The organism is Bergeyella anatis (genome assembly GCF_036016955.1).
GTDB lineage: Bacteria > Bacteroidota > Bacteroidia > Flavobacteriales > Weeksellaceae > JAYWXI01.
On sequence record NZ_JAYWXI010000007.1, the window covers coordinates 1 to 115,343 of the forward strand.

The 115,343-nt window shown below is 43.9% G+C and carries 105 protein-coding genes and 1 pseudogene (1 of these 106 running past the window's edge); 44 read left to right on the forward strand and 62 right to left on the reverse strand.

What is annotated here, in order from left to right:
* Positions 1-249 precede the first annotated feature (249 nt).
* From VQ048_RS06280 to VQ048_RS06290, 3 genes are all read left to right on the forward strand, one after another.
* A complete protein-coding gene (locus VQ048_RS06280; protein WP_327610836.1) occupies positions 250-960 on the forward strand; it encodes a type I restriction-modification enzyme R subunit C-terminal domain-containing protein in 711 nt (236 codons plus the stop codon).
* Between the two features lie 81 nt (positions 961-1,041).
* Entirely contained in the window at positions 1,042-1,530 is a 489-nt protein-coding gene (locus tag VQ048_RS06285) for a GNAT family N-acetyltransferase (protein WP_327610837.1), read from the forward strand.
* A complete protein-coding gene (locus VQ048_RS06290) occupies positions 1,518-2,936 on the forward strand; it encodes a chloride channel protein (protein ID WP_327610838.1) in 1,419 nt (472 codons plus the stop codon). The genes VQ048_RS06285 and VQ048_RS06290 overlap by 13 nt, the downstream gene beginning before the upstream one ends.
* 68 nt (positions 2,937-3,004) lie before the next feature.
* On the opposite strand, the gene VQ048_RS06295 is transcribed toward VQ048_RS06290, so the two are convergent.
* The 7 genes from VQ048_RS06295 to VQ048_RS06325 are packed head-to-tail and all read right to left on the reverse strand — an operon-like array spanning position 3,005 to position 9,343.
* The gene (locus VQ048_RS06295) at positions 3,005-3,772 is read right to left on the reverse strand and encodes an ABC transporter permease (protein WP_327610839.1); all 768 of its coding nucleotides are present in this window, start codon (positions 3,770-3,772) and stop codon (positions 3,005-3,007) included.
* Complete coding sequence (locus tag VQ048_RS06300; protein WP_327610840.1) at positions 3,765-4,478, reverse strand: ABC transporter ATP-binding protein; 714 nt, start codon at positions 4,476-4,478, stop codon at positions 3,765-3,767. Before VQ048_RS06300 ends, VQ048_RS06295 begins: the two co-directional genes overlap by 8 nt.
* Positions 4,479-4,493: 15 nt before the next feature.
* Positions 4,494-5,735: a nitrous oxide reductase family maturation protein NosD gene (gene nosD, locus VQ048_RS06305; RefSeq protein ID WP_327610841.1), complete on the reverse strand. Its 1,242-nt coding sequence runs from the start codon at positions 5,733-5,735 to the stop codon at positions 4,494-4,496.
* A 39-nt stretch (positions 5,736-5,774) separates the two neighbouring features.
* Positions 5,775-6,188, reverse strand: coding sequence for a nitrous oxide reductase accessory protein NosL (locus tag VQ048_RS06310; RefSeq protein ID WP_327610842.1), 414 nt, complete (start codon positions 6,186-6,188; stop codon positions 5,775-5,777).
* 12 nt (positions 6,189-6,200) lie between these two features.
* A complete protein-coding gene (locus VQ048_RS06315) occupies positions 6,201-6,776 on the reverse strand; it encodes a hypothetical protein (RefSeq protein WP_327610843.1) in 576 nt (191 codons plus the stop codon).
* A 58-nt stretch (positions 6,777-6,834) separates the two neighbouring features.
* Positions 6,835-8,841, reverse strand: coding sequence for a Sec-dependent nitrous-oxide reductase (gene nosZ / locus VQ048_RS06320; RefSeq protein WP_327610844.1), 2,007 nt, complete (start codon positions 8,839-8,841; stop codon positions 6,835-6,837).
* Between the two features lie 7 nt (positions 8,842-8,848).
* Entirely contained in the window at positions 8,849-9,343 is a 495-nt protein-coding gene (locus VQ048_RS06325; RefSeq protein ID WP_327610845.1) for a c-type cytochrome, read from the reverse strand.
* A 133-nt stretch (positions 9,344-9,476) separates the two neighbouring features.
* Between VQ048_RS06325 and VQ048_RS06330 the strand changes: the two genes are divergently transcribed.
* Entirely contained in the window at positions 9,477-9,869 is a 393-nt protein-coding gene (locus tag VQ048_RS06330) for a c-type cytochrome (protein ID WP_327610846.1), read from the forward strand.
* Between the two features lie 6 nt (positions 9,870-9,875).
* The gene (locus VQ048_RS06335) at positions 9,876-10,238 is read left to right on the forward strand and encodes a hypothetical protein (RefSeq protein WP_327610847.1); all 363 of its coding nucleotides are present in this window, start codon (positions 9,876-9,878) and stop codon (positions 10,236-10,238) included.
* On the opposite strand, the gene VQ048_RS06340 is transcribed toward VQ048_RS06335, so the two are convergent.
* The 6 genes from VQ048_RS06340 to VQ048_RS06365 all read right to left on the reverse strand — a co-directional run bounded on the left by VQ048_RS06340 (position 10,223) and on the right by VQ048_RS06365 (position 14,626).
* Positions 10,223-11,464 (reverse strand): DUF2339 domain-containing protein, encoded by a 1,242-nt coding sequence (locus tag VQ048_RS06340; RefSeq protein ID WP_327610848.1) that lies wholly within the window; start codon positions 11,462-11,464, stop codon positions 10,223-10,225. The two genes, VQ048_RS06335 and VQ048_RS06340, sit on opposite strands and share 16 nt — an antisense overlap.
* 21 nt (positions 11,465-11,485) lie before the next feature.
* A complete protein-coding gene (locus VQ048_RS06345) occupies positions 11,486-12,073 on the reverse strand; it encodes a Crp/Fnr family transcriptional regulator (RefSeq protein ID WP_327610849.1) in 588 nt (195 codons plus the stop codon).
* Positions 12,074-12,209: 136 nt separating this feature from the next.
* Complete coding sequence (gene ric, locus VQ048_RS06350) at positions 12,210-12,929, reverse strand: iron-sulfur cluster repair di-iron protein (protein WP_327610850.1); 720 nt, start codon at positions 12,927-12,929, stop codon at positions 12,210-12,212.
* Positions 12,930-12,959: 30 nt separating this feature from the next.
* On the reverse strand, positions 12,960-13,352 hold the full coding sequence (locus VQ048_RS06355) for a group III truncated hemoglobin (protein WP_327610851.1): 393 nt from the start codon (positions 13,350-13,352) through the stop codon (positions 12,960-12,962).
* 36 nt (positions 13,353-13,388) lie between these two features.
* A complete protein-coding gene (locus tag VQ048_RS06360; protein ID WP_327610852.1) occupies positions 13,389-13,826 on the reverse strand; it encodes an RrF2 family transcriptional regulator in 438 nt (145 codons plus the stop codon).
* Positions 13,827-13,996: 170 nt separating this feature from the next.
* On the reverse strand, positions 13,997-14,626 hold the full coding sequence (locus tag VQ048_RS06365) for a porin family protein (protein WP_327610853.1): 630 nt from the start codon (positions 14,624-14,626) through the stop codon (positions 13,997-13,999).
* A gap of 205 nt (positions 14,627-14,831) precedes the next feature.
* On the opposite strand from VQ048_RS06365, the gene VQ048_RS06370 reads away from it, so the two are divergent.
* From VQ048_RS06370 to lipB, 16 genes are all read left to right on the forward strand, one after another.
* Positions 14,832-16,061: a glycosyltransferase family 4 protein gene (locus VQ048_RS06370; protein ID WP_327610854.1), complete on the forward strand. Its 1,230-nt coding sequence runs from the start codon at positions 14,832-14,834 to the stop codon at positions 16,059-16,061.
* A 97-nt stretch (positions 16,062-16,158) separates the two neighbouring features.
* The gene (locus VQ048_RS06375) at positions 16,159-16,551 is read left to right on the forward strand and encodes a hypothetical protein (RefSeq protein WP_327610855.1); all 393 of its coding nucleotides are present in this window, start codon (positions 16,159-16,161) and stop codon (positions 16,549-16,551) included.
* A 152-nt stretch (positions 16,552-16,703) separates the two neighbouring features.
* A complete protein-coding gene (locus VQ048_RS06380) occupies positions 16,704-17,186 on the forward strand; it encodes a hypothetical protein (RefSeq protein ID WP_327610856.1) in 483 nt (160 codons plus the stop codon).
* A gap of 18 nt (positions 17,187-17,204) precedes the next feature.
* Positions 17,205-18,308: a VIT1/CCC1 transporter family protein gene (locus VQ048_RS06385; protein WP_327610857.1), complete on the forward strand. Its 1,104-nt coding sequence runs from the start codon at positions 17,205-17,207 to the stop codon at positions 18,306-18,308.
* Positions 18,309-18,350: 42 nt separating this feature from the next.
* Positions 18,351-21,491 (forward strand): efflux RND transporter permease subunit, encoded by a 3,141-nt coding sequence (locus VQ048_RS06390; protein WP_327610858.1) that lies wholly within the window; start codon positions 18,351-18,353, stop codon positions 21,489-21,491.
* 38 nt (positions 21,492-21,529) lie between these two features.
* Entirely contained in the window at positions 21,530-22,741 is a 1,212-nt protein-coding gene (locus VQ048_RS06395) for a TolC family protein (RefSeq protein ID WP_327610859.1), read from the forward strand.
* Positions 22,742-22,756: 15 nt separating this feature from the next.
* A complete protein-coding gene (locus VQ048_RS06400; RefSeq protein WP_327610860.1) occupies positions 22,757-23,890 on the forward strand; it encodes an efflux RND transporter periplasmic adaptor subunit in 1,134 nt (377 codons plus the stop codon).
* A gap of 252 nt (positions 23,891-24,142) precedes the next feature.
* Entirely contained in the window at positions 24,143-25,561 is a 1,419-nt protein-coding gene (locus VQ048_RS06405) for an anthranilate synthase component I family protein (RefSeq protein ID WP_327610861.1), read from the forward strand.
* 19 nt (positions 25,562-25,580) lie between these two features.
* Positions 25,581-26,147, forward strand: a complete 567-nt coding sequence (locus VQ048_RS06410) for an anthranilate synthase component II (protein ID WP_327610862.1) — start codon at positions 25,581-25,583, stop codon at positions 26,145-26,147.
* 17 nt (positions 26,148-26,164) lie between these two features.
* Positions 26,165-27,151 carry an anthranilate phosphoribosyltransferase gene (trpD, locus tag VQ048_RS06415; protein ID WP_327610863.1) on the forward strand — a complete coding sequence of 329 codons (987 nt, stop codon included), beginning with the start codon at positions 26,165-26,167 and terminating at the stop codon, positions 27,149-27,151.
* Positions 27,151-27,729 (forward strand): DNA-3-methyladenine glycosylase I, encoded by a 579-nt coding sequence (locus tag VQ048_RS06420; protein ID WP_327610864.1) that lies wholly within the window; start codon positions 27,151-27,153, stop codon positions 27,727-27,729. The genes trpD and VQ048_RS06420 overlap by 1 nt, the downstream gene beginning before the upstream one ends.
* Positions 27,730-28,506 carry an indole-3-glycerol phosphate synthase TrpC gene (gene trpC / locus VQ048_RS06425; protein ID WP_327610865.1) on the forward strand — a complete coding sequence of 259 codons (777 nt, stop codon included), beginning with the start codon at positions 27,730-27,732 and terminating at the stop codon, positions 28,504-28,506.
* A 3-nt stretch (positions 28,507-28,509) separates the two neighbouring features.
* A complete protein-coding gene (locus VQ048_RS06430) occupies positions 28,510-29,148 on the forward strand; it encodes a phosphoribosylanthranilate isomerase (RefSeq protein ID WP_327610866.1) in 639 nt (212 codons plus the stop codon).
* Between the two features lie 12 nt (positions 29,149-29,160).
* Entirely contained in the window at positions 29,161-30,339 is a 1,179-nt protein-coding gene (gene trpB, locus VQ048_RS06435; RefSeq protein ID WP_327610867.1) for a tryptophan synthase subunit beta, read from the forward strand.
* Positions 30,340-30,348: 9 nt separating this feature from the next.
* The gene (gene trpA / locus VQ048_RS06440) at positions 30,349-31,089 is read left to right on the forward strand and encodes a tryptophan synthase subunit alpha (RefSeq protein WP_327610868.1); all 741 of its coding nucleotides are present in this window, start codon (positions 30,349-30,351) and stop codon (positions 31,087-31,089) included.
* A 151-nt stretch (positions 31,090-31,240) separates the two neighbouring features.
* A complete protein-coding gene (gene lipB / locus VQ048_RS06445; protein WP_327610869.1) occupies positions 31,241-31,960 on the forward strand; it encodes a lipoyl(octanoyl) transferase LipB in 720 nt (239 codons plus the stop codon).
* 77 nt (positions 31,961-32,037) lie between these two features.
* Here lipB and VQ048_RS06450 read toward each other — a convergent pair whose 3' ends face one another.
* Positions 32,038-32,328: a putative quinol monooxygenase gene (locus VQ048_RS06450; protein WP_327610870.1), complete on the reverse strand. Its 291-nt coding sequence runs from the start codon at positions 32,326-32,328 to the stop codon at positions 32,038-32,040.
* A gap of 110 nt (positions 32,329-32,438) precedes the next feature.
* Here VQ048_RS06450 and VQ048_RS06455 point away from each other — a divergent pair, with 110 nt between their 5' ends.
* Entirely contained in the window at positions 32,439-33,767 is a 1,329-nt protein-coding gene (locus VQ048_RS06455) for a dihydrolipoamide acetyltransferase family protein (protein ID WP_327610871.1), read from the forward strand.
* A gap of 113 nt (positions 33,768-33,880) precedes the next feature.
* Here VQ048_RS06455 and VQ048_RS06460 read toward each other — a convergent pair whose 3' ends face one another.
* The 3 genes from VQ048_RS06460 to ychF form a co-directional block, all read right to left on the reverse strand.
* Positions 33,881-36,022, reverse strand: coding sequence for a S46 family peptidase (locus VQ048_RS06460; protein WP_327610872.1), 2,142 nt, complete (start codon positions 36,020-36,022; stop codon positions 33,881-33,883).
* A gap of 126 nt (positions 36,023-36,148) precedes the next feature.
* The gene (gene ligA, locus VQ048_RS06465; protein ID WP_327610955.1) at positions 36,149-38,152 is read right to left on the reverse strand and encodes an NAD-dependent DNA ligase LigA; all 2,004 of its coding nucleotides are present in this window, start codon (positions 38,150-38,152) and stop codon (positions 36,149-36,151) included.
* 187 nt (positions 38,153-38,339) lie between these two features.
* Positions 38,340-39,431 carry a redox-regulated ATPase YchF gene (gene ychF / locus VQ048_RS06470; RefSeq protein ID WP_327610873.1) on the reverse strand — a complete coding sequence of 364 codons (1,092 nt, stop codon included), beginning with the start codon at positions 39,429-39,431 and terminating at the stop codon, positions 38,340-38,342.
* 283 nt (positions 39,432-39,714) lie between these two features.
* Here ychF and purE point away from each other — a divergent pair, with 283 nt between their 5' ends.
* Positions 39,715-40,215 (forward strand): 5-(carboxyamino)imidazole ribonucleotide mutase, encoded by a 501-nt coding sequence (gene purE, locus VQ048_RS06475; protein WP_327610874.1) that lies wholly within the window; start codon positions 39,715-39,717, stop codon positions 40,213-40,215.
* Between the two features lie 64 nt (positions 40,216-40,279).
* Here the strand turns inward: purE and VQ048_RS06480 are convergent, their stop codons facing one another.
* The 15 genes from VQ048_RS06480 to VQ048_RS06550 all read right to left on the reverse strand — a co-directional run bounded on the left by VQ048_RS06480 (position 40,280) and on the right by VQ048_RS06550 (position 60,314).
* Positions 40,280-40,918, reverse strand: a complete 639-nt coding sequence (locus tag VQ048_RS06480; RefSeq protein WP_327610875.1) for an alpha/beta hydrolase — start codon at positions 40,916-40,918, stop codon at positions 40,280-40,282.
* Between the two features lie 111 nt (positions 40,919-41,029).
* A complete protein-coding gene (locus VQ048_RS06485; protein WP_327610876.1) occupies positions 41,030-44,185 on the reverse strand; it encodes an efflux RND transporter permease subunit in 3,156 nt (1,051 codons plus the stop codon).
* A gap of 22 nt (positions 44,186-44,207) precedes the next feature.
* The gene (locus VQ048_RS06490) at positions 44,208-45,263 is read right to left on the reverse strand and encodes an efflux RND transporter periplasmic adaptor subunit (protein WP_327610877.1); all 1,056 of its coding nucleotides are present in this window, start codon (positions 45,261-45,263) and stop codon (positions 44,208-44,210) included.
* A 1-nt stretch (position 45,264) separates the two neighbouring features.
* Positions 45,265-46,602: a TolC family protein gene (locus tag VQ048_RS06495; RefSeq protein ID WP_327610878.1), complete on the reverse strand. Its 1,338-nt coding sequence runs from the start codon at positions 46,600-46,602 to the stop codon at positions 45,265-45,267.
* A gap of 10 nt (positions 46,603-46,612) precedes the next feature.
* Positions 46,613-47,206 carry a TetR/AcrR family transcriptional regulator gene (locus VQ048_RS06500; protein WP_327610879.1) on the reverse strand — a complete coding sequence of 198 codons (594 nt, stop codon included), beginning with the start codon at positions 47,204-47,206 and terminating at the stop codon, positions 46,613-46,615.
* Positions 47,207-47,341: 135 nt separating this feature from the next.
* Positions 47,342-48,433, reverse strand: coding sequence for a PepSY-associated TM helix domain-containing protein (locus VQ048_RS06505; protein ID WP_327610880.1), 1,092 nt, complete (start codon positions 48,431-48,433; stop codon positions 47,342-47,344).
* Positions 48,434-48,446: 13 nt separating this feature from the next.
* Complete coding sequence (locus VQ048_RS06510) at positions 48,447-50,579, reverse strand: TonB-dependent siderophore receptor (protein WP_327610881.1); 2,133 nt, start codon at positions 50,577-50,579, stop codon at positions 48,447-48,449.
* Positions 50,580-50,666: 87 nt separating this feature from the next.
* The gene (locus VQ048_RS06515) at positions 50,667-51,041 is read right to left on the reverse strand and encodes a hypothetical protein (RefSeq protein ID WP_327610882.1); all 375 of its coding nucleotides are present in this window, start codon (positions 51,039-51,041) and stop codon (positions 50,667-50,669) included.
* 301 nt (positions 51,042-51,342) lie between these two features.
* Complete coding sequence (locus tag VQ048_RS06520) at positions 51,343-52,194, reverse strand: nucleotidyl transferase AbiEii/AbiGii toxin family protein (protein WP_327610883.1); 852 nt, start codon at positions 52,192-52,194, stop codon at positions 51,343-51,345.
* Entirely contained in the window at positions 52,191-52,820 is a 630-nt protein-coding gene (locus VQ048_RS06525; RefSeq protein WP_327610884.1) for a type IV toxin-antitoxin system AbiEi family antitoxin domain-containing protein, read from the reverse strand. The genes VQ048_RS06520 and VQ048_RS06525 overlap by 4 nt, the downstream gene beginning before the upstream one ends.
* A 222-nt stretch (positions 52,821-53,042) precedes the next feature.
* The gene (dnaK, locus tag VQ048_RS06530; protein WP_327610885.1) at positions 53,043-54,953 is read right to left on the reverse strand and encodes a molecular chaperone DnaK; all 1,911 of its coding nucleotides are present in this window, start codon (positions 54,951-54,953) and stop codon (positions 53,043-53,045) included.
* A gap of 153 nt (positions 54,954-55,106) precedes the next feature.
* Complete coding sequence (locus tag VQ048_RS06535) at positions 55,107-55,484, reverse strand: c-type cytochrome (protein WP_327610886.1); 378 nt, start codon at positions 55,482-55,484, stop codon at positions 55,107-55,109.
* 80 nt (positions 55,485-55,564) lie between these two features.
* Positions 55,565-56,584: a UDP-glucose 4-epimerase GalE gene (gene galE, locus VQ048_RS06540; protein ID WP_327610887.1), complete on the reverse strand. Its 1,020-nt coding sequence runs from the start codon at positions 56,582-56,584 to the stop codon at positions 55,565-55,567.
* A gap of 7 nt (positions 56,585-56,591) precedes the next feature.
* The gene (locus VQ048_RS06545) at positions 56,592-57,719 is read right to left on the reverse strand and encodes a DegT/DnrJ/EryC1/StrS family aminotransferase (protein WP_327610888.1); all 1,128 of its coding nucleotides are present in this window, start codon (positions 57,717-57,719) and stop codon (positions 56,592-56,594) included.
* Between the two features lie 51 nt (positions 57,720-57,770).
* Positions 57,771-60,314, reverse strand: coding sequence for a phosphoenolpyruvate carboxylase (locus VQ048_RS06550; protein WP_327610889.1), 2,544 nt, complete (start codon positions 60,312-60,314; stop codon positions 57,771-57,773).
* Positions 60,315-60,561: 247 nt separating this feature from the next.
* Between VQ048_RS06550 and VQ048_RS06555 the strand changes: the two genes are divergently transcribed.
* Complete coding sequence (locus VQ048_RS06555) at positions 60,562-60,951, forward strand: hypothetical protein (RefSeq protein WP_327610890.1); 390 nt, start codon at positions 60,562-60,564, stop codon at positions 60,949-60,951.
* A 100-nt stretch (positions 60,952-61,051) separates the two neighbouring features.
* On the opposite strand, the gene VQ048_RS06560 is transcribed toward VQ048_RS06555, so the two are convergent.
* From VQ048_RS06560 to nadE, 3 genes are read right to left on the reverse strand one after another with little or no spacing between them, the layout of a single operon-like run.
* Positions 61,052-61,339 carry a barstar family protein gene (locus VQ048_RS06560; RefSeq protein ID WP_327610891.1) on the reverse strand — a complete coding sequence of 96 codons (288 nt, stop codon included), beginning with the start codon at positions 61,337-61,339 and terminating at the stop codon, positions 61,052-61,054.
* A 19-nt stretch (positions 61,340-61,358) separates the two neighbouring features.
* Complete coding sequence (locus VQ048_RS06565; RefSeq protein ID WP_327610892.1) at positions 61,359-61,859, reverse strand: ribonuclease domain-containing protein; 501 nt, start codon at positions 61,857-61,859, stop codon at positions 61,359-61,361.
* A gap of 22 nt (positions 61,860-61,881) precedes the next feature.
* A complete protein-coding gene (nadE, locus tag VQ048_RS06570; protein WP_327610893.1) occupies positions 61,882-62,673 on the reverse strand; it encodes an NAD(+) synthase in 792 nt (263 codons plus the stop codon).
* A gap of 83 nt (positions 62,674-62,756) precedes the next feature.
* On the opposite strand from nadE, the gene gldB reads away from it, so the two are divergent.
* Both gldB and gldC read left to right on the forward strand, forming a co-directional pair.
* Positions 62,757-63,725, forward strand: a complete 969-nt coding sequence (gene gldB, locus VQ048_RS06575) for a gliding motility lipoprotein GldB (protein ID WP_327610894.1) — start codon at positions 62,757-62,759, stop codon at positions 63,723-63,725.
* A 23-nt stretch (positions 63,726-63,748) separates the two neighbouring features.
* Positions 63,749-64,072, forward strand: coding sequence for a gliding motility protein GldC (gldC, locus tag VQ048_RS06580; protein WP_327610895.1), 324 nt, complete (start codon positions 63,749-63,751; stop codon positions 64,070-64,072).
* A gap of 83 nt (positions 64,073-64,155) precedes the next feature.
* On the opposite strand, the gene VQ048_RS06585 is transcribed toward gldC, so the two are convergent.
* Both VQ048_RS06585 and VQ048_RS06590 read right to left on the reverse strand, forming a co-directional pair.
* Positions 64,156-65,154, reverse strand: a complete 999-nt coding sequence (locus VQ048_RS06585) for a purple acid phosphatase family protein (protein ID WP_327610896.1) — start codon at positions 65,152-65,154, stop codon at positions 64,156-64,158.
* Positions 65,155-65,231: 77 nt separating this feature from the next.
* Positions 65,232-66,023: a hypothetical protein gene (locus VQ048_RS06590; protein WP_327610897.1), complete on the reverse strand. Its 792-nt coding sequence runs from the start codon at positions 66,021-66,023 to the stop codon at positions 65,232-65,234.
* Positions 66,024-66,224: 201 nt separating this feature from the next.
* Between VQ048_RS06590 and VQ048_RS06595 the strand changes: the two genes are divergently transcribed.
* The 4 genes from VQ048_RS06595 to gldG all read left to right on the forward strand — a co-directional run bounded on the left by VQ048_RS06595 (position 66,225) and on the right by gldG (position 70,138).
* The gene (locus VQ048_RS06595) at positions 66,225-67,052 is read left to right on the forward strand and encodes an SAM hydrolase/SAM-dependent halogenase family protein (protein WP_327610898.1); all 828 of its coding nucleotides are present in this window, start codon (positions 66,225-66,227) and stop codon (positions 67,050-67,052) included.
* A 62-nt stretch (positions 67,053-67,114) separates the two neighbouring features.
* Entirely contained in the window at positions 67,115-67,660 is a 546-nt protein-coding gene (locus VQ048_RS06600) for a CopD family protein (protein WP_327610956.1), read from the forward strand.
* Between the two features lie 51 nt (positions 67,661-67,711).
* Positions 67,712-68,440 (forward strand): ABC transporter permease subunit, encoded by a 729-nt coding sequence (locus tag VQ048_RS06605; RefSeq protein WP_327610899.1) that lies wholly within the window; start codon positions 67,712-67,714, stop codon positions 68,438-68,440.
* Between the two features lie 27 nt (positions 68,441-68,467).
* Complete coding sequence (gene gldG / locus VQ048_RS06610) at positions 68,468-70,138, forward strand: gliding motility-associated ABC transporter substrate-binding protein GldG (protein WP_327610900.1); 1,671 nt, start codon at positions 68,468-68,470, stop codon at positions 70,136-70,138.
* A gap of 88 nt (positions 70,139-70,226) precedes the next feature.
* Here gldG and VQ048_RS06615 read toward each other — a convergent pair whose 3' ends face one another.
* Positions 70,227-70,655, reverse strand: a complete 429-nt coding sequence (locus VQ048_RS06615) for a DUF4268 domain-containing protein (protein WP_327610901.1) — start codon at positions 70,653-70,655, stop codon at positions 70,227-70,229.
* A gap of 44 nt (positions 70,656-70,699) precedes the next feature.
* Between VQ048_RS06615 and VQ048_RS06620 the strand changes: the two genes are divergently transcribed.
* Positions 70,700-71,107, forward strand: a complete 408-nt coding sequence (locus VQ048_RS06620; RefSeq protein ID WP_327610902.1) for an RrF2 family transcriptional regulator — start codon at positions 70,700-70,702, stop codon at positions 71,105-71,107.
* Between the two features lie 96 nt (positions 71,108-71,203).
* Here VQ048_RS06620 and lpdA read toward each other — a convergent pair whose 3' ends face one another.
* The 4 genes from lpdA to VQ048_RS06640 form a co-directional block, all read right to left on the reverse strand.
* Positions 71,204-72,607 carry a dihydrolipoyl dehydrogenase gene (gene lpdA / locus VQ048_RS06625; protein WP_327610903.1) on the reverse strand — a complete coding sequence of 468 codons (1,404 nt, stop codon included), beginning with the start codon at positions 72,605-72,607 and terminating at the stop codon, positions 71,204-71,206.
* A gap of 106 nt (positions 72,608-72,713) precedes the next feature.
* A complete protein-coding gene (locus VQ048_RS06630; RefSeq protein ID WP_327610904.1) occupies positions 72,714-73,403 on the reverse strand; it encodes an LrgB family protein in 690 nt (229 codons plus the stop codon).
* 2 nt (positions 73,404-73,405) lie between these two features.
* Complete coding sequence (locus VQ048_RS06635) at positions 73,406-73,750, reverse strand: CidA/LrgA family protein (protein WP_327610905.1); 345 nt, start codon at positions 73,748-73,750, stop codon at positions 73,406-73,408.
* A 135-nt stretch (positions 73,751-73,885) separates the two neighbouring features.
* Positions 73,886-74,563, reverse strand: a complete 678-nt coding sequence (locus VQ048_RS06640) for a YceI family protein (RefSeq protein ID WP_327610906.1) — start codon at positions 74,561-74,563, stop codon at positions 73,886-73,888.
* A gap of 312 nt (positions 74,564-74,875) precedes the next feature.
* Here VQ048_RS06640 and acs point away from each other — a divergent pair.
* From acs to nhaA, 3 genes and pseudogenes are all read left to right on the forward strand, one after another.
* A pseudogene (gene acs / locus VQ048_RS06645) lies at positions 74,876-76,789 on the forward strand (acetate--CoA ligase); the annotation flags it as partial.
* A gap of 334 nt (positions 76,790-77,123) precedes the next feature.
* Complete coding sequence (locus VQ048_RS06650; protein ID WP_327610907.1) at positions 77,124-79,325, forward strand: RelA/SpoT family protein; 2,202 nt, start codon at positions 77,124-77,126, stop codon at positions 79,323-79,325.
* Positions 79,326-79,344: 19 nt separating this feature from the next.
* Positions 79,345-80,496 (forward strand): Na+/H+ antiporter NhaA, encoded by a 1,152-nt coding sequence (nhaA, locus tag VQ048_RS06655; protein ID WP_327610908.1) that lies wholly within the window; start codon positions 79,345-79,347, stop codon positions 80,494-80,496.
* 22 nt (positions 80,497-80,518) lie between these two features.
* Here nhaA and VQ048_RS06660 read toward each other — a convergent pair whose 3' ends face one another.
* The gene (locus VQ048_RS06660; protein ID WP_327610909.1) at positions 80,519-81,508 is read right to left on the reverse strand and encodes a YihY/virulence factor BrkB family protein; all 990 of its coding nucleotides are present in this window, start codon (positions 81,506-81,508) and stop codon (positions 80,519-80,521) included.
* Positions 81,509-81,538: 30 nt separating this feature from the next.
* On the opposite strand from VQ048_RS06660, the gene VQ048_RS06665 reads away from it, so the two are divergent.
* Positions 81,539-82,012: a 23S rRNA (pseudouridine(1915)-N(3))-methyltransferase RlmH gene (locus VQ048_RS06665; protein WP_327610910.1), complete on the forward strand. Its 474-nt coding sequence runs from the start codon at positions 81,539-81,541 to the stop codon at positions 82,010-82,012.
* Positions 82,013-82,025: 13 nt separating this feature from the next.
* Here VQ048_RS06665 and VQ048_RS06670 read toward each other — a convergent pair whose 3' ends face one another.
* The 4 genes from VQ048_RS06670 to VQ048_RS06685 all read right to left on the reverse strand — a co-directional run bounded on the left by VQ048_RS06670 (position 82,026) and on the right by VQ048_RS06685 (position 83,715).
* A complete protein-coding gene (locus VQ048_RS06670) occupies positions 82,026-82,586 on the reverse strand; it encodes a phosphatase PAP2 family protein (protein WP_327610911.1) in 561 nt (186 codons plus the stop codon).
* Between the two features lie 5 nt (positions 82,587-82,591).
* The gene (locus VQ048_RS06675; RefSeq protein WP_327610912.1) at positions 82,592-82,942 is read right to left on the reverse strand and encodes a Sec-independent protein translocase subunit TatA/TatB; all 351 of its coding nucleotides are present in this window, start codon (positions 82,940-82,942) and stop codon (positions 82,592-82,594) included.
* A 69-nt stretch (positions 82,943-83,011) separates the two neighbouring features.
* Positions 83,012-83,434: a DUF2752 domain-containing protein gene (locus VQ048_RS06680; protein ID WP_327610913.1), complete on the reverse strand. Its 423-nt coding sequence runs from the start codon at positions 83,432-83,434 to the stop codon at positions 83,012-83,014.
* A gap of 83 nt (positions 83,435-83,517) precedes the next feature.
* Positions 83,518-83,715, reverse strand: a complete 198-nt coding sequence (locus VQ048_RS06685; protein ID WP_327610914.1) for a CD225/dispanin family protein — start codon at positions 83,713-83,715, stop codon at positions 83,518-83,520.
* A 195-nt stretch (positions 83,716-83,910) separates the two neighbouring features.
* On the opposite strand from VQ048_RS06685, the gene VQ048_RS06690 reads away from it, so the two are divergent.
* Positions 83,911-84,795, forward strand: a complete 885-nt coding sequence (locus VQ048_RS06690; protein ID WP_327610915.1) for a CE1 family esterase — start codon at positions 83,911-83,913, stop codon at positions 84,793-84,795.
* Between the two features lie 231 nt (positions 84,796-85,026).
* Here VQ048_RS06690 and VQ048_RS06695 read toward each other — a convergent pair whose 3' ends face one another.
* The 3 genes from VQ048_RS06695 to proS all read right to left on the reverse strand — a co-directional run bounded on the left by VQ048_RS06695 (position 85,027) and on the right by proS (position 89,456).
* Positions 85,027-86,286 (reverse strand): hypothetical protein, encoded by a 1,260-nt coding sequence (locus VQ048_RS06695; RefSeq protein WP_327610916.1) that lies wholly within the window; start codon positions 86,284-86,286, stop codon positions 85,027-85,029.
* Between the two features lie 328 nt (positions 86,287-86,614).
* Positions 86,615-87,877, reverse strand: coding sequence for a DUF937 domain-containing protein (locus tag VQ048_RS06700; protein WP_327610917.1), 1,263 nt, complete (start codon positions 87,875-87,877; stop codon positions 86,615-86,617).
* Between the two features lie 103 nt (positions 87,878-87,980).
* Entirely contained in the window at positions 87,981-89,456 is a 1,476-nt protein-coding gene (gene proS, locus VQ048_RS06705; RefSeq protein WP_327610918.1) for a proline--tRNA ligase, read from the reverse strand.
* A 160-nt stretch (positions 89,457-89,616) separates the two neighbouring features.
* On the opposite strand from proS, the gene VQ048_RS06710 reads away from it, so the two are divergent.
* Together VQ048_RS06710 and VQ048_RS06715 are read left to right on the forward strand one after the other, a co-directional pair.
* Positions 89,617-90,651: a prolyl-tRNA synthetase gene (locus VQ048_RS06710; RefSeq protein ID WP_327610919.1), complete on the forward strand. Its 1,035-nt coding sequence runs from the start codon at positions 89,617-89,619 to the stop codon at positions 90,649-90,651.
* Positions 90,652-90,722: 71 nt separating this feature from the next.
* A complete protein-coding gene (locus tag VQ048_RS06715) occupies positions 90,723-92,132 on the forward strand; it encodes an OmpP1/FadL family transporter (RefSeq protein ID WP_327610920.1) in 1,410 nt (469 codons plus the stop codon).
* A gap of 210 nt (positions 92,133-92,342) precedes the next feature.
* Here VQ048_RS06715 and VQ048_RS06720 read toward each other — a convergent pair whose 3' ends face one another.
* The 3 genes from VQ048_RS06720 to holA form a co-directional block, all read right to left on the reverse strand.
* A complete protein-coding gene (locus VQ048_RS06720) occupies positions 92,343-92,906 on the reverse strand; it encodes a hypothetical protein (RefSeq protein WP_327610921.1) in 564 nt (187 codons plus the stop codon).
* A 133-nt stretch (positions 92,907-93,039) separates the two neighbouring features.
* Positions 93,040-94,716: a formate--tetrahydrofolate ligase gene (locus VQ048_RS06725; RefSeq protein WP_327610922.1), complete on the reverse strand. Its 1,677-nt coding sequence runs from the start codon at positions 94,714-94,716 to the stop codon at positions 93,040-93,042.
* A gap of 350 nt (positions 94,717-95,066) precedes the next feature.
* The gene (holA, locus tag VQ048_RS06730) at positions 95,067-96,104 is read right to left on the reverse strand and encodes a DNA polymerase III subunit delta (RefSeq protein ID WP_327610923.1); all 1,038 of its coding nucleotides are present in this window, start codon (positions 96,102-96,104) and stop codon (positions 95,067-95,069) included.
* A gap of 1 nt (position 96,105) precedes the next feature.
* Between holA and VQ048_RS06735 the strand changes: the two genes are divergently transcribed.
* The 4 genes from VQ048_RS06735 (at position 96,106) to uvrA (ending at position 101,391) form a co-directional block, all read left to right on the forward strand.
* Complete coding sequence (locus VQ048_RS06735) at positions 96,106-96,540, forward strand: type I restriction enzyme HsdR N-terminal domain-containing protein (RefSeq protein ID WP_327610924.1); 435 nt, start codon at positions 96,106-96,108, stop codon at positions 96,538-96,540.
* 66 nt (positions 96,541-96,606) lie between these two features.
* Positions 96,607-97,902 carry a Na+/H+ antiporter NhaC family protein gene (locus VQ048_RS06740; protein ID WP_327610925.1) on the forward strand — a complete coding sequence of 432 codons (1,296 nt, stop codon included), beginning with the start codon at positions 96,607-96,609 and terminating at the stop codon, positions 97,900-97,902.
* A complete protein-coding gene (locus VQ048_RS06745) occupies positions 97,895-98,506 on the forward strand; it encodes an HAD family hydrolase (protein WP_327610926.1) in 612 nt (203 codons plus the stop codon). Before VQ048_RS06740 ends, VQ048_RS06745 begins: the two co-directional genes overlap by 8 nt.
* A gap of 86 nt (positions 98,507-98,592) precedes the next feature.
* Positions 98,593-101,391 carry an excinuclease ABC subunit UvrA gene (gene uvrA, locus VQ048_RS06750; RefSeq protein WP_327610927.1) on the forward strand — a complete coding sequence of 933 codons (2,799 nt, stop codon included), beginning with the start codon at positions 98,593-98,595 and terminating at the stop codon, positions 101,389-101,391.
* A 113-nt stretch (positions 101,392-101,504) separates the two neighbouring features.
* Here the strand turns inward: uvrA and VQ048_RS06755 are convergent, their stop codons facing one another.
* Positions 101,505-102,056 carry a phage tail-like protein gene (locus VQ048_RS06755; RefSeq protein ID WP_327610928.1) on the reverse strand — a complete coding sequence of 184 codons (552 nt, stop codon included), beginning with the start codon at positions 102,054-102,056 and terminating at the stop codon, positions 101,505-101,507.
* Between the two features lie 21 nt (positions 102,057-102,077).
* Complete coding sequence (locus VQ048_RS06760; RefSeq protein ID WP_327610929.1) at positions 102,078-105,014, reverse strand: phage tail-like protein; 2,937 nt, start codon at positions 105,012-105,014, stop codon at positions 102,078-102,080.
* A 142-nt stretch (positions 105,015-105,156) separates the two neighbouring features.
* Between VQ048_RS06760 and polA the strand changes: the two genes are divergently transcribed.
* Positions 105,157-107,988 carry a DNA polymerase I gene (polA, locus tag VQ048_RS06765; RefSeq protein ID WP_327610930.1) on the forward strand — a complete coding sequence of 944 codons (2,832 nt, stop codon included), beginning with the start codon at positions 105,157-105,159 and terminating at the stop codon, positions 107,986-107,988.
* 62 nt (positions 107,989-108,050) lie between these two features.
* Here polA and VQ048_RS06770 read toward each other — a convergent pair whose 3' ends face one another.
* From VQ048_RS06770 to VQ048_RS06790, 5 genes are all read right to left on the reverse strand, one after another.
* Positions 108,051-110,258, reverse strand: a complete 2,208-nt coding sequence (locus VQ048_RS06770; protein WP_327610931.1) for a sodium-translocating pyrophosphatase — start codon at positions 110,256-110,258, stop codon at positions 108,051-108,053.
* Positions 110,259-110,419: 161 nt separating this feature from the next.
* Positions 110,420-111,031 (reverse strand): inorganic pyrophosphatase, encoded by a 612-nt coding sequence (locus VQ048_RS06775; protein WP_327610932.1) that lies wholly within the window; start codon positions 111,029-111,031, stop codon positions 110,420-110,422.
* Between the two features lie 18 nt (positions 111,032-111,049).
* Entirely contained in the window at positions 111,050-111,562 is a 513-nt protein-coding gene (locus VQ048_RS06780; protein ID WP_327610933.1) for a DUF7935 family protein, read from the reverse strand.
* 43 nt (positions 111,563-111,605) lie between these two features.
* Positions 111,606-112,559: a hypothetical protein gene (locus VQ048_RS06785; RefSeq protein WP_327610934.1), complete on the reverse strand. Its 954-nt coding sequence runs from the start codon at positions 112,557-112,559 to the stop codon at positions 111,606-111,608.
* A gap of 21 nt (positions 112,560-112,580) precedes the next feature.
* Entirely contained in the window at positions 112,581-113,246 is a 666-nt protein-coding gene (locus VQ048_RS06790; protein WP_327610935.1) for an ABC transporter ATP-binding protein, read from the reverse strand.
* Between the two features lie 119 nt (positions 113,247-113,365).
* On the opposite strand from VQ048_RS06790, the gene VQ048_RS06795 reads away from it, so the two are divergent.
* Positions 113,366-113,887, forward strand: a complete 522-nt coding sequence (locus VQ048_RS06795; RefSeq protein ID WP_327610936.1) for a hypothetical protein — start codon at positions 113,366-113,368, stop codon at positions 113,885-113,887.
* A 3-nt stretch (positions 113,888-113,890) separates the two neighbouring features.
* On the opposite strand, the gene VQ048_RS06800 is transcribed toward VQ048_RS06795, so the two are convergent.
* Entirely contained in the window at positions 113,891-114,847 is a 957-nt protein-coding gene (locus VQ048_RS06800; protein WP_327610937.1) for a L,D-transpeptidase, read from the reverse strand.
* Between the two features lie 390 nt (positions 114,848-115,237).
* A protein-coding gene (locus tag VQ048_RS06805; RefSeq protein ID WP_327610938.1) for a DUF3810 domain-containing protein crosses the window boundary here: on the reverse strand, positions 115,238-115,343 show its final stretch. 968 nt of this gene lie beyond the right edge of the window; only the last 106 of its 1,074 coding nucleotides appear in the window; the start codon falls outside the window, past its right edge; it ends in the stop codon at positions 115,238-115,240.

Sequence of the window (115,343 nt, forward strand, 5' to 3'; positions counted from 1 at the left end):
AGAAAACTACAATAACAAGCGATATCACGAATCTTTGAAAAACCTTCCTCCAGCAGATGTGTACTTCGGAAGATCTGAGCAAATTTTGGAAAAAAGAAGACAAATAAAATCGGATTCAATCCGAAAAAGAAGACAGTTGTATTTTCAACAGAAATTATTAAGTTTATAACCTGAAATACTCCTTAAACATTTATTATAAAATGTCCAATTTAGTTTGAAGACGTACACCTTCGGCAAGTAGCCTCCCTTTTGTACCAAAAGCTGAATATCCCTTCCATAAAACAAAAAGAGCCTTTAATTAAGCAGCTTCAATCCGATAATTTTTGGGATTCTCTTTCTTTGGATCAAATAGAAAACCTACGCACAGAACTGAGGGATCTCAACAAATTTTTAAAAGACGAAAATAAACAAACGCCCATATATACCAGCATCGAAGACGTCCTCAATCCCGAAGAGATAAAAAATTTTGACGTTATTGATTCTTACACATCCCTGCAAAGCTATAAAGACCGCGTGGAACACTTCATCCGAAAAAACCGAAACCACTTGGTCATCGACAAACTCTACCGTAACATCCCGATTACGCCCTCCGATCTTCACTCGCTGGAAACCTTCTTTGAGCATCAACAATTCCACCTGAAAGACATTGAAAAAGAGTACGAAACCCAATCTTTGGGGGTATTTATTCGTAAGGTATTGGGAATGGACATCGAAGCGGCCAATACTCATTTTTCTAAGTTTATCCAAGAAGAAAACCTTACCGCCGACCAAATGGTATTCATTGAAAAAATCATTCATTATCTAAACAAAAACGGGATATTAGACCGCTCCATGCTAACCTCGCCTCCATTCAATGAACAATACGACAACGGTATCTTCGACGTATTTGAAGACGAGGGCCGAATGATGAAAGTCATCCAGCTCGTGGATGAAGTCTCAAAAAATGCAGGCGTAGCCTAACTCCTCCCTCTCCAAATCCCATCCGAAAGACTTGATTTCCTTTCGGATATTTTTTTTATTTTTGATAAAATATCTCTGTTTATGAATTTTAAGATTCGAAAAGCCGAAGCTTCCGATACCGAAACCATCCATCATCTCATCCGCCAGTTGGCCATCTACGAAAAAATGGAAGAAGAAATGGTGGCCACCGTCGAAGAACTACGCCGCAAACTTTTTGAAGACCGTTACGCCGAAGTTCTCATTGCCGAAGAACAAAACCGCCCGGTAGGCTTTGCCCTTTATTTCTACAATTTTTCCACGTTTTTAGGCAAACCCGGATTGTACTTGGAAGACCTCTTCGTTGAACCCGAATACCGCGGAAAAGGCTACGGAAAAGCCTTACTGGCAGCATTGGCCCGAATTGCAAAGAGCAAAGACTGCGGCCGTATGGAATGGAGTGTGCTTAATTGGAACGCCCCTTCCATCGCCTTTTACAAATCCCTCGGTGCATTCCCAATGGACGAATGGACGGTCTACCGTCTTAACCAAACCGAAATCGAAAACCTCGCCCAATACGAATGCAAAAAATAGTCGCTTACCTAAAATACAGATTAAAACACGCCTTCGACAACATCCATAACGAGCAGCTGAAGCACAATCTTCTCCAAGCCGTTCCGTTTTGGATCGCCTCTTTCCTTACGGGAATCGCCGCCGTCCTATACGCCAAACTTTTCGAATGGGGGGAAGAACTGCTGCATCTTATCCTTAACTACAACCGCCTAAGCATCTTTCTTCTTGCTCCCACAGGCTTTGTCCTATCTTGGTGGCTCGTCAAAAACTATTCGCCTTATGCCAAAGGCAGCGGCATCCCGCAGGTAATGGCGGCCGTAGACCTGGCCACTCCCAAAGAACGCTACAAAATAAAATACCTTTTAAGTTTCAAAATCCTTGTCATCAAAGTGCTTTCCAGCATCGTAATGGTTATCGGAGGAGGAGCCATCGGACGGGAAGGCCCCACCATACAAATTGCCGGTTCAATCTTTCGGTTCGTGAATCAAATCCTCCCCAAATGGTGGCCGAAAATCTCCGTTAAAAACATGATTCTCACCGGAGCAGCCGCCGGACTTTCCGCCGCATTTAACACTCCAATGGGTGGAATTGTCTTTGCCGTGGAAGAGTTAGCCAAAATTCATTTTAATTATTTCAAAACAGCCCTTTTTACTGCTGTTATCGTTGCAGGACTCACCGCCCAATGGCTCGCCGGCTCTTACCTCTATCTCGGGTACCCGAAAACCGCCGGCGTTACCCTGAAAATCATCTTTCCAGTCATCCTAATTGCCATTATCTGCGGGCTGATCAGCAGTTACCTTTCCACCGTCATGTTGCGCATCAACCGATGGAAAAAAAGACTAAAAACCAACCGCCAACAAATTGCTTTCCTCATCGCCAGCGCTTTGATTATCGCTTCTTTGGCTTACTTTTTCAGTGGAGAGATTTTAGGCTCAGGTAAAACCATTATCGACCGTGTACTCTTTACGGCCGATAAATCCGAAGCATGGTACGTTCCGCTTTTCAGAGTCATCGGCCCGGCCCTTTCATTCACCTCGGGAGGTGCCGGTGGAATATTCGCTCCCGCGCTTAGTGCCGGAGCCAGTTTCGGCGCATTCCTATCAGGACTGCTCGAACTGCAAAGCAACGAAACCAATGTCGTTATCCTGGCCGGAATGGTCGCCTTTTTAACGGGAATTACCCGAGCCCCATTTACCTCCGCCATACTGGTTTTGGAAATGACCGACCGCCATTCCCTCATCTTTTACCTGATGATGGCCGGAATGATTTCCTCCCTCGTCGCTATGGTCGTTAGCCGACAATCCCTGTATAGCAACCTCAAAATGATTTACCTCGGAGAGTTGCAACAAAAAACCAAACGCCGAAAAATCAAAATGAAAGATCTCGGTAAAACCTCTACGGAAACCGTAGAACAAAACGCAAAATAAAAGACCTCACAACCGTGAGGTCTTAAACTATGTATCGAGAATAAAAGATTTGCTCCAAAGCTAAAAAATCACAAATCTTTCCTTCTAAATTTAAGCAAACTGCCCAAAAACGGAAGCCCCGCCCAAAGTAAAAGAATTAACCCCGAAATAAAAATCCCACTGCCCGTACCAAAAATCGACTTAAAAATCGCTCCGGAATACCCCAGCATTCCCGATAAATCCAACTGCAACTGGGCAAAAACCCGCGTAAGCCCTATCGGGCTGAGTGAAGACAAAACCACCATAATGCGTTCAATAGGATAATCCGAAAACTGAAACATCAAGATAAGGAGAAGCCCGTCATAAAAAATATTAAAAAACACCCAAACAAAAATTGCTATCCCAATCCCTTTAGCCTTATCGTTCGTGGACACCGCCGCATACATCGCCAATGCCACAAAATCCAAGCAAAGCAGAGCCCCTCCAAGTAACACGCAAAGCCCATAATCAATAGAAGAATAAATAAAAATGGGAATGCCACACCCCGCTAAAAAAACCAAAACCTGCGAAAGTGACAATCCCAAGAAAATCCCCGTCCATATCACATCCCTCTTAATAGGCTGAGTAGAAAGAAGTTCGATAAACTGCGAACTATTATAAACATAAATCACAGAAAACACCAAGCTAAACAAAGGCACTACAAACAATACAATATTGAGCAAATTGAGATTAGCCTTCGCCGGATGGCCCTCCATGCCCAAAGCCGCCCACGACAAAACAAATAAAATAACGGCATAAAAACCGGTAATTTTGCTTTTCAGAATATCTTTCAGAATAAATTTTGCTATCTTATACATCTTGCAATGGTCTTAAAATCATAGTAATCGCCTTGGAAAGACTGCGCTCTCCGGTATCTTGTTTTAATTGATCGACGTCTTTGTGAAACAACACCTTCCCCTCAGAAAGAAACACCACCTCGTCCACAATCGTTTCCAACTCACTGAGCAAATGCGACGTAATGATGATTAATTTTCCCTTCCCTCTCTCTTTTAGAATTTTATTTTTCAGAATTTCGGAAGCTATCGGATCCAACCCCGCCGTAGGCTCATCCAAAATAATCACCGAAGGATTGAACATAAAAGCAATCACCGCACTGACCTTCTGAATAGTCCCCCCGGATAGGTTGCCCATCGCTTTAGAGCCCAGTTTGTCAATACCATAGGCTTCCATTAAATCCGTATCCAAATCGCCATCATACCTGCGGTTATCCAAAATCATGTCCAACGTTTCCTTAATCGTCATGTTTTCGGGATACTTCCCCATTTGAGGCATATACCCCACCGCCGCACGGTAACTCTCCTCTCTGGAAACATCCTTACCCAGCACCCTAATCTGCCCCGTTTCAATGGTGTTAAGCCCCAAAATACTTTTGATCAAAGTGGTTTTTCCACAACCATTCGGCCCAATGAATGCCACCGAACGCCCCTCCCGACAGCGAATATTGACGTTATCCAGAGCCTTGAACTTGCCAAAAGTCTTGGTCAGTTTTTCGATTTCTATCATTCTTTTTCTGTATTTCTAAAGGTTATTACGCCTCATCGAAGGCGTTTCGTCCACAAAACTCTCGGGAGTCAAACTCGGCATTAATTTCTCGGAACGATTCATCAGCTCCACGAAAAACGTCCCGAAAAGAATCATAACCATAGGGGTTTGCTCCGCCATCACCGAATAAAGACTCAGCGGATAAAACGGAATATCCCCCATTTTATCCTTATCGAGGTCATACCCCTCGTACTTGTCCCAATAGTTGCCGCGGAAAGTATTGAGAAAAACACTCCCGCTGGTACTCACATCGTAAACATTAGCCAAAAAATCATTATTATACAGCTTGTTTTCGATACAATTTGCATTGATTTTAAGCCCCCAGCCATTCCCTTCGAACACATTACGGTAAAAATCAATCTTGGAGGAACCATCCATAAAAACCCCCACCGAATTATCCCGAAACGTATTATGCCTCACCCGACTAAAAGTTAAATCCTTAAGTAAAAGACCACAAATATTCTCGCCCTTATTATCTAAAAATTTGTTGTAATTCATCTCTACATTCCGACTATACATCACGGCAACCCCGGCCTCGTTGTGCTTAAACACATTAGCCGTATACACATTATTATGGGAAAACATAAAGTGAAGACCGTAACGTTTGTTATCCAAAGAAAGATTCCTGAAAACAAAGCTATTATTCGCCTTTTCCAAATAAATGCCGTCTTTATGACCGGAAATAAAGTTTCTTTTAATCCAAATTTCCGAACTCGACCAAACATGAATACCGTCGCCAATCGACTCCTGAGATCCGCCACGAGAAGTGGTGATTTTATTATTTTCAATCAGACAACGAAATCCCCTCTGCACTGTAATACCAAAGTAATTATCCTCAAAAATATTATTCCGAATAACCGAAAAACGACTATCGTACAAGCGCACCGCACCGATATTTCTCACTTCATCCGCGCCCGAACGGATAATTTTAAACCCCTGAAGAACAATCCCATCCGCCCGAAAAGAAACCACCTCATGCTTCATTTCGCCGTCCAACACGGGATAGCCAATACCTATTAACGTAATGGGCTTATCCAGATTCAAATTGCCTTCTTTGTAATGCCCCGCATAAACCATCAGCGTATCGCCCCGAGCCGCCTGACGCAAAGCCGCCTGTATCGTGGCAAACGCCTTCCCCTTGCCCACATGATGAATGCCAGCAAAAGCAAAAAATACCGAAAACAGCCCCGTTAAAATAAGCAACCGTCTAAAAAACATCCCCTTGAGCTTTAAGAGTTTCAAAAGCAAAACAACCTATTATTTCACCAGGGAAGCCTGAAGTTTATGCGCCTGTTTCAAAGCCTCATCTTTGCTCTTGAAAGCCGCCACATTACCGTTCATCGGACTTTTTACCTGACCTCCCGTGATTTTAAACGCCTTCTCCAATGGAAACAAGTCCAACGTTGCAAAATCGGAAACATAAAAACGCGCCTGGCCTATTCCCGACGAATTTTCCTTAGCATAAGCCTCCATACAAGCCAAATCATCGAATTTATAAACCCTTCCTTTTTCCGTGATAAGTTCCGTGGCATAACGCGCATCCTGAATCACCATCTTGCAGTGCGAACACTGATCTTTTCCCAAAACAAAAGGTTCCACCTCTTTACTCGTGCAAGAAAAAGAAGTAAGCGTTACCAACGCCATCCATAAAGTAAAAACATAATATTTCATAAGTATCTATTTTTAACGTTTTCTGAATTCAAAAAAGGACAAAACCAAAGCAATCAAAGCCACCGATACCATAAGCCACCCTCCCGTATAAGGATAAGAATAAGCCCCAAAATTAAGAAGCTGCTTATACCCCAAAAGCGGCGGCTGGTAAGTCATTCCCGGTACCACAATGGCCGCATCGGGCTTAAGATTATGCCCGTAATCGTACTCCCAAAGGTAAAAATCCACCATGAAAGCCACGCCGAACAAAAGAAACAAAGCCGTAAAAACATAAAGCGCAAAAGGACGGCGCAACCAAGCCGTAAAAAGAGCAAATGCCGCAAAAAAACCAAGAATATAAGGCATAACCCTAAACTCCCAAAAATCATCCTGATGAATTTCTTTCATTCCGATATAATGGTTTAGCCCATTAATGATCTTGTAATCGCCCGAAATTTTATCTGCATGGAGGTACATCTCCAACCCTTCCGGATACTGCGGAGCCTCCAAATAAATCACCCACAGCGGAACAAAAAGACTTCCCACTAAAGCCAAAGCACAAAGGGCAAGCAATCCCACAGAAGACTTCGATAATTTTTTATTTTCCATTGTAATCTGTCTTTCTTTTTAAGAAAAGAAAGGGCGGTTATTAGCCGCCCCTATCATTTTATTTTGTTTGTGCGGTTTTCACCGGACTTTGGGCATTATCGGCCTTATTATTCAGACTGAAAATAAGAGGCGTTGAACTTCCCGCAGGAGAGACTCGAACATACCCTTGCATTTCCTGATGCAGAGCCGAACAGAAATCCGTACAATACATCGGGAACATTCCGGCTTTTTTCGGAACCCATTTAAGCGTGCACGTTTCTCCCGGCATGATCAAAAGTTCGGCATTTTCAGCCCCTTTAATCGCAAACCCGTGGGGCACATCCCAGTCTTGCTCCAAATTGGTTACATGGAAGTAAACTTCATCCCCAACCTTAATGCCCTCTATATTATCCGGAGCAAAGTGCGAACGGATGGAAGTCATGTACACATGAACCTTATTGCCCTCTCTCACCACTTTGGATTCGGCTTCGCCCTTGGTCACGTAAGGGTGTTTATTTTTAGCAATATCGTAAAACTTCACCTGCTTATCCGCTATCAGCGCCGCCGGAAGTGCCTGAGCATAATGCGGTTCTCCGAATGTAGGAAAATCCAAAAGAAGTTTCATTTTATCTCCGCTGATATCGTACAGTTGAGCCGACTGAGCCAACTCCGGTCCTGTGGGAAGGAATCGGTCTTTCGTAATTTTATTATACGCCACCAGATACTTCCCGAAAGGTTTTTTGGAATCGCCCCCCGGAATCATAAGGTGCCCCACCGAATAAAACGTCGGCTGACGATCTAACACTTTAAGCGTCTTGATATCCCACTTCACGACCTCCGAAGAAACGAAGAAAGAGGTGTAAGCATTTCCTTTGTCGTCAAATTCCGTATGAAGCGGGCCCAAACCGGGCTTTTGAACTTCTCCGTGAAGCGTCGACTCGTATTTAAGAATCGGAACCCCATCGTATTCTCCGGCAAATTCCTTATTCTTAATGGCGTTAAGCATTTTGGTAAAACTGTGCACCGGAATCAGTGCCGCCAATTTCCCCGAACCGACGATATATTCTCCGGTAGGATCCACATCGCAACCGTGAGGCGATTTCGGCGTCGGCATAAAATAACACAAATCTTTCAACTCCTTGGTGGATAATACCGTAACCTCCTGCTCCATGGTAGAAGTCCCCGTATGGGTTTCTTCGTTCCATTTGTTATGCGCATACGAAGTCTTTACTTTTCTTCCTTTTCCGGCTTTCACGTATTCCTCTGCTTTCTTCCAGTCCAAAGCCATGATAAAATCCTTATCGAACTGCGACGCATTAACCTCTAACAAGCTATTGGCCTGCTCCGAGTTGTAACAAGAGAAAAAGAACCATCCGTGCGATTTGCCTTTCCCTGCATGAGAAAGGTCAAAGTTAACGCCGGGGGCTTCAATTTGGAAAGCCAAATTCATCTCGCCCGTGTTTGGATCCACCTTAACGAAAGAAATCACGCCTTTAAAGTTCTCCTTGAAGCTATTAATAGGCACATCGCCGTTAACGTCGTCCGTAGGCACCGAGAATCGCGTTCCCGCCACAACATATTCCGTATTTTCGGTAATAAAGGGGGAAGAGTGGTTCCCCGCCGAATTCGGAAGTTCTAAAATTTCCACCGTTTTAAAGGAAGTAAGATCTACCCTTGCGATACGGGGCGTGTTATTGGCATTAGCAAAAATCCAACGACCATCCACCTCTCCGTTGGTTTGTGAAAGCTCCAAATGGTGTTGATCGTCCCAAGGCACAAAACCATGAGAAGTTTCCAACATCGGTTTGGTTTCTTCGCTGTAGCCATAGCCGTTCTCGGGGTTCACCGAAAAAATGGGAACCACCTTCAAAAGCCGACCACTGGGCAACCCGTAAACCCCCATCTGTCCATTAAATCCCCCACTCACGAAATTGTAAAATTCATCGTGTTTCCCTGGGGCCACATACACCTTCTCGGCCGCATCACCGGCCACTACATTCTCTGCGCCTTTGGGCTTGCAACTTTCCAAAGCATAAAGCCCACCCAGAACTAAAGCCGAATAGCCTAATAGTTTTTTTAGTTTCATGATGATATTATTTAGCTCCGTCAATTTGTCTCATATATTCCAAAATACCGCGCGCGTCCTGATCGCTCAAACTTTGGTTAGGCATTCTTACCATGCAAAGTTCCAGTTGCTTCTGAAGTTCCGGATCTTTGTCAATCATCGGATCCGGATTAGTGATGAAATTCATAATCCAAGGAGCCGTACGACGCTCGGTTACCCCTTTCCAGCCCGGGCCAACCAATTTCTCATCCGTAGGTTTGTGGCACGAGATGCATTTAACTTCCGCTATTTTCTGCCCTTCGGAAGCCATAGCAGCATCAAATTTGCTCACATCCACATTTTCGGTGGTAAATTTGCCCATTCCCACCTGAGGATCATAGCCGCCATCCGATGAAGAACCTGCATCGGTTTGAGCTGTTTCTGTCGCGGGAGCCGTCCCGCTCTCTTGTGGTTTGTTGTCTCCGCCACATGACAAAGCAGAAAGCACCACTCCGCTCATTAAAAATAATTTCAGTTTTTTCATTTTCGAAATAGGTATTAATGTTTCTCCAACAAATGTACCCCGAACACTCCCCCCGTCTTTATGACTCCCGTCATAAGCCTTTCATTTTTATTTACGGATTTTTGTTACACCTTATTTTAAACCTACTACTATCATGAAAAAAACATTTATCTACGGCTTGGGATGGATTGTCCTTGCCACGGCATGCAACAAAAAAGAAACACCCCAAGTAGAGCCCTCCAGCAACATCATGTTGGAAGAACCCGCTCCCGAAACAAACGCCCCCTCTGATTCCAAAGACGAAGGACTGGCCTTGATTGAAGGAGCCGACTGCCTAAGCTGCCATAAAATTGACGCCAAACTCGTAGGTCCGTCCTACCAAGAAATTGCCGCCAAGTACACCGAAGCCGATACCGAGATGCTTGCCAAAAAAATCATCGAAGGAGGAAAAGGAAACTGGGGCGAAATCCCAATGACCCCACACGCCGGAATGAGCGAAGAAAATGCGAAAAAAATGGTGAAATACATTTTGAGTTTAAAACCGTAACCTCTTATGAAAAAAGCTTCATTCCTCACTCTAATTCTCGGTTTAGGATTAGCCGTCTCATGTGGCGAAAAACAAAACCAACAGCCTACTGGTGATTATGCTCAGGAAGAAAGCCTGAGCCAACCCCAAAGAAGTTATAAAGACAGCGACGGCACAACCCTTACCCTCATCTATTTTGCAAAAGGCAATGAAGTTGCCGTAAAACTCGAAAAACAAGGGGTAAAACAAGAACTCAAAGCCGCAGGAATCAACCACGACGGAAACCCCATTTTCGTCGGAGAAACCTTCTCTTGGGAAATCCTACAGGACGGACGATCGGGTAAACTTACCACCAAAGATCAGAAAACCACCATTTATAAAGAGGAATAAATTTCCTCTTTATTTTTTTTGCTTCTCAAACCGAAAAACAAAAATAAAACCGCCATAACCAACACCACCGAAATCCACCACAATAGCACCGGAGACCACCGCCAATAAAAACCAAACAAAGAAAGCACCCCAATCTGAGCCAATCCCAACTCATTGAGCAAAACAAAAACGAGATACAAAGTCATCCCAAGTCTGAACATACGGGTTTGGCGAAAGTCGTACCCGACGACAATAGCAAAAAGAAGGAAACTGCTGATACAGACCAAAAGAACCAAATGCAAATAGGCAATAACAATCGTCCTGAACCCAAAAACCCATTGACTAACCTCCGGTATAATTGAAAATTGTTGTAAAATCACTTTAAGGAAATAAGCTCCCGCAACCACAACGAAGATTATTTTTTCCAAAGGTTTTCTTTGGCTCAGAAAACGGGCAAGAGGACTTTTAACCAATCCCACCAGTCCCCATACCGACAAAAGCTGAAGAATATTCCCTAAGGCGGCAACTCCCAAAAGCCATCCGGAACGATCCAACCAAGTGACCGATAAAGCATATCCTCCCAAAACCGAAAAAAACATTCCCCAAAACACCAACCGATGCTTTTGCAAATCCTTTTCTTGAAAAGAAAGGAAATCCGATAAAATCCCAAGGCAAGAAAAAAGGAAAAAGCCGTTGTATTGGAAATGAAGGTAAAATAAAGTCGACGCCATATAAAACGAAGGATTAATCAGCCCCGAAGCCTTCAGATACACCAAAGAAAAAACCCCTGCGGAAGAAAAAGCAGCCAAAGACAACCCTCCCAAAAACCATAGTTTTGAAGGATGAGGCGCCAATTTTCCATAATCCCTAAGCCACAGTCCCAACATTCCCCATCCGAGAATCAAAGCCAAAGCCGACCAAAAAATGGATCCCCAATAATACCCACTCCACAAAAACGAAAAAAGCATCCCGTACGAAGCCACGATATTCAGCCCGATAATCCCTTGGTATGCTTTAATTTTTCCCGAGGGCAGTTGCGTCCTTACCGATCTAAAAATCAAGAGGTAAACCACCGAACTTATCCAGCCGTAAAACGCAAAATGCGAATGCGCCTCCTGCAAGTGCTTTTGATCCAAAAAAGGAATCGACCAAACGATTTTATAACGCATTAAAGCGCCCATAAAAGCCACTAAAAAAAAATTAAAAAGACTGATTTTTATCCAAAATTTATCCCAATGCTTTCCCATATGAACCCATTTATCTGAAGATTAATAGTAAATTTTTCCTTCCACGATTTTCACCAATCCTTTTCGTTCCATTTTTTTGACGGTTCTGATGACCGTTTCCACCGTGAGCCCCAACATCTGCCCCATTTCGTTTCTGGTCAGTTGGATTAAAACCTTTTCTTTCCTTCCTTTTTTATAGTTTTTCAAAAGCCCAAGGATTTTTTCTTCGGGGTTTTGAAACATAATGTTTTTCAAAATATCGCTTTTACTCAAGGCCTTAGCCGCAATGGTTTTCATGAACTCCAAATTCCACTGGGGATGAGCCGAAAGAAAATCCAAAAAACATTGCCGTTCGATTTTTATCACCAACGCTTCGTCGGAACTCACCTTTACCGTCCCCGGAAAAGGCTTTCCCAACAGTACCGCCGGCTCTCCGAAAAAAGCCTGCTCCCGAACCTTATGCTGAAGAAACTCCTTGCCTTCTTCGGTGAAATGATATACGCACACCTCCCCTTTCTCCAAATAATAAAAATAACGGGAAATCACGTCTTCTTCCACCACGAGCTCTCCTTTGGTGTATCGTTTCCTAACGGCATTGGTTTTTTGGATAAAATAATCGTCAACATCCATGTTTTCTATTGTTTGTATTGATTTTTCTTTTTAGAAGAATAAAGGTGCTTAACCCTTGAGGTTTCACGAAAAAGGGAAGCCGAAAGTCCACTTCTGCTTCCCTCTGCCGTGATTAAAACCCTTTTGCGTACATAGATTAAGCGGATAATTCTCTTTCCATCTTAATGGCACTCGGAAAAAGAATATTGTTTTCGATATGGATATGGCGGTGCAGATCGCTCTCGAAGTCGGCCAACATCGCATACGTTACTTTGTAAGTATTGCAGGCGTCGGCAGGCGGAGTATAATCGGAAGTTATCGCTGCTATTTTTCGGAAACGCTCACCTTCCGCATCGTGTTCGTGTTTCATCATGCTCACGGGATTTTCGACCGTACCGAAAGGAGGAGGATTAAAGGCCTGCCCCGAAATTTTGGCATTGACCATGGTTCGGATGAACGGAAAAAGAATAAGTTCTTCTTTTTTAAGATGAGCCGACAAATCCTGAGCCGACTCGTCGAAAAGCGCCTTAACTTCGAACAATTCCGGATGTCTATCGCCGTGAACCCGACAAAGTTTCTCTAAAAAAGCTTGTAGAACAGGAATTTTTTCCTCCACGTAGCGATGGTGGGTTTTCTCCACGTAATCGACCAACAGGTCCAAAGGAAAAGCCTTAAAATCCATTTCCGAACGTTCTACCGAAGGAATTTGTTCCAAATCGTCGTATACCTTTTGAGGGTTTATTTTTTTGCTTTCGCAGGCTTCTTCGATGGTTCGTCCGCCTTTGCAGCAGAAGTCGATTTTGTATTTTTTGAACACCGCTGCCGTTCTGAAATCGTCCGCTACGATTTCCCCGATAAGTTTGTTTTGTAAGTCCATAAGATTGTCTTTAGTATTAGTATAAATCGCTTAATTAAAACCGGTTTGGGCTTCCCTTAAATAATGAATTTTAGACTCGAACAACTGAGCCATACGCCGCCCTTGCCATTTTGCCTTATCGGCTCTTTCGCCCTCGAATAAATCGTCCAACGTTTTTTCGAAAAGACCAATCCAACGTTGAAAATGCGTCGAATCAATCGGCATTCGAGCATGAGGCGGAAACGGCGCACCGTGATACGTATGCTCATCCAACACTACCGTTTGCCAAAAGCGGTACATCTTTTCGAGATGCTCCTCCCAACGATCCTGAATCAGTTCCTCGAAAATCGGGGCAAGCAGATCGTCCTTTCTTACGTTACCGTAGAAAGTATCCACCAAACGTTCGATCTCCACCCTTGAGGTAATGTCTCTTTTAAAATTCATTTCGGATAATTTTGTCGTTTTTATGTTTAAATTTTTTTACTTCCCCGATAAGGTTGATTTTTTATTTTCCACATCGGTAGCCATTTCAAAAAGTGTGGTATTCTCCAACATTTTGCAAAGCTCGTTACGAACATTTATGTACTTAAAATGGAGCGGACACGGATTGTTTTCATCACATGAAGAAAACCCCATACCGCACGAGGAAAACAACGAATGACCGTCCACCGCAATCACAATGTCTTTAATTTTAATATTTTTCGCTGCAGCCTCGTCAATTTCAAAGCCTCCGTAAGGGCCTTTTACCGAATGGACAATCTGATGTTTTGTCAAAGCACTAAGAATTTTTGCCGTAAAAGCTTCCGGACTGCCTACCTTTTCGGCCACGTCCGCCACCTTTACCTTTCGGCCATGCATCGACTCTACCGCGATATAGGCACAGGCTCTTATTCCGTATTCACACGCCTTGGAAAACATAATTTCGGTTTGTATTTCGATGACAAAGATACAGCTTTATTTTAATTTAAGACAAATTTATCGGAAATAATTTTCATTACCGTTTCGCCTCTATCCAAAAAACAAAAGGAGCCGAACCAAAATCCGACTCCTTTCTGTATAAAAGTGTTAATAAAATGATAGTCTTTTTATTAGAATTTGTAGCTTATACCAACTTGGAAGTTGTTATTTCTGTTCTTGCTGTCGCTATTGGTAAGAGAGGTTTGACCATCTTTGTTCAAATCGGTAAATCCAGCCACATAGCGAGCGTTGATTCCGAAGTTATTGGTCACGTTGAATCCTGCACCCAAACCTAAACCAAAATTAAAGGTATTCATTTTGTCTTTAATATCATTATTGAAGGAAGTAGAAATTCCCGCAATAGTAGTTTCTCCCTTAGATTTCGCATTAACCAAGAATCCGAATTCCGGACCAGCCTCCATGTAGAACTGAGGAACCACATGGTATTGGAACATCACAGGAACAGTCACGTAATCCAAATTAATTGTTCTTGTTGAGGAAGACAATGTCGTACCTGCAACAGTTGTTGATGAAGTAGCCTTCGCCCCCAAATTGTTATAGATAAGTTCCGGCTGGATGCTGAAGTTTTCTGCAATCGGTGCATTCATAAACACCCCGGCATAATACCCTGCTTTAGATTTTGCATCACTGAAACCTTCTTTGGAAATGGAAGAAACGTTAAGACCTCCTTTAACACCAAACTGTTGTGCAAATGCCAATGAACCCATCGCTAAAGCTGCACCTAAAAATAATTTTTTCATAATTTCTAAATTTTAATTTTTTACTTCTACACTCTTCTTTACAATCCCCGTGCCATTTTCGTCTGTAAAAAACAAAAAATAGCATTTTCAGGAAGCAAAACTTAGCACTGAAATGGCTTAAAAGCGGATCAACACGATTATTTCGTTGCAAAACGACCTGATTTTTTTTACCTTGCCCCCGTTTAGCTGTAGTTATTCTTTTCTGATGAACGATTCTCTTTTTCCGCCTTCCGAGCAAAAACATTTGGTCATTATCGGCTTGGTCATTCCCGAGCCTCACTCCACTGCGGCAGGCAAACGCATGATGCAGCTTATGGAACTCTTTAGGGAAAACCATTACCGCATCACTTTTCTTACGGCAGCCCACAACGAAGCCTTTGCGGAAAACATCGCCGTCGAAAAAATACGATTAAACGATTCCCGGTTCGACGAAACCATCCGCTCCCTGAAGCCCGATGCCGTGCTCTTTGACCGTTTTCTAACCGAAGAACAATTCGGCTGGCGGGTTCGGGAAAATGTGCCCCATGCCATGACCCTCTTGGACACCGAAGACCTTCATTTTCTGAGAGAAGCAAGAAGGCAGGCTTATTTGGACGGGAAACCGTTGGAAAAGCAAGATCTCATTAACACTGTATTCAAGAGAGAAATGGCCTCCATCCTTCGGTGCGACCTTTCTCTGATTATCTCGGATTTTGAAATGAAATTGCTTTCAGAACACTTTGGTATAGATAAAAGCATTCTGCTCTATCTTCCGCTATTGGCCGATCCCGAAAAAAAAATGCCGGATTTTGCTAAACGCAATCATTTCGTATTCATAGGAAACTTTCTGCACCAGCCTAACTGGCATACCGTCCTGAAACTAAAAAAAATATGGCCCAATCTGCGAAAAAAATGCCCCGACGCCCAACTTCACGTCTATGGGGCCTATACCACCGATAAAGCTCTTGCCCTCCATAACGAAAAAGAAGGATTTTGGATTAAAGGGCGATGCGAAAACCTCGCCGAAACCCTGCTCCATGCTAAAGTCATGCTCGCTCCTATACCATTCGGCGCCGGTCTTAAAGGCAAACTGCTCGACAGCATGCAGTACGGCCTTCCTAACGTAACTTCTAGCATCGGAGCTGAAGGCCTCCTTGCCTCTTGTGGTTGGAACGGTTTTGTGGAAGACGAGGAAGAAAACTTCATCGCCAAAGCAGCCTTGCTTTACCAAGACGAACCCCTCTGGAAGGACGCCCAAAGTAAAGGGATAACAATCCTTAATGAAAAATTTTCCAAAGAAAAATGGGCTTCTTCATTCGCCAACAGCCTTCAAGTTTTGCATCGCTCACTTGCAGAACACCGCCAAAAAAATTTCTTAAGCCAAATCCTGCAACACCACACCTTAAATGCCACAAAATATTTAAGCAAATGGATCGAAGAAAAAGAAAAACGTTAAACGCTTAAATCTCTTATATTTAAAATCATTCTAAATTTAGACTTTCCATTTTTTCAATATATTTTATAACTAACTTTGCTTCAAAGAAAACCATCTGATGCGAAAGTTTATGACCTACTTTTTTATTGTAGCTTACCTTTTCTCCTTTCCGGAGGCAAGGCAGGTCATCAAACTGCCCAATCTGGTGGAGCATTACATTTCTCATAAGTTGCGAAACCCTAACATGTCGGTATTTTCTTTCATCAAAATCCACTATGTGGACGAGCAACTGATGGACAGCGACTACGATCAGGACATGAAACTTCCCTTCAAAACCAATGATTACGGCAGCCATATCTTCTCGCTCACTATCCCTCCAAGAACGCTGGAAATAGCTTCGGAGAGAAAGAAAATCGTAATCAAATCCCCAAGGGTATTTCATTATTCCAACGGTTATAGCAACGATTTCCTTTATTCCTTTTTCCGTCCCCCGGAATCCCTTGAAGGATAGCCGGAGTTTTAGTCTTTAGCTGCCATTCCTATTCGGTAGAGGTCTGCTTCTAATAAAACGGATACAGGTTAGCGCTTGTATTCGCTTCGCAAAACACTACCATATTGTTCTTACAAGAATAATCGCTTACTTTAAATTAAGATCAAAACGCAATGAACATCGCTTATTGGCATTTGGTTGTCAACCATTTGCCTCTCGTGTTTCCTTTGGCAGGGGCTGTTCTACTGATGATTGGTTTGATTTTCCGTTCGGAGGTTTCCAAAAGAAACGCTTATTTCCTGTTGATTCTCGGAGCCACAACCACCATGCTTGCCATGGCCACCGGGGAAGGAGCAGAAGAAAACCTAAGCGGTTTACCTCAGATCGCTAAGACTGTTATCCAGCACCATGAAGAAATTGCTGGTCATTTTGCGACCCTCTCGTATTTACTCGGAGTTACGGCATTGTGCGCCTTAGTTTTGAGTTTTAAAACCACGGAGCTTAACCGAATCATGCCCTTTTTTATCCTTCCCTTAGTGGTAATAACCCTTTATTACGCGCAATCGGCAGGAGAAACCGGAAGTAAAATAAGACACACGGAAATCCAAACACCCCCAACATCCCTTTCAGGCAAATCAACAGAGGCAAAGCCCTAAAACTAAAGTTTAAAAAAAATGAAAAAAAATAATTTAAAAAACATACAAACCGAGGTAGACACAGCTTACCTATACCGGTTACTGGCTCAAAACGAGGAAGACGAAAACGTTCGAGAAATTTTTGAGCAAATGAAAGAAATTGAAACCGCCCACGCTCTTGCTTTTCTGAAAAAAGCAGGACTGAGCGAAACCGATATGCCCCGCCCTTCCACCAGAGCCAAAATGACCAAATGGATCGGAAAAATCTTCGGTTACGATTACGTATTGGGGATACTTTTGGATACCGAAAAATCGCTTTCCTACTCCATCGGGCAACTGCGAAAAACCAAAGGAGGCTCCTCCATTTCCGACACGGCGCACGTAAGGATTCTAAAAAACATTTTGGAAAACAACGACAAAATCCCCACCCATCAACTCTCCAGATTTGAAAAAAGGCATAAAAATGTAGGTGGTAACGCTCTCCGAGCAGCCGTCCTCGGAGGCAATGACGGACTGATTTCCAATTTTTCACTCATCATGGGAGTAGCAGGAGCCAGCAGCGGCCAGCAAGAAGTGCTTTTGGCCGGTATTGCCGGACTTTTAGCCGGTGCACTTTCCATGGCCTTAGGCGAATGGATTTCCGTAAAATCTTCACAAGAACTCTACGAAAACCAAATGAATCTGGAGATGGAGGAATTGGAAACCAACCCCGAAGGCGAAGAACAAGAACTCGCCCTAATTTACCGTACCAAAGGAATCCCTAAAGACCAAGCAGCAGCCATTGCCAAAGAACTAATGAAAGATAAAGTTCAAGCGCATAAGGTTTTAGTCAAAGAAGAACTTGGAATTGAAGCGGAAGAACTGAAAGGTTCGGCTTTTGAGGCGGCTCTCACGTCTTTTATCCTTTTTGCCATCGGAGCTATTATTCCGCTCACTCCGTTTTTCTTTACCGGCGGAAATCAGGCGATACTGTGCAGTGCAGGGTTCAGCGCTTTGGGGCTTTTCCTTATCGGAGCCGTCATTACGCTTTTCACTGGAAAATCCGTTTGGTTTTCCGGAACGCGAATGGTTCTCTTTGGACTCACCGCCGCAGCCATCACTTTTGGCATCGGAAAATTAATCGGGGTTTCCGTTATTGGCTAACCTTACCTAAATTGAAGTTTCAAATTAAACGCTATATTCAAGATGTTAAACAAAATCATAGAATTCTCCATAAAAAACAAACTCATTATCATGCTGATGACCTTGGGTTGGATTATTTATGGAGTCATCGAACTACGAAAGTTGCCCATTGATGCAGTCCCCGACATCACCGACAATCAGGTTCAAATCATTACCGTATCGCCCAGCTTGGGCGCCCCCGATGTGGAGCGTTTCATCACCTTCCCACTCGAACAAACGATGAACAACATCCAGGACATCAAACAAATGCGGAGCTTTTCAAGATTCGGGCTTTCCGTAGTAACCATCGTATTTAAGGAAAATGTGGATGTGCATTTAGCCCGGCAACAAGTGGCCGAACGCCTGCAAAGCGTCGATATTCCTGCCAGCCTTGGGACGCCTCAAATGGCTCCTATCTCTACCGGCCTTGGAGAAATATACCAGTACGTCGTCCGTCCCAAAACCGGCTACGAACACCGCTACGATGCGATGCAGCTGCGTACCATTCAGGACTGGATTGTTCGGCGGCAACTATTGGGAACCGAAGGAGTGGCCGATGTAGCCAGTTTCGGAGGAAACCTCAAACAGTACGAAGTCGCCATAAATCCGGCTCAGCTCAAAGCTTTGGGGCTCACGATGCAGGAAGTCTTCACCGCTTTGGAAAACAACAACCAAAATACAGGAGGCGCCTACATCGAAAAAGGCCCTACCGTCCTCTACATCCGGACCGAAGGCCTCATGGGAAAAATTCAAGACATTGAAAACACCGTGATCCGGAACCTTCCCGACGGCACCCCCGTGCTAATCAAAAACATCGGAAAAGTACGCTACGGAAGCGCCATACGCTATGGAGCCATGACCTATAACGGAAAAGGCGAAGTGGCCGGTGCCGTGGTAATGATGATGAAAGGAGCCAACTCCAACCAAGTGATTGAAAATGTCAAAACCCGTATCGAAGAAATTAAAAAAACTTTACCCGAAGGCGTAGTCATCGAGCCCTTCCTCGACCGTACCAAAATGGTAAACAATGCCATCAACACGGTTAAACGAAACCTCACCGAAGGAGCTCTTATTGTCATCTTTGTTTTGGTTTTGTTCTTGGGCAATTTTCGAGCGGGCTTTATTGTGGCCTCGGTCATTCCTCTGTCCATGCTTTTCGCCTTCATCCTGATGAACCTTTTCGGTGTCTCGGGAAATCTGATGAGCCTTGGAGCCTTGGACTTTGGCCTCATCGTGGACGGCGCCGTGATTATCGTGGAAGCCATCCTCCACCGTTTCCATCATCTTTCCTTGCAGAGTAAAGACCGTCTGAGTGCTGCCGAAATGGACAATACCGTACAAAGTTCGGCCAGTAAAATGATGAATTCGGCTGTATTTGGGCAAATCATCATCCTTATGGTGTACCTTCCGATTCTGACTTTGGAAGGCGTCGAAGGCAAAATGTTCAAACCGATGGCTCAAACCGTTATTTTTGCCCTAATCGGTGCTTTCATCTTGTCGTTAACCTATGTTCCGATGATGAGTTCGATGTTTCTTTCCAAAAAAATCCGTCATACCAAAACTCTTTCGGATCGGATGATGGAAAAAATGGAAACGCTTTACGAAAAGTACCTGAAGAAAGTGCTGAAATACCAAAACCCTCTGTTCTTAGGAGTGATTGCCTTGTTTTTCTTCTCGACTTTCATTCTTACCCGATTGGGTGGAGAGTTCATCCCTACCCTTCCCGAAGGCGATTTTGCCGTCGATACCCGGGTGCTTCCCGGAAGTAATCTGAAAACCTCTACCGAGGCCGTTTTGGCTTCACAAAGAGTGTTGATGAAAAAATTCCCCGAAATCGAAAAAATTGTAGGAAAAACCGGAAGCAGCGAAATCCCTACCGACCCAATGCCCATAGACGCAAGCGACATGATGATTATTCTAAAACCGCGCAGCGAATGGACCTCGGCAAAATCCTACGACGAACTGGCCGAAAAAATGACCGCTGAACTCAAGAAAAACATCATCGGGGTCACCTACTCGTTCCAATACCCTGTAAACATGCGTTTCAACGAACTAATGACGGGCGCCAGACAAGACGTGGTATGCAAAATTTTCGGAGAAAATTTGGACAGTCTGAAAGTTTACGCCAATAAACTCGGCGAGATCTCCAAGACCATCGAAGGAGCCGAAAATATTTACGTGGAACCCATCTCGGGAATGCCCCAAATTGTCATCGAGTACAACCGTGCCGCCATGGCGCAATTCGGACTCAATGTCAAGGACGTGAACAATATCGTCAATACGGCTTTCGCGGGGCAAACCGCAGGATCGGTGTTTGAAGAAGAAAAAAAATTCGATTTGGTCGTCCGCCTCGATGGAGAACTTCGGAAAAATGTCGATGACGTCAAAAATCTGCTCATCTCCACCCCTTCCGGAGCCGACATTCCACTAAGCAATGTCGCCAAAGTAGAGGTAAAAGAAAGCGTGAATCAAATCCAACGCGAAGGCGCCCATCGCCGAATCATCGTCGGCTTCAATGTCAAAAACAGAGACATCCAATCCACCGTTGAGGAATTGCAGCAAAAAGTCAACGATAAACTAAATCTCCCTACCGGCTACACCATACGCTACGGCGGAACCTTCGAAAATCTACAAGAAGCCCAATCCCGACTCGGTATAGCTGTTCCTATCAGTTTAGCCCTGATTTTGCTTTTGCTGTACTTTACTTTCCGTTCCGTAAAATACGGACTGATTATCTTTACCACTATTCCCCTGTCAGCTATCGGAGGTATCCTATCACTTTGGTTAAGAGATATGAATTTCAGTATCTCCGCGGGCATCGGCTTCATCGCCTTGTTCGGAGTAGCTGTACTTAACGGAATCGTTCTCATCGCCGAATTCAACCGGCAAAAAGAATTTCATTCGAGCCTGAACGATATCGTAAGAGAAGGAGGAAAAACCAGACTCCGTCCCGTACTGATGACCGCTCTGGTCGCTTCCTTGGGCTTCCTCCCTATGGCGCTGAGCGACGGCGAAGGAGCCGAAGTTCAACGGCCTTTGGCCACCGTGGTCATCGGGGGACTTCTTTTAGCGACCTTCCTCACGCTCTTTATTTTGCCTACCGTCTATATTTGGTTTGAAAAGCATTTCCCCCAAAGGGCATCCAAACCAGATTTAGAAGATTAAACCTAAAAATTTGTTTTTAAATTAAATTATAAAAAGAAATGAATTCATTACTTAAATTATTGTTCCTGTTGCTTGGCGGAATGAGCCTAGCCCAAACGCCCATTACGCTAGAAGAGGCCCACCAAAAAGCATTGGACAATAACATGAACCTGAAAACCGGTCAACTCCGCATTGATTTTCAGGAAAAAATAAAACAAACCGCCACCGGCATCGATCCGTTAACCATCACCGGAGAAGTCGGCCAACTCAACTCCATCTACGTGGATCATGCATTTTCCGTCAACCAAAGCCTCCGCTTGCCCAAATTCTACCAAAAGCAAAAAGAAATGCTAATGGAAGAATGGAAAAATGCCGTCCTGAACCTCAATCTGCAAAAATGGCAACTGAAGAAAGAAATTGCGCTCGTCTACAATCAGCTCAATTATCTTGACGAAAAAGAAAAACTCCTGAAAAAAGCCGACAGCCTCTACTCTGCCTACTACCAAAAAGCCGTATTGAGGCTCAAGGCCGGCGAAAGCAACATCCTGGAGAAAACGACCGCCGAAAACTACCGTAGTCAGGCGGAAATCCAGATCAACAACCTTCAGCAAGACCGCGAAATCGCCATTCGTCAATTTAATTTTCTGATCAATGACACCAACGTCTATACGAACATGAAAAGCGACTTTTACGCTCCCCTGGCAATCGAAGCCCCGATTCCTTCGGAACAATCCGTATTCATGCAATCGTTGGAACAACAACGCCACACTGAAAAGGCAAAATTAGAAGCCGAAAAAACAAAACTTCTACCCACCTTGAGTTTCGGCCTCTCCAGCGGTACGCAATACGGTATCGGGGCAGACGATCGTTTTTACAACCACAGCCGACGGTTTCAGAGCGGTATGGTGGGGATAGGCCTTCCGGTTTTCAATCGTGCTCAAAAAGCAGCCATCGAAGGACAGAAAATCAACCAAATGATTGCCGAAAACAATTATCAACTGGGATGGTTAAATCTAAAAAACCAATACGCCAAAGCGTACGGAAATTACCTTAAACTAAAAAACGAAACCGAATACTACCAAAAGCAAGGCGAAGCCAATGCCAAAACCATTATGTTTACGGCCAATCTTCTTCTCAAAGAAGGGGAAACCAACTATTTGGAATATTCAATTTTGGTCAATCAGGCATTAGACCTGATGAACCGTCATATTGATGCCCAAAAAGCATTAAACGACAGCCTTATCGAACTCCAAAGCTTATCCGAAAACTAAACAAACAAAAAAATTATGAATAAAACAATCCTTATATTAGTATCCGGTTTTCTGCTATGGTCATGCACCAAAGAGCAGGAACCCGCCAACGAGACTTTCGCCGTTGCAGAAAACGGTACGCAAATCACCCTTACCGAAGTTCAAAAAAAGAATGCAGGCATCCAAACCACCAGCATCAATAATCAGAACATCGCCAACAAAATCGTACTAAACGGCCAAATCGACGTTCCTCCACAAAACATGGCGCAAGTGTCTTCCAGCACGGGCGGCATCGTAAAAAATGTCCGCTTCATGCCCGGCCAATATGTAAGCAAAGGCCATACCTTAGCCATCATCGAAAACCCCGATCTGGCCGCCTTGCAGCAAGACTATCTTCAGGCTAAAGCCAACTTGGGTTATGCCCAAAAAGATTACGAACGGCAAAAATACCTGAACAAATACCAAGCAAGTGCCGACAAAGTGGTTCAACGGGCTCACAGCGAAGCCCAAAATCAGGAAGCCGCCGTTAGAGGACTCGCTTCCAGACTTTCGTCTTACGGTATTAATGCCAGCCAAATCAATACGGGAAATATTCAAAAAAGCACCGCTCTGATTGCACCGATTTCCGGCTACATTTCAAAAGTAAACATCGCTCAGGGGCAATTTGTTTCCTCGGCGGAAATCCTTTACGAAATCATGAACAGTAACCAAATCCATGTGGCTTTAAAAGTTTTCGAAAAAGATTTGAGTCTGCTCTCCATCGGTCAAAAAGTATACGCCTATACCAACCAAAACCCGGAGAAAAAATACCCCGCCACTGTGGCCATCATCGGAAAAGACTTCACTATGGACCGTAGCGTATTGGTGCACTGCGAACTGTTGGAAAAAGATCCGTCTCTAATCCCCGGAACCTTCATGAATGCAGAAATCGAAGTCAATGCCCAAGAAGATTTCGTCATCCCCGAAAGTGCCGTCGTCACCTGGGAAAACAAACAATACATCTTCGAGGAAATCCGACCCAATACCTATAAAATGTTTCCCGTTACCATCGGAAACACCGAAAACGGCTACACCGAACTACTCAATTTCGACCTTAAAAACGTCCGAAAAAAATTCGTAACCAAAGGCGCCTACGCTCTTTTGATGGCGCTGAAAAACGTCGAAGAATAAAACGTTGAACCGCACGAAAATTCATTTTCGTGCGGTTTTTGTTTATTTCTATTTTTTTATTTGAAAAACATGTTTAAATTTGCCTTGATGAAACAAGTCATGAACATAAACTGGTGGTGGACTTCAAAATCTTTGTTAAGGTCTTGAGGCTCTTTTCCTGTTTATATCTTTCATAAACCGAAAACGAAAAAGGACTTTAACCCAGGTTAGAGTCCTTTTTTCATTTAAAATTCTTTAATAAAAAACCCTACGATGTTCACCAGTTCAATCGCCCTAAAAACCACCGTAAAAACGTTACCGGCAGACCTCTATACCCCTATCGGAATTTATCTCCGCCTCCGAGACCGTTTCCCCGACACCATCCTCTTGGAAAGTGCAGGGCATCACGGCCAACAAAACAATTTTTCCTACATCGCCCTTCAGCCCATTGCAGGGATTGAGGTAAAAAACAATAAAGAAGCCGAAATAAAATTCCCCTTGGAAAATCCAAAAAAAATAAGCCTCGAAAACCAAAAATTAACCCATACGCTGCAAGCATTTTCCGCCTGTTTCTGCCCTTTAGCTCCCGATAATCCCATCGCTAAATCCGCTCAGGGGCTTTTCGGGTACATCAGCTACGATGCAATCCCTCTGTTTGAAAACCTCCGTTTCAAGGAGCCTTCCGAAGAAAACCAAATCCCACTTCTACGCTACCGCCTTTATCAATACGTGATTGCGATCAACCACTTTAACGACGAGATGTTTCTCATCGAAAATAAAATCCCCGGACTGCCCTCAATCCTTAACGAAATTGAAAGCATCCTCCTCCAAAAAAACGTTTCCGTCTTTCCGTTTGAACCTTTAGGTCATGAAACGTCCAACCTGACGGACAATGCCTTTGAAAATTTGGTGGAAACCGCAAAAAAACATTGCTTCAGAGGCGATGTTTTCCAATTGGTTCTGAGCCGGAGATTCGAACAAAAATTTAAAGGAGACGAATTCAACGTTTACCGTGCTCTAAGAACCATCAACCCCTCACCTTATCTTTTCTTCTTCGACTACGGCGAATACAAGCTAATCGGATCGAGCCCAGAAAGCCAGCTCGTCCTCCGTGACCGCAAAGCCTTCATCCATCCCATTGCAGGCACCTTCGTCCGTACCGGCCACGCCGAAAAAGACCTTCAAGCCGCCGAAGCCCTAAAAAACGATCCAAAAGAAAACGCCGAACACACTATGCTGGTCGATTTGGCCAGAAACGATTTGAGCATTCATGGGCAAAACACTTCCGTGGAAAAACTAAAGGAAATCCAATTCTTTTCCCACGTCATCCATATGGTCAGCGAAGTAAGCACCGAGGTTTCCGCCAAGCAAAATCCTTACGAAATGATTGCCTCCACCTTCCCGCAAGGCACCTTGAGCGGCGCACCAAAATACCGCGCCATGCAGCTCATCGACCAATACGAAAAAAGTTCCAGAAGTTTTTACGGCGGAACCATCGGTTTTGTCGGCTTCGACGGAAGCTGCAACTTGGCCATCATGATCCGTACGTTTCTAAGTAAAAACCAAACCTTATACTATCAAGCCGGAGCCGGCATCGTAGCCAAGTCTTCAGCCACAAACGAAAGGCAGGAAGTCCAAAACAAACTCAATGCACTAAAAGCCGCCATAAAAAAAGCCGCTTCCATCGTTTAACCCTCAAAACAAACTCAAAATGAACATCTTAGTTTTTGATAATTACGACAGCTTTACCTACAACCTCGTCCAACTGATCGAACGGATTGTCGATCATCGCATCGATGTTCGACGAAACAACGAAATCGAACTGGAAGAAATCGAACGGTACGATAAAATTGTGCTCTCCCCAGGCCCCGGCATTCCCCAAGAAGCGGGACTCCTGCTGGACGTTATCCGAACCTACGCCCCAAGCAAATCCATCCTCGGCGTATGCCTTGGGCAACAAGCCATTGCCGAAGCCTTCGGAGGACAGCTCATCAATCTTTCCGAAATCTACCACGGCGTAGCCACCGAAGCCAAACAAATCCATCCACACCACCTTTTCGACGGACTTCCCGAGGTGCTCGAAGTAGGACGTTACCATTCTTGGGCTGTAGACCCCAACCATTTCCCCCAAGAATTGGAGGTAACCTCCGTAGACGACAAAGGAATCATCATGAGTCTGAAACACAAAACCTTTGACGTTCACGGTGTCCAATACCATCCCGAAAGCATCCTCACCCCAAAAGGCTACCAAATCCTCGAAAATTTTATCAAAAAATAAAACCGTCTTCGTTCAAAATGAAACAGATTCTCCACTATTTGTTCAACCATCACACGCTAACCAAAAGCGAAGCCAAAAGCATCCTCACCGAAATCGCCCAAAACAAATTCAACGACAGTGAGATTACGGCCTTCATTACGATTTTCATGATGCGGAGCATCACCCTAAACGAATTGGAAGGATTCCGTGAGGCGCTTCTCCAAATGGCTCTTCCCGTCGATTTGGGAACGGACGACTTGGTGGATATTGTAGGCACAGGCGGCGATGGCAAAAACACCTTTAACATTTCTACGCTCGCAGCGTTTATTGTCGCCGGCGCAGGACAAAAAGTAGCAAAACAAGGCAATTACGCCGCTTCCTCCGTCAGTGGTTCTTCCAATGTATTAGAGCACTGTGGCTATCGTTTCAAAACAAGCGAAAAAGAACTGCGAGACGATTTGGAAAAAGGAAATATTTGCTTCCTTCACGCCCCGCTCTTTCATCCCGCATTAAAAAAAGTCGCTCCTTTGAGGAAAAATTTAGGTCTGAAAACCTTTTTCAATCTGTTGGGCCCGCTGGTGAATCCCGCGCGCCCCAAACACACCCTCATCGGAGTAGCCAATTTAGAAATCGCTAGACTTTACCAGTACCTCCTTCAAAAACAAGACAACCACACGATGCTTGTCCACGCTTTGGACGGTTATGATGAAATCAGCCTTACGCAAGACACCAAAATTTTTGATAAAAACGGAGAGTACATCTATTCCGCCGAAGAATTAGGATTTAAAAATATTTCAGAAGACCATATTTACGGCGGCGAAACCAAAGAAGAAGCCGCAGCCATTTTCCTTAACATATTAGACGGCAAAGGCACTCTAGAGCAAAACGCCGTCGTTTTAGCCAATGCCGCAATGGCACTTTATAATACTAAAAAATATGGGGATTATCAAAACTGTTTTGAATTAGCGAAGAAAAGTCTATTGGAGGGAAAAGCTAAAGATTGCCTAAATAAAATAACCGCTTAATGGAACTAAAAAACAAAGAACGATGCGGCTGGGTAACCAATGATGAAATTTACATCAATTACCACGATACAGAATGGGGCGAGCCTGTTTTTGAAGATAAAAAACTCTTTGAAATACTTTTATTGGAAGGGTTTCAGGCGGGATTGAGTTGGATAACCATTTTGAAAAAAAGAGAAAATTTTAGGCAAGCCTTTGATGATTTCAACTATACCAAAATCGCCACTTACAACCAAACTAAACTCGAAGAATTACTCTGCAATACAGGGATTATCCGCAACAGATTAAAGATAGAATCTTCGGTTAAAAACGCTAAGGCTTTTATAAAAGTTAGAGAAGAGTTTGGCACTTTTTCCCAGTATATATGGCGTTTTGTGGAACATCAGCCAATTAGAAATGAGTTTAAAAACCTATCGGAAGTACCCGCCTCTACTTCGCTATCGGATAAAATATCCAAAGACTTAAAAAAGCGAGGGTTTAAATTCGTAGGGACTACCATTATTTATGCCTTTATGCAAGCCATCGGTATGGTAAACGACCATGTGCAAACTTGTTACAAACACCCTAAAAACCTAAATTAAATGACCATTTTAGACAAAATAGTAGATTGTAAACTGGACGAAATTCAGCAAGCCAAAAAGCAGACGCCGTTAGAAAAGCTCAAGGATACTCCATTTTTTTACCAGCCTACGCGGGGTTTTATTGAGAGTTTAAAATCCAATCCGTATGGAATTATAGCCGAGTTTAAAAGGAAATCACCCTCTAAAAACAACATCAACATAGAGGCTAAAATCCAAGCGATTTTACCGCTATATAAGGCATACGGAGCGGCTTGTGTGTCTGTATTGACGGATACACCTTTCTTCGGAGGAAGTTTAACCGATTTGGAGGAAGCCAATGCTTACGATATCCCTTTGCTAAGGAAAGACTTTATTGTCGATGATTATCAAATTTATCAAGCCAAAGCCTACGGTGCAGACTGTATTTTACTTATAGCCAATATTTTGGCTAAATCCCAGATTGAAGACCTTACAGATACGGCACATCATTTAGGATTAGAGGTGTTATTGGAATTTTATAGTGGTGAAGATTTTGATAAATATTATTCCAAATTAAAAATGGTAGGCATTAACAACCGAAACCTCAATACTTTTGAAGTGGATTACGAACACGCCATTAGAATGCGAAACCAATTGCCTGAAGGCACTTTAAGCGTTGCCGAAAGTGCCATTTATAGTCCTGAAATTTATAAAAAACTTAAAAGCAGTGGTTTTGATGCTTTTTTAATGGGCGAATATTTTATGAAGCAAGACCATGTTGGAGCGGCTTTACAATCTTTTATTGAAGAAATAAAATAAAAAATGAAACCTGCACCTAAAATAAAAGTTTGTGGACTTACCGATTTGAATCAAATTCGGGAAATTATAGAGTTAAAAATTGATTATCTCGGCTTTATATTTTACGAAAAATCACCAAGATATGTATTGAATCATTTAACACTAAAGGAAATCGCTTCGCTAAATCACAAGCAAAAAGTGGGTGTTTTTGTAAATGAAACCACCGAGAAAATAGTACAAACCGTTATGGAAGCTCAACTTAATTTAGTTCAACTGCACGGCAATGAAACCTCTGATTTTATTCGTGATTTAAAGAGTAAACTCCCACAAGAAACGCAAATTATAAAAGCGATACGGGTGGGAGAAACCGTGCCTGATATTTCGGATTTTTCAGAACTATCTGAAATAGACTTTTTACTTTTTGACACGGATAGCAAAGCCTTTGGTGGAACAGGCAAAAGCTTTGATTGGCAATTACTTAACGAATTAAACCTCACTAAACCTTATTTTCTAAGCGGTGGTATTTCTAACGAGAATAGTAGCAAAATCTCAACCATTAAACAAAAACCAATCGCTTTAGACCTCAATAGTAAATTTGAAGTTTCCGCAGGCAATAAAGATGTGGCACTTATTAAAAATTTTAAATTAAGTTTGTATCAATAGAAATAGATTAAAATGAATTATCAGAATCCAGATAAAGAAGGGTATTACGGTGAATTTGGCGGTGCTTTTATCGCCGAAATGCTCTACCCTAATGTTAAAGAGTTACAAGACAAGTATTTGGAAATCATTTATTCGGAAGATTTTCAAAAGGAGTTTAAAGAGTTATTAAAAAACTATGTAGGAAGGGAAACACCGTTGTATTTTGCCCCCAATTTGAGCCGACAATACGGCACTAAAATCTACCTTAAAAGAGAAGATTTAAACCATACTGGGGCTCATAAAATCAATAATGCTTTGGGGCAAGCGCTTTTAGCAAAAAAGTTGGGCAAACAGCGTATCATAGCCGAAACAGGTGCTGGACAGCACGGCGTTGCTACTGCTACGGCGTGTGCTTTGCTCGGTTTAGAGTGTATTGTCTATATGGGCGAAATAGATATTGCCCGACAAGCTCCTAATGTGGCCAGAATGAAAATGTTGGGGGCAAAAGTCGTTCCTGCGACTTCGGGTTCTAAAACTCTAAAAGACGCTGTAAACGAGGCTCTGAGAGATTGGATAAACAATCCTACAACTACCCACTATATCATAGGCAGTGTGGTTGGTCCTCACCCTTTCCCTGATTTGGTGGCAAGGTTTCAGTCTGTTATTTCAGAGGAAATTAAAGTCCAGTTACAAGAACAGGAAGGCAGAGATTATCCCGACCACCTCATTGCGTGTGTGGGCGGTGGTAGTAATGCTGCAGGGACTTTTTATCATTTCGTGAATAATGAAAAAGTCAATATCATTGCGGCAGAAGCTGGCGGTTTGGGCGTTCATTCTGGAGAAACTGCTGCAACAACGGCTTTGGGGAGCATTGGCGTTTTGCACGGCAGTCAGAGTTTGGTTATTCAGACCAAAGACGGACAAGTGATTGAGCCCTACTCTATTTCTGCGGGGTTGGACTATCCGGGGATTGGACCGATGCACGCCAATCTTTACCAACAAAAACGAGCCGAATTTTTAAGCATCAACGATGATGAAGCTTTAAAAGCGGCATTCAATCTCACTAAAACGGAAGGTATTATTCCTGCGTTGGAAAGTGCCCACGCTTTAGCCGTTTTGGATAAAAAGAAGTTTGGAAAAAAAGACATCGTTGTCATCTGCCTAAGCGGTAGAGGCGACAAGGATATGGAAACTTATTTAAACCATTTGTAATCTAAGATTATGACTAAGAAAAAACTAAATATATACTTTACGGCAGGTATTCCTCAGTTGGAAGATACTGCGGAAATCATTAAAATAATTCAAGAAGCCGGGGCTGATATGATGGAGATTGGCATGTCTTATAGCGACCCTGTTGCCGATGGCGAAGTGATACAACAAGCTCACATTAAAGCCTTAGAAAACGGAATGTCAATAGAGAAACTCTTTGAGCAATTGGCAAAAATTAAGGGCGAAATTTGCATTCCAATCATTTTGATGGGCTACATCAATCCTGTGCTTTCTTACGGTTTTGAAAAATTTTGCCAGAGATGTCAAGAAACGGGCATTAGTGGACTGATTATCCCCGATCTCCCTCCTATTGAATTTGAAAAAAAATACCAATCCATTCTCAAAAAGTTTAATCTGAATTTTACTTTTTTGGTCACGCCAGAAACGTCTGACGAGCGAATTTTGTATTTGGATAGCTTAAGTTCTGGATTTTTGTATGCCGTGAGTTCTTCGTCCACAACGGGCAACCAGTCCAAAACATTGAAAAACGAAGATTATCTTAACCGATTAGCCTCATTACCGCTGAAAAATCCACTAATGATAGGCTTTGGGATTAAAAATAAAACCGACTTTACCACAGTTACCGAACAAGCCGATGGCGGGATTATAGGGACTGCATTTGTGAAAATTCTTTTAGAAGAATCGGATTGGAAAGAAAAAGCTTTCGATTTTATTCATAGCATAACAAAGTAAATTCGTACTTTTGAGCCCACAAAAAAACGCCGTATTGAAGCCGAAAAAGTTGGAAAAAGATTTTTTCAAATTTAATTACTGCGTGCGATTAATAAGCAAATAACAACCGGCCTTGCAACTATGGGAAGGCCTGAGAAGAATAGAAAAACCCATGAATCAAAATAAAACCATACTACTGCAAGACCTCGGGCTGGCAGACTACCTTCCGACTTTTGAAACCCAGGAGCAATTGATGCAGGGCATCATTGAACTCAAACTTAAAAATCGGGACCGAACCGACGGGCTTTACGAGCCTACTCCCAACCACTTTCTCTTTGTGGAGCATCCTCACGTCTATACTCTCGGTAAATCGGGAAACGAAGAAAACATGCTGGCCAATAGTGAAAAACTAAAGGAAATCAACGCTACTTTCGTAAAAACCAACCGAGGAGGCGATATCACCTATCATGGTTTTGGGCAAATCGTGGGCTATCCCATTTTGGATTTGGACAACTTTAAATCCGACATTCATCTCTACATGCGAAATTTGGAGGAAGTCATCATCCGCGTCATTGCCGAGTACGGACTCAAAGGCGAAAGAAGTCAGGGCGAGACCGGTGTGTGGTTGGACGTGGGGAAACCCTATGCCCGAAAAATCTGTGCCATGGGCGTAAAAACATCCAAATGGGTTACCATGCACGGCTTTGCTTTGAATGTGAATACGGACCTCAAATACTTCGATTATATCATTCCGTGCGGAATCAAAGACAAATCCGTAGCTTCTCTGAAAAGTGAACTGGAAAGAGTATTCACCCCCGAAGAAATTCAAGAAGTGAAAAGCAAAATAAAAAAACACTTTTCTGAAGTCTTCGAGGCCACTTTCACCGAATGATGAAAAATAAAAAAAATAAAACCGCTTTAAGCCCTAAAAAAATGAGCCTAAAGCGGTTTTGTCATTTTCATTGAGCGTCAGAACATCTTAAATCCCCGATAAACTTCCGTCCGCTGCTCCAAAAGAGGGGCTATGGCGCCTCGAAATACCTGCATATGCTCCGATACGCTGTGTTTGTGATGGCTCTCCGCATCCAACCAACGTTCAACAATAAAAAAGACGCCCTTCTGCTCCCGATCTTCAACCAAATCGTACTGCAGACAGCCTTCCTCCTGACGCGTATCGAGAACCAATTTCTTTAAAATCTCAATTCCGTCGAATAATTCGCTTTCCTTTAAGCGCAATAGGGCTACAATGTATAAATTCATATTTAAAATTTGCGCCAAAGATAGAAAGAGAAGCCCTTTTTCCGAATTGGAAAATCCCTAATTTTTGTACAAAAAAATTTATATATTTGTAAAAATCTAAAAAATAGAAAATGGCAGAATATCAGTTATTGCTTCCTTCAATGGGCGAAGGGGTTATGGAAGCCACCATTATCAGTTGGTTATTCAACGAAGGGGATTCCGTAAACGAAGATGATTCCGTAGTGGAAATTGCAACCGATAAAGTCGATTCCGATGTTCCCACTCCCGTAGCGGGAAAAATCGTTAAAATATTGAAACAAAAAGACGAAGTCGCAAAAGTAGGCGAAGCCATCGCCATCCTTGAAATCGCAGGAGAGGCTTCCTCCACAACTCCGGAGGAAAAAGCATCGGCAGCAGAGACCAATACTGCACCTGCCCCTGACCACGACGTTCTAAAAGAATTGGAGCAACCTTTGGCGGCTTCTGCCACACCTACTGCTTTTTCGGGCGACCTCTACCTCTCTCCTTTGGTAAAATCCATTGCCCAACAAGAGAACATAAGTGAAGACGAACTAAAATCCATAAAAGGAAGCGGCTTGGAAGGACGCATCACCAAAGAGGATATTTTGGCCTATGTCGCCAACCGAAAAACCTCGGCTACTCCATCGGCAAAGACCACCGACGCTTCTTCTGTGGCAGCCTCCCAGCCGTCGGCATCGGGGCCTGCGCCCGTTCCCGTCCAAATCTCCGGGGAAGACGAAATCATCCCGATGGACCGCGTACGCAAACTCATTGCCGATGCAATGGTGAACTCCAAGAGAATTTCGCCCCACGTGACGTCTTTTATCGAAACCGACGTAACCAACGTGGTAAAATGGAGAACCAAAAACAAAGCCATCTTCGAAAAACGCGAAGGCGAAAAACTCACTTTCATGCCGATTTTCGTAAGAGCCGTAGTGAAAGCCATACAAGACTATCCGCTCATCAATGTATCGGTGGATGGCGATAAAATCATCAAAAAGAAAAACATCAACATCGGTATGGCAACCGCTCTACCCGACGGAAACCTGATTGTTCCGGTCATCAAGAATGCCGACCAACTTTCTCTTTCCGGATTAGCCAAAGCCATTAACGATTTAGCCTACAGAGCAAGAAACAAAAAACTAAAACCCGAAGACACTCAGGGAGCAACTTATACCATCTCCAACATCGGAAGTTTTGGCAACCTGATGGGAACCCCCATCATTCCTCAGCCACAAGTTGCCATACTGGCCGTAGGTGCCATTGTGAAAAAACCGGCTGTGGTAGAAACGCCCGAAGGCGACATGATCGGAATCCGACAGCTCATGTTCATGTCCCATTCTTACGACCACCGCGTGGTGGACGGGTCTTTGGGTGGACTTTTCCTTAAAAGGGTTCATGACTACCTTCAAGACTGGGATCCGAATACGGAAATTTAAAAAGCAAAAAACAGATTCTTTTGAATCTGTTTTTTGTTTTACACGGCATCTTTATTTTAACGGAAAAAATAAAAAAATCGGCGCACTAAAGTGCGCCGATTGCCTTTTAAGCCTTATTTTACGATTTTCATTTCCTCCAAAAGCCATTTGGCATTGGCATACTTGTCAATAATGAAAAGAATATACTTGGTATCCACCATGATGTTCCTACTGAATCTCGGATCGAAATTAATGTCACTCATAGTGCCTTCCCACTGACGGTCAAAATTAAGACCAATCAGATTGCCTTCCGCATCCAAAGCAGGGCTTCCCGAGTTACCTCCCGTCGTATGATTGGTCGCCGTGAAATTAACAGGCACATCCCCCGTTTCGTTTTTATAAATACCGAAATCCTTGGCATTATACAGATCGATAAGTTTTTTAGGCACATCGAACTCGTAATCCCCCGGAATATATTTCTCCATAACCCCGGCCAAATGCGTTTGATAACCGTAGTAAAGAGCGTCTTTAGGGTTAGAGCCTGCCACCTTACCGTAAGTTACCCTTAGCGTGGAGTTGGCATCCGGAAAGAACTTCCTTTCCTTATCGGTCTCCATCTGCTGGGCCATATACGTTTTTTGCCAAACGTTAATTTCGTTCTGCAAATCGGTGTATTTTCCTTGCGTCGTCTCTTCGTACTTCTTTCGAAGCATCAACATGGTGCCGATAAGCGGATCTTGGTTCAGACGCTTTTTCAACTCGGTCGGATTTTCAAAAACCTTGTCGATATTCTCGTGTGCCGTAACCCCATTAATGCTTGCTCTTCCCGTAACCACGGAGTTTTTGGACCAGGCTTCAAACGTCTCCAAATTAACCGCTTCATCCTTGAACTCCTGAAAACCTACCGGCAAAAACGAAGAAGGCGTCCGATGAGCATACAAAGCCATAACCTTCGCCGTCACTTTGGCATCCAATGCACCGTCATAATTTTTGTAAATGGAAGAGAGCTTTTTCTTCAGACTTTCCAAATTTTGAGGCGTCAACGTTCCGGTTTCCAGAGCCACAAGATACCCCAAGTACTCGTTAGCCAAGGTAAGGGTTTCCGCATTGCGAACCACTTCGTTATAATAGGCTCGGTTTAAGGCATACGGCGCTTGTGTTTCATAGAGCTTTTCCAACTGCTGAAGCGTGGTTTTTATGGCCGGATTTTTTGAAATCAATTGGGCTTCGTATGCCTGCTTTTTGCCTACGGCATCCGATTTTTTTAAGCCTTCCACTTCGCCTTTCCATTTTTTCCAATAGTTGGCCACCTTCGCGTATTTGGAAGCGTATTTAATCCTTGTGGCATCATCGGTACGCATTTTCTCATCCAAAACCTTCAGCGCTACCTCCCTTACTTCAATCATGGCGGGATCAATTTCCGTCATGATTTTATTTACGGCAATGGATGGCAAATACTCCGTCGTAGTTCCCGGAAATCCGAAGACAAAAGTAAAATCCCCCTCTTTCTTATCCCTTATGGAAATAGGAAGAAAATGCTTCGGCTGATAAGGCACATTGTCTTTGCTGTATTCGGCAGGCTTGTTATTTTTATCGGCATAAACTCGGAAAAGAGCAAAATCGCCCGTATGTCTTGGGAAAACCCAGTTGTCCGTATCCGAACCAAATTTCCCAATACCGTTAGGCGGAGTTCCTACCAAACGAACGTCCTTGTATTGCTCAATAACATAGGCATAGTATTTATTTCCGTAGTACATGGATTTTACGTCAACCCTCTGATAAGGTTCTAGCTTAAACGATTGGCGAACTTTCTCGATATTAGCCTTCACAACTTGCTGAGCCTGCTGAGGCGAAAGGTTTTTAGTCCCCGCCAAAACTTTAGAGGTAACGTCCTGAATATCGATGACAAAATCGGCCGTAACTCCCGGGTTAGGAAGTTCTTCACCGGTATTGGAAGCCCAAAAGCCGTTGGTCAAATAATCTTTTTCCAAAGTAGAATGCGACTGAATCTGACCGTAACCGCAATGATGATTGGTTAACAAAAGTCCCTTCGGAGAAATCATCTCCCCCGTGCACCCGCCGTTAAACTGTAAAACCGCATCCTTTATACTGGGTTTTTCCGGATTGAAAATAGCTTTGGCCGATAGTTTCATCCCCATCGCCTTCATTTCCTTTTCATTGATTTCGGTAGGAATCCACATACCGCCGTACTGCTGGGCAAAAGCCATAACGGCAGGGAAAATAACCGCCGAAAGTAAAACGCTCCTTTTTATCATTGAATTCAATTTTAAAAATTTAATCCGATAAAAATAAGGATTTTTACTCGAAAAAGGAAAATCTAAAAGCAAACCACCGCTCATCGGCTAAAAATAAACTGTGGCTTCAGTCCAATCCCCAAAAAATTAATTGCCCAAAAGATCAAGAAACTGTTGTTCGTCCAAAATCACAACGGTTCCGAGAGTCTGTGCTTTTTTCAGTTTGCTGCCGGCTTTCTCACCCACTACCAAGTAATTAAGGTTTTTGGAAACCGCCGAAATATTTTTACCGCCGTGTTTTTCCACCATTTCTTCGGCCTCGTCCCGAGTGAACAAAGAAAGTTTTCCCGTAAACAGAAAAGTCTTCCCCTCCAAAATATTACTCAATACCGCTTGTGCAGTGTCTTTTTTCTCAAGTGTAACGCCGTAAGCCCTTAGCCGTTCGATAAGCCGTTTGTTTTCGTCCTGCGCAAAAAACTGAATAATACTCTCGGCTATTTTCCCGCCGATGTCTTCCACTTGGGTCAATTCTTCCATACTGGCGGCCATCAGCGCTTCAATGGTCGGAAACGTCTTGACCAGTTTCTTAGCCACCGTTTCCCCAACATGTTTGATGCCGATGCCAAAAAGAACCTTCTCAAAAGGAACGGTTTTGGATTTCTCGATACCGTCGATGATGTTTTGAGCCGATTTCTCCGCCATTCGCTCCAACGGAAGAAGCGACGAAGTCGTAAGCGTATAAAAATCCGCCGGCATTTCAACCAATTTTTCCCGATAAAGCTGTTCAATGGTTTCCTGCCCCAAATTTTCGATATTAAGCGCCTTGCGCGATACATAATGAATCATCCGGCCGACAACCTGAGGAGGACAATGCCATTCGTTCGGGCAATAATGAATGGCCTGATCCTCGTTTTTAACCAAAGGCGTACCGCATTCGGGACAATGAGTAACATAACTGAGTTTACGGCTGTCGGCAGCCCTCTTTTCTTGATGAACCCCCACAATTTTAGGAATGATTTCACCGCCTTTTTCAACATAAACAAAATCCCTCTCGTGAAGATCCAACTTGTGGATGATGTCCTCATTATGCAAAGAAGCCCTCTTTACCGTCGTACCAGCAAGCAAAACCGGCCTGAGGTTAGCCACCGGTGTAATGGCTCCCGTACGCCCTACCTGATAAGAGACCGAAAGCAATTCGGTTTCTACTTTTTCAGCCTTAAATTTGTACGCCATGGCCCAACGAGGCGATTTGGCCGTATACCCCAACTGCCTTTGCTGCTGAAGATCGTTCACCTTTAAAACAATACCGTCGATTTCAAAAGGCAAAGTATGACGCTCTTTTTCCCAATAAAGGATAAACGCCTTCACCTCGTCCAAAGTTTTGCAAAGCTTACTCTGCATGGAGGTCTTAAAGCCCCACTCACGAGCTTTTTCCAAAAGCCCCCAATGGGTACCGGTAGGAAAATCTTCCGCCACAAACTGATAAAGCACCGCCGAAAGCCCTCTTTTTTTAACCTCCGAAGCATCCTGCATCTTCAAACTTCCCGAAGCCGTATTGCGAGGATTCATAAAAGGATCCAAGCCTTCCTCCATCCGCTGCGCATTAATCCGTTCAAATTTTTTCTTGGTCAGAAAAATCTCCCCCCGCATATAAAAACGTTCGGGAAAATCCCCCTTTAGTGCCAAAGGCACATCGGCAATCGTTCGAATATTGGCCGTGATTTCGTCGCCCTGAAACCCATCGCCACGCGTAACCGCCTGGGTAAGATGTCCGTTTTCGTACAAAATCGAAATCGAAGCCCCGTCATACTTTAATTCCGCAACAAATTCCACGGGCTCATTCAGGGTTTTGAGAATCCTTTTCTCCCAATCTTCAAGATCTTCCGCATCGTAAGAATTGTCCAAAGAGTACATCCGAAAACGATGTTCAACCGTAGGAAAATATTTGGTTACGCCTCCACCCACTCGTAAAGTCGGCGAATTAGGATCGAAAAATTCAGGATGAGCCGCCTCAAGCGACTGCAAGGTTTTCAATTTTTCGTCAAACTCAAAATCCGATATCGTGGGTTCATCCAATAAATAATAATTGTAATTATGTTCGTGAAGCTCCTTCCTTAGCGCTTCCATATAACGTTGAATATCCTGAGGCATAGCGATTGTTCTGAGTAGTCGTCCTGCAAAAATAACCATTAAAACCGAACATCCAACGGAATAAACCAATTATTTAAAAACCTAATCGAGCCCTTTAAAACCACCCACTTCGCACTTCTAAAGCAAAATAGGCCGCTCCAAAAATGAAGCAGCCTATTTTATTCCCGCAATATATCTTCGATAAAAATTACACGTTAAATCTAAAGTGCATTACATCCCCGTCCTGAACCACGTACTCTTTTCCTTCCACACCCATTTTTCCGGCTTCTTTCACCTTTGCCTCCGACCCATACGTAACGAAGTCCTCATAACGAATAACCTCCGCACGAATAAACCCTTTTTCAAAATCGGTATGAATGACACCGGCCGCCTGAGGCGCCGTCCAACCCTTTTCAATCGTCCAAGCTCTCACCTCCTTCACCCCAGCGGTAAAGTAAGTCTGAAGCCTCAAAAGCTCGTAAGCCTTCCGAATCAAACGATTAACCCCCGGCTCTTCCAACCCCAGTTCCTCCAAAAACATTTGGCGCTCTTCATAGGTCTCCAATTCGTTAATATCCGCCTCAATCTGCGCCGCCAAAACCACTACTTCAGCCCCTTCCCTTGCCGCCATTTCTTCAATTTTGGCAATCCACTCGTTTCCGTTACGAATGGAGTTTTCATCCACATTACAAACGTATAAAATCGGTTTCTTGGTCAACAAGTGAATCTCATCCACAATAGGACGGGTAAGATCATCCGTTTCAAATTCCCTCGCATTGCGGCCATCCTCGATAAACTTTTGCAAAGCCAATAAGGTCTCGTAAGTAAGAACATCTTCCTTCTTCCCGGATTTTATGAATTTCTTGGCTTTATCCACCGCTTTACCCAACGTTTCCAAATCCTTCAGCTGCAACTCAATGTCAATAATTTCTTTATCCCTCAAAGGATCCACCGAACCTTCCACGTGAACAATGTTTCCGTTTTCAAAACAACGCAACACATGGATAATTGCCTCGCATTCACGAATATTGGCCAAAAACTGATTGCCCAAACCTTCGCCCTTAGAAGCCCCCTTCACCAAACCCGCAATATCCACAATCTCCACCACCGCAGGAACCACCCGTTCGGGTTTTACCAATTCCTCCAGCTTATTCAAGCGGGGATCCGGCACAGAGACCGTCCCTAAATTAGGTTCAATCGTACAAAAAGGATAATTGGCACTCTGCGCCTTGGCATTGCTCAAACAATTAAAAAGAGTCGACTTCCCTACATTCGGCAGTCCTACAATTCCACATTTCATAACGTGTAAATAAAATTTTTTATATCAATATCATCCCCGGCAGGGCCAATGCCTGCCCTCCGATGCTTCCAATGCCCGCCGCACAATTCCCTCACTTTTCGAAAAGCATCTAAATCGCGCAAAGATACACTTTTTGAAACAAAAGCCCAGCGAAAATCCATACCCGAAAAAGTGGAACTTCCGTTTTAAACAAAATTTCAATAAAAAGAATTAGATTTGCCAAGATCTAAACCTTAAACGCAGTAAAAATCTAATTTCAAAACCTCAATTCAAAAATTTAAACATGGTAGGAATCATTATGGGAAGCCAAAGCGACCTCCCAATCATGCAACAAGCCGCCGAATTTTTAAAAACCATAGGCATCGATTACGAACTGACCGTAGTCTCAGCCCACCGAACGCCCGAACGAATGTTCGAGTACGCCAAAACCGCCAAAAAAAGAGGCCTGAAAGTCCTCATTGCAGGCGCAGGAGGCGCCGCCCACCTGCCCGGAATGGTTGCCAGCTGCACAACCCTGCCCGTCATAGGCGTGCCCATACACTCGTCCAACTCGATTGACGGTTGGGATTCCGTACTTTCCATCCTGCAAATGCCCTCCGGCATTCCTGTCGCCACCGTTGCACTGAACGGCGCAACCAACGCAGGAATTTTGGCCGCAAAAATACTCGGCAGCACCGACGAAACCCTCAGCGAAAAACTGCAACAATACCAAAATTCCCTAAAAGACAAAGTTTTAAATACGGTAGAAACCTTAAAAACTCAATACCCCAATCATTTCGATTAACCCCAACAAAAAAATCCCGTCCTTCCAAAAAGACGGGATTTTTTATTCCGCAAAAAAAGAAAAACTACTTGGAGAAAAAGTTCATCAAATCCATATAATTTTTCTGATTCACCCCATGACCACTCATGTATTCGCGAAACGTAAAATAACAACTCAAATCATAAAGCAGTTCGGCCCCCTTTCTCGCCCACTCCAAAGGAATGACCGCATCGTCCGTGCCATGAGAAACAAAAAAACGCAACGTCTCCAGTTTCTTTTTATCCCGAACAATATTCTCCAACAATTTTTCCTCCGGATAACAGCTAAGGCAAGCCACCTTGGAAAACAGCGTCGGATTCTTCAGCGCCAAAGCATAACTTAAAATGCCCCCCTGGCTAAACCCGCACAAATGACTCTTTCCCTCGGTAATCCCATAGCGTTCCCGAACGTCCAAAACAGAAGAAAGCACCGCATTAAAAGCCTCTTTCGCCTGAGGCACATCAATGAATTTTTCAGGATCCGTAAAGTCAATATCGTACCAAGCATAACCGCCAAACGAAGACGCCCGAGGCGCTCTAAAACTCACCACCAGCCAGTCTTCAGGCAATGTCGGAACAAAAGAAAACAAATCCTCCTCGTTACTCCCGTAACCGTGAAGCATAAACAACACCGAGGTAGAAGACGCTACCCTCTCCGGCTCCCGAACCAAATATTGTAATTCCATAACGCAAAGATAAACCAAATTTGTTCAGTAACCGTCCCATCCCCAAAAACAAACGGGCATCCTCCGTAAAAAGAGAATGCCCGCTGCAAAATCACGATTGAAATTTAACATTTAAAACTCCAATTCATCCTCGGGATGGAGGTGTTCGTAGTCCGCCACCATTTCGGCACCGTAATCCACTTTTTCTTTATGGAAAAAACGTTCCTCAATTCTTACCACGATGAAATAAACCACCGGCACAATAACCAACGTAAGAAAAAGCGAAGACAACAATCCCCCAATAATCACAATTGCCAAGCCATTATTCATCTCCGCAGCCGCTCCGCTGGCCATCGCAATCGGCAACATCCCGAAAACCATCGCAATCGTCGTCATGAGAATCGGACGAAGACGGGCATGATTCGCCTGAATCAACGCATTGGTAATGGTTTCCCCTTTTTCCAAACGGTGATTGGCAAAATCCACCAGCAAAATCGCATTCTTCGCCACCAAACCAATCAGCATGATGATCCCCAAAATGGTAAAAATATTCAAACTCTGGTTCGTAAGCGCAAGCGCCCAAAGCGCCCCAATAAACGATAAAGGAATGGAAAACAAGACAATAAAAGGTTTGACAAAGTCGTCGTACAAAACCACCATAATCATATAAACCAACATGATCGCCGCAAGCAAGGCCACACCAAGCGTTCCAAACCCTTCGTTTTGATTTTCCTTGTTTCCGCCCCATACCCATTGCACGCCGGCAGGTTTTTTAACGTCTGCCATTTTATCCTCCCATTCCTGAGCAATAACTCCCGTCGTTTTACCCACCACCTGAGCATTAATCGTTACCGAAGGCGAACGGTCATACCGCTCTAACAACGCCGGTCCCGAAGCATAATGAATATCGGCAAATTGAGATAATTGCACCTTCTGTCCCTGAGCATTAATAAATTCAATGCGGCGAACGTCATCTATACTGGTTCGGTAGGCTTCGTCCAAAATGATGTTAATATCGTATTCGCTGCTTCCCGTACGGAATTTACTATCCGTATTTCCACTAAATGCTGTTCTGAGCGTCTGCCCAACCGTAGCCACATTAAGCCCCAACATCGCCATTTTGTCCCGATCCACCGACACGGCAATCTCAGGATTCCCATCCTCCACACTCAGCTTAATTTCCGTCGCTCCGTCAATCGTACGCAATTGGCTTTCAGCCGCCTTGGCATAAGCCATCGCCGCATCCAAAGTCGGTGCCGTAACCGTCATCTGCAAAGGAGCCTGCTCCGCCCCCATGAATCCCACAGGCACCGTCGTTACTTTAGCTCCCACCAAAATCTTTTCCAGCTCCCGCTTCAGCTTCGCAGCATAAACCTTCGTGCTTTCTTTCCGCTCTTTTTTATCAATGAGCTCAATATTGATTTCGGATTTGTAATTGGTCGCCTGTACCGCTCCCATTCCGCTACTGGACTGCCCCACCGTAGTAATCATCCTAACGATTTGAGGCTTGTTTGCCAAATAATTCTCCGCACGCTGCGTCATAAAATTAGTCTGTTCGATGGAAGCATCCTTCGGCATCTCAATCTGAAGCAAAAACTCCCCCTTATCCGTCCCCGGAAAGAAATCTCCACCAACAAACCCCAGCATAGGCAGCGCCAACGCACTGGCAAACAAAACCGTAACAACCCCAAAGGTTTTAATCTTGTTTCGCAAACTCCATTTCAGAATGTTCTCCATCTTATGGGTAAACCACGTCAACCCTTCCTCAAATTTGTGCACCAGCTTTCCGAAAAGAGACGTCTCGCTCATCAATTCCAGCTTCCCGTATCTCGAATACAACCAAGGCACCACCGAAAACGAAACCAAAAGCGAAAGCATCGTAGCAATAACCACCGTCACACAAAACTGACGAATAATGTCCGAAACCAAGCCCGAACTAATCGCAATAGGAAGAAACACCACCACAATAACCAATGTAATCGCCGTAACGGTAAATCCAATTTCCTTAGATCCGTCGTATGCCGCACGAACCTTATTTTTGCCCATTTCCATATGACGGTGAATGTTCTCGATGACCACAATGGCATCATCCACCAAAATCCCCACAACCAAAGACAGCCCCAGCAAACTCATCAAGTTAAGACTATACCCCAGCATGTAAATCCCCATAAACGTCGCAATAAGCGAAGTTGGAATCGCCACCATCACAATCAAAGCGTTACGGAAACTATGTAGGAAAAACAACATTACAAAAGCCACCAGACCCACCGCAATCAATAAGTCCTTAATCACCGAATTGGCCGCCTCCAAAGTAAAAACCGAAGTATCCTTCGCTATCTGAATTTTGAGATTTTCCTTTTGGTATTGCTTCTCGATAAGTTTAATGCGCTCCTGAACCAAACGGCTCACTTCCACTGCATTGGCATCGGTTTGCTTCTGCACCTCCAACAATATCGTATTTTGCCGATCCACTCGCGCAATTTTTTCCACTTCTTTCTGCGTATCCTGAACTTCCGCAATATCCGAAAGGCAAATATTAAGCCCATTCTGAGACAAAATCGTAAGATTGCGCATCTGCTCCACGTCCTTAAGTTTCCCCGAAAGACGAATCAATGTGCTGTTATTTCTGGTCTTAAGACTCCCGGTTGGAAAGTCCAAATTGGCAGCCGCTATAATCTGCTGAACCTGAGGAATCGTAAGCCCATACCCCTGCATCTTATTCTGATCGAGGTTAATGCGGATTTCACGCTCCTGACCTCCCACAATATTAACCTTCGCCACCCCAGGAACCCTGGAAAACTCCGGCTGAACCCGTTGGTCAATCAAATCGTAAAGCTCGTTCTCGGTCAAATTCCCCGTAACTCCCATCCGAACCACCGGAAGATCCGAAAGCGAAAACTGCGAAAGCGAAGGCTCCTCTATATCGTCCGGAAGATCCCCCCGTATGGCATTAATCTTACGCTGCGCATCATTTAAAGCAAAATCCACGTCGATGTCATTGTTGAACTGAATCACCACCACCGAAAGATTCTCGTAAGATTTGGATTGTATTTTCTTGATGCCTTCCAAAACGGAAACCGCATCCTCAATTTTTCGGGATACCGAATTTTCCACCTCCGAAGGAGACGCCCCCGGATACACCGTGGAAACCGTAACCACCTTCGTCTCAAATTTCGGAATCAACTCGTAGCTGAGCTGCGAGTAACTGAATAACCCGCCGATAATCATCAAGGCCAAAACCACGATGACCAAACTGGGTCTTTTAATCGATACTTCTGCTAATTTCATTATCTGTCTACTTTACCGATGTTTATTTTAAAACGTTTACCTTGGCCTTATCCGTCAGGTTAATCTGCCCGCTGACCACCACTTGGTCGCCTTCCTTAAGCCCCGAAACCACTTCCACCTTGTCACCGTAATTGGTTCCGCTTTGGATTTTGGTCAAATAAGCCACGTTATTACGAACCACAAACACCTGATTATCACTCACACTCCCTACAAAAGCTTCACGAGGAATCATCATTCGGCTGTAATTTTCAGCCTTGTCAAAAAAGGCCGTACCGTACATCCCGGCTTTCAATTTGTTAAAACCATTATTCACCGTGATTTCCACCGGAAACTTCAACGCTCCGGAAGCTGCCGGCGCAATAAAAGTAATGCGCCCTTCAAGCATCCCGTCAATCACGTCGGGCTTCACCTTCACCACCGTTCCCAATGAAAGATCGCTAACCAAAGACTGATCGACATCCACCCGAAGCTTGACAGAAGAAATATCCACCAACTCCACGATAGGCGTTCCTGGCGCAAGTACCGCACCAACCTCAACCATCTTGCGGTTCACAATACCGCTTATCTTAGCCACCACATTGGTATCCCCCGAGGTCAGCTGAGCCGATTGCAATTGGGCTTTCGCCGTCTTTACCTGCAGCCTCGCCTGATCCAACTGCAAAGCCGTAACCCCTCCGCTTTTATAAGCCATCTCGTAACGATTAAGCGCCATCACCGCATTGTCATAATTGGCCTTCGCCGAAGAAACATTCACATTAACTTTATCCCCCGAAAGACGACCAATACTCTGTCCTGCACGAACATAGCTGCCCTCCTTGACGTAAAGCGCAATGAGCTGCCCGCCCATCTCGGCCGCAATCTGCGATTGTTTATTGGGTAAAAACGTACCGTTTACCGAAAAAGCCCCGTCGGCACTCTCCAAAACGACTTTTGCCGTACGAACCGCTATATCCGCATTGGTCTGGGCAACAAGTGCAACTTCCGATTCGTTTTTCGCTTTATTCTTCTTCAAGATGAAATAGATGGCCGCCCCAATACCCAAAAGGGCCAATACCGTAATAAATATATTCTTTTTCATATTAGTTGTTTTCGTTTAATGTTTTGAGTTTTCCTTGTGATTTCAAAAGTTCGATTTCAGCCAATTTGTAATTGAGTTTGGCCGTTGTTAAATTGTTTTTGGATTCCGTCAAATCCCGCTCCGCATCCAAAATATCGTTAAGCGTCGCCAAACCATACTGGTAATTACTCCGCGTATTGGCCAAAACCTCTTCTGCCAATTTCACGTTACGCTCCTGCATCCCGATGGTCACACGGTTATTCTCCAGCTGCGTAGTGGCATTTTTATAAGCCATATCCAAAGCCAGCTCCGTATCCCTCAAATCCGCCTGCGCCTTACTGATTTCGATCTTGTTATTCTCAATTTTGGACCGCGTGGAAAATCCGTTAAAAATAGGCACGCTAATGCTTAAACCAATGGAAGCCATATCCGACCAAAAGACCCCGTTATCCGTCCCATTGGTAAATGGAAAGCGTTTCCCCTGACCAAGCCAGCCGTAATTGGCCGCCAATGCCACCGTAGGGTAATACTCCGCCTCGGAAGCCTTCTTCTGCCATTCTAAAAGTTCCAACTGTTTGTGAAGCACTTTCAATTCCGTACGTTCCCCCGGCGAAGCCGTCTCCTCCAACAATACCATCGGATCAAAACTCTCTCTCGGCAGCTCGATCTCCTGCTCCATAGGCATTCCTATAATAAACTTAAGCGCATTCTCCGAAAGCAAAACCGCATTACGGTACTGCTGTACGCCAGACTCCACGTTATTTTTGGCCACCACCGTACGGTCGTAATCAATTTTCTTGGCCAAGCCCGCTTCGTAAAGCCCGCCGATGATTTTAATAGTCTGGTCGGTAATGGTTAAATTACTCTGTGCATTAGCCAACATCTGCTCGGCTTGGTAAACCTGATAGTAAGCATTAGCCACTTTTTCGATAATCTGCTCCTGCGTGAGTTGCTCGTTTATCAAATAAAACTCTTTGGTCGAACGAGCCGCTTTTAACCCCGTAAATACCGCCTGACTGAAAAGCATCTGAGTCAACTGAACCTGATTCATCGAAGTCCATTTTTGACCAAAAGCCACCTTAACCTTTTGCCCCGGAAGCCCGAACATCTCGCCCGGCAAAACCGTTTGCTGCAAAAGAGGATTATAAGCCGTACTGCTATTAAAAGTAAGTTTCGGATAAGCATTAGCCTTGACCTCCGCAATCTGCGCATCGCCCTTCTGAATGTTCAGCCGAGCCTTCTCCGCATCCGCCTTATGCTCCAAAGCATAAGAAATGGCCTCCGATAGAGTGAGCACTCTCGACTCCTGACCATAAACCAGCGACCCGAGAAACAACACCCCAAACACTATTTTTTTCATTATCTAAATTTTATTTTTTTATTTGTTGGTATTCTTCACGCCCTTTCTCCGTCATTATGGCCTGAAGATAAAAATCAATCACCCGATCCCGAAAAGCATCGCGAGAAATAAGATCCGAATCCACAATCGGAGAATTATCGTAAGCCTGCATCATCAAAAGCATCAAATGCACATACGACTCCGCACTGAAATCCTCCCGGTAAAGCCCCTGCAAACGCCCTCTTTCGACATTGCGCACAAAAATCTCCGAAATCTTTTCCGAAAACAACTTCATGTGTTTATTGAAAATATGCGGGTAATATTTCAGCAGCTGACGAACCATAATCGTATCGTTGCTTTTCACCATTTCGTCCATCTGTTCGTCCCGACAAAGAAGACGCTCAATCGCATTATCCGAATCCACGTTCAGGCGTTTCAGATTCTCCGCAATACCGTCCAGCTTGCAAGCCAAAACGTCTTCGATCAACGCCTCTTTATTCTTATATTTGGCATAAAGCGTTTTCTTCGACATCCCAAACTTCTTCGCCACATCGTCCATCGTAACGGTTTTCGCACCGTTCTCCAAAAACAAACGGGTCACCTCCTGCAAAAATTCTGCTTCCATCTTTAATTTTATTTTCGCTGCAAAGATACAAAAGGAAACTGAAAAACCAGAATAGTTTCCTGGTTTTTTACAACTACCTTCAAAAAACAACCGTAAAACCTCCGATTCACCCCCCAAAAAAAACGGAAGCCGAAGCTACCGTTTATACGCTCTTTTCTTTTTCCAAAGGTAAAACCCCGTAAGAGAAAGAAAAGCCGGACTCAACCCCGCAAAAACATAAAGCCCTTTGATCCACAAGGACTCATAATCGCCCCGATGAAGCTGTTTCATCATCCAGTAAAAACGTTCCGAAAAAGGTTTTTGTTCTATCCGAATAATTTTCAATCGCCGCCCCGTGGCCCCGTCATAATAAACCTCACTCCCCTTCCCCCAATACAAAGGATTTACCGTATCCGAAAATTGACCGCTAACCACCAAAGCCTTACCCGGCTCGGACGGAATTCTAACCGCAATAGGAGAAAACCCCGGAATCGCAAGCGCATCTTGAACCACCCCGTCGATATTAGCCCCCACAAGCATCCCCTGGGAAACCCTCGGAGGCAAAGCCCATTCCTGCGGTAAAAACAACCCCTTATTCATCCAAAATCCCGTAAAGAAAAGGATAAAATTAAAAGCCAAAGTCCACACCCCCACCAACCGGTGCAAAGACGAATAAAACGCCTGCGGAGATTTTCTGTTGATTTTCTCTTTAAAGCACAATACCGAAAAAAATTTCTTCCGATAAATAATCACCCCCGTCACCAAATTCAGAAAAAACGCCAAAGCAACCACCGCCGTAATCAAACGCCCCGGTTTATCCATCAAAAGCGAGTAATGAGCCGAATACAGCCAACGAAAAAAAGGAGCCCCCCAAGAGTTAAAATTCCCCTCCCGTAAAACCTCCCCCGTATGGGAATCCAACACACAACAATACAAGTAACTCTCCGCAACCTCCCGTTGATAAGTAAATACCGTAAACTCATACGCCTCGCAAGCGTCTTTAAGCGAGGTTCCAAGCATAAACTGCCGAGCCTGAGGGTAAGCCCGAAAAACCTTCCTATACATCTCGTCAAGCGAGGGAGTGTGGGTTTTCGTCATTCCGCAATACGTTCGAGAGCTCCCCATCTTCTCAATTTCTTTTTTAAAAACCAGCAAAGCCCCGGACAAACCGAAAAAGAGATATAAAATCCCGAAAAAAAGGCCGAAATAACGATGCCACCGAAACGAAACCCTCGTTATTTTTTTCATGTCCATCGTCGTACTATAACTTAATTTTAAAAGATAAAACCACCTGACGCAGCCCTCCGGGCGAAACCATCCCCCTGCCCCCATACCAATAATGCCGATTCAAAAGGTTTTCCGCCGAAAGCGATACCACAAACCTCGGCCGATCCAAAGCAATAGCCGCATTAAACAAAGCATAAGCTTCCGTATAAAACATCCCCTGCGCGGTATTAAGAATCAAATCTTTCCCATAATGACTGCCTCCAACCCCCAAAGACACCCCCTTCAGCCCTTCCAAAGCCGGCGCATAACGCACATACCACGTCGCCGAAAATTTAGGCCCCGAATCCACCGGCCTCAACCCCTGTGTGAGCGCATCCGAAACAACAAAGCGGCTCTCATTATACGCTATCCCAGCATGCACAAACCACCCCTTAAAAGGATTGGATTGAAAATCCGCTTCAATCCCTCGGCTATAACGACGCCCGTCCTGAATGAAAAGCTCCGCATCGGTCGGACTTTGACGAACCATAGAACTCACCTCAATAGCATAATAACTGACCGAAGCATCCAAAAGTCCTTTCTTCAGAGCCGCCTTCACACCGGTTTCCCATTGATTACCATACATCGGACGAAAATTCGTCATCTGCCCATTAACCGAACGGGGAGCCTCCGCCTGAAACCCATTCATATAATTGGCAAAAAAAGCCAAACGCTGCGGAATAACCTGATAATTAACCCCCAACTTAGGAGAAAATGCCGTCTGAGTAAAAGCACCACTCCTCAACCCCGCCAACGCATCCTCTACGCCTTTATTATCAATATAATTGAGCCGAGCACTCAGCATCAAATTAAAATGCTCCGAAAGATTAACAACCTGCGAGGCATAAACCGAATAATGATTTTGAAGCGCCCTGTATTTTTCCGAATAAGGCTTTAGTGCCAATTGGGACGAAAGGTACTCGTTATGAAACAAAGCATTTTCGGAGGCATCCCCCTTCAGCGGAACTTTAGTAAAATTCATGGATTTACTGCTGATTGCATAAAGGTATTGGTAAAATTCGACTCCGGCTAGCAATCGGCTACGCAGCTTTCCCATCCAAAAATCCCCGATAAAATCCTGCTGAACCTGATGACCATAAATCCCCTCCGGATACATCCGATAAACCCTTCGGGTTACGTTACGATTGTCGTCCTCCAACCTCAGGCGGATGTAATCGCCAAACGTCCGATTACGAACCGAAACCAAATTGGTTTCCGACCTCCAATTCTGCGAAAGCCGATAAATCGCTTTCCCGTAAAGATTGACCGATTTATTAGTCATCGTCAAACTATTGTCCGTGAAAGACCTGCGGTAATCCCAATCCAGTTCGCCCGAACGACTCGCCACCCCCAGTCCCACCTGAAACAAAGGAGAATTAGTCGACGTGCGGTTTAAGATTTCCGATTCAAACCGAACCGTTAGACGTTCGTTTATCCGATAAAGAACACTCGGAGCCAAAAAAAAGTTTCCGCTCCATCCCTGATCCTGAAACGTTTCCTTATAATGATAAGCCCCCGTAACCCGAGTCAAAAAAGCCCCCTGCTTATCCAACGACCGATTAAAATCCACCGTAACCCGCTGCAAATCATAACTCCCCGCACTAAACCCAATATGCGAAAAAGATTTAAGCTGAGGTCGAACCGTAATCCGATTAATCGCTCCACCAAAAGTAATCATCGTAGAGCCGCCGCCGCCAAAAATAACAGCACTAGGCCCCTTAACCACCTCTAATTGAGCAATATTAACCGGATCGGCATCCGAGGCCACATACCCGTTGACCCCATTACGAAAGCTGGAACGCGTACGAAATCCCCGAACCGAATAATAAGGCGAAAATCCCGCCCAACTCGGCGCAACACCCGTCGCATTTAAAAGCATCCCCGATTGGGTATAAAAATTTCTGTTTTCGATTAACTGAGGAGCAACCGAAGTAATAACTTGAGGATTTTCCAAATTTTTAAGCGGAAGCTTAGCAACCAAGGCACTGGACACCTCTTTCGCATTACTTAGCCCCTCAATAACCACTTCATCAATAATCGAATGCCCGCAGGCAACACTGTCTTTATCTTGTCCGAACAGACCGAGCGGAGCCGTCCATAAGACCGCACCGATAATCGTTTTTTTCATCCGTAAAAAAATAGGGTTTTCAATAAAAAAGTTTTGCACTCGTTTCGCAATGAAAAAACCTTTCAAAGGCTCTACATCACTTGAAAATCAACCTAAAATCGGTGGACGAAAAATTGTTGCATAATAATCCGGTAAAATAAAAAAAGAAAAGCCGAATCCCGATTCATACTCCAGTCTTGGCTCCAAAAAAACCTCTAAAAAAAAGGGCACCCCTCCCCCAAAAAACAAATCCAATCCCAAATACCGGTATTTGAAAACTTCGGCTTCATTGGACTCTCCCTGCGTTTTGGCCAAATCCTTCTTCAACTGACAAGTTCCATGACATGCATTTGATTTCAAAGCTCTCTGTTCGCAGAGGTTTTTCACAATATAATCATAGTTCAAGACATAGTTGAAAACCGGCAGGGAAAATCGCCCCACCACCGTCATCACCATAATGCCTAAAAATAGATTCCGTATCACCAAACAAAGGTAAAGTTTCCATCAGCCTCACTTTTATGCTTTCAATCATAAAAAAATACAAGAACCTCCTATTTATAAAAAAAATAAATCCTGAATTACCTTTCATCGCCACAAACGCCAAACCCTCGCCTTCCCCAAAAAGAAAAAACCACTGCGATTAGATTCACAGTGGTTGATGACTACGGAAATTCTTCCGTTATTATTTCACTTCTTCAAAAATAATAATATCTGAAAATCAATATTTTATACATTTACGATACAAATATAGTACGGAATAATGACTTTTCTCAAATAAAATCAATCACTTCACTTTCAAAAGCATTGACAAATCTTTAAAATAATCCTTCGACCAAATATCTAAAACTTTGGTATTTGGAATAAATCTGCTGACATCATTTTTTGCTATTTCAAAATTAACGGTTTCTATACGATGATGGAGTAAATTCCTAAATTCTTGCTCCATCATCGTGTCTTTTCCCCAATCGCCACTATCAATGGCTCTTATTTTAAAATGCTCCAAATTCAATTGAACGCCCTTTCGGATGTACCATTCCATATCGTACCAATCTCTGCCTTTCACATTGTGACCCCATTTTCTGAAAAGTAAAGCGTGCATTTTACCGGCAAACAAATCTTCTATTTTGAAGACTTTCACATAAAATGAATACGGCTGAAGCAAAAGTTTTTCTTCGGTTTCAAAGCCAAGAGGCGGTTTTGTATCAATTTCAATCTTAATTTTGATTCCCACATTTTGCCGCAAACCCCATTGAGGAATTGCTGTATCTAAAATCAATTCACTCCAAATTGTTTCAGATTTCAAAAATGCCGATTCTATATCCGATTTTTTGGATTTCTTTTTTGTTTTTACGCTTACTTGCATTCCTTGAGCGAGAAATTCTTCTTCAATAGCTTTCAAATAATCATCTAAATTAAAATCTCCATCTTCTTGAAGCAAAGAAAAATCCAAATCTTCGGAAAAACGATTGAGTCCGTAAAAAATCCTCAAAGCCGTTCCACCATAAAAAGCACTTTTGGAGAAAAATCCGCCTCTCGACAATCCCGCCAAAGCCAACTGTTGCATGATTTCCCGTAAGGCTTGTTTGTAATCTTCTGCTGTTTTAGGCTGATAATTTTCAATCCAGTCTTTTATCATAATGTTTCAATGGCTTTTATTAAGTTTTTGATTGATGCTTTTTTGGGAGCAACATCTGCCCAATTTTTCATCAATTCTGTATCTAAAAGTTTAAGTTGTTCTTCGTCAATTCTTAAATTTTCAGTCATAAATACTTTGGCAGATTCAACACTTCTTAAAAGAATGCCCGAGGTTGTAACCACTTTATCCATTAAAGCTTTTTCTGCCGTTGCGATGAGTGCAAACTGGTTTTCCCTGAGTTCTTCCCGCTTGATGCCCAAAGGATAACAGGCTACGGGGATTTTTTTATATTCAAATCTACCCAATTGATTATCAAAAATTTTAGAACTTTTAAAATTTATTGAAACTACTGAAAAAACTCTTTCGGGAATGAACCCTCTAAATGATAACGCTGATTCTAACGAAACATAACTTGGTGCATAAATGACATTAGCAATGCTAAATAGTTCGGGAATATTCGGGGAATCCCAAGCATACAATCCCTTTTTAAGAGAGATTAGCTGACCGCTTTTTACCAACTCATTAATTTTGTCATTTGGTCTTTTGTAATCTTTCAAAAGGCTGACTAATAGCTGATGTGTAAGCGGTTGAGCAATAAATTTTTGTATGGATGATTCTATTTTCACATTACAAATGTAATAAATAAAATAGATAATCGGAAATTTTCCGATTATCTACCTAAATAATGACGTAAAAAACGAAGAAGTCATATCAATTCATTCCCATATAAAAGTATATTTTCTGTTATTAAAACGCAGCATAACGATAGTATAAACTTGACAAAAAAACCGCCGTGAAAATTATATTTCACGGCGGCTTGTTACTAATTATTAGCAATCAACTAACCATTATTTCACTTCTTCAAAATCGGCATCTTGTACATCATCCGCTCCATTGTTTGCAGACTGGCCTGCCCCCGCATCAGCACCTTGCTGAGCCTGAGCCTGAGCATTGTACAACTCTTCTGAAGCCGCCATCCAAGCCGCATCCAATGCCTCGGATTTGGTTTTGATCGCTTCGATATCTTTCGCTTCAAAAGCGGTTTTCAATTCTGCTGCCGCCGCTTCGATAGCCGACTTCTTATCCGCTGAAATCTTATCGCCAAACTCCTTCAATTGTTTTTCCGTTTGGAAGATTTGCCCGTCGGCTTTGTTAAGAAGATCAGCCTCTTCTTTTCGCTTCGCGTCCGCTGCCGAATTTTCCTGAGCTTCTTTCTTCATTCTTTCGATTTCCTCGTCGGACAAGCCCGAAGAAGCCTGAATCTTAATAGACTGCTCTTTTCCGGTACCTTTATCCTTTGCCGATACACTCAAAATACCGTTCGCATCAATATCGAACGTTACCTCAATCTGAGGAACCCCTCTAGGTGCAGGTGGAATATCCGTAAGGTCGAAACGTCCAATCTCTTTGTTATCGTTAAACATCGGTCTTTCCCCCTGTCCTACGCGGATGCTTACCGCCGGCTGGTTGTCCGATGCCGTAGAAAACACTTCGGATTTCTTCGTCGGAATTGTAGTGTTGGCTTCAATCAACTTCGTGAAAACCGATCCCATGGTTTCGATACCCAAAGAAAGCGGAGTAACGTCCAACAACAACACGTCTTTCACATCTCCCGTAAGAACACCCCCTTGAATGGCCGCTCCAATAGCCACCACTTCGTCCGGATTAACCCCTTTCGACGGAGCCTTACCAAAGAATTTTTCTACCGCTTCCTGAATAGCCGGAATCCTTGTGGAACCTCCTACCAAAATGATTTCATCAATATCGGAAACGCTCATACCTGCGTTTTTAAGCGCCGATTTACAAGGCTCAATCGTTCTTTGGATCAAATCGCTGGCCAACTGCTCAAATTTCGCTCTGGTAAGAGTTTTAACCAAGTGCTTAGGCCCTGAAGCCGTCGCCGTGATATAAGGCAAATTAATCTCCGTCTGTGTTGAAGAAGACAATTCCACTTTAGCTTTTTCAGCCGCTTCTTTCAATCTTTGAAGAGCAATAGCATCCGTTTTAAGATCCACGCCCTCTTCCGCTTGGAATTCGGCCGCCATCCAGTCGATGATCACGTTATCGAAGTCGTCCCCTCCAAGGTGAGTATCCCCATCGGTAGCCTTCACCTCAAAAGAAGCATTTCCATCCACCTCGTACATTTCCAAAACCGACACGTCGTGCGTTCCTCCACCGCAGTCGAAAACCACCACATTCATGTCTTTTTTGCCTACTTTATCCAAACCGTAAGCCAAAGCTGCCGCCGTAGGTTCGTTGATAATACGCTCTACTTTAAGCCCCGCAATCTCACCTGCTTCCTTCGTCGCCTGTCTTTGCGCATCGTTAAAGTAAGCCGGTACCGTAATCACCGCACGAGAGACCTCTTGCCCCAAATAATCCTCTGCCGTTTTCTTCATTTTCTGAAGAATCATCGCCGAAATTTCCTGAGGAGTGTATTCTCTTTCGTCGATTTTTACTTTCACGGTATCGTTCGGTCCTGAAACCACCGTGTACGGAACTCTAGTAATCTCCGAACTGTCGTCCTTGAAGTGAGTTCCGATAAAACGCTTGATGGAATAAACGGTGTTCTTAGGATTAGTTACCGCCTGTCTCTTAGCCGGATCTCCTACTTTACGCTCGCCGTCTTCCGTAAACGCTACAATGGAAGGTGTGGTTCTCTTCCCTTCCGCATTTGGGATCACAACAGGGTCTTTACCCTCCATTACCGCAACACAAGAGTTGGTCGTCCCAAGGTCAATTCCAATAATCTTACTCATACTATTTATTTTATTTTTTTATTAAACAATTTTGTTTTACGCTTTCCATACTCTCTAAAAATATACCAAGCCTTTTTTTATGACAAATTGACACAAAAAAAATGCTCCTTTCTTCTTCGGAGCATTTTTACTATTTCTTTTTTAATCGTTCGCTTATTTGAGCGTCAGGATATATTCCACCATTTTTTTAGCATTTTCCTTACTTAGTCCCGCATGAGGTGCCATCGGAACCGCTCCCCAAACGCCGGAGCTTCCATTGATGATATTATCGGCCAATTGGTCCACATCATCCTGCGTGTATTTCGCCGCAATCTCCCGATACGACGGCCCCACCAATTTCCCTTCTTCCTTATGGCAAGCCAAACAATCTGCCCCGTTAATCAACGTTCGCCCCTCATGCTCCTGAGGAGAAGCCGTCGCTTCCACAGGCTCTTCAAGTACGGTCATTTTTTCTTTCTCGGGCGAAGATTCGGTTTTGGAACACGCTAAAAGCATCCCGCCAAACAAAAAAGCTAAAGCAATCTTTCTCATAATCAATCTGTTTTTATTATCCCTTTAAAAAATCCTTTTTTAACTTCCAAATAACCTTTACCGTGGCAAAAACTATTGGTTTACGCTTTTCTTTGATCCAAGTATTGCTGCCATTGCCAAGTCGTCCTAAGAGCTTCCTCCAAAGACGTATCCGAACGCCAGCCTAATTCCCTTTCTGCTTTATCGGCATTGGCGTAAGCCACCGTAATATCACCGGCACGACGTTCGCAAATCCGGTAAGGCACTTCCACATCGTTAGCCCGCTCAAAAGCATGAACCACTTCCAAGACCGAAGCCCCCTTTCCCGTTCCCAAATTATAAACATCCACCAAGGCCTGATCCGGCTCGTTCAACAGCTTCCGAAGCGCAGCAACATGAGCCTTAGCCAAATCCACAACGTAAATGTAATCCCGAATAGCCGTTCCGTCAGGCGTAGGATAATCGTCTCCCCAAACAGAAAGACACTCCCTGATGCCCGCCGCCGTCTGCATCACATAAGGCACCAAATTATTAGGAACCCCAATAGGCAACTCGCCCAAAAGTCCGCTGGGATGAGCCCCTATCGGATTAAAATACCTTAAAAGCGATACTTTCTTTTGGTACGCCAAAGCAAAATCCCTTAAAATTTCTTCCCCCATCTGCTTGGTCTTCCCATAAGAAGACTCCGGTAACTTCAACGGAGTATCCTCGTCAATAGGCATCCGATCCGCCTGACCGTAAACCGTACAAGACGAACTGAAAATAAAATTAGAAACGCCTTTAGCCTTAAACTCTTGCAAAAGATTAATCAACGAAAACAAATTATTCTCGTAATAATCCACTGGTTTTTCCTGGCTTTCGCCCACCGCTTTATACGCCGCAAAATTAATGCACCCCTCAATCGAATGAGCTTCCAACACTTGGGATAACAACTCCCTGCGCTTAAGATCGAAAGGATAAAAAACCGGTTTTTTTCCCGTTATTGCCTCGATATTATGCAAAATGAATTTCTCCGAATTGGACAAGTCGTCCACAATAACCACCTCAAAGCCCTCATTAAGCAATTCCACCACCGTATGCGAGCCGATATACCCTAATCCTCCCGTTACCAGTATAGCCATCCTGATCTTAATTTTTAAGGAATTCCAAAACGGAATCCGTGATGTATTTTAATTGTTCCTCGTCCAATTCCGTATGCATCGGAAGCGAAATCACCTGATCCAAAAGACGATCGGTATTAACAAAATCCGAAGCCTCACTGGGTTGAAAATAGGCCTTTTGGTTTCTTAAAGCCACAGGATAGTAAATCATAGCCGGAATATCCTTTTCCGCCAAAAACGCCTGCAACGCATTGCGTTTCCCGTTGAGAATACGCAAAGTATACTGATGAAAAACGTGGGTACTGTAATCCGCACGCACAGGAATCAAAATAGACGGATGCCCCGAAAAGGCCTCATCGTAATAATCTGCCGCCCGTCGCCGAGCCTCATTATAAGCATCCAAATGAGGTAGTTTTTTTCTCAAAATAGCCGCCTGAAGACTATCCAAACGGGAATTAACCCCCACTTCGTCATGGTAATAACGCTTGTACATCCCATGATTGACAATCCCGCGCAACTTGTGCGCCAAATCATCATCATTAGTGAAAATCGCGCCTCCGTCGCCGTAGCAACCTAAATTCTTAGAAGGAAAAAAGGACGTCGTGCCCATTGTTCCCATTGTCCCCGATTTTTTCACCCGTCCGTCGGAAAAAGTATATTCGGCGCCAATCGCCTGAGCATTATCCTCAATAACATGAAGACCATGCGCTTGAGCAATCTTCAAAATCTCCTCCATATTGGCACATTGCCCAAACAGATGAACCGGGATAATCGCTTTGGTCTTATCCGTAATTGCCGCTTTCAACTTCTCCGTATCGAGGGTAAACGTATCGTAATCCACATCCACCAAAACCGCTTTCAGCTTCAAAAGATGAATCACCTCCACCGTAGCCGCAAACGTAAAATCCACAGTAATGACCTCATCCCCCTCCTTCAAACCCAACGCCATTAAAGCAATCTGCAAAGCGTCCGTGCCGTTGGCACAAGGAATCACATGTTTCACCTCCAAATAGTCCTCCAGCTCTTTTTGGAAAGACTTCACCTCAGGACCGTTGATAAAAGCCGCCGAATCCATCACGTTAAGGAGTGCATTATCCACCTCCGATTTTATTTTGTAATACTGACTTTGCAAGTCAACCATTTGTATTTTTTTCATAAAACTGCTTTATCCCTCAAAGTTAGGGCTATTTGTAGATTTAAAAAAATTTTAAGCCGAATTTCTGCTGGCATTGATGTTACCGAAAAGCGATCGCATCACAAGTTTTTCGTAAACCTCGGTGTGCTCCCCGCCCTGCTGAATCTTCATCAGAGCATACTGCTGAATACTAAGCAGCGGCAAAACAATCCTTTCCCTAAGTTTTACGGATTGGCGGGACAAAGGCTCTTCCTGCTGAAGCACATCAAACCCCGTAAGCTCTAACATGAGCGCTTTGGAAGCCTCATACTCCTCAAAAAGAATCGTCCAAAAATCCCCGAATTTAGAATTCTGCTTCATATAAGACGTAAGCGGAAAGTAAGACTTATTCATGCTCATCATGGAATTAAGCACAAGCGTTTTAAAAAATTCCGATCCCTTGTACAAAGCTCTAACCTCCTCAAAACGTCCACCCTCCTTCAGCGCCTTCAATGCCGTCCCAAAACCAAAAAAGCCCGGAACATTTTGTTTAAGCTGAGCCCAAGACCCCACGAATGGAATCGCCCTCAAATCCTCAAACTTCAGATCGTCCCCGGCACCCCGTTTACTCGGACGACTGCCGATATTGGTCTTTCCATAATAAGGCAGCGTACTCATTTCCTGCAAATAAGGCACAAACATAGGATGCGCTTTCAAGTCGCTATACTTCTTAAAGCTGAGTTCGGCCAATTCCTCCAACAAAGCCCTCTCCGAACAGCTAAGCTGCTTTTTAGAAGTCTTGAACACGTCGTTTTCGATTCCCGCAGTCAGCAGCTGCTCAAAATTATACTGCGCCTGATCCTTATTCCCAAACACGGAAGTAATCGTCTGCCCCTGTATAGTCAATTCAATTTTGTGATTGGCAATGGTCGCCCCCTGCGAAGCATAAAAATCATGCGTCTTCCCGCCTCCCCTGGCCGGTGGCCCGCCTCTACCGTCAAAAAAGACCACTTTATAGCCGCATTCTTCCGATAGTTGGGTAAGCCTCTCCTTGGTTTCGTAAATCTCCCAGTTAGCCTTCAAATACCCCCCGTCCTTTGTTCCGTCGGAAAACCCAAGCATAATGGTCTGCCGATTACCTCGTCGTCTCAAATGCGCCTGATATTGAGGCATCCCGTAAAGCGATTTCATCACCTCCGGCCCATTCGCCAACCCTTCCATGGTTTCAAAAAGAGGCACAATATCCATGTTAATCTCCTCCTCCTTATAACCGCACAAACGGAAAAGACCATACACATTAAGCACATCTTTAACATGATCCGAATTAGAAATAATATAACGGTGAAGTCCCCGCTCGCCATTCTCCCGCTGAATAGCCCTGACATTAACAATGCTTCGGAGGGTTTCTTTCGTCAGTCCCTCAAAATCTTCCGGATCAAGACAAAGATCCGTAGTCAAAAGCCAAGCCATCTTTTCTTCCACGGTATATTCGGAAGCCGGACGACCACTCTTCAAGGTTAAAATTTCATCCACAATCGCCTGATGGACGCGGCTATCCTGCCTAATATCCAACGTGGCAAAATGCGTCCCAAAAATCCGCACCCGATCCTTATAATCCTGAAGCAAATCCAAGAAAAGCCCCCCGTGACGAGTCACCAAAAGCTCCTGAGCCTGATCCAACTTCGCCAATATTTCCTCCGAAGACATGGATGGCGCCCCATTAAAAATGCTGCCGTACAGCCCTTCGCTGAGTGATTCCAAAACCTCAGAAACCCCTCGAAAACTCAAACGACGACGCAAGGTTTTAAGATGTTCGTAATAGCATTTCAAAATCGTCAAACGAAGCTCCTGAGCCACCTTCAAAGTAATTTCCGCCGTCACGTAAGGATTCCCATCCCGATCCCCTCCCGGCCAAAATCCCAACTGAACCACATCCGGATTAGGCACAAAATGGTTGGCTGCAAACGTTAACTTCAGCTTTTTATACAATTCGCCAATCGTATCGTAATAAACATAACGCAAATAATAAATAATACTTCGAGCTTCATCCAAAGGCGTAGGCCTTTCCCTATTAAGAAAAGGCGTCTTACCAAGCTGCTGCAACAACTCGTCGATCTCTCCGATGGAATCCCGGCGAATCGCCCCGCGAAGATCATGCAAAATACGCTGCACCGCATTAGGATAAAACTGAGTAGGATGCGCCGTAAAAACCACCCGAACCGCAAAATCTTCCAATTTTTCCCGAACCGCTTCCAGCTTTTGCTCCCCCGCGCTCCTCTCGTACAATTGGCGGACAGTTCCCGCATCGCTTGACGAATGAAGTTCGGAAAAAGCCGCATCCTCAATACTATCAAATAGAACCACCTGACGTTCAATATACTGGACTATCTTAAACAGAAGTTCCAATTTCTGAGGCTCCGAAACCAACTCGGTATGTTTACTGAAAAAGTCATCCACGATTTCCACCGGATTTTTTCCTTTCTCGTACCCCGCCTTGCTCTTCTCGTAAAGAAATGGCAAAAGCATACCGATATTGGCCATTTTGTCGTAAGGAAGGCTCATGAAAAGCGCATTGTAGACCTGATATTTATTCTCTACAAGCTGCCGAAATTGTTCTTGAATTCGATCGTTTAACATCCAACAAATGTAGTGATTTTACTTCTTAGGGAGTATCGAAAAAAAAAGAAATCACAACGCCTCTGCCTCAGTAAAACAAAAAGCAACCTCCAAAAACAAATTGGAATAAAAATTAAAAATCCAAAAAATTAATATTAATTATTTATTAATTTATTGTTAATTTAATTTTAATTTATTTACTTTGTATTCAGATTTAAGATTTGATAGTCAATCAACAATCCTTATTAACAACCTCAAAAATCCACACATGATGAAAAAAAATTTTCTAAAAACAGCAGGGGTTTTGGGAGTATTACTCTTCGCAGGCATGATCTCCAACGTTAACGCCCAAGATAGCAATCTCATCCAAGAAGTTAACCTAAGTTCCAAAGACGGCTTTCAACAGCTAAGAAACCTTATCGGATTGCAATTCGATTACACCAACCCCAACCTTAGCGAAGGCCAAGCCCAAAGCATCGTAAAATTTGAAATCGCCGAAAACGGAAAAATGAAAAACATAGACGCACAAGGCGATTGCGAGTATGTCAATCAGGAACTGGAGTCCGTCATGAAAAAATTGGTCTACAAATTTCCTTCTGAAATGACCACCGATAAGGTTTACATAATGCCCGTAAACCTGTCTATCGCATCCAGATAGCAAAGCGCAAAATAATAACTTTAAGAAAAAAGCTTCGGATATACACCGAAGCTTTTTCTTGTTACAATCTAAAGTAATCTTAAAATTCCCCTAAGCAGTCTCAGTCCTCGTCCTCGTATTGTTCCAAATAATACGAAAAGCTAAACCCTTCCACCTCCTCATCCGCTTCTTCCAAAACCGAAAGCAAGTCCTCAAAATCCTCCAATTGATCAACCGTCATGTTAACCAATTCCAAATGCAAAGGAAGCGAAACCTCCCCGGACAAACTGTCATAAAGCGCATCCAAATTGCCCCCGAAATGATCCGAAAGAGTAAGCTTCGCTTTTAATTGCTCATAAAAATCCTCAAAATCCCCAATCGTGGAAAAATCAATATAAACCGTATTCATCTGTATCCAATAGTTTAGTTTATTGTTTCGTAAAAGTTTTGTAATGATCGTGCGTCAGCCATACCTCCCCAGATTCCGTAAACACAATCCGATCCGAACCACGGCGGCCACAACGGTAATTAACATCCGCTTCGTAGTAAGTTACCCCCTCAGGGAATTTTCGCTCACGATTGGAAAAACGATCCCCACCAATCGCCCGACCAGGAAGCACCTCGCACAAATTCCCCTCCGAAGCCACCCATCCCCGCTTACGAGCCTGCGCTTTAGTAAGATAATAATCCGGCAAATGCCCGTTGGATTTCACGTACGAAACCACCCGACTTTCAGCCGTCAATTCATCTATCCGCTCCCGCGAAGTCAAAACTGCATCCTGCTGCTCCCCTCGAACCTGCACCGACTCCAACGAGCTACCTTCCTGCTTTTTCGCTATCGTATAGTTATTGAACACATGCATGCCCAAAAACATAGACAACGCTCCAACCAAGAAAAATATAACATAATTCCTTTTTGTTCCGTTCATCTGTCTTCGTTTTTCTTTTTTATCACCCTCTCCACTCCTCCGGGATGTCGCAAACCGGAATCGGATTCATCTTATGCTGAGCCGCCTTATTCATTCGAGAAAAAATCCGAAATACTTCAAGCGATCTCCCCTCGTAATCCGCCTCCGTTTTTGTTCCCCATTCCTTCTGAATAGCCTCCAACTCCGGATAAGTCGCTCCAATCTGCTGTTCGTCCGTACGATCCACATCCCATAAGCCGTCCGTAGGAATCGCATTTTTAATCGACTCCGGCAAGTCCAAAGCCCTCGCCAAAGCATAAACCTCCGTCTTGTAAAGATCCGCAATCGGAGATACATCCACTCCGCCATCACCGTATTTCGTGTAAAAGCCAATCCCAAAATCCTCCACTTTATTCCCCGTTCCACAAACCAACAAACCGTTAATCTGACCATAATAATAAAGCGTTAACATCCTCAGACGACTCCTCGTATTAGCAAAAGCTAGTTTTTCCGAAGGGTACTGCCCGTCCTGCACATCAAACGTACGGTAAAGAGCCTCAAAAGCTTCATTAAGATCCACCGTCATCCCTCTGACATTCGGGTATTTATCCGTCAAAAAACGAATATGCTCCTGCGCACGGCTCACCTGATCCTCCGGTTGCCGTATCGGCATTTCCAAAGCTAACACCTCCAGTCCCGTCATGGCGCACAGCGTCGATACCACTCCACTGTCAACACCCCCCGAAACGCCAATCACATACCCTTTAACTCCCGCTTTTCGAGCATAATCCCGAAGCCAAGCCACAATATGTTCAATAATTTTTTCTGTTTTCATACGCTAATCTCAACCTTACTTCTCTTCCAAAGATTCGGCTTAAATTTATTACTTTTGTACGCTTTAAATTCGATGTAAAAGTAATGAAGTTTTTTAGATTTTGGCCTTTTTGGGCTTTTTTAATGTTGGGAAGCCTCTCTTCCTGCCAAAAAGAAACTCCCAACCCGTGGGAACACCCCGTACAAGTAACGGAAAAAACCAACATTACCGACCTCTCCAAATCATTCTACGATCCCACCTACCCCTTGGATACGTTCAAGGCAAAGTACCCGTGGTTTCAGGGAAGCGTCTCGGATGAAGATTTTGTCCAAAGAAGAAAAGACCCCGAAGAAATAAAAATCTACCAAACCGCCGTAAAAAAAATCGACCAAGGTAAACTCGAAAACGATTTAAACCAGCTTTTCTCCAGAGTAAAGCATTATTTCCCCCAATTCGCCCCACCGAAAGTTTACCTCTTCTCCTCCGCCCTGCAAATGGCAAAGGACCCGGTTTTTTTCATCCCCAGCGAAAACCTTTTATTCATCGACATAACAGGCTTTCTGGGCGAAAATGCTCCCGAATACCAAGGCATGGAAAATTATTTTAAAAAATCCATGAACCCAAACAACCTTCTGCCCAAAGTTGCCGCAACCATAGCCGAAAATTTCGTAAAGTACGACAACACCAAATTCATCGACCAATTGGTTTCCAATGGAAAAATCATGATTTTGCAAGATGCCTTTCTTCCCGAAACGCAAGACCACCTGAAAATAGGCTATTCCCTCCCGCAATACGAATGGGCCAAAGCCAACGAAAGCAACATTTGGAATTACTTTGTAGAAAACAACTTGCTCTTCAGCGACGACCAAAGACTCGCCGAACGTTTTATCGCACCGGGACCCTTTTCCAAATTCTACACGGAAATCGACAACGAATCGTCCCCCCAAATCGGCATCTTTACCGGATGGCAAATTGCACGAACCTACTACAAAAAACATCCCGAAACCCCATTGCAAGAGTTTCTAAAAATGGATAACCAAACTTTGTTTAACCAAGCGGTGTATAAACCATAGCACCCAATATCTAAAACCGACTTATGAGAAAAACCCAAATTACCATCGACGTAGAACTGGACGAAAATCACGTCCCCGAAACCATCACTTGGAACGCCCAAGACGGCGGCATCGAAAAACAACCCACCAAAGCCACCATGATTTCCGTATGGGACGACAAAACCATGGAAGCCCTACGCATCGACCTTTGGACCAAAGACATGCCCTTGGACCAAATGAAAATCTTTATCCATCAAATTTTAATCTCCTTGAGCCACACCTACCAAAGAGCCTCCGGTGAAGAAGATGTCGCCGAATGGATGGAACAAATGGCCGAAGAATTTGCCCAAAAATCCGCCATCAAATAATCGAAAAAAACTCAAAATAAAAAACCGAGGCGGTGGCTTTGCAAAGCCACCGCCTCAATACTTGAAAAACCAGATTTTAAAACTTATTTCTTGAAATCCTTCTTCTCCTGATCGTACGTATAAAGCACCTTCCCTTCCGCATTCACAACCGAAACCCTTAATCGGTTCCCCGTTACCGATGCCGTCATAAAGCCTCCGTCGGAAACCGCAAATTTAGTCCCTTCCCGTTCTCCCGAAGGCCGAATGGCACTTCCCGCCCCCGACAAATACTGAACCGTACGGCTTCCTTTCGGCTGAATAATCTGCAAATCGTGCTCGTGACCACAAAAGTACGCGTCCACTTTGTGTTTTTGAAAAATCGGTTCGAGTAAGGCTCTTATTTCTTCCGTTTCCTTGGCTTCCTTCCTCACCCCTCCACTGTAAAGCGGATGATGCCCAATTACAAAAATCCACCGAACCGATGAAGACGCATTTGCAAGCTGAGCGTTAAGCCATTCAAGCTGAGCCTGCGGATCCTGCTTTCTGACGTTATCCCCAATATTCCCCTTGTAATTTTGGTATTTGGAAATAAAAGGATTGGTATCTATCACCAAAAATAAAACCTCCCCTTGGCCGCCCTTAAGCTTATAAGTCCGGGAAAAATAAGTGGATGGCATTACCCAACGACGGCTAATTTTGGAATATTCAATCTGCGCCTCGTAGTTGCCATAATAATCATGATTTCCCAAAGCCACCAGCCAAGGTTTATTCAAATCATATTGGGAATATATTGACTCAAAAGAAGCATTCCACTGCGGATCTTGAACACTGGCCACCCCGTCAGGATAAAAATTATCCCCAACAGACACCACCATATCTCCCCCTAAAGTTTTCGAAGCAATCGCCATCTGCCGAGCCACCGGTTTTTGGTAAAACTCGCCATTGCGCCCCCAATCCCCCAATACAAGAAAATGAAAAGCCTCTTTCAATTTTGTTTTCGCCAATTCTTCATTCACAGGCGGCTCGTAATACCCCTGAGCCGAAAGCGAAAGCGAAAGCAACCCTAACCAAACAAACACAAAACGTCCTAAAATCCGATTCATTTTTTCTTTTTTTCGCAATTTAAGGCTTTACCGAACGAAAAAAAAGATTCCGTTTTAAAAAATAATTAATTCCGACTTTATTTTATTTTCAAAAACTCTCTCAGAGCAATGGTCAAATAGCTTGCAATGCTTTCTTCTTTAAAGTCCGAAGCATAATTTTTAGTCAAATCAAACCGTTGATCCGCATAAACCAAAATTTGATCCAACTGGTAGTCGTCAATCCCATACTTATAATATTCTTCCAAGTTCAAAGAAGCCTTCACCCTGCGGTAAAATGCCTGCCTTTGAGTAAAATCAGGTTCTTTTTTCGGATTCAATTTCTTTTTTAACGCTCCGACAGCCGTCCCAATCAGACCACCATCCCCACCGACAGAAAGCAAATTAATTTGCCCCGCTTTATAATTCGGCCCAAGATTTAGTGTTGAAGGCATAGCCGGCAACAGAGCAACCGCCTTAGGTGCCGCCGAAGCCCTCCACGAATAGACTTCTTTATTAAGTGCAATCTCCCTATTCGGACGGTTCAGAGCCTCGGCATCTTTTTTCAAATCGCCTGAAGGACGAAAACCAATGGAAACCTCCTCGATAGCCTTCGGAACAGACTGCATATTCACCAAAACCGAACGCTCTTTCCCCACCCGCAATTCGACCCTCTCATACCCTTGTTTCATCAAGCGGATTTCATCCCCTTGGGAAGCCTGCAAAACGAACGCCCCCTGCAAATTGCTGTACACTTTTTGAGACGTATTTATATTGACCACCAAGACCGAAGGAAGCCCAACCCCATCCGTACGAACCTCCCCCGAAAAATCCTGCGCCCCCAACCAACACCACCCCAAAGCGAAAATTAAAAAATAAAATTTTATTCTCATACGTTATTCCTTTCGTTCCGCACAAAAATAAACCCCGAAACCAAAAGACTAAACCACTGATTTTAAAAAAAAATACACTTTTAACCAAGATTAACATCTTTTGAAAAATCTTAAGAAAAAAACATCTTTTTTTAGTTAAAATTACTTCCTGGATTCTTAAATTGCCTTTCGACCAAAACCATAATTTCCTATTTTTGCATCATGCCTGTCATTACGCTTACTTCCGATTTTGGAATCGTCGATTACCGCGTCGCAGCCATCAAAGGCTGCATCGTCTCCCAAAAACCAGACGCCTGCATTATCGACATCACCCACGACATCGAAGCCCATAATTTGCTTCAAACTGCTTATATAGTAAGAAACGCCTATCACTACTTCCCGAAAGACAGCATTCATATCATCTGCGTGGACAGCTTTTACCGAAAGGAAATCCGACCTATTCTTTATAAAGTGGACGGGCATTATTTCATTGCCTCAGACAACGGTATTCTAAGCCTGATATTCAAGGACATCAACCCCGAATCCGTCTACGAAATCACTCTAAACAACCGCTTTGATGACGAAGTAAATTCCACCGTAAGGGACATCTTCGTCCCTACCGCCGTTTACCTCCTCAGCGGTGGCTCACCCGAAGTGATCGGACGCCCCATAAAAGACCCTCAACAAAAATCCTACTCCAATGCCGTCTATAACGAAAGTGAAAAAATAATTATCGGCGAAGCCATATACATCGATCATTTCGGCAATGTGGTTTCCAATATCAGCCGGAGCCTCTTCCTCAAAACAGAGGTTAAACACACCGCCTTTAAAATAAGATTTCGAAATTACGCCTTCAGCACCGTCCATAACAATCACACCGATCTGGTTAAAGATTGGAGCCGCGAAAGCGAATACCACGGCAAATCCGCCGCCGTATTCAATGAAGCCGAATTACTGGAAATCTGCATCTATAAAGGAAATAAAAACAACGGAGCCAAATCGCTATTGGGCATCAACATAGGAGAGAAAATCTACGTGGAATTTTCCTAAGGCCTCACTTCGTTTTGCCGTTGTTTTAGAGTATCTTTGCAACCATTTAATTATTTATTATGCTGGCATACCCTATTCTGAAAGCGGTTCATATCATTTTCATGGTAAGTTATTTTGCGGGAATTTTTTATCTCGTCCGCCTTTTTGTGTACTACAAGGATACGGATGATTTTTCCGAACCCAAACGTTCCGTCCTTCGCGAACAATACGTTTTCATGGCCAGAAGATTGTGGAACATCATCACCGTCCCCGCCTTTGTTCTAATGTTACTAAGCGGAATCTCAATGATTTTCATCAATAACGGACTGATGCAATCGCCTTGGTTCCACCTTAAATTAACCTTGCTTTTGGGGCTTTTCCTCTATCACTACTGGTGCTGGAAAAAAACCAACGAACTGAAAAAACTCGATGGCCAATCCATTTCCACGGCCAACATTGCCCTAAGACAAGCCAATGAGATAGCGACATTCCTTTTATTTTTGATTGTTTTTACGGTAATTTTAAAATCGTTGGTTCTCACTTACTGGTGGCAATTAATTGCCGGTTTTGTCGTTTTAGTCCTGACCATCCTGATGATAGTAAAATGGGTGAACAAAAATAAAAAATAAAGAAAGGTAAATTTTTCGCCACTCAAACTTAAAATTAAGCCCCTTTTCAAAATGATTGCATTACTAAAAAAAGAACTATGGAGCTACTTCGGAAATTGGAGCGCATGGCTTATCATTGCCGCTTTCAGTACCGTATCGGCTTTGTTTCTGTTCTTCTTTGAAAACGAAACCAATATTTTCGAGGTAGGACAAGCCTCGCTTCACGGTTTTTTCACCCTCTGCCCCTGGCTTCTCATGTTGGTTATTCCGGCCATTTCCATGAAAAGCTTTGCGGAAGAAGCCCAGCAAGGCACGCTCCAATGGCTCTTTGCCCAACCGCTATCGACAAAAGATTTGGTTCTCGGAAAATTTTTTGCCGTGAGTCTGATTGGCATCTTGTGTCTTCTTCCTTCGCTGGTGTATCTGTACACGCTTCTCACCCTGGGAGTTCCGGCCGGAAACCTTGATGTAGGAGCCACATTGGGAAGCTATCTCGGGCTCATTTTGTTAATTGCCGCATTCTCAGCCATCGGCCTATGGACCTCTTGCCTGACCTCCAATCAAATCATGGCCTACCTTTCAGGGGTTTTTGTTTGTTTCATCGCCTTTTTCGGAGTGCAGCAACTCGCCAATTACAAACTCCTCGGCGCTGCCGATTATTATTTGGCTAACTTAGGCTTTTACCACCATTACATCGCCTTTACCCGAGGCCTCGTCGATACGGCGGACATCTTTTATTTTATGTTCGTGATGGTCCTCTGTTTGGTTTTATCCGGCTATGCCCTCCAACGCAAACGTTAACCCTTCCGCTTTTTATTTTTATAGAAAATGAAAAAAACTCGTCTTTTCTACCCTTTTCTCCTCGGTATTCTTTTGATCGGAAGCCTCGGCTGGTTTTCCCTAAGGTTCGATTGGACCTCGGAAAAACGCTATACCCTATCCGAAGCTTCCGTAAAGGTTTTGAAAACCATACAAAAACCCCTTTTGGTTGAAGTTTATTTGGAGGGCGATTTTCCTGCCGATTTCAAACAACTTCAACGCGAAACCGAATTCATGCTGGGAGAATTCCGAAAAATCAATCCCAAAATAGATTACAAACTCATCGACCCCATCAAGAATAAAATCGCCCAAGATACCCTGATGGCCATGGGAATGGAACCTTCGATACTCCCCGATTTGAAAGACGGAAAAATACAGCAAATTGTGGTTTTTCCTTACGCCGTGATAAAATACGACGGCTATGGCACTTCCGTCCCGCTGATTCTTCAACAATCCGGAATGTCCCGTACCGAACAAATGACTCGCTCCATCGAGAATTTGGAATACGCCCTGATTTCCAACCTCAGAGCCATTACAATAGAAGAACGGAAAAATATAGGCATACTCGTGAATCACGACGAACTAAAACCCACCGAATTTCAGGTTTTCATGCAAATGGCTTTGGAAAACTACAACGTAGGCCCCGTGATTCCGAACCAAAAAGGCGAATTGACCATGGACGACGTTCCCAATCTCAAACGTTTTGATGCTTTGGTCATCGCCAAGCCCCGCAAGCCCTTTACCGACGGAGAAAAAGTGATTCTAGACCAATACATCATGAACGGAGGGAAAACCCTTTGGATGCTGGATGCCGTGAACGCCGAAATGGACACGCTTTTTCACGCCAAAAAGATCATGGCCTATCCCGTTGATTTGAATTTGACGGACTTCCTTTTCAACTACGGGGTCCGTCTGAATCCCGGACTGGTAAAAGATTTCAAAAAATCCGCTCTGATCAGGCTTGCCACCGGAGAAGTGGCCGGAAACCCTCAATACAGCAGTTTTATTTGGCCTTATTTCCCTTTGGGAATCGCTGAAAAACAACACGCCATCACCCGAAACATTAATCCTGTAAAATTAGAATTCCCAACCTCTATCGACACCCTGAAACGGCCGGGAATCCAAACCAAAGTGCTCTACGAAAGTAGCGACCGAACAGCCGTAAAAACCGTACCAAATTACATTTCGCTTTCCGAGATTGTGCGTTTGGACTCATTGGGTGAGGCAGAACGCCCCACTCCACCTAAAATTTTTGCCGTCGCTCTGGAAGGTAAATTTCCGTCCGCTTACGCCCAACGGAGTGAAAAAACAACAGTCCCCAATTTTCGAGCCCAAAGCCCCGAAAATAAAATGATCGTAATCGCCGACGGCGACGTGGCCCGTAACCAAGTCCTGAAAGGAGCCCCGCTTCCCCTTGGAGAAGATTTGCTGACCAATCAAAAATACGGCAACGAACAATTTTTAAGAAACGCTCTCGATTATCTATTGGACGACCAAAACCTAATTTCGCTTCGAAATCGAAACATCGAAGCCCGACTTCTGGATCGCCAACGCATCGGAGAAGAACGCCGCTATTGGCAGTTTTTCAACCTGTTGCTCCCCTTAGGAATTCTCGCCGTATTAGGCACCTTTTTCTACGGTCTAAGAAAAAGAAAATTCGCTCCTCCGAGAAAAAAATAAATTCACTTGCAGCGAAAATCTTACGCCGGGACAAAATCCCGGCGCTTCTTATTTTCAATCCCAAAATAAAAAGGGTAAAAAAAGGAAATCAAACGTCTTTTATAAAATCTTCATACTCCAAATAAAACCGCTCAAAACCATCCATCTTTTCAACGAAAAACGAAAAAACCTCCTGCCACGTCGCCTTATTAAACACCGAAACCCCTTGTTTTTCCACCCAAATGCGGCTGATAACCTTGCCATTTTCCAAAACATAAGATTCTTCACGGAAAAACGCTCCGATATAGTCTTCCAAAATCGCTTCCAAAGACCAGATTTTTTCATGGTAAATCTCGCGGAGCAACGCATCCTTCATTTCAATATCCAGAGAAACCTCCGCCTTTTTGTTATCAATAAAAAACTTGAACGAAAAATCCTTAATCTTGGTATCGTACAACATCCATTTCCTCGGAAAAGATTTTCCGAATGCCGTCCAAAATTCCTTCTTCAACGCCTGTGCCTGCTGCTTAGAAAACATGTCTTATTTTTTTTTGTTTCGCAAAAGTAACCTAAATTTGCCATATGCTTTCGAAAAAATCCCAGTACGCATTCAAAGCCTTAGGTTATTTGACGGAAAACCGCCACAAAGGCCCCGTACTTATTTCCGAAATTTCCGAAGCCAAAAAAATTCCCATCAAATTTCTGGAAAGTATTCTTTTAGAGCTGAAAAAAGCCGATATACTGGACAGTAAAAAAGGAAAAGGTGGCGGCTATTTCCTAAAACAAGAGCCGGACAAAGTTTCTCTGGCCAAAATCATCCGTTTGGTGAACGGCCCCATTGCCATGCTTCCGTGCGTAAGCCTGAATTTCTACCAAAAATGCGATCATTGCAACGAAAACCATTGCGGCCTCCACGACGTTCTCATTGAAGTAAGAGACGCCTCCCTGAAAATTCTAGAAAACAAAACCCTAAGCAACCTCACCGATTAACCTCCCCCAACCTCGCTTAGAAAAGTAAAACTAAAGAACAATAAAAAGCCTGTTTCAATGGAAACAGGCTTCTTTTTATAAAATAAGGAGGCTCCCTTACATATGAATCGCAATCTTGCCCGTCGCATCCAAAGCCGCTTCCTTAATGGCTTCCGCAAACGTCGGGTGAGCATGGGACATTCTAGCAATATCCTCCGCACTGGCACGGAATTCCATCGCGGTAACCGCCGCCGCAATCATATCCGCCGCACGAGCCCCAATCATATGAACCCCCAACACCTCATCCGTCTGTTCATCGGCAATAATTTTGATAAACCCATCAATATCGCCCGAAGCCCGGCTTCTTCCCAATGCTCTCATCGGAAAACTTCCCACTTTAATGGCTCTACCGGCCTCTTTAAGCTGTTCCTCCGTTTGCCCCACACCAGCCACTTCCGGCCAAGTATAAACCACTCCCGGAATAAGGTTGTAATTGATATGAGGTTTCTGTCCAGCCAATTGCTCTGCCACCAAAACCCCCTCTTCCGAAGCTTTATGCGCCAACATCGCCCCCTGAATCACATCACCAATGGCATAGATATTAGAAACATTAGTCTGTAAATGTTCATTCACCTTCACACGTCCCCGCTCATCCAGTTCAACTCCGGCATTTTCAAGACCCAAACCTTTCGTATAAGGCCGTCTTCCAACAGAAACCAAAACATAATCCCCTTCAAAAACCACTTCCTCTCCCTTCTTATTTTTCGCCGTTACCTTAACGGTATCCCCATCGCGCTCCACCGCCGAAACCGCAGTAGAAAGCTCAAACTTCATCTTCTGCTTTTTAAGAACTTTCTGAAGCTCCTTAGACAAAGCCCCATCCATCCCCGGAATAATCTTATCCATATATTCCACCACCGTTACCTCAGACCCAAGACGCAAGTACACCGAACCGAGTTCCAAACCGATAACCCCGCCTCCTATCACGATCAGCCTCTTAGGAATTTCCTTTAAGTTCAAAGCTTCGGTAGAGGTAATAATTCGTTCCTTGTCAATGGTAATGAAAGGCAAAGAAGAAGGCTTCGATCCCGTCGCTATAATCGCATATTGGGTTTCCAAAACCTCGGCCGAACCGTCTTTCTTAGTCACTTTGATTTTTGTGGCGCTCTCAAAACTTCCCACCCCTTCGTAAACCGTAATCTTATTCTTGTCCATCAAAAACTGAATCCCTTTGGTGGTTTGGTCTACCACTTCGTTTTTGCGCTCGATCATGCGGGTAAGGTCCGCCTTGGGCTCATTCACCAAAATACCATGACCAGCAAAACTGTGAACCGCATTATGATAATGCTCCGAACTGTCCAACAAGGCTTTGGATGGAATACACCCCACATTAAGACAAGTCCCTCCCATCGTAGGGTACTTCTCAATAATCGCCGTCTTAAAACCTAATTGCGCAGCACGAATCGCCGCAACGTATCCACCAGGACCAGAACCGATAACGGTAACATCAAATTGACTCATTTTTATTTTTTTGCAGTGTTAATTCTCTACTCTTAGTATTGTTTTTTTACTCTGGCGAATTTACAAAAAATTATTACCCAAGCCAACTCCAGTGCTTCGGGAAAATTCAACAGAGAAAAGGAACCATAACCGGCGCTAAAACCGCTGTGAATATCCCACTAAAAATCAATCCCACGCCCGCAAAAGCCGCATGTTTCTCCCCCATACTTCTGGCCACCACAATACCCAAACCATGCGAAGCCGCTCCCAAAGCCATCCCTTGCCCCATAGGACTGTCAATCCGAAAAAGTCGAAAAACCCACCCGCCAATAACACTGCCCACAATCCCCGTAAAAATAACCGCCGCAACAGTAAGCGCTACCACGCCATCCAAACTCTCGGATACCTCAATTGCAATAGGAGTCGTAGCCGATTTAGGCGCCAAAGAACGAATCAAAACCGCTTCCGACCCCAAGCTCTTAGCTGTCATACAAACACTGAAAATCCCAACCACACTTCCAAAAAAATGAGCTAAAACAATAGGCAAAAGTTGCTTGCGAACCCTCTCCAACTGAAGATACAAAGGAACCCCCAATGCCACCACCGAAGGTTTTAACCAAAAATCAATGTACCGACCAACCTCTCCGTATGTTTCATAAGGAATATCAAAAACCAAAAGATACCCAATAAGTAGCCCCATGGTAACAAGCACCGGACTCAAAAGCACCGAACAAAAACGCGCATGAAGCCGTCCGCTCGCCCAGTAAAAAAGCAAAGTCACCGCAAAAAGAACCAAAGGATTCGACACAAAAGCCATACTTATTTGATTTTTTTTCTAAGGCTTTGATAAACCTTCCCCGTTACTCCAATCACCAAAGCCGTACTTAAAACAATGGAAAATACAAAAGGGAAAAAATTAGCCCTAATTACCCCGAAATACAAAACCAAACCAACCCCCGTCGGAACAAAAAACAGCCCCAAATTGGAAATCAGCAAATCCGAAATCCCCTTAACCCATTGCAGCTTAACCCACCCCTTATGCAAAGAAAACGTCAAAAGAAGCATTCCGATAATACTCGAAGGAAAACGAATCTGCGTAAGATAAACCACCAATTCGCCCAAAGCTAAAAAACCAAAAATAACAAGCAAATAAGGTATAAACATAATTTATTTTTAGGTAAACAAATTTAAACAAAAGCCGCCATATCCTCCTTTTGACAAAAGAAAATCCCGACAGGAGTTTTTTCTATCGGGATTTATAAGAATCCAAAACCAACTTGCGATTTCGGGTTTCGGGTTTTACTTCTTAGCCACCAACGAAACAGTGAATTTCACCTCATCGTTGATTACTTTATCCGCCGCAAGGTCTTTAACCACGCTACCGGAGCTGTAATTCACATTCCAAAGCGTACGGTCTATCACAATCGCATCGGAAGCCAAAGTAACCGCCTCGTCGGTCTGAGTTAACGTCACAGGAAATTTCACAGGGTTACTTTTTCCCTTTATGGTCAACTGGCCTTCCAGGATGGTTTTTTCGTTTTCTTCGGTTACTCCGCTAATATCAAGAGTCGCCGTAGGGTATTTAGACACATTAAAGAAATGATCTTGTCTTTCCGCGTCCTCGCCTTCTCCTTTCAAATGCCCCTCTAGCATTGCTCTTTTTTCGGGATCCGTAATATCGGTCACGGCAATGCTGTTCATATCGATAACGACTTTACCGCCAACAATTTTACCTTCATTTAACACAAGGGTTCCTTCTTTAACATTTACCGTTCCGTCGTGCTTGTCTCCAGAAAGTTTTCCGGCCTCCCACTGAATTTTGGAATCTGCCGCCTGAACCGCATAAGACGTTCCTTCAACCGGAGCCGCTTGCGTTGTTTCCACTTGCGAAGAGGACGTTTCGGATGGGGTTTCTTCCTTACAAGAAGTTACTGCAAGAGCGACAACGGCAAAAAGAGCCAACATTTTTTTGTTCATTGGTTTGTTATTTTAAAAGTTATAGAACAAAGGTATCAATTTTTATTTATTCCATATATAAATTATAAAATTTTAACCTTAATTTTAAGAACAAAAACCTCATCGAACCGAAATCTTCTACCGTTCATCTCCGCCAACCAACCCCACGCGCACTGCCTGCCTCAAAATTTTATTTTTTCAGAAAAGAAAAAAATTATACATTTATTGAAATTAAAACAATGCAGCTTAAATCTAAAAGAATCCGAACAAAAAAAGAAGCATTCACCAAAAAGAATTTAACGTAAAACAAAAACCTATAAAAACAAAAAACCTACGATTATGAAAAATCTGTATATAGACGATTTGCCCGACTATTTCAAACAGTACAAAAAATCCATTAAAAACCCCAAGAAATTTTGGGATCGGATTGCCGATGAAGGCTTTGTGTGGTACCAGCGATGGACCAAAGTGGTGGATTTCGATATGGAAGAAGCCAAAATCAAATGGTTCAAAAATGCCAAATTAAACATAACCAAAAACTGTCTGGACCGTCATTTGGCCGAAAGAGGCGATAAAACGGCTATCATTTGGGAACCTAACGATCCTCGAGAAGAAGCCCAGTACATCTCTTACAAAGCGCTGCACGAAAGAGTCTGCAAAATGGCCAACGTCCTCAAAGAACTGGGCGTGGAAAAAGGCGACCGGGTTTGCATCTACCTGCCTATGATTCCCGAGCTGGCCGTTACCATGCTGGCTTGTGCCCGAATGGGAGCCATCCACTCGGTTATTTTTGCCGGCTTTTCGGATTCGGCCGTTGCTTCGCGCGTTAACGATTGCAAGGCCAAGGTTGTGGTATGTTCGGACGGAAGCTACCGCGGAAACAAAGTATTAGACCTTAAAAGCATCATCGACAAAGCCTTGGAAAAATGCCCCTCGGTCGAAAAAACGCTTGTAGTCAAAAGAACCGGCAACGAAGTGGAGATGAAAGAAGGGCGTGACGTATGGCTGGACTCTCTTTACGAAAAAGCCTCTCCCGATTTCGTTTCCAAAATCATGGATGCCGAAGATCCCTTATTCATCCTCTATACTTCCGGCTCTACGGGAAAACCCAAAGGCATGCTTCACACCACCGCAGGGTATATGGTTTACACGGCCTATACCTTCAAAAACGTTTTCAATTATAAAGAAAATGACATCTACTGGTGCACGGCCGACATCGGTTGGATTACGGGGCATTCCTACATCATCTACGGGCCTTTGGCCAACGGAGCCACCACCGTGATTTTCGAAGGAGTCCCCACCTATCCGCAGCCCGATCGTTTTTGGGAAGTGGTCGAAAAACATAAAGTAACTCAATTTTATACGGCTCCCACTGCCATCCGCTCTTTGGCCAAAGAATCATCAGAATGGGTGGAGAAACACGACCTTTCCAGCCTAAGGGTCATCGGGTCGGTTGGCGAACCCATCAACGATGAAGCCTGGCATTGGTACAACGACCATGTGGGAAAGAAAAAATGCCCGATTGTAGATACCTGGTGGCAAACGGAAACCGGAGGCATACTGATTTCGCCTATCCCTTTCGTAACTCCCACCAAGCCCACCTATGCCACCCTTCCGCTTCCAGGGATCCAGCCTGTATTGATGGACGAAAAACGCAACGAAATTACGGGAAATCAAGTCAATGGAAACCTCTGCATCCGCTTTCCCTGGCCGGGCATCGCCCGTACGATTTGGGGCGATCACCAACGTTATAAAGACACCTATTTTTCGGCTTTTCCAGGAAAATACTTCACGGGAGACGGCGCCCTCAGAGATGAAACGGGCTATTACCGAATCACCGGACGGGTGGATGACGTCATCATCGTTTCGGGACACAATTTAGGAACCGCTCCTATCGAAGACAGTATCAACCAGCACCCTGCCGTAGCCGAATCCGCCATCGTAGGTTACCCTCACGACATCAAAGGCAGTGCCCTGTACGGCTTTGTAATGCTGAAAGAAAGCGGCGAAATTAGAGACCGGGATAATCTGCGAAAGGAAATCAACATGATGATTTCGGATTCGATAGGCCCTATTGCCAAACTGGATAAAATACAATTTGTCGATGCTCTACCCAAAACCCGTTCAGGCAAAATCATGAGACGAATCCTCCGCAAAATTGCCGAGGGCGATTTTAATAATTTCGGTGACACTTCCACCCTGCTCAACCCCGAAATCATCGAAGACATCAAAAACGGAAAACTCTAAATCACAATGGTCGCTTTTAAGTTCTAAGCGTTTATAATCGCCCAAAAATCCCTTGCCACCTTACGCAAGGGATTTTGATTTAGCTCGAATTAAGGCATTGTTAAAGTAAAAAACTGATTTTTATCAATTTCAGACTAAAAAAAGCGTTCTGCATTCCATTTCTTTAAAATTTAGCCTAAATTTGTCGCCATAAAATCGATTGATTTGATTTTAGGTTAAAGTTTAAGTTTTTTTTCATATTTTTCATGAACGCCGCGGAGAAAGTTCTTCGCGGCGTTTTTGCTTGGCTTATTTCGTTTTTTTTCCTACATTCGTGGGTTTAAAGGTTTGAGAGATGTACGATTTAGAAAAAGAAAACAAAGAAATCCTTGCACGGTACAAAGATTTAATCACCAACACTTACCGCACGCTTAACGAAGAACAAAACAAACTCATTCGCAAGGCGTTCGACATCGCATTGGACGCCCATAAAGACCAACGCCGAAAAACCGGAGAACCCTACATCTACCACCCCATAGAGGTGGCCAAAATCGTAGCCAACGAAATCGGTTTGGGAACCACTTCCATTGCCTGTGCTCTGCTTCACGACGTGATTGAAGATTCGGAGTACACCTATGACGATCTCGACAAAATTTTCGGCAAAAAAATTGCGGATATCGTCAACGGATTGACCAAGATATCGATCATGAACCACCAAAACATCTCGATACAATCCGAAAATTACCGAAAACTTCTCCTTACCCTCTCCGAAGATTTCAGGGTCATTCTCATTAAAATTGCCGACCGCCTGCACAACATGCGCACCTTGGAAAGCATGGCGCCAGACAAACAGAAAAAAATCGCTTCGGAAACCGTCTATATCTATGCGCCTCTCGCCCACCGTTTAGGGCTCTATAACATTAAATCCGAACTGGAAGATCTCTCCCTCAAATACAATAATCCGGAAGTCTATCAGGAAATTCAAGCCAAATTGAAACTCGCAAGAGAGCACCGCGAAAAATACGTGGAAGAATTCAAAAAAGAAGTCTCCGAAAGGCTAAAAGAAGAAGACCTGAATTTCACCATTAAAGGGAGAGCCAAAGCCATTTCTTCGATCTACAGAAAAATGCTAAAACAGGGCGTTCCCTTCGAGGAAGTGTTTGACAACTATGCCATTCGGATTATTTATAAATCCGACGCCAAGAACGAAAAATTTCTCGCTTGGAAAATCTACTCTATCGTAACGGACCTTTACCACAGCAACCCTCTGCGAATGAGAGACTGGATCTCCCAACCGCGCTCCACCGGCTACGAAAGTCTTCACCTGACCGTTTTGGGCCCCGATAAAAAATGGATTGAAGTCCAAATCCGTTCCGAACGTATGGACGACATTGCCGAAAAAGGAGTCGCCGCCCATTACAAATACAAAGAAGGATTCCGCCACAGCTCCGACGATCACAATTTTGAACGTTGGGTGAGCGAAATAAGGGAAGTCCTCGAACAGCAACAAAGTCTTTCCACTCCCGAGTTGCTGGATAACATCAAGCTCAATCTCTATTCTAAAGAAGTCTTCGTTTTTACTCCCAAAGGCGAAATTAAAACCCTGCCCGTAGGAGCCACGGCCCTGGATTTCGCTTTTTCCGTTCACTCCGACTTAGGCACCAAATGTTTGGGTGCAAAAATCAACGGAAAACTTGTCCCCATTTCCTACAAGCTGAAAAATGGCGACCAAGTGGACATTCTCTCCTCCCAAAATCAAAAACCAAAAGCCGACTGGCTGGACATCGTAGTCACCTCAAAAGCCAAGTCGAAAATCAAAAATTACCTCAATTCCCAAAAAAACGACATCGTCCAAGAAGGAAAAGAAATTCTTCAGCGCAAATTACGCCACGTCAAAATTAATTTTAATGACGACGTGGTCAATAAAATGCAAAAGTTTTTCAACTTCAAAACTTCACAAGAATTGTTCATCGCCTTCCAAGACGGCACACTCGACACGGGAGACCTCAGACGCTACATCGAAAGCAAAAGCGTCTTCAACAACCTCCTCAACCGTTTCCGAAAATCACCAAACAAAAATCCAGGGCATGACGACGCTTCCGAAACCCATTTGGACATGATCGTTTTCGGAAAGGACGAAGAAAAACTCAACTACGGCTATGCCAAATGCTGCACGGTCATCCCCGGAGATAAAATTTTCGGTTTCATTACCATCTCCGAAGGCATCAAGGTGCATAACGACAATTGCCCCAACGCCATCAACCTAAGAGCCCAATACGACTATCGGGTCATGCCGGCAAAATGGATCAATTCGGAAAGCTTCAAAAACCGCGTCAAAATTGAAGTGGAAGGCCTCGACCGCCTGGGCATGATTAACGACATCGCACAAGTCATCAGTAGCGGCATGAGCATCGACATGAAAGGCATGACCATCTCCAGCAACGAAGGACTCTTTACCGGAACCATTAATCTGGAAGTCAAAAATAAAACCCAATTGGAAGAAACCCTGAAACAAATCAAAAAAATTGAAGGCGTAACCAAAGTAAAACGATTATAAAACCTAAAAATATTACCGAATGCGATTAACCAAGTACTTTCGAGACTTTTTTCACTCCAGCCAGTCTTCGGGAATCCTCCTGATTATCTGCGTTTTCATCTCGCTAATGATAGCCAACTCCTCTTTGGGAGGCCGCTACCAGGAATTACTGGAGCACCCCATCGGCCCTTATTCGCTCAGTGTATGGATTAATGACGGGCTTATGGCTGTATTCTTTTTGCTGGTGGGATTGGAAATCAAACGCGAAATTATTGAAGGCGAACTATCCAACTTTAAAAATGCCTCCTTACCCATTTTCGCTGCCATCGGCGGAATGCTGGTTCCCGCAGCCATCTATGCCGCTTTCAATGCCGGCACGGACTATGCCAACGGTTGGGGAATCCCCATGGCCACCGACATCGCCTTCTCCCTAGCGGTCATCAGTATGCTAGGAAAAAGAGTTCCGGCAGCCATCAAAATATTCCTTGCCGCATTAGCCATTGTGGACGATTTGGGAGCCATTGTCGTCATCGCCATCTTCTACACCGATGAACTCCATTGGAATTACCTTTTAATGAGTGGCGGCATTATCTTACTCCTCGCCGCGCTTAACTTTTTCAAGGTCAAAAAGCATGTCTTTTACCTCGCCCCAGGAGTTGCTCTTTGGTACCTCATGCATCACTCCGGTATCCATGCCACTATCGCAGGTGTACTTTTGGCCTTTACCATCCCCACCAACGCTTCCGATACCGAAATCTCACCATTGGAGAAACTCGAGCACAAACTCCATACGCCCGTTAACTTTTTCATCATGCCGATTTTTGCACTGGCCAACACCAATATCGCTCTTAAATCGGGAATGGTGGACGGCTTATTCACCAATTTCGGCTTTGGTATCATCGGAGGATTGGTCTTAGGAAAAGTCATCGGCATCTGCCTCTTCTCTTTTATTGCCGTAAAAACCAAAATCAGCGGACTGCCCCAACACAGCCGCTGGAGCCACATGATCGGTACCGGATTTTTAGCGGGAATAGGCTTTACCATGTCCATCTTTATCGCCCTACTTTCCTTCAAAGGGCATCCTGAAATCCAAGAAGAAGCCAAATTTGCCATTCTAATCGCCTCCATTTTGTCAGCCATCATCGGATTCAACCTTCTAAAATTAGCCGGAAAGAAAAAAAACGCCGTTTAAAACAAGTGTTTAAACCGTTCACTCATTCTTCGAGGGGAGCGCCATCGGTTCGCTCACCCTCTTTTTTTTCGGCCTCGGAAGCCTCTAAAAGTTGCTTTTGCCTTTCGGAATAAAGTTTCTCCATCCGAACCCGGCGAATCGCCAAATTCAATTCACTACCGAAAAGAAGCAGATACACATTGACATTCACCCAAACCATAAGCAAAATCATTGAGCCAATAGAGCCGTAAAGCACATTGTAACGTGCAAAATTCTTAACATAAATCGCAAACCCGTAAGTCGTCAAAAAAAACAAAACGGAAGTTAAAACCGCTCCGGGAACCGCTTGTTTAAACTTGGTAATCTTTACCGTCCCAACCCAGTAAAATAGAGTAAGAAGTAAAAAGTAAAATAACGGAAAAGAAATAAACCCAATCATTTTACTCAGATTATTAACAAACCATGAAATATTATAACTCGGCGTAAACAACTTCAGAACCACCTCCACGTAATAAATCCCAAACAAAGCCAATAGTACGACACTGACAAAACCTATCGTTACAAAAAAAGCCACGATAAACTCCTTCACATCACTGAGCTTCTCCTCACTATTTTCATTGAATCCATCAATGAGCGCAAACGTCCCATTCGTGGCAAAGAGAAGCGCCAAGACAATGGTCACATTACTCAAAGTAGACGTATTGGGAATAATGTTATCCTGAATATAGGTGATGACGTCACTCTCTATTTTTCCCGGAAAAATATTATGCATCAACACCTCAAAAATATAAAACTGCAACTTGTCGTAATGAGGCAAAAAAGGCAAAATAGATAATAAAAAAAGAATGAAAGGAAAAAGGGAAAAAACGAAGTTCCAAGAAATCGCCGCCGCCTTGCGCCCAATCTGCCCCTTAAAAATCCCCTGAATGTAAATTTGAAACATTTTGTAAAGCGAAATCCCCAAAAACGGAAGATGAATTCCGTCCAAAAAACGGTAGAGTTTTTTTATGAATATAGGTGTTTTTACCGCCATTGAAGTATCTTTGCCGCACAAAGATAAGAAATGCGCATTAATTTACTCTGCATCGGAAAAACCGACGACCGCGAAATACGAACCCTGCTGGCTTATTACACCAGCCGTCTTCCCCGCCATTGGAACTTTGAAATCATCGAAATTCCCGACGTAAAAAATGCCAAAAATCTAACCCCTGAACTCCTGAAAAAAGAAGAAGCCAAATTATTTCAAAACCACCTCGATTCTGGCGACATGGTAATTCTTTTAGATGAGAAAGGCAAGCAATACAGCAGTAGAGATTTTGCCCAAAAGCTCGACCATTGGATGAATCACTCCGTAAAAAAAATCACTTTTCTAATCGGGGGCGCCTACGGTTTTGCCGAAGAAATTCATCACCGGGGAAATGAAAAAATCGCCCTTTCCAAAATGACATTCACCCATCAAATGGTAAGACTTTTCATCGTGGAGCAACTCTACCGTGCCGATCAAATCCTTCAGGGCAAACCCTATCACAACGATTAAACAAAAGAAAAAATCAAGCGCCGGTCTTACGAATGGTATTAAGCGCCAAAGTGGAGAAAAAACCACCCAAAAGTACCCCCACGGTTGTGCCGAAAAACACATCCAAAGGAAAATGCACCCCCAAATAAATCCGACTGTAAGAAACCACCGCCGCCCAAAGAAAAAGAAGGCTCCCCATCCCTCGAACACGACGGTATAGCATCCTAGCAACAAACATCGCAACAAAAAACGTATTGGAAGCATGCGCCGAATAAAACCCATAAGAGCCTCCACAGCGCACCTTTCGCATTACTCCTTCCAAAAGCGGATCATGGCAGGGACGAAGCCTGGCAATACCATCCTTAAAGATTCCCGAAATCTGATCGGACGCAGCCACCCCCAACCCAATGAAGATAACAACATAAAATAAAGCCTTGCGCGAATAATTTTTGTAAATCAAATACAGCAAAATCACATAAAGCGGAATCCAGATCCACTTATCGGAAACCATAATCCAAAAATTATCAAAAGGCTCACTCCCCAAACGGTTGAGCCAAAGAAAAAGCGAACGGTCTTCTCGTATGATTTCGTCCATGAAATTTAACGGCTCACCGGCCCTTCGTATTGTTCGTCCTCGGAAGGCTTCAATGAGGGTTTGGAGGATGCATCGGTAAGTTCAACCGATTTTTTTATTTCCTGAAGTTCTTTGTTTATATCCGCAACCGGATTATATTCTTTTGCAGCCTCTTTTACCTTTTCGATTTCTTTTTTTATTTCGGAAACCGGATTATCGGCTTCCTTCATGATTTCGGTTTTTATATCTTCCATCGCTCCACGCATTTTCCGAACGCCCGAACCCAAATCACGGGCAATCTGAGGCAGTTTATCGGGTCCGAAAAACAGTACAATGGCCAACGCAATCACGACCATTTCCATAAAACCTAATTCCATCGCGCTAAATTACAAAGTTTTTTTGATTAATTCGTTTCTTACTTCCAAAAGTTCATACTCTGAAAAAACTCATAAAGCACCTAAGGGAGGCCTAAGCCAATCCAAAAAAGCAAAAGGCAAGTTACGAGCCACAAAATAAATGCAGATAATGAAAAATAAACCGCGAAGAAACCAAGGACGAGTAAACAAGCCAATCCCCCACCGTTTCCCCGTAGCCCACTCGTAAAACCATTGCGCCACCAATACCAGCAAAAAAGGAAGAGACGTCACCAAAAAAGGGTTATATCGAAAGGCCTTGAAAAATTCCCCATGGAGCATGTAATGCACCGCTCTTTGGGAACCGCACCCCGGACAATAGATTTTCAGAATACTTCTTGTGGGGCAAGAAGGAAAATACCCGCCCCCGGAAGCCGGGTTATAGTGATAGTACACGTAACCCAACACCCCGAAAACGGGTATTAAAAGCGCAATCGTTGCTCTTTTACTAAGCATTTGCTGCCACAGCAGTAAAGGTAATTATCGCGTACAAAATACTCAAAACTAAGCCGGCAATAGCACCGTAAATACTCCATTTTTTAGCTTGCTCGGGAAGCAATAGCTCCTGCTTTGTCTCCTGCATTCCACTTGGAATTAACTTCAGTAGCTTTGATGATAGCGTAAATTCCCATAGGAGGACAACACAAAATCGTCGACAAAATCGCATAAACCAAGTTATTGTTCGGCGGCATTTCGTTAAAATTCGCTCCGGTGTTTTGAGTCGTGTTATTTTCCATAATTGTGTAATTTATTTAACTCAACAAATATACAAAATCGAACTTCATTCGTGAAAATAAAAATATAAAAAAATAATTTTATCTCATTCTAACCAAACGAAGTATCATTTTCTCTCCCCCGAAAATTCAACAGTCCATCTCGATAATCTTTTTCGAATATTTTCATTATCTTTGTTGGTGATGACAAGCACAATAATGAAAAAACAACTTTTACTATTTCTTGCCTCCCCGGCATTGGTATTAGCTCAACTGACTCCCGGGCTTCAGAGTTACACAATAGGCGATCGTGCCTATGACGTCACTACCCCTACGGATTATGACAGCTCCAAAGAGTATCCTATTGTCTTCGAATTGCATTCGTTCAACGAAGACAAAACGCAAATGCACGATCAAAACGTTATTAATGAACAACAATACATTTCCGTACGCCCTGAAGGAAAAAGTATTTTGGGCTATCGGGTATGGAATGCTTGGACCGTTACTAAAACAATGGGATTCGGAGATGATGTCCCCTATATCACCTCGGTTTACAACGATGTGAAGACCAAAACAGGAAGCTCGTTCAACGCTTCAAAAGTATACATCTACGGCTTTAGTAACGGCGGAGCCATGGCCATGAAAATGGTTGAAGAAACCGACTTGTTCAAGGCCGCAGTAATTCGTTCAATGAGTTTTGAAAAAGGGCACGAAATCCCTTCCTCCGCCTCGAAAATCCCGATGATTTTCATTCATGGCACCAATGACGAAACCGTACCTTATCAAGGAGGCAAAGGCCAATACGCCAGCCTCATCTCCCCCGATTTCGAATCCGTAAAAACCACCGTAAATAAGTGGGCCGTTTATTCCGGACTAACCCAACCCGTAGAAATCAAGTACCTGAAAAACAGTTCAACCTTATCGGATAAAGATTTCTATTTCCGTGAATACTCCAATGCCTCTGTCCCTATTTATTTCTTTGTGATTGACGGTGGAGTGCACGCTACGGATCAACAATTTTCCAACAGCAACATTAAAAGAGCAATGATTAAATTAGCTCAGAACCCTAAATGCTACGGCATCTACCGGGAAAACTGCAAATAATTCTGAGTATTTTCAAAAACCAAAATCGTGCTTTTTCAATGGAAGGCACGATTTTTTTTGCCTCTATCCCACTACAAAACCTTCCTTTCTCTACACTCCAACCATAACTGTAATTCCATCTACCGTTGCAACAAACTTTAAGCCTTAAAAAAGCCTCTCATTCTACGCCTTTTTTTCTCAATAAAAAAGACTGCCCAAAAGGCAGTCTTTCAAAAGAAAAAAAACAATTTATTAGAAGCTAAGCGCAAACTCCATTGCCAAACCATTGAACGAAGGTTTGTTACCTACATCAACTCCGTTTGAAACACTAATCGTCTCAGGCTTAAATCCTTTGGCTTGCTGGTAAACATATTCCCCTTTCAGTAGAATATTTTTGGTTACAAAGGCGCCAAACCCGGCTTGCAAACGACCCACGCTTCCAGTATTATCCTCCGTCCACAACTTGTTGTAGTGGATATTGCTATATCTTGCCGCAAGATAAAACTTGTTTGGAGCCAAATAATGTTGAGCTGCAAACGTGTAATAATCCCATTTTTCATCCCCCTTAGGAAGAGTCAAACCTCCACTTGGAACAACGTTAGGCCCTAAACTACTCCCCTGACCATAATAAGCCGAAATTTTAGTACTGGAAGACGGCGTCCAAAGTCCGTTAATCTCCCAAGACGTCAGTTTTTTACCAATTCCCGGACGAACCTGCCCCGGACCTTCGCCATTTCCGGTATTATCGTTATTAAGATTCCATATTCCTCCGTAAGGCGACCCGAGTCTTTCGCGACGGAAAAGGTTAGCACCACGGCTCACCTGACCGTGATTGACCGTATAGAGCGAGCCCGAAAAATACAGCTGTTCCAAAGCAGAGAACCAAGCCTTAGTATGGAACGACCAGCTTCGTCCGCCTCCAAAATCCTGCTCAGGAGCTCCAATACCCGTACCGGCCATCACCCCATAATTTTTGGCATTATGAATAATCTCAATCCCTGGCTCGTTACCGAAAGGAGCAACCACAGGGTTTCCAATTAAAGGATTTCGGTGAGTGTCCGCATTAATAGTCATGGTATGAAGATGCTCTCCATAATCAATATAGAAATTACCCGCTTTGATATCAACATATTTAAGAACCGGATTAAGCGCCGTTAAAAAAGAGTTTCCAGGAATTCTTCGGATATACATATAACCGTTATTCACCCAGGTTTGGCTCGGATGACGTTGCGTAGCCAACAAGATATCCATAAAAATATCAATATCGTTATCACCGAGCGACAAATTAAATTCTAAGTTCGCAAAAGAAGTCTGCATCCCTTCTGCTGTTTTGACAGGCGTTTTCCATTCACCCGAATTGTCCCAAATCCTGACGTTATTTTGGCTGAGATACTGAAGCCGTCCAACAGAATGGATGCCGATATCCAATTTCACAGAATCGGACTCTGCCACAACAATTCCTTTTCGTTTAAACTCGGGTTTTTGAGCCGACAAACCTGCTGCCATTAACATAGTTAGCATGACAGAAAAAAATCTTCTGTTTATCATATCAATTACATTAAGGTTTTAAATAATACTTATCACAAGTTTTAACTAAATACTGAATTAACGTTAATTGATTTTAGCTATTTCAAAGATATTAGGAATAATTCCATCAAAAAATGAGCAATATCACGAATAAAAAATTTACAGCCTGATATTTATCAACCCTCTTGAATAAACAATCAAAATTATAGTCCGTTCAAAAAACAAAAAAGGCTACCCTTTAAAAAGGTAGCCTCCTCTATCACTTGAAAGGGCTTTTTTTACCCTCTTGCATTTTTCACAAAAAACAAAGAAATTATTTCACAAAACGAATAGCTGTCTTCCGATCTGCTTCCCTTTCCTTATCCGTTGCATTCTCATCCACGGTAGCAAATTTTTCACCATAACCTTCTGCTTCGACCACCTGAGAGGTTCCCAAAGCCTTTTTTACCGCATCAGCCCGCTTTTGGGACAAGGTCAAATTCTCTGCATCATTGCCCTTCTTGTCGGTATAAGCTCCCACTTTGATTTTAGCTTCGGGATAAGCCGCAAGGATGGCCTTAAGATTATCCAGTTGGATTTTGGATTCTGCCGTGAGATTGGTCGTCCCAAATTCAAAGTTAAGATTATCAAAATTAAACCATTTGTCTTTCAGCATATTTTCATCGGCATTGGCATAATCCGAAGAACTCAAAAACGAAACAACCTGATCTTCAATCCCGCCTTTGTAAGCCTTAAGCTGTACTCCGTTAGGAAGTTTAAATTCCACATTTTCCCTAACGTTAGAAACTACAGCCGCAGAATCCCCCGCTACCGAAGATGAATCGGCTTTTTCCATGTTGACAGGAGTCTCACAACCTTCCACCCGATTAGCCGCTTGGTATTGCTTCCACAAGTAAAAACCTGCTGCCAATACAAGCGCCAACGGGATAAGCCACTTCCAAATCGACCCTCCCTCCTTGGGAGGAACCGGAGCCGATGCTTCCTTAGTTTTAACCGATGTTTTAGGCGTTTCAGGAGTTGTAACTTTTACATTGGGTAAATCAACCTTAGGAGCCTCCGAACCAAACCAGTGCCCAAGCCCCAACGCGCCCAAAGAAAGCCCCGCAGGCAGTAAACCCGCCAAAGCACCCTTTTGCTGCTGAATTAATCCCGAAATCTCATGATCCCCCATATTGTTTCCTTCCGCATATTTCCCTATCGAGCCCAATGCCGCGCCCGTCACCATATGAAGCAAAGAGCCCGCCGAGGAAGAATTAATCCCCGAGAAACCAGCCACTCCGTTAACTACACTCTCGGTCTTATCCCCAAAAATGGTATTAAGAACCGTAACCACCAAAGGATTATCCTTACTTCCGCCTAAAAGATTGGAAAGCAGACCAGTGGAAGCCGCTCCCTTCACAGCGTTTAAAATAGCCGGCTGATCCGCCTGATTGACCAAGCCACCAAGCACCGCAGGAAGAAAACCACCGATGGCCTTAGCAACTGAAGATTCACTTTCTCCAAATTGAGTTGCGGCTTGCGAAACCAACGCTGGCCCCAACTGTCCTTTAATAAGGTCAATAATATTTACTGACATAGATTTATTTTTTTAGTTAGTTCTCTATCTCTATCAAAAATTAATCCAAACCCCAAGGAGTCTGGATTAATCTTTAATGACAAAACATATTTTATTAGTAGCATTAGTAAGCCTTGGCAAAAATGACCCTGCGTTTGGACGGCTTACCCGATATCAATGAAAGACCTTCCTCTTCTTCCGCATCCAAAGGAATACAGCGGATTGTCGCCTTAGTTTCTTGTTTTATTTGCTCTTCCTCTTCCGCCGTACCGTCCCAGTGCGCTGAAATAAATCCGCCTTTTTCCTCTAATACCTTCTTAAATTCTTCGTAAGAATCAACTTTGGTAATATTGGCCTGACGGAACGCTAATGCTTTCGCATAAATGGCCTCTTGGATGGATTTAAGTAAATTTTCCACGTAATTTTCAATTCCTTCAAGCGGCTGAACCTCTTTCGTTAGCGTATCCCTTCGAGCCACTTCCACCGTACGGTTTTCCAAGTCTCTTGCCCCCATGGCAATACGCACAGGCACCCCTTTCAGTTCGTATTCTGCGAACTTCCATCCGGGTTTGTTTTTATCGTCATTATCGTATTTGACCGAAATGCCTTTTGCTTTTAATTTTTCAACCAAGTCACAAGCCACCTCATCAATCTGCTTCAACTGCTCCTCCCCTTTGAAGATAGGCACTATCACGACTTGTATCGGCGCCAAAGTCGGTGGAAGCACCAAGCCGTAATCATCGGAATGCGCCATGATAAGCGCTCCCATCAATCGGGTAGACACCCCCCAGGAAGTCGCCCAAGCGTACTCCATTTTCCCCTCTTTATTGGTAAATTTCACGTCAAATGCTTCCGCAAAATTTTGCCCCAAGAAGTGAGACGTCCCAGCCTGCAACGCCTTACCGTCCTGCATCATCGCCTCAATACAATACGTTTCTTCTGCCCCTGCAAAACGTTCACTCGGGGTTTTGATGCCCCGAATCACCGGCACCGCCATAAACCGCTCGGCAAAATCAGCATAAACCTCAAGCATTTGCTCGGTTTCGGCCAAAGCTTCCTCTCTTGTGGCATGCGCCGTATGCCCTTCCTGCCACAAAAATTCCGCCGTCCGCAAAAACAAACGCGTTCTCATCTCCCAACGCACCACATTAGCCCACTGGTTGATTAGGATAGGTAAATCCCTATACGATTGAATCCACGTCTTGTAGGTGTTCCAAATAATAGCCTCCGAAGTCGGCCGTACAATCAGCTCCTCCTCCAACTTGGCCTCAGGATCTACAATCAGTTTTTGAGGATTTTCCGGATCGGTTTTCAATCGGTAGTGGGTTACCACCGCACATTCCTTAGCAAAGCCTTCGGCATTCTTCTCCTCGGCCTCGAACAAACTCTTTGGCACAAAAAGCGGAAAATAAGCATTCTGATGCCCCGTTGCCTTAAACATCCGGTCGAGCTCATCCCTCATTTTTTCCCAGATGGCATACCCGTAAGGTTTAATGACCATGCATCCCCTGACGCCTGAGTTTTCTGCCAAATCAGCCTTTACAACCAGTTCGTTGTACCATTTGCTATAATCTTCGCTTCTTGATGTTAATTTTGCCATTATTTGTTTCGTAAACTTAAAATTTAACTTTTATTAACCCTATTCATCTAATTTAAAAAGCGTATTTTTACCCGAAATTGGATGTCCGAAGTTGGTACACTTTTGGCATTGGATGTTTAGATATGCAAATATAGATTAATTTAAAATTTTTCTTACCGTCATGAAAAAAAATATACAGAAAAACCTGATAAAACTGTTGAAATCCAAAGTTGTTTTAACGGTTTCCGGTGGAATGCTTCTATCGTCTTGTGTAATCTATACCGGTGGAGGTTACACCGAAACCGACGGAGTCTACTACGACCCCAATAAAGACGTTTTACCTCAGGTTGAAAGACCTTACTACGGAGCAAATCAAGTGGGAGACGAATATAACTACGACCAAGTGGAGGAAGCCGGCGTGATCGCAAGAAGCGCCCAAAACCAAAGAGATTGGAACAATCGTTACCACAGCGATAACTGGAGAGGTCAAGACGCTACAAGTTCGGATTGGGGAACCTTCAGTGGTTCGGAAACCAACTATTACAACCATGGCTGGGGAATGATGAATCCTTATTGGGGATGGGGTCCCGGATTTGGTTGGGGATGGGGCTCCCGATTCGGCTGGGGCGGTTATTATGGCGCAGGCTTCGGCTGGGGATGGGGTGCAACTTGGGGCTGGAATAGCCCTTGGGGTTGGAATGATCCTTTTTGGGGATTCTATGGCCCACGTTGGGGAATGATGAATCCTTACTGGGGTTGGGGTGGCTTCTACGGAGCCAATTATTGGGGTAACGGCTATTACGGAGTTTATACCCCTTCTAACCGCCTTCTGCGTACACCATCCGTGAGACTAAGCGGCGCAGACGGAAACTACTATAACCGCGCCGCAACCTCTAGAACAGGTCAAACCAACAACGGTGGATTTAGAACGAACAATAACACTTTCTACCAAAGATCCGGAGCAACCTCAGGAGTGCGTAACAATACCCCCTATTCCGGCATGCGTTCTTCCGATCGGACAAGCTCCCCAACCTACCGGGGCATGAATAACAATAGCTACCCTTCCGGAAATAGCGGCGGATTCCGAAGCAGTGGTGACAGCGGCGGGTTCCGAAGCAGCGGAATGAGTGGCGGCGGCTTCAGAGGAGGAGGCTCCTCAGGCGGCGGCGGAATGAGATCCGGCGGTGGCGGTGGAATGAGATCCGGAGGAAGATAACCAAAGGAAAACCCGTTTCGTAAACTATTTTTAATTTATTCGTTTTAATTAAAAGATCATCCTAAGATATCATGTTAAAAAAGACTTTAACCCTACTGACAGTAGGTGCGATTTATTTCGTTCAGGCTCAAGACGTGTCCGTTTTGAGAAATACAGCCGAGGTCTATTCTGGTAGTTCGGTAAACGGTACCGCTAAATACAATGCCATGGCCGGTGCCATGGGCGCCTTGGGAGGCGATGTTTCCACACTTAGCGTAAACCCCGCAGGGATAGGCGTTGCTATTATGAGCGACCTCTCGATTTCCCTAAGCCGAGATCAATTCAAAAATACCGCTACCCTCTACGGCAACGCGTTTGATTATTCGGAAAAGAATTCCAACATGGGGCAAGCAGGTGGTGTAGCCGTATTTAAAATCAATGGAAATACCCCTTGGAAATTCATAAACATCGGTTTCAATTACACCAACCGAAACCTAAACAACTACGTTGAGTCCAGAGACCAAAGCGGAAATACCATAATCGACATGACCGCTACCGAAAGCCTGACCTTTAACCGCCACGCTTACGACCGAACCGGAAGCCTTTCGAGAACCAATATCGGTGTGGGAGCCAACTACGACAATAAAATCTACGTGGGAGCCGGACTGAACGTCCATACGGCACACCTAAACCAAAAGGACCTTGCCGAAATGACCCTTACCAGTACCACCCCTGCACTCAACGGAGTGAGTGATTTTTTCCATAAACAATATACTCCATTTTATGAAGAAGCCACGGGCGTTTCCGCTTCGTTCGGGGTAATCGGAAAAGTAAACAACGAGTTCCGTTTGGGTGCCGCAATCGAAACACCTTCCTGGTGGACCATCGATCGCTCTTACACGTATTACGATCAAAGCGATGATTTACAATACATAGAATCTCGAAAATTCACCTCTCCAACAAAAGCCACTCTGAGTGCCGCTTACGTCCCCAGTAAAAGTTTTGCCGTAAATCTGGATTATACCCTGGGGCTATCCAAACCTAAATTTTCAGGCTTAGCGGACGATGCCCAAAAGGAAATGGATAACTTTTTCAGCAACAATTATAAAAATACGTCCGAAATAAAACTCGGAGCCGAATACCGCATCAAACAATTTCGTGTGAGAGGAGGTTACGCCTATGCCAGCAATCCTTTCGATCAAATAACCTTGTCGGCCTTTACCAATACGGGAGCCACCACTGATTTTTCCTCAGCGAAATGGATTACAGGGGCAAGAAACACAATTGGTTTCGGTTTAGGCTATGATTTCAAAACCTTTTACATTGACGCGGCTTATAACAATATTTCCTCGTCATACAGTAATCCGTTCCTGAGAGGATCGGCAGCATCCAACACAGGATACTACTCCCAAGACTTTTTCTTCACCAATAACACCGCTGTTGTTTCTGAAGTGAAAAAAAGCCTCAATAATCTAACCCTAACTTTTGGCTGGAAATTTTAATCCCCAAAAGACTTTCTTTTTAAAAAGGCTATTTCTTAAGAATAGCCTTTTTTCTATTTTCTATTTCCTCTTTCCTCGATCATCTAGCATTTTATACCATTGAATATCAAATAATTTGTAAATCCATCTATCGTTTTATTTGATTGTGAACGACAAAAAAAGCTGCCCTTTTCAGGACAGCCTTTTCGATAATAATAAAAAGCTTTTCGCTTATTTCCCCAAAGGAATATTGTAGGAGACACCTAGTCCCAAAGATCCGGCGTTATACTTTTGACTGCCAATCTCTCCGTCGGTTCCCGTGAAGACCTTTTGATACTGAAGAGCAACATTCCAGTCGTTGTTATGGTACCCTATTTCCGGCTTAATGTAAAGCCCTCCATCAGGTCTAGCCACCGTCGAATTGGAAGCCACTTTCGCATCTCCCGTAATAAATCCGTACCCCAAATCCGTACCGAAATACAATCCGGTTTTTTTAGGGTAAATCCGAATCAACCCGGCCAAAGGAACAACCCCAAAATCATTATTGGACAATCCGTTATTCTCACTAGCAAAATAATGCGTATAGCCCGTGGCAATACCCAATCCGAATCCCGGAGTTACCAAATTTTGATAAGCCACATCAATCCCGGCAGCAACCGAAGCATTTTCCGAAGGTAAAACCGCTCCCACGTTAGCTCCTACTTTCAACATGTTTTTCATGCTTACATTCTGTGCGCTTACCGTTCCTACGGCTACAAGCCCCAAAGCAAGGGCTGCTTTTTTAAGTGATTTCATAATTTTAAATTTTACTTCTTTTACTGGTTTGAAAAGTGTAAAAACCATGCCAAACCGCACCCCCTCTCCTCTAAAAACAAAACAATAAACTGATTATCAAAGAAATAAAAATTAAATAAACGTTTAAATAAAATCAACTCAACCCCGTAATGTGCCCCTCCGAATCAATATCCATCCCTTCGGCAGCAGGCACGCTCGGTAAGCCCGGCATACGCATCATGTCCCCCAAAATCGGAATTACAAAACCAGCTCCCGCCGCGAATTCAAACTCACGAACCGTAACAACAAACCCCTCTGGACGCCCAATTTTTTTCTCGTCGTCAGACAAAGATTTTTGCGTCTTAGCCATACAGACCGGCAGTTCCCCCATCCCCAAATTGTAAATCGTCTTTAATTGAGTCTTGGCTTTTTGAGAATAATTAACCCCCTGCGCCCCATAAATTTCGCGGGCAATGGTTTCAATTTTTTGTTCGATGGTTTCGGCCAGATCATACAAAGGACGGAAATCGTTACCATCCTGTTCGGCACTACGAACCACCTCTGCCGCCAAAGCCTTCATGCCTTCGCCTCCCTGAGTGAATTCGTCCGCCAAAATGGCCTTCACCCCCAATTTCGCACATTCTTTCTCCACCAATGCAATTTCTTCCTCGGAATCGGTGGCAAAATGATTAAGCGCAACAATCGGTTTAAGCCCGAGTTTAAAAGCATTTTCAATATGCTTCTCAAGATTTGCCATGCCTTTTTCCACCGCAAGAAGATTCGGTGTTTCGTACGCTCCCTTTTGAGCCCCGCCATGATAACGCAAAGCCCTTACCGTAGCCACAATAACATACGCATCGGGTTTAAGCCCCGCATAATGGCATTTGATATGAAGAAATTTTTCAGCCCCCAAATCCGCACCAAATCCAGCTTCCGTAACAACATAGTCCCCTAACGAAAGGCCCATTTTCGTCGCTATAATCGTATTGGTCCCCTGAGCAATGTTCGCAAAAGGCCCTCCGTGAAGAATGGCAGGATTCCCCTCCAGCGTCTGAACCAAATTCGGCTTGACGGCATCCTTGAGAAGAATAGCCATCGCCCCATGCGCTTTAAGATCTCTCGCATAAACAGGACGTTTATCGAAGGTATACCCTACAAAAATATTCCCCAAACGAGTCTTTAAATCTTCAAAATTCTTCGACAAACAAAGAATCGCCATCACCTCCGAAGCCGGCGTAATATTAAAGCCTTCTTCCCGAGTTACCCCATTACCCGCACCACCAAGGCCAATGACAATCTGCCTGAGCGAACGGTCGTTCATATCCATTACCCTTTTCCAAACAATGGTTTTAGGATCGATATTCAGCGAATGTTTTTTATTTTGAAGGTTATTGTCAATCAACGCAGAAAGAAGATTGTTGGCTTTTTCCACCGCAGAAAAATCCCCAGTGAAATGCAAATTAATATCCACCATCGGTATCACCTGAGCATACCCGCCACCGGCCGCACCGCCTTTAATACCAAACACCGGCCCCAAGCTAGGCTCCCTTAAAACCACCACCGCTTTTTTGCCTATTTTGTTCAGACCATCGCCCAAGCCGACAGACACCGTCGTTTTACCCTCACCCGCCGGCGTAGGATTAATAGCCGAAACCAAAACCAATTTGGCTTTTTTTACTTTTTCCTCGTCAATGTACTCCAAAGGAATCTTGGCTTTGTACTTGCCGTAATTTTCCAAATCATCGGACGCAATACCCAACTTCTCGGCAATCTCACGAATCGGACGGAGATCCGCCTGCTGAGCAATTTCTAAGTCTGTAGGAAATCCCATTAGTCGTTTAATATTATGGTTAATCCCTCAAAAATACCCTTTTCGACAGAGTTTTAAAAGTCAAACCGTTTGAGATTTATCAGTTTCCCATAAAAAAACCTCCCGATACCAATCGGAAGGTCATTAATACTTCTTAACCACCATGCTATTTCAGCTTCTTCGCTTTTCGCTCTTCGTATTTTTTTACGATATAGCCAATGATAAACGGAGCCGCCCATGTCAAGATTCTTCTTAGTAATACCGGATTCATAATGTCATTATTTTAATTCCCGACAAAAGCATCAATTAGTACGCCAAACCCTAAGCCCAAAAAGATTTTGAAACATTGATTCAAAATTTTGTAACCCCAACTAAAGCGACACCTTAACCTTATCCACATTGAGAATTTTATAAGTCAACTCGGTCAGCAGTTCGCCCTCGTCAGCATTCGATGCCCCCAGCCCTTTGCTTTTAAGATCGAACTCCCTGAGAATGGAAATCACCCGCGTGGCATATTTTAAAGGGTAATTACGGGCCGCTTCCGCATAGTTTTTAATAAAAAAAGGAGGCACGCCCAGTTCGGAGGCAATGGCCTGTTGGCTCTCGCCCTTCAAAGTATGATAAATAATGATTTTGGAAAAGAAACCGTAAATCGTCCCCACAATCATCGCAAAAGAATTGCTCTTAGGATTACGGCCAATATAATGAGCAATGCGCATGGCCTTAGCTGCATCCCTGCTCCCCAAAGCATTATTAAGTTCGAACACGTTAAAATCCTTACTAATCCCAATATGCTGCTCCACGATTTTACTATCCAAAAGCTCCCCTTCTTTCAGAATGATTTTAAGTTTATTGAGTTCATTGGCAATCCTGGACAAGTCCCCCCCTAAATAATCCGCCAACAAGTGGGGAATATTCGGCGCCGTCTGAATCCCAAATTTCTTACACTCTTCGGAAATCCACTGCGGCAAATGATACTCCTTCACCGGCTCACTATAAAACAGCATCCCCGCCTTCTGTAAAAGCTTTGCAAATTTCTTACGCGCATCCAGTTTCTTATGCTTATAAGCCATCACCAAAACCGTCGTGGGAATAGGATTAGAGAAATACTGCTCCAGCATTTGCCCTTCTTCCTCACCCATACGCAAATCCTGCGCTTCCTTAACCACAATCAAATTCCGCTCTCCAAACATCGGGTATTGCTTGGCCGAAGCCACCACTTCCGCCACCGTGGTATCCTTCCCGTAAACCACCGTCTGGCCAAAAGCTCTTTCGTCCTCCGCCAACAAATCGTTCTCAAACGATTTAACCGCCACATCAATGTAATAAGGCTCCTCCCCATGGAAAAAATACACCGGGAGAAGTGTTTTATTTTTAATACTTTTGAGGATTGAATCCAATTCTTTCATAATGCAACTTCCGAAGCTAAACTTTACGGCAACTTTTGATTTTAAACTCAGAAAAGACAAAGATAATTTTTTTATTTATGATTTACCACGAAAATCGTGGCTCCTGCTCACCCCAGAAGAATGGGTGCGCCAACATTGGATTCATCATTTTTTAACCGTAAAAAACTATGCCCCCTCTGCCCTAATCACCGAAAAAAAACTGGAACTCAACGGGCTAACCAAACGTCTCGACCTTTTGGTCACCCAAAAAGCCAAGCCCGAGATCCTCGTGGAATGCAAAGCCCCCCACATTAAACTCACGGAAAAGACATTCGAACAAATTGCAAGATACAATACCGTCGTCGGAGCCTCGAAAATCATTCTCAGCAATGGCCTCCAACACATCGGAGCCGATTATGACGGTCAGCAGTACATTTTCACCCCCCAAAACGTCTAAGCCCTTACCTTTTAGTGGTTTTTGCCTAACTTTGCCGCTCGAAAACGAAAACCAATTTTACCCTTTATGAAAACCCTGCGCCCTTCCTTTCTGAGTATCATTCCACTAATCGTCTTTATTGCTGTTTTTTTGGGATCAGGACTGATTAACAAAGACTTCTACGCCCTTCCTTCGCCTATTGCAGCCCTACTGGGCATCGTAACGGCCTTTTTGATTTTCAAAGGCTCCTTCAAACAAAAAACGGAAACCTTTCTGAAAGGCATCGGAGATGATAAAATCCTCACCATGTGTGTCATTTATTTGCTGGCAGGAGCCTTTGCCACGGTAACCAAAGCCTCCGGAAGCGTGGACACCATTGTCAACATCGGTATAACCTACGTTTCGCCTCAATACTTTGCGGCCGGCGTGCTGGTCATGGCTTCTTTTCTTTCCTTTGCTAGCGGAACCTCCGTAGGTTCTATCGTAACACTAGCACCAATCGTCATTGAACTAGCCGAGAAAAGCGGAGCCCCCTTGGGCTTTGTTGGAGCCGCCCTTCTCTGCGGTGCCATGTTCGGGGACAACCTCTCCGTTATTTCGGATACCACCATCGCCGCCACCCAAAGCCTAGGCTGCCACATGAAAGACAAACTGAAAGCCAATTTAAAATTGGCTCTCCCCGCGGCTTTCGCAGCTTTTGTAGCTTTTATCCTATTCGGAAGCGGAATCTCTCCAACCCAAAACCTTCAGGAATCCCAAGCCAGCCACTGGCTGTTAATGATGCCCTATATTTTGGTCATCTGCTTTTCCCTTATGGGAATGAATGTTTTTATCACCCTATTTTCCGGCCTTGTTTTTGCCGGTGGCTTAGGGCTTTTTTACGATAAATTCGGATGGATGGAATTTGCGGGACTCACCTACAAAGGGTTTACCGAAATGACCGAAATTTTTCTGCTTTCTCTTCTTACCGGAGGATTGGCCGCATTGGTGGAAAAAGCTGGCGGCATCACTTTTTTGCTACGCACCACGGAGCGTTTCATCCAAGGGCCTAAATCAGCCTTGGCAGGCATCGGAGCCTTGGTCGGAATCACCAATTTGGCCGTAGCCAACAATACCATTGCAATCCTTATTTCTGGTAAAATCGCCAAAGAAATCAACGACAAATACCATCTCCCCTCCAAAGTTTCGGCTTCCCAGTTGGATATTTTTGCCTGTTACGTTCAGGGACTCATTCCTTATGGAGCTCAAATCCTGATTCTAATTTCGTTAAGCAATTTTAAAATCGGCTATTTGGAGCTACTTACCAACGCCTATTATTTGCATTTCTTAATTATAATCACCCTGATTTCCACCCTAACCTTCAAAATTAAAACACATGATTAAAAACATTATCTTCGATTTTGGCGGCGTTCTGATGGACTGGAATCCCCGATACTTCTACAAAGGCTACTTCAACGACGACGAAAAGATGGAATTCTTTCTTAAAAACATCGCCACCGACGAGTGGAATGCCGAACAGGACCGCGGACGCTCTCTGCAGGAAGGCACGGAAATTCAAGTTCGCAAATTTCCTCAATGGGAAAAAGAACTCAGAGCGTATTATTCCCATTGGACCACCATGCTCCGTTCCGACATCCCCGAAAACGTAGCCGTTCTAAAAGCCTTGGCTCTAACCGACTACCAATTATTCGGGTTAACCAACTGGTCCGCCGAAACCTTCCCCTACGCCTTGGAAAACTATGATTTCTTTCAACTTTTTGAGGGAAAAATCGTCGTATCGGGAACCGAAAAACGAATCAAACCCGATCCTGAAATTTGGCACATCCTCTTAGAACGCTATCAGATTCGCGCCGAAGAATCCGTCTTTATCGACGATAACGCCAGAAACATCGAAACCGCAAACCGCTTAGGCTTTCAAACCCTTCATTTATCCCCACAAACCGACTTAAAACAAAAACTCCAGCAAATGGGAGTTCAAATCCCTTAAACACCATGGTGCAAAAGAAAATAAGAGTAAAGCAATCTCTCCAAAAATTTTAAAATTCTGTACCTTTGCCAGGCTTAATAAAACCTATGCCGACAAAGGAAAACATCGAAATACGAAAGGAAATTTTCGTCAAAAATGCGCATCTTAACAATCTGAAGCACATCGACGTGGTCATCCCCAAAAACAAGTTGGTGGTAATCACGGGCGTATCGGGTTCGGGAAAATCCTCCCTGGCCTTCGACACCATCTACGCTGAAGGACAACGCCGCTATGTGGAAAGCCTAAGCGCCTACGCCCGCCAATTCCTCGGAAAACTGGAAAAACCAAAGATAGACGACATCAAAGGGTTGGCGCCTTCCATCGCCATCCAACAGAAAGTCATCTCCAACAACCCCCGCTCCACCGTGGGGACCTCGACGGAAATTTACGACTACCTGAAACTCCTTTTTGCCCGAATCGGCCGAACTTTCTCGCCCATATCCGGAGAAGAAGTTAAAAAAGATTCCGTTTCAGATGTCATCGATTACCTTCAAAAACAAGAGACTTCGACCACGTTTCTGCTGCGCGCTCCCCTAACTTTTGAAGTTGAAGACTTCAAAACCCTTCTCAACAGATTGAAAGTCTCCGGATTTACTCGCCTAGAAATCAACGGAAACATCGCCGGCATAGAAGATTTAGAAAGTTTCGGTTTTGTTCCCGAAAAAAATATGGAGGTGCATTTAGTACTGGATCGTTTCACCTACCAAGCCGACGAAAGCTTCCTTCAAAGATTAGCAGACTCCATCCAGATGGCCTTCTACGAAGGCCTCGGCCACTGCTCGCTAAAAGAAACCGAAAGCGGAAAAATCAAATCCTTCTCCAATAAATTTGAATTAGACGGTCAAACTTTTTTAGAGCCAAACGTTCATTTTTTCAGTTTTAACACCCCCTACGGAGCGTGCCCCGTATGCGAAGGCTACGGCAAAGTCGTAGGCATTGATGAAGATTTGGTGATTCCCAACAAGAGATTATCGGTCTTCGAGGATGCCGTTGCCTGTTGGAAAGGCGAAACCATGGGTGAATGGAAAAAAGAATTCATCCTGAAAGCGAACGATTTCCCCATTCACAAACCCTATTTCCAACTGACCAAAGAGCAGCGAAACTACCTTTGGAAAGGAGACGGAACCGACCATTTCCCGTCGCTAAACCGTTTCTTTAAAATGATTGAGGAAAACCTCTATAAAATACAATACCGCGTCATGCTTTCACGCTACCGCGGAAAAACCCTCTGCCACGAATGTGAAGGACTGAGACTTCGGAAGGAAACCCAGTGGGTCAAAGTGGATGGCCACACCCTTCAGAGCCTCATCGAACTTCCTCTTGATGAACTTTTCCCAATCGTAAAAAACTTAAAACTCACCGCGTACGAAAACCAAGTAGCCAAACGGCTGCTTTACGAAATCACTACCCGTTTGGCTTTTTTAATAAAAGTCGGCTTAGGTTACCTTACGCTCAACCGTACCTCCAACACCCTTTCTGGCGGAGAATCCCAAAGAATCAACTTGGCCACCAGTTTGGGAAGTTCTTTGGTCGGCTCCATCTATATTTTGGACGAACCTTCCATCGGCCTGCACTCCCGTGATACCGAAAACCTTATCGAAGTCTTAAAACAGCTAAGAGATTTGGGAAATACCGTCATCGTCGTAGAACATGACGAGGACGTTATGCGGGCGGCCGACCACATCATCGACATTGGCCCCGAGGCCGGATTTTTAGGCGGCTCTTTGGTTTTTTCAGGCGATTTCAAGGCCCTGGAAAAAGCCGATTCGCTAACTTCGCAATACCTAAAGGGCACCTTAGAAATAAAAGTCCCCGAACGAAGAAGAACTCCCAAAGCCTTTATCGAAATAAAAGGTGCAAGGGAAAACAACCTGAAAAACATCGACATCAATATCCCTTTGGAGTGCCTCACCGTGATTTCCGGGGTTTCCGGCTCAGGAAAATCGACTCTAATGAAGCGCATCCTCGCCAACGACTTGCAAATTCAATTAGGCGGCAGTGGAAAAAAAGGCGATTACGACAGCGTAACTTTCCCGAGTCGCCTCATCAAAAACCTAGAGCTGATCGACCAAAACCCGATCGGAAAATCTTCCCGATCCAATCCCGTTACCTACCTCAAAGCCTTTGACGACATCAGAGAGTTATTTGCCAAGCAGAAGCTTTCCAAAATGATGGGCTACAAAACCAAACATTTTTCCTTCAATGTGGACGGAGGACGATGCGACGAATGCAAAGGTGAGGGCGTCATCAATGTCTCCATGCAATTTATGGCCGATATTGAACTGGAATGCGAAAGCTGTAAAGGTACCCGATTCAAAAGCGAAATTTTGGAAGTCAAGTTCGACGACAAAACCATTTCGGACATCCTCCACCTCACCGTAGACGAAGCCATTGCCTTTTTTGAAGACAACCGCGAAGAAAAAATCGTCACCAAGCTAAAGCCCCTTCAAGAGGTCGGCCTGGGATACCTCCAACTGGGACAAAGCTCTTCCACCCTCTCCGGCGGTGAAGCCCAAAGAGTGAAATTAGCCTCTTTCCTCGTAAAGGGACAGACCACCGAAAAGACCCTTTTTGTTTTTGACGAGCCCTCTACCGGTCTGCATTTCCACGACGTCAACAAATTGCTAAAATCGCTTCAAGCCCTCATTGATCTCGGGCATTCGGTCATCGTAATCGAACACCATCCCGACATCATCAAATCGGCAGATTGGGTTATCGACATCGGCCCCAACGCAGGGAAGTACGGCGGCGAAGTCGTCTTCAGCGGAACTCCCGAAGACTTAACTCAATCGAAAGATTCTTTTACCGCCAAATTCATTGCCGAAAAACTGGAAAACCGCCGTTAAAAACGGTCTCCTCTTTCCAAAACGGCTCATTTATTCGGCTATTAAACCTAAAAAAAGCGAACCTCCTAGGAGGTTCGCTTTTTCTCATTAATCACTCTTCGTCTCTTTCAGGCTTAATTCTTCCAAAACGTCCAAACCGTCCCGTTAAAAACCGCCAGCTGATTGGTTAAGGTATCATATGCCATCATTCCCGCTGCCGGATTGGCAATTTTCAAATGCGGAGACTCCATTTTAGGCAAAATCATCGCCTTATTGCTATCCGATAAAACCAATACCCCGAGAGGCTGGTTCTGAACGTTTTTACCTATAATCACAGAAGCCGTAGGCACTTCACGCTTGGAAAGTTGAATACTGCGATCCACCTTTCCCGTAGTGTCCACCGTAACCCCACCAAATTGGTGAGTCGTGTTAAAGGTCAAGTCCTTCCATTCGCCATTTGGCTTGGCATACTTTACGATTCCGTCAGAAGCATCCATGATAATCGTGCCAGGGACAGCCGCATCCCCCTGTGGACGTGTCGCCACATAAGGCAGAATAAGACCTCGGGCCTCTGTCCCAAATTCCAAAGAAACCGAAGCATTGGTGATCGTGTTTTTACCCACCGCTATCTGACCAAAAGCCAAAGCGGATAAACTTATAAAAAGTAGTGAAAGATTTTTTCTCATTTTAGTAGCGTATTATTAAGATTACTCCGGACAAGTCTGTGTGGAAAAACAACTCCAAACGGTACCATTGTAAATTTTTAAACAATTATTCGTCGTATCATACACCATCATTCCCGAAACAAAATCCGTTGCAGGAATCCCTTGAGGAAGACCGTCTGCACCAAAAGCTACCCGGTTAACGACCATGCCTTTTTTATTAGACTCCAAAGCCAACCAACCGCCTTTTCTTACCATCGGCCAATTATCAAACGAACCCGTATCTTCAATTCTGTTTAGTGCGGTAATCCCCACTTTGGAAGGAAGAGCATCTCCATCCGCAATCTGCAAAGGCGTCTTATAACATACTTTGACCAAGTTAATAACCACTTCCGATGTCGATTCTTGACCGCCACATAACCCCGATACCGAATATTTAAAACGATAAGTACCCGAAGCTGCCGAAGCCACACGCCACTGGCTGCCCACCAAAAGACTACTCGGTGGCGTCGTTGTTTCCGTCCATTTTCCAAAGCCGTCATACTCCCCTTGAAGATAATCGAAAAGGTTGATTGTTGTCCCCATGGCTTCATCATAAGTAAGATTAACAATTTGCCCTGTTCCCGCACTTGCCGCCGTAAGCGCATTCTCCGTAAGTTTTACTGGAATCACACTATTGATACAACTGGTTGGCGAATTAGTCTTCAAGCGTACATTATAACCCCCCGCCTTATCGGCTGTATATTCTCCAAGGTTTAATACATTCGTAGTGGACAACACCTCTGTACTTCCCTCTTTGGTCCATTCGTAGCTCAGATAATCCAAACCGTCTACGGCAAGACTCAGATTGTTGGTATCGCACACAGGCACCATACGAATACCCGGACGGCCTAGTTTAGCAATATCTAACTTTCTTGTTTGGAAGTTACCACACTTATCATACACACGGAAGAAATAAGTTCCTCCTTCAAGACCTTCAAATATAGGGTTGGTACCGTTATTTTTAGTTATGGCTGCATCATTAGCCTCTGAAGATACTATAGCGTAAGTTAAAGGAGCGGTACCACCACTTGCAGATAAAGCTACATCATAAGTCCCATTAGCACATTCAAATGCATAGGCGTTAGAAAAAGTAAGCGCAATATTAGTTATTTCAAACTCTTTAAGAACTACCGTTGGGCAATAAACTCTTTTTAGTTGGTTGTTTATGATTGTTTCGCTTGATTCACTATATGGATCACGAATAATCCTATAGCGACCAATAGGCTGGTTATACCATTCTCGAAAAGACTTGTTGTAGTAAAATGCAGGAGATACTTCGCCTGGAGTATCTAACTGAGTAGGAGATGTTCCCCAAGCATTTTGTTCAGGAAAATAACGTTGATAGTAAAAATTATCATTAAATTTAAAATTTCCAACAGTACACCCATATTCCACAGAAGGAGAAGTACCAAATGGAGTTTGTTTAATTGTCGTTATTGTTTTTGTTACTACGGTGTCATCACACATGTTACCAAAAGAAAAAGTGTACTCTCCTAAAGGGAGATTCTCTAACAAGAATGTACGTTTTTTACCATTTTCGATTACAAAACGATCTTCAGGTAAAATATAAGGTAGCGGTCCATATTGATCTATAAAAGCTTGAGGAGCAACAGTTATTTTAGTATCACGAAACCCCCATGCATTACCGCCTTTAATATTGTTATAATATACCTGTTGATTTTCATCTGTTTGGCATGACCTATCACTTCTTATACTATACACTGTATTTTCAGAAAAACTTCCTTTACCTCTGACCCTAATTGTAGTATCAAAGGATACTCCACACTCATTTATGTAACGAACGTTATACGTTCCCGTAGGCAAATTTGTGTAGGAATGGCTCTGTTTCATTTGCCCATGAAATTCATTATAACTAACTGGGTCAAATCCAGAAGGGGGATTTAAAAACTCTACTCTAAAATTAAATTGTGTAGCTCGGTAAGTAGAATAGATAGGAATATCTGGATAAATTTTATATACCGATGTTCCACAATTTTCATTATCAAAACTCTCAACACCTACATAGGTTTGATTGTAATTAAAATTATTGGTTTGTGTAATAGTTCTTCCACAAGCGTCAGTAGTAGTAACAGTAATAGGTAAAATATTTACCCCTTCAAAAATTGGTATATATGCCATGGGTGGTTGAGCAGTGCTATAATCACGCACCGTACCTTCTACTGTATCCACCGTACCTGTTGTAGGATTGGTATAACTTATTTTAACTTGGAGAGGGTAATTTGCATATACAAAACTGCCGTTTTTAGTAGGATAGTACATATGTAGAGCAACCCTTGAACATCCATCACCTATCCCATAATATTCAAGGTTATCAAAGCTACTAACACTTGAAGAAATTTGAACACTTTCTACTACCCCTGTCCCACAGTTATCTATTACTCGATAACGGTTTGTTCCACTCGGAAGATTTGTGAAGCTGTAAAGTGTTAAACTTTGTTGCACCTCTGAAATCACATTGTTATTAGCATCTATAAGCTGATAACGGTAAGGAGCTCTACCTCCTTTAACATTTACATGAAACGAACCATCGTTACCACAATTCTCACCTATAATAGAAAAAGCGGTAACGGTCATTGTTGGTGGCTTTTGGTCAGCAATGGTAAAATCGTTACTTGTCGCTTGGTTGCTAGATGTACCCAAAGTTTGTGTAGCCACTACTTTATAAGTACCTGTAGGAAGCCCAGTAAAAGTTAACAAAGTGGTCGTTTCAACCGCCTTACTTAAATCGGAGGTATTATAAATACTATAAACTATACTAGAGTTAGCCGTAGCTCCACTCGTTGTCCAAGAAAGTGTACCGTTATTAGGACAAGTCTCCGCCGTTCCTGTAAGATTAACCGTAAAAGCCGGAAGAATGGTCTGTGTAAGAAAAAATAAAGGCAATAATACCCCAATCAGGTTTAGTAATTTTTTCATCATAAGTTGTGTGTAATAACAGGCAAAGCTAAACATTTTTATTAGATAAAAAGTTTTTTTTTAAAAAAAACCTTATTTTATTTTCAAATTGGTTGTCGGTTTTTTCTCTTTCAAGCATCTTTCGGGTTTTTCCTATCTTTGCCCCATGGCAGCACAAAACGATAAAAGACTCTACCTCATCGATGCTTATGCGATGATTTTCCGTGGGTATTATGCTCTAATCCGAAACCCCAGAATCACCAGCAGCGGTTTGGATACCTCCGCTGTATTCGGCTTTACCAACTCCCTTATCGAACTGATAAGAAAAGAAAAACCCACCCATTTGGCCGTCGTATTCGACGTAGGAAGGGAAAATGTGCGCACCGCCGATTTTAGCGACTACAAAGCCAACCGAAGCGAAACCCCCGAAGCCATAAAAATAGCCGTCCCGTACATCCACCGCATTTTGGAAGCCATGGGCATCCCCAGCTTGGGCGTGGAGGGCTACGAAGCCGACGATGTCATCGCCACCATCGCCTGCCAAGCCGAACAAAAAGGCTACAACGTCTTTATGGTTACCCCCGATAAAGATTTCGGCCAATTGGTCACCGACCGCATCAAAATATACAAGCCCGGTCTGAAAGGCGGTGATGCGGAAATCCTCGGCGTTGAGGAAATCAAAGCTAAATACGACATCGACAACCCCAAACAAGTCATCGACTTTTTGGCCATGATGGGAGATGCCGTAGACAATATCCCCGGACTGGAAGGCGTAGGCGAAAAAACCGCCATGAAATTCCTAAAAGAATTCGGCAGCCTCGAAAATCTCCTAGCCAACACCCATCAACTGAAAGGCAAACTGAAAGAAAAAGTGGAAGCCTCCGCAGAAAGAGGACGCCTCTCCAAAAAACTCGCCACCATCATTTGCGATGCTCCCATTGCCTTCGAACAAGAACAATACGACCTACTCCCCCCCGACTTCGACAAAGTGAGAAGTATTTTTGACGAAATCGAATTCCGGAGGCTTTACGAAAACCTCTACCGAGCTTTTGCCCCGACTTCCGCCGAAAAAACCGAAAACACACCTTCGGCAGTTTCGGCAAGCAAAAAAAACAGCAGTGAACAAGGCGTCATGCAACTGGATCTTTTTGCCAATTTTGAAGAATTAGATCAAGCCACGTCCACCAAAGCCACCCTTGCGGAAAGCGACCACCTTTACCAGTGCATCGACCAACCCAAAGCGCAAAGGTTACTGGTGGAAAACCTTTTAGCCCAAAAAGCCGTCTGCTTCGACACCGAAACCACTTCCCTCAACGAAATGGAGGCCGAATTGGTAGGCCTAAGCTTTTGCTACAAAAAAGGACTGGCCTACTACATCCCCCTAAGTGCCGACCGACAACAAGCCTTAGAAACCCTGGAAATATTCAAACCCTTCTTCGAGAAAGAAAATCTGCTAAAAATTGCCCACAACCTAAAGTTCGATTACAAAGTGCTTAAACAATACGGCATCACCGTAAAAGGCTCTTTATTCGATACGATGATTGCCCACTATCTTCTCAACCCGGACGGAAAACACGGCATGGATTATCTCGCTGAAATCCACCTCAATTACAAACCCGTTTCCATCGAAAGCCTTATCGGAAAAAAAGGCAAAAAGCAAGGCAGTTTTCGGGACGTTCCCCTAAGCGAACAAACCGACTATGCCGCAGAAGATGCCGATATCACTTTCCAATTGTACGAACGGTTCGCTCCACAACTGAAAAAAGAGAATTTGGAAGACCTCTTCTACCGTGTGGAAATGCCTTTAATGGAAGTCCTTGCCAAAATGGAACTCTGCGGAATTGCTCTGGATAAAGACTGGCTAGCCCAAGAAAGCAAAGACCTTGAAAACGATTTAAAACAACTGGAAGACCAGATTTTCGCTCTTTCGGGAGAGGCTTTTAATCTGAATTCCCCAAAGCAACTGGGCGAAATTTTATTTGAAAAAATGGAACTGGATCCCAAAGCCAAAAAAACCAAAACAGGACAGTATGCCACCTCGGAAGAAGTCCTGCAAAAATTGGCTCCAAAACACGAAATCATCCCTTTGATTTTGGAATACCGCACCTATCAAAAACTAAAATCCACCTACGTCGATGCGCTTCCCTCCCAAATCGAAGCCACCGACAATCGCGTGCATACCACGTTTTCGCAAACCACAGCAGCAACGGGACGTTTGGCCTCCGTAAACCCTAACCTTCAAAACATCCCTATCCGCACCCTCCGCGGACAGCAAATACGAGGTGCCTTTAAAGCCACGGAAGGCCACCGCATCATCTCGGCCGATTATTCCCAAATTGAACTCCGCCTCATTGCCGAGATTTCCGAGGAAACCAACATGATTCAAGCCTTCCAAAAAGGAGAAGACATCCACGCCTCCACGGCCGCAAAACTCTTTAATGTCGCCCTAGAAAACGTCTCAAAAATCCAACGCTCACAAGCCAAAACCGTAAATTTCGGGATCATCTACGGGCAAGGAGCCTTCACTTTGGCCGAACAAACCGGACTTTCCAGAGCCGAAGCCAAACAAATGATTGACGCCTATTTCGAGACCTATCCCAAACTGAAAGAATGGATGGCCGAACAAATAAAAAAAGCCAGAGAACAAGGCTACGTCGAAACCCTTTTAGGACGAAAGCGCCACCTGAAAGACATTAACTCCAACAACTTCGTCGTAAGAAGCCACGCCGAAAGAAATGCCGTAAACGCCCCCATACAAGGAAGCGCCGCCGATATTATCAAAATCGCCATGATTAAAATCGACAAAGCCCTACAAAACGAAAAACTAAAAGCCAAGATGCTGCTCCAAGTCCACGACGAACTGGTCTTTGAAGTCCCCGAAGCCGAGGTTGAGCAAGTTTCGGCACTCATTTCCACCAATATGCAAAACGCCGTGGAAACCAAAGTACCTCTCTTGGTGGAACTGGGCGTAGGAGCCAATTGGCTGGAAGCCCACTAAAAGCATTAAAAAAGTCCGCCATTAGCGGACTTTTTTTAACGCAAATATTCTCAAAAAGAAATTTATTCGCCAATATAAACACCGTCCTGAGAAACGGGATTAGCCTGAATCTGCTCAAGTCTTTGAAGCTTCTCCATTCGGCTGTCCTCGATTTTAGTTTTGTGCAAAACCGCCAAACTAGGCGCAATCACCAACGAAACAATACTCATCAACTTAATAAGAATATTCATCGAAGGCCCCGAAGTATCCTTGAACGGATCCCCTACCGTATCCCCCGTTACGGAAGCTTTATGCAAATCCGAACCTTTATAGTAAATCTCACCATTCACCTCAACGCCTTTTTCAAAAGACTTTTTCGCGTTATCCCAGGCCCCTCCGGCATTGTTCTGAAAAATACCCATCAACACGCCGCTTACCGTAGCTCCAGCTAAAAATCCACCCAAAACTTCCGGCCCCCAAATAAAACCAATCACCAACGGTGTAACAATCGCCAATGCTCCCGGAAGCATCATTTTCTTAATAGAAGCATCCGTGGAAATCGCCACACATTTCTCGTATTCGGGTTGCGCCTTCCCTTCCAATATTCCCGGAATTTCCCGAAACTGACGTCTCACCTCTTCCACCATAGCCATAGCCGCCTTACCCACTGCCGTAATCGCCAATGACGAAAAAATAAAAGGAATCATCGCCCCGATAAACAAACCAGCCAGCACATCCGCCTTATAAATATCAATCCCGTCAATTCCCGCAATACCCACAAATGCCGCAAAAAGAGCCAAAGCCGTCAACGCCGCCGAAGCAATAGCAAACCCCTTCCCAGTAGCCGCCGTCGTATTGCCCACCGCATCCAAAATATCGGTTCTTTCGCGCACCTCTTTGGGAAGCTCACTCATCTCCGCAATACCACCCGCATTGTCCGCAATAGGACCAAAAGCATCAATAGCCAACTGCATGGCCGTAGTCGCCATCATACCCGCCGCCGCAATCGCCACGCCGTACAATCCCGCACAAAGATAAGATCCCCAAATACCTGCCGCCAAAACCAATATCGGAAGCATCGTAGACTCCATCCCCACGGAAAGCCCCCCAATAATATTGGTGGCATGCCCCGTACTGGACTGCTTCACAATACTCTTAACAGGACGTTTGCCCATTGCCGTATAATATTCGGTAATAAGACTCATAAGCGTCCCCACTACAAGCCCAACCACAACCGCTCCGAAAACACCGCCACGAGTGAACAATACACCACGAAGCTCCATCGTTTCAGGAAGCAAGAACATCGTAAGGAAATAAGTCGTTACAGCCGTAAGGACAATACTGCCCCAGTTACCGTAATTCAAAGCATTCTGAACCTTAACCGTATCGTTACCCGAAGATTCCCCGATGCGGACAAAAAAAGTGCCCACAATGGAAAAAACAATCCCCAAGCCCGCAATAAGCATCGGAAGAAGAATTGGAGCAAAACCTCCAAACGCATCATGAGACACCGTCTCCCGCCCCAAAACCATCGTTGCCAATACCGTCGCAACATAAGAACCGAATAAATCCGCTCCCATTCCTGCCACATCCCCCACATTATCCCCTACATTATCGGCAATGGTTGCCGGATTACGAGGATCATCCTCAGGGATGCCTGCTTCCACTTTACCAACCAAATCCGCACCCACGTCCGCAGCTTTGGTGTAAATTCCCCCTCCTACTCTGGCAAACAAAGCAATGGATTCTGCCCCCAAAGAAAACCCCGTCAAGATTTCAATCGCCCGTTCCATTTCATGCGACCCCGCCGGCGACCCCGGAGCAAAAATCTGCTTAATAATAAGGTACAACGACCCTAATCCCAACACGGCAAGTCCTGCGACACCCATCCCCATAACCGATCCGCCCGTGAACGAAACTTTCAACGCCCTCGATAAAGACGTTTTCGCCGCTTGAGCCGTTCGGACATTGGCTTTGGTAGCAATCTTCATACCGATATAGCCGGCCACCGCACTAAAAACAGCCCCCACCACAAACGCAATTCCGATTGACCAGTGGGATTTCTCGTTGGTAAGCCCCATAAGCCCCAACAAAAGAGCCACCACTACCACAAAATAAGCAAGAATCTTATACTCCGCATGCAAAAAAGCCATCGCCCCGTCGGCAATATGACCGCTAATGGTTTTCATCTTGTCGCTTCCCGCATCCTGACGGCTGATCCAACGACTCTGCATGAAAGTATAAGCCAAAGCTATGCCCCCGAAAATAGGCACCAAAATAAATAAGTCCATAGATTAAAACTTTTATTAATTACCTGTTAAATTTACTAAAAAAAACAGCTCCCACTCCAAGAATGACGAATCTCAGCCCTCTCGAAAAAACACTCATAAAACCTAAAAAGCAGGCTCTTACATCAGAACCTGCTTTTTCCATAAGCGTTTATTACTTCTCGTTAGCCTCCGAATTTGTCCGCATAATCCCGCTCAGACGCCTTAATGACCTGCTTGGCATGTTCTGCACCATAGACAGAATCTATTCGGCATTTTGCAGGCTCATCGGGAAGGTTTTTATACGTCAAAAAGTAATGCTTCAGACGCTTAACCTCCGCCTCCGGAAGTTCCGAAATATCTCTAACGTGACCAAAAGCATGATCTCCCACCATCACGGCCACAATTTTATCGTCCGCCTCTCCTTTGTCAATCATTTTAAACCCTCCGATAGGAATAGCCTCCATCAAAAGACCACCGGAGTGGATATTGTGCGAACTCAACACGCAGATGTCCAAAGGGTCATGGTCCCCCATTTCCACATCCGCCGAACCGTGCTCAATCGCCAGCTTCATCACCTCATTATGGCAATACGTCCTGGGAATAAAACCATAAAGCGCAGGAATGATATTGGAAAACTGCTGAGGACGATCCACCTTCAAGTAGCCGCTCTTCTTGTCCACTTCATACTTAATGGTATCGGAAGGAACTATTTCCACAAACACATTCACCACATTGGGCGATTTTTCTCCGGCAGGAATACCATGCCATGGATGAGCTTTAAAATTTGGAATCATTTTATTTTTTTTGGTTAATTAATTACTCAACAACAAGGCTTCTCTACGCAGCATTTCGATGGTTTGGGAAATATAATCTTCCCCCTCCAAATACGCCATAAGAAAAACCGTCTTAAAATCGGACAATTCGGCTTTTTCGCTAAGCCCCTCATAGGTACCATGAAGCAACTTCAACACCTCTTCCTTAGCCTGAAAAACCGACTGCCAAGACGACTTAGAAAGATAAATCTGCTGTGCCGCATTATAGGCAAACTCCTCGGAAATATTTTTTTCGATAAGAAAAACAAATTCGTGAGGTTCCAGGTTTTCATCAAAATTCTTTACCAAATGCGAAGGCTTTAACCGCTCCAAAAAAAGCGTCATCCGCTCGTAAGCCTGCAAGGTATTTTCGCCCCCCGACTTCAACGAAAGCATCTTCAATTCCTTTTCCTTCATCCTTATATAAGTGTGGACGAACTGCCGCCACAACAACAGGAAAGGAACCGCAATCGCCAAAGCGAATATGTAAGGAAGAAAATCCGAAAACGCCATTTTTTTCGTCCGTTTTAAACTAAGTCCGCAAAAATACTCAAAATTAATTTCTTGGAAAAAACTTACCCCAAAATTCCTTTACCCCCTTCGACTTACGCCTCCAATTCAGCCAACTCAAAAAACGTGAAATCAGCATTTCCAACCGCCCCTGAACCAAAACCGGATAGTGTTCTTCCACCGGAGAAAACCCCATAAAAAACGCTTTAACTCCCGGCAAAACACTCCCCTCAAAATCAAACACATACCGGGAAGAATACCGTTGAAGCACCCCATCAATCACCACACTTGCAGGTTGATAACCGCTATATTTTTTATCCGTGCAATTAATCAACATAACCTTACGGTTTCCGAGTTCGGCCAACACCACAACATTAACCAATGCCCCATCCACAAAACCACCAAAATAAGAAAGTCCTTTATACCCTCGTTCAAGCCTTTCCAAACCTTTCATCTGTTCTTCAAAAAGCCAATCGCCACCGCCAACCGTCCCAAGGTGTTGCCTTAAAAAATCAGAAGCTTGCCGATAGTCAATAAGCGCCACCAAAACCCGAGAAACATTTTTTCTTATTTTGTTGCGGCGCTGAGCTTTATACCCCTTAAAAAGCAAAGCATAATCCGATGGGCCAAGAATCAGGTTAAGTTTGGTCGCCTGTCCGAAATTATTGCGAGAATTAAAATGATAATGACGCACAAAAAAACGCTTCATCAAAACCAAAAAAAAACGCTGGGCCACCGTTTCCGCCAAAGGCTCAAACGAAAAAATCCCGAGTTGCTGACAAAATACTGGCATGTACACGATTTCCAAACCCCAAAATCGCTTCAACGGCAACGGCATAACCACCCCATAATCCGAAGTATGAAGCACCGCCCAGCCTTCCCCTATTAATCCGTCCAAAAAAGACGCCCGAGCATATTGCGCCACTTCCCCGCAAGCCCCAACGCACTCCTCGTAAGCCAAAACATCCAATTCCTTTCGGTATGTCAGCAATACCTCCAAAACTCCCCCGATTAAAAAAGACTAAAGCAGCATCCCGTCCTTCATCACCAACTTCCGATCGGTAATTTCCGCCAAAGAAGGATTATGGGTAATAATCACAAACGTTTGATTGTATTTGTCCCTTAAATCAAAAAACAAACGGTGCAAATCGTCCGCATTTTTAGAATCCAAATTCCCCGTAGGTTCGTCCGCAAAAATAATTTTCGGAGAATTAATCAAAGCCCGAGCCACCGCCACACGCTGAGCCTCTCCGCCCGACATTTCTCGGGGTTTATGGTGCAAACGTTCGGCAATATTAAGATCCTCGAACAAACGATAGGCTTTTTCGGTACTTTCCCTCTCGTTTTTCCCCGAAATCCGAGTCGGGAGCAACACGTTTTCCAACGCCGTAAACTCCGGCAAAAGCTGGTGAAACTGAAAAACAAAACCAATATTGTTGTTGCGAAACGCCGAAAGTTCACGATCGTTCATCTCAATGAACGATTGCCCGTCGATCGCAATGCTCGTCTGATGTTCTTTGGGAACCGAAGGCGTATCCAACGTCCCCAAAATCTGAAGCAAAGTGGATTTGCCCGCTCCGGATTCACCGACAATCGAAACCACCTCGCCTTCCTTGATATGGATATCCACCCCCTTCAAAACCTCCAAATCTCCGTAACGCTTATAAATATTTTTTGCTCTGATCATGACTTCAAAAGTAATAATTTTTTTTCATCCGCCCGCCCTTACCATCGCCGAAATTACAACAGAATCCCAAAAATCTCCATCTCAAAGATTTCATTAAATTTGCCAAAAATCAATGCGCCATGAAAGCCGAACAAAGCACTTTGGATAAAATAAGAAGCCGCCCAAGGTTCAAAATACAAACCGACCTTTCCCCCGAAGCCTACACGGCCGCACTTAAAAAATTCATCGACGAAAAAAGCGACGAATTTTCTGCCACCGCCCACTCGGAGCTTGCCACCATCGCCGTCAAAACCGAGCAAACCCCATTCTGGAAGCCCTATCTCTCCCTGCGCAGCAGCAGCGAAAACCATACAACCGTCATCCGGGGAGTCTTCGGGCCCAGTCCTTCGGTTTGGACTTTCTTCATGTTCCTTTATTTTGCGTTATTGGTTCTTTGGATGGTTTTAATCACCCTATGGTTCGTTGGCCGCCAAATCAAAAGCGAAGACTATCATTGGGCTCTGCCCGCCTCCTTCCTAACCGCAACTTTATTGCTTCTAACCTACATCGCCTCCAAAATAGGCCAACAAAAAGCCAAAAAAGAAATGGCAAAACTCCGCAAGTTTGCCATTGATTCCTCTTTAAAATTCGAGAAAAGATAAATTCTATTCGGTCGGCTTCATCGTACTCAGAACAATAGGCCCGCGTACCGTTTCAGCATTGCTCTGTTCTTTAAGAATTTCTTCCAAGTAAGGAGTAACCACAGCCGTTAAATCTTCTTCGGACGTATTGTTTGCCTTGGGATCGCCTGCCAATTTAAGCCAAGGTCTGTTTTTGAAAACCAAATCACCGTAAACAATCACAGGCGTCCCTTTCGCCTTAACCGAAGCCCCGCCCTCGGTCAACACCCAAGTATCCGCCCAAGAATACATCCATTTCGCATCCTCTTCCAAAAGACGCAAACAAGAATGCGACGCATGAAATCCCGGAAGATCGTATTGATGCCAAGCAATCCCACGGGTATTATGCAAATTGACATTCCAAGGCAACTTCCAATTGGAATTGGAAGTGCTAATAGCCAATTCTTTTTTCCAGTTAGCAAACATCAATCCCACCTTGGTCGGCGTGGCTTTTTTACCAAAGCTCGAAGGCCCCCACTTGATAAGTTTTCCCTCTTCATAAAGCGCGTAGGCATGTTTAGGATAAGAAAACAAAGCAATCTTTTTCACCGGCTTCAAGGCCTCCACCGAAGACGGAAACGGCGAGTAATCCAAAAAAGCTGTCCGAAATTCTTTAGGAACCACCAGCGTATCCGCCCGCCATTTATTCTTCTTATCCAAACGATTAAGCGCCAAAATAACATGCTGCTGCGCCTCGTCGTACTTTTCGTTAAACAAAGCCATCGCAGAATCCTTCCCTTTTTTCCCGGAAGGAAAAATGAAATAATCATAATGAACCAAAACCTTCTCCGGCTGAACTTCCTTTTTTACCAAAGAAGAATCCGCCACCGAAGGTTTACCGGCAGCCCCTTCCACGAAAGCCTCTTTCTGACAACCAACCCAAAAACCAGCCCCCAAAACCATCGCTCCCCATTTCAAATAATTCCGTAAAGTTATTTTCATAGTCATAAATCCGTTTGCTTCCTGACCTTTCAATAATAATACCAAAACAGTCAAAATAAGAAAATTCTCCGCAAAAAAAACCAAAATGCAAAAAAAAAAGAAAAATTATGGTTTTCAAACCAAATAAAGAAAAACAATAAACTATCCGCAACGCATCTGAAAAACCACGCCAAAACAATTACCAAAAAAAGCAATGCCACCCAATTATGGACGTTATTTTTATTTAGTCTTTCTAATCTTTTTTAGCGAAAAAGTTGCATCTTTAATAATTTAATTTTATTTTTACATCGTTTTTGAGACGCATAAGCGGATTAAAGGCAGTAAATTTTTTTTCATCATTTGTGTTTTTAGAATCGTATCGACAAGATGCGATTCTTTTTTATTAACAATTCAGGGGTTATCGGCGGCAGCAAATCCATAAATCTCGTAACGAAGAAGCAAATCCGTAAAATAATCATAAGTAACCAAACCCTCCTGACGGTTGGATTTTAAAAAC

Excerpts from the sequence above, each read along its gene's own strand:
- VQ048_RS06285 (WP_327610837.1), top strand. The coding sequence starts at position 1,042 with ATGAATTTTAAGATTCGAAAAGCCGAAGCTTCCGATACCGAAACCATC.
- VQ048_RS06290 (WP_327610838.1), top strand. The coding sequence starts at position 1,518 with ATGCAAAAAATAGTCGCTTACCTAAAATACAGATTAAAACACGCCTTC.
- VQ048_RS06295 (WP_327610839.1), bottom strand. The coding sequence starts at position 3,772 with ATGTATAAGATAGCAAAATTTATTCTGAAAGATATTCTGAAAAGCAAA.
- VQ048_RS06300 (WP_327610840.1), bottom strand. The coding sequence starts at position 4,478 with ATGATAGAAATCGAAAAACTGACCAAGACTTTTGGCAAGTTCAAGGCT.
- nosD (WP_327610841.1), bottom strand. The coding sequence starts at position 5,735 with ATGTTTTTTAGACGGTTGCTTATTTTAACGGGGCTGTTTTCGGTATTT.
- VQ048_RS06310 (WP_327610842.1), bottom strand. The coding sequence starts at position 6,188 with ATGAAATATTATGTTTTTACTTTATGGATGGCGTTGGTAACGCTTACT.
- VQ048_RS06315 (WP_327610843.1), bottom strand. The coding sequence starts at position 6,776 with ATGGAAAATAAAAAATTATCGAAGTCTTCTGTGGGATTGCTTGCCCTT.
- nosZ (WP_327610844.1), bottom strand. The coding sequence starts at position 8,841 with ATGAAACTAAAAAAACTATTAGGCTATTCGGCTTTAGTTCTGGGTGGG.
- VQ048_RS06325 (WP_327610845.1), bottom strand. The coding sequence starts at position 9,343 with ATGAAAAAACTGAAATTATTTTTAATGAGCGGAGTGGTGCTTTCTGCT.
- VQ048_RS06330 (WP_327610846.1), top strand. The coding sequence starts at position 9,477 with ATGAAAAAAACATTTATCTACGGCTTGGGATGGATTGTCCTTGCCACG.
- VQ048_RS06335 (WP_327610847.1), top strand. The coding sequence starts at position 9,876 with ATGAAAAAAGCTTCATTCCTCACTCTAATTCTCGGTTTAGGATTAGCC.
- VQ048_RS06340 (WP_327610848.1), bottom strand. The coding sequence starts at position 11,464 with ATGGGAAAGCATTGGGATAAATTTTGGATAAAAATCAGTCTTTTTAAT.
- VQ048_RS06345 (WP_327610849.1), bottom strand. The coding sequence starts at position 12,073 with ATGGATGTTGACGATTATTTTATCCAAAAAACCAATGCCGTTAGGAAA.
- ric (WP_327610850.1), bottom strand. The coding sequence starts at position 12,929 with ATGGACTTACAAAACAAACTTATCGGGGAAATCGTAGCGGACGATTTC.
- VQ048_RS06355 (WP_327610851.1), bottom strand. The coding sequence starts at position 13,352 with ATGAATTTTAAAAGAGACATTACCTCAAGGGTGGAGATCGAACGTTTG.
- VQ048_RS06360 (WP_327610852.1), bottom strand. The coding sequence starts at position 13,826 with ATGTTTTCCAAGGCGTGTGAATACGGAATAAGAGCCTGTGCCTATATC.
- VQ048_RS06365 (WP_327610853.1), bottom strand. The coding sequence starts at position 14,626 with ATGAAAAAATTATTTTTAGGTGCAGCTTTAGCGATGGGTTCATTGGCA.
- VQ048_RS06370 (WP_327610854.1), top strand. The coding sequence starts at position 14,832 with ATGAACGATTCTCTTTTTCCGCCTTCCGAGCAAAAACATTTGGTCATT.
- VQ048_RS06375 (WP_327610855.1), top strand. The coding sequence starts at position 16,159 with ATGCGAAAGTTTATGACCTACTTTTTTATTGTAGCTTACCTTTTCTCC.
- VQ048_RS06380 (WP_327610856.1), top strand. The coding sequence starts at position 16,704 with ATGAACATCGCTTATTGGCATTTGGTTGTCAACCATTTGCCTCTCGTG.
- VQ048_RS06385 (WP_327610857.1), top strand. The coding sequence starts at position 17,205 with ATGAAAAAAAATAATTTAAAAAACATACAAACCGAGGTAGACACAGCT.
- VQ048_RS06390 (WP_327610858.1), top strand. The coding sequence starts at position 18,351 with ATGTTAAACAAAATCATAGAATTCTCCATAAAAAACAAACTCATTATC.
- VQ048_RS06395 (WP_327610859.1), top strand. The coding sequence starts at position 21,530 with ATGAATTCATTACTTAAATTATTGTTCCTGTTGCTTGGCGGAATGAGC.
- VQ048_RS06400 (WP_327610860.1), top strand. The coding sequence starts at position 22,757 with ATGAATAAAACAATCCTTATATTAGTATCCGGTTTTCTGCTATGGTCA.
- VQ048_RS06405 (WP_327610861.1), top strand. The coding sequence starts at position 24,143 with ATGTTCACCAGTTCAATCGCCCTAAAAACCACCGTAAAAACGTTACCG.
- VQ048_RS06410 (WP_327610862.1), top strand. The coding sequence starts at position 25,581 with ATGAACATCTTAGTTTTTGATAATTACGACAGCTTTACCTACAACCTC.
- trpD (WP_327610863.1), top strand. The coding sequence starts at position 26,165 with ATGAAACAGATTCTCCACTATTTGTTCAACCATCACACGCTAACCAAA.
- VQ048_RS06420 (WP_327610864.1), top strand. The coding sequence starts at position 27,151 with ATGGAACTAAAAAACAAAGAACGATGCGGCTGGGTAACCAATGATGAA.
- trpC (WP_327610865.1), top strand. The coding sequence starts at position 27,730 with ATGACCATTTTAGACAAAATAGTAGATTGTAAACTGGACGAAATTCAG.
- VQ048_RS06430 (WP_327610866.1), top strand. The coding sequence starts at position 28,510 with ATGAAACCTGCACCTAAAATAAAAGTTTGTGGACTTACCGATTTGAAT.
- trpB (WP_327610867.1), top strand. The coding sequence starts at position 29,161 with ATGAATTATCAGAATCCAGATAAAGAAGGGTATTACGGTGAATTTGGC.
- trpA (WP_327610868.1), top strand. The coding sequence starts at position 30,349 with ATGACTAAGAAAAAACTAAATATATACTTTACGGCAGGTATTCCTCAG.
- lipB (WP_327610869.1), top strand. The coding sequence starts at position 31,241 with ATGAATCAAAATAAAACCATACTACTGCAAGACCTCGGGCTGGCAGAC.
- VQ048_RS06450 (WP_327610870.1), bottom strand. The coding sequence starts at position 32,328 with ATGAATTTATACATTGTAGCCCTATTGCGCTTAAAGGAAAGCGAATTA.
- VQ048_RS06455 (WP_327610871.1), top strand. The coding sequence starts at position 32,439 with ATGGCAGAATATCAGTTATTGCTTCCTTCAATGGGCGAAGGGGTTATG.
- VQ048_RS06460 (WP_327610872.1), bottom strand. The coding sequence starts at position 36,022 with ATGATAAAAAGGAGCGTTTTACTTTCGGCGGTTATTTTCCCTGCCGTT.
- ligA (WP_327610955.1), bottom strand. The coding sequence starts at position 38,152 with ATGCCTCAGGATATTCAACGTTATATGGAAGCGCTAAGGAAGGAGCTT.
- ychF (WP_327610873.1), bottom strand. The coding sequence starts at position 39,431 with ATGAAATGTGGAATTGTAGGACTGCCGAATGTAGGGAAGTCGACTCTT.
- purE (WP_327610874.1), top strand. The coding sequence starts at position 39,715 with ATGGTAGGAATCATTATGGGAAGCCAAAGCGACCTCCCAATCATGCAA.
- VQ048_RS06480 (WP_327610875.1), bottom strand. The coding sequence starts at position 40,918 with ATGGAATTACAATATTTGGTTCGGGAGCCGGAGAGGGTAGCGTCTTCT.
- VQ048_RS06485 (WP_327610876.1), bottom strand. The coding sequence starts at position 44,185 with ATGAAATTAGCAGAAGTATCGATTAAAAGACCCAGTTTGGTCATCGTG.
- VQ048_RS06490 (WP_327610877.1), bottom strand. The coding sequence starts at position 45,263 with ATGAAAAAGAATATATTTATTACGGTATTGGCCCTTTTGGGTATTGGG.
- VQ048_RS06495 (WP_327610878.1), bottom strand. The coding sequence starts at position 46,602 with ATGAAAAAAATAGTGTTTGGGGTGTTGTTTCTCGGGTCGCTGGTTTAT.
- VQ048_RS06500 (WP_327610879.1), bottom strand. The coding sequence starts at position 47,206 with ATGGAAGCAGAATTTTTGCAGGAGGTGACCCGTTTGTTTTTGGAGAAC.
- VQ048_RS06505 (WP_327610880.1), bottom strand. The coding sequence starts at position 48,433 with ATGAAAAAAATAACGAGGGTTTCGTTTCGGTGGCATCGTTATTTCGGC.
- VQ048_RS06510 (WP_327610881.1), bottom strand. The coding sequence starts at position 50,579 with ATGAAAAAAACGATTATCGGTGCGGTCTTATGGACGGCTCCGCTCGGT.
- VQ048_RS06520 (WP_327610883.1), bottom strand. The coding sequence starts at position 52,194 with ATGATAAAAGACTGGATTGAAAATTATCAGCCTAAAACAGCAGAAGAT.
- dnaK (WP_327610885.1), bottom strand. The coding sequence starts at position 54,953 with ATGAGTAAGATTATTGGAATTGACCTTGGGACGACCAACTCTTGTGTT.
- VQ048_RS06535 (WP_327610886.1), bottom strand. The coding sequence starts at position 55,484 with ATGAGAAAGATTGCTTTAGCTTTTTTGTTTGGCGGGATGCTTTTAGCG.
- galE (WP_327610887.1), bottom strand. The coding sequence starts at position 56,584 with ATGGCTATACTGGTAACGGGAGGATTAGGGTATATCGGCTCGCATACG.
- VQ048_RS06545 (WP_327610888.1), bottom strand. The coding sequence starts at position 57,719 with ATGAAAAAAATACAAATGGTTGACTTGCAAAGTCAGTATTACAAAATA.
- VQ048_RS06550 (WP_327610889.1), bottom strand. The coding sequence starts at position 60,314 with ATGTTAAACGATCGAATTCAAGAACAATTTCGGCAGCTTGTAGAGAAT.
- VQ048_RS06555 (WP_327610890.1), top strand. The coding sequence starts at position 60,562 with ATGATGAAAAAAAATTTTCTAAAAACAGCAGGGGTTTTGGGAGTATTA.
- VQ048_RS06560 (WP_327610891.1), bottom strand. The coding sequence starts at position 61,339 with ATGAATACGGTTTATATTGATTTTTCCACGATTGGGGATTTTGAGGAT.
- VQ048_RS06565 (WP_327610892.1), bottom strand. The coding sequence starts at position 61,859 with ATGAACGGAACAAAAAGGAATTATGTTATATTTTTCTTGGTTGGAGCG.
- nadE (WP_327610893.1), bottom strand. The coding sequence starts at position 62,673 with ATGAAAACAGAAAAAATTATTGAACATATTGTGGCTTGGCTTCGGGAT.
- gldB (WP_327610894.1), top strand. The coding sequence starts at position 62,757 with ATGAAGTTTTTTAGATTTTGGCCTTTTTGGGCTTTTTTAATGTTGGGA.
- gldC (WP_327610895.1), top strand. The coding sequence starts at position 63,749 with ATGAGAAAAACCCAAATTACCATCGACGTAGAACTGGACGAAAATCAC.
- VQ048_RS06585 (WP_327610896.1), bottom strand. The coding sequence starts at position 65,154 with ATGAATCGGATTTTAGGACGTTTTGTGTTTGTTTGGTTAGGGTTGCTT.
- VQ048_RS06590 (WP_327610897.1), bottom strand. The coding sequence starts at position 66,023 with ATGAGAATAAAATTTTATTTTTTAATTTTCGCTTTGGGGTGGTGTTGG.
- VQ048_RS06595 (WP_327610898.1), top strand. The coding sequence starts at position 66,225 with ATGCCTGTCATTACGCTTACTTCCGATTTTGGAATCGTCGATTACCGC.
- VQ048_RS06605 (WP_327610899.1), top strand. The coding sequence starts at position 67,712 with ATGATTGCATTACTAAAAAAAGAACTATGGAGCTACTTCGGAAATTGG.
- gldG (WP_327610900.1), top strand. The coding sequence starts at position 68,468 with ATGAAAAAAACTCGTCTTTTCTACCCTTTTCTCCTCGGTATTCTTTTG.
- VQ048_RS06615 (WP_327610901.1), bottom strand. The coding sequence starts at position 70,655 with ATGTTTTCTAAGCAGCAGGCACAGGCGTTGAAGAAGGAATTTTGGACG.
- VQ048_RS06620 (WP_327610902.1), top strand. The coding sequence starts at position 70,700 with ATGCTTTCGAAAAAATCCCAGTACGCATTCAAAGCCTTAGGTTATTTG.
- lpdA (WP_327610903.1), bottom strand. The coding sequence starts at position 72,607 with ATGAGTCAATTTGATGTTACCGTTATCGGTTCTGGTCCTGGTGGATAC.
- VQ048_RS06630 (WP_327610904.1), bottom strand. The coding sequence starts at position 73,403 with ATGGCTTTTGTGTCGAATCCTTTGGTTCTTTTTGCGGTGACTTTGCTT.
- VQ048_RS06635 (WP_327610905.1), bottom strand. The coding sequence starts at position 73,750 with ATGTTTATACCTTATTTGCTTGTTATTTTTGGTTTTTTAGCTTTGGGC.
- VQ048_RS06640 (WP_327610906.1), bottom strand. The coding sequence starts at position 74,563 with ATGAACAAAAAAATGTTGGCTCTTTTTGCCGTTGTCGCTCTTGCAGTA.
- VQ048_RS06650 (WP_327610907.1), top strand. The coding sequence starts at position 77,124 with ATGTACGATTTAGAAAAAGAAAACAAAGAAATCCTTGCACGGTACAAA.
- nhaA (WP_327610908.1), top strand. The coding sequence starts at position 79,345 with ATGCGATTAACCAAGTACTTTCGAGACTTTTTTCACTCCAGCCAGTCT.
- VQ048_RS06660 (WP_327610909.1), bottom strand. The coding sequence starts at position 81,508 with ATGGCGGTAAAAACACCTATATTCATAAAAAAACTCTACCGTTTTTTG.
- VQ048_RS06665 (WP_327610910.1), top strand. The coding sequence starts at position 81,539 with ATGCGCATTAATTTACTCTGCATCGGAAAAACCGACGACCGCGAAATA.
- VQ048_RS06670 (WP_327610911.1), bottom strand. The coding sequence starts at position 82,586 with ATGGACGAAATCATACGAGAAGACCGTTCGCTTTTTCTTTGGCTCAAC.
- VQ048_RS06675 (WP_327610912.1), bottom strand. The coding sequence starts at position 82,942 with ATGGAATTAGGTTTTATGGAAATGGTCGTGATTGCGTTGGCCATTGTA.
- VQ048_RS06680 (WP_327610913.1), bottom strand. The coding sequence starts at position 83,434 with ATGCTTAGTAAAAGAGCAACGATTGCGCTTTTAATACCCGTTTTCGGG.
- VQ048_RS06685 (WP_327610914.1), bottom strand. The coding sequence starts at position 83,715 with ATGGAAAATAACACGACTCAAAACACCGGAGCGAATTTTAACGAAATG.
- VQ048_RS06690 (WP_327610915.1), top strand. The coding sequence starts at position 83,911 with ATGAAAAAACAACTTTTACTATTTCTTGCCTCCCCGGCATTGGTATTA.
- VQ048_RS06695 (WP_327610916.1), bottom strand. The coding sequence starts at position 86,286 with ATGTTAATGGCAGCAGGTTTGTCGGCTCAAAAACCCGAGTTTAAACGA.
- VQ048_RS06700 (WP_327610917.1), bottom strand. The coding sequence starts at position 87,877 with ATGTCAGTAAATATTATTGACCTTATTAAAGGACAGTTGGGGCCAGCG.
- proS (WP_327610918.1), bottom strand. The coding sequence starts at position 89,456 with ATGGCAAAATTAACATCAAGAAGCGAAGATTATAGCAAATGGTACAAC.
- VQ048_RS06710 (WP_327610919.1), top strand. The coding sequence starts at position 89,617 with ATGAAAAAAAATATACAGAAAAACCTGATAAAACTGTTGAAATCCAAA.
- VQ048_RS06715 (WP_327610920.1), top strand. The coding sequence starts at position 90,723 with ATGTTAAAAAAGACTTTAACCCTACTGACAGTAGGTGCGATTTATTTC.
- VQ048_RS06720 (WP_327610921.1), bottom strand. The coding sequence starts at position 92,906 with ATGAAATCACTTAAAAAAGCAGCCCTTGCTTTGGGGCTTGTAGCCGTA.
- VQ048_RS06725 (WP_327610922.1), bottom strand. The coding sequence starts at position 94,716 with ATGGGATTTCCTACAGACTTAGAAATTGCTCAGCAGGCGGATCTCCGT.
- holA (WP_327610923.1), bottom strand. The coding sequence starts at position 96,104 with ATGAAAGAATTGGATTCAATCCTCAAAAGTATTAAAAATAAAACACTT.
- VQ048_RS06735 (WP_327610924.1), top strand. The coding sequence starts at position 96,106 with ATGCAACTTCCGAAGCTAAACTTTACGGCAACTTTTGATTTTAAACTC.
- VQ048_RS06740 (WP_327610925.1), top strand. The coding sequence starts at position 96,607 with ATGAAAACCCTGCGCCCTTCCTTTCTGAGTATCATTCCACTAATCGTC.
- VQ048_RS06745 (WP_327610926.1), top strand. The coding sequence starts at position 97,895 with ATGATTAAAAACATTATCTTCGATTTTGGCGGCGTTCTGATGGACTGG.
- uvrA (WP_327610927.1), top strand. The coding sequence starts at position 98,593 with ATGCCGACAAAGGAAAACATCGAAATACGAAAGGAAATTTTCGTCAAA.
- VQ048_RS06755 (WP_327610928.1), bottom strand. The coding sequence starts at position 102,056 with ATGAGAAAAAATCTTTCACTACTTTTTATAAGTTTATCCGCTTTGGCT.
- VQ048_RS06760 (WP_327610929.1), bottom strand. The coding sequence starts at position 105,014 with ATGATGAAAAAATTACTAAACCTGATTGGGGTATTATTGCCTTTATTT.
- polA (WP_327610930.1), top strand. The coding sequence starts at position 105,157 with ATGGCAGCACAAAACGATAAAAGACTCTACCTCATCGATGCTTATGCG.
- VQ048_RS06770 (WP_327610931.1), bottom strand. The coding sequence starts at position 110,258 with ATGGACTTATTTATTTTGGTGCCTATTTTCGGGGGCATAGCTTTGGCT.
- VQ048_RS06775 (WP_327610932.1), bottom strand. The coding sequence starts at position 111,031 with ATGATTCCAAATTTTAAAGCTCATCCATGGCATGGTATTCCTGCCGGA.
- VQ048_RS06780 (WP_327610933.1), bottom strand. The coding sequence starts at position 111,562 with ATGGCGTTTTCGGATTTTCTTCCTTACATATTCGCTTTGGCGATTGCG.
- VQ048_RS06790 (WP_327610935.1), bottom strand. The coding sequence starts at position 113,246 with ATGATCAGAGCAAAAAATATTTATAAGCGTTACGGAGATTTGGAGGTT.
- VQ048_RS06795 (WP_327610936.1), top strand. The coding sequence starts at position 113,366 with ATGAAAGCCGAACAAAGCACTTTGGATAAAATAAGAAGCCGCCCAAGG.
- VQ048_RS06800 (WP_327610937.1), bottom strand. The coding sequence starts at position 114,847 with ATGAAAATAACTTTACGGAATTATTTGAAATGGGGAGCGATGGTTTTG.